Origin of the sequence: Vibrio sp. D54 (assembly GCF_021728075.1) — a bacterium.
Lineage (GTDB): Bacteria > Pseudomonadota > Gammaproteobacteria > Enterobacterales > Vibrionaceae > Vibrio > Vibrio alginolyticus.
This window is the reverse complement of record NZ_JAKKCS010000009.1, coordinates 1-115,343: the sequence shown is the minus strand read 5'-3', so window position 1 is coordinate 115,343 and position 115,343 is coordinate 1. Positions and strand designations below refer to the sequence as shown.

Below are 115,343 nucleotides of genomic sequence, written 5' to 3'. Positions count from 1 at the left end.
AGGGATACCTCGAGATTTCACTGTTTGCATTAAAAATCTATCACGTTCTAAAATCCCTTGCGTCGACACATCAAAATATCCAAGCTCATCGTCTTGATGTATATCGACACCAGCATCGTAGATAACTAAATCAGGGCGATGAAGATTAAGTGCCATATCGACCACTTCTTTAAACGCCATTAAAAAGTCCTCATCACCTGTTCCTCGCACCAAAGGCACATCGAGGTCAGACTGAGGCTTCCTCGCTGGGAAGTTTTTATCACAGTGGAAAGAAAGCGTGATGATATCTGGCTCATCGTCACATAAAGTTGCTGTTCCATCCCCATGGTGAACATCACTATCAATGATCAATACTTTATCGACATGCTCAACTTCGAGTGCTTGCCTAGCCGCGATCACTAAGTCATTAAATAAACAAAAACCACTGCCAAACTCTTTGTGTGCGTGATGATACCCACCACTCAAATGAATGGCCACTCCGTACTCAAGTGCCTTTTTTGCGGTCAGAGCCGTGCCCGCTGCTGAAGTTAGCGTTCTGGTAATGAGAGACTCACTCCAAGGAAAACCTATTCGGCGCATCTTCGCAGCTGGCATGTTTCCACTAACAAGTAACTCGACGTATTCCTCGTCATGAACACGTTTTACTTCCCCAACAGTTAATGCTTCGGGCTGGAAAAACTGCGTGTGCTCTTTCCAGTTATCTTTCTCCATATGCACCAATACCGATTCATAGAGGTACTGGTATTTCATAATTGGGTAACGATGCCCCTCTGGCAACTCAAGTTGAGAATAAATCGGGTGGTAGATAAATGGCAGCATGAGAAATTCTTAATAACAATGGTAACGAAATAATATCAACTTAAAGGGTTGAATAAAAAGCAATTTAATTGATAATGATTTTCAATATCAATTAAATTTAATATACATATGAATTCTACTTTCTTTGCTATTCTCGGCGCACTGTTTGGCTCTCTTTGTGCCCTGTCCCTATTTTCATCTCTTGTTGTTGGTGCGTGGTGGTTGGTTGATTTTATTGTGCTTAACTAACACAATGACTTTCAACTGAAATCAAAAAAGCATAGGTGTTTGTATGAGTCAAACCGTCTTTATTACCGGAGCAAATCGCGGCATTGGCCTTAGCTTAACTGAGCTGTACCTGAAGCAAGGCCACCAAGTACATGCTACTAGCCGTTCCTTAGAGAACAGTTCAGAACTACAAACTCTAGCCTCACAATTCAGTAATCTGGTTTTGCACGAACTGGATGTCACTCACTACGAACAAGTCGCTAAGCTTGCCGATAAACTCCCTGCCATCGACTTACTCATCAATAATGCAGGATATTACGGCCCCAAGGGATATGGCTTTGGAAACACTGACGTAGAAGAATGGCGTAAAGCCTTCGAAGTAAACACCATTGCACCGTTAAAACTGGTTGAGCACTGTTACCCTCGCTTACAACAAGGCAAGATAAAAAAGATTGCTTGTATCTCATCAAAAGTGGGGAGCATGACCGAAAATACGTCCGGTGGCGGTTATATTTATCGCTCATCGAAAGCGGCGCTTAACTCGGTTGTGAAAAGCTTAAGTAATGATTTAACACCTGAAGGATTTACCGTTTTAGCGCTTCACCCTGGTTGGGTAAAAACGGCGATGGGCGGGCCAAATGCTTTGATAGATACGCAAACCTCCGCGCAAGGCCTAGCGAACGTGATAGAGCTGAGCACACCGCAGCTTTCAGGTCGATTTATTAACTACGATGGTACTGAGTTACCTTGGTAGCAGCATTAAGACACAACCGTCACTAAACCAAATACCATCAAAGCCAGGCTTCATAATCGTGACTTGGTTGGCAAACATAATGTTCATCAGTGATCCACCAGCATAATTCGCGCAATCTAACTTGAATTTATCTACATCCAATCCAGACTTAGGAAAAAGTAGAACAAATAAGGAGAAAGCACGATGGCAGCAGATAGGGATTTGGTTAATTTTAGCGAAGAGCACGAACTAAATTACTGCTTGAGAAGTGCTGGTAAACGCCAAACTCAAGCGAATCGAGATACATTAGTTGACTTGGGCAACCAGGTGAAAGAGGTACTGGACAAACGCGTGTTAACTCAAGGTGAAGTAAGAGGCGCGATCCAAAACCACGGTGATCTGTTCGAGTAATCTATTTTCAAGCATGCGCGGAGTTTAATTACGCCGCGCTTGTCCTATGCCTGCTTACCTTTGGTTGCACGAGATTTAGTCGCGCCACCATTCTTTGAATAACTGCGCTTTTTACGTTTAAACGCAGGACGTTCCACCTTGGGTAGATGACGTAATGAATCAGGGATAGGGCCTGCTTTTACTTGTGCCATCAAGCTATCAATGCGTTGTTCCAGTGCTTGCATGAACGGCTGATATGCTTGATTTCTCTCTGCCATACCTTGTAACTGGTGCTCCCAATGAGCCGTCATATCAGGGTATGTTGAATCTTCTGGCAAGGCATGAATGAGACCTCTTCCCGCAGGAGAACTGAGAATTGACTTACCTTGACGCGTAAGCAGTTGGCGTTTGAACAGCGTGTCCAAAATACCAGCGCGAGTCGCTTCCGTGCCTAGCCCATCAGTGTCACGAAGGATTTTTTTCAGTTCTTTATCCGCAACATAACGGGCGATCCCGGTCATCGCTTGCAACAGCGATGCCTCGGTAAAATGCTTTGGTGGCTCGGTTTTTCGGTCTTTTATTTCCCCTTCACGACAAGTTAACACGGTGCCTTCGGGTAGCGGTGGCACGGCATCAATACCTTCATCTTCCTTGTCAGTTTTGCCCATTAGCGCTTTCCAACCCGGCGAAACTAACTGACGACCTTTCGCGACAAACGTACCACCAGCGATATCGAAAACCAATTTCGCTTCTGCGTAAACCGCCGCCGGATAGAACTGCATGAGGTACTGGCGCGCAATCAATTGATACACTTTCATCTCATTGCCGGAAAGCGCATTCACATTAGCTTGCTTCGGTGTAGGGATAATCGCATGGTGCGCATCCACCTTTTTATCGTTCCAGGCTTTGGACTTTAATGTTAAGTCAGCTCCCTGAACGGCAACTTGCAACTCTTTTGCGTTATTCGCAATAGCAGTTGTCACCGTCCCTGCTTGTGAGTAGTGTTCCATCGGCAAATAGCGACAATCTGAACGCGGGTAAGTGATCAACTTGTGCTTTTCATACAATGCCTGACAAGTATCTAGTACTTGTTGCGCACTCATACCATAGCGCTTCGCGGCATCGATCTGTAAAGCAGATAACGAATAAGGTAATAGTGCTGATTGCTTGGTTTGCTTTTGTTCCGACTCTGTCACTTTTGCGGGTTGATTTGCAATACGGTTTGCAACATTTTCTACCAACTTACGGTTTAATACTCGACCTTCTTCGTCCTGCCAAGGCTTGCATGCCTCACTTGGCTTCCAACGAGCACGAATATCAAAAGTACCATTGGCATCTTGATATGGGATCAGAGCATGTAGGGTAAAATAGTCCTTCGGGACAAAGTTTTCGATTTCTTCATCACGACGCACCACTAAGCCAAGAACTGGCGTTTGCACTCGCCCTACCGAGAGAACACCTTGATACCCTGCTTTTTGACCAAGCAAGGTATAAGCACGAGACATGTTCATACCATACAGCCAATCAGCCCGAGAGCGGGCCAATGCAGAAACTGAAAGTGGGATAAACTCGCGATTACTGCGCATAGAACTGAGTGCGCGTTTAACCGCAGGTAAGTTCAAGTCGGAAATCAGCAAACGCTGTGTGGATTCCTTCTTGGTTTTAGATAACTTGCAATAGTCCAGAACTTCATCAACTAACAGCTGACCCTCTCGATCTGGGTCTCCTGCATGAATGACTTCGTTAGCTTCTTTGAGCAATTTACGAATCACTGTTAATTGCTTACTTGCGCTTTTCCTCGGTCTGAGCTGCCATTGCTGCGGAACAATTGGTAAATCTGCCATATTCCACTTTTTATAACGCTCATCGTAAGCGTCAGGTTCGACTTGTTCGAGCAAATGGCCGATACACCAAGTAACGATATCCCCGTTCCCACAGCGGATGAATCCTTGATCTTTCTTTTGAGGGTTTGGCAGTGCAGCGGCAATCGCACGGCCTAAGCTTGGTTTTTCAGCAATAAACAGACGAGACATAACGTTTTGGAAATAAATATAATTAGGGCCACATTAACGAATGTAGCCCTAATAAATCAAGAAAAACTGTATAAATAAACAGTCAGTTTATTTAAGTTTTCAGTTATAGAAATTCAACAAACTGAGAAAGGTCACGCTCAGGAACTTTCATCGGTGTACAACCAGGCGTGCCTAAGTACAAGAAACCAACAATCTCATCGTCACCTTCTAAACCAAATGCTTGATGAACTTCTGGATGGAACATCCACTTACCTGAGCGCCAAAACCCTTGAAAGCCTTGCGCTACGGCTGCCATTTGCATCGCTTGTACAGCGCATCCCGCAGATAAGTGTTGCTCTAGTGCTGGTACTTTCTCATGTTCTGTTACTTTAGCAATCACCGTGATCACCATTGGTGCGCGAAATGGGGCATTCTTTACCTTTTCGACCACCGCTTCATCACTATTTTCAGCTTCTGCCGCTTTTACCAAGATATCTGACAGTTTTTTCAAACCATCGCCCTGTGCGATAACGAAACGCCAAGGGGTTAATCCCGCATGGTCAGGCGCACGAAGGCCAGCACGAATGATGTTCTCAAGAGCTTTACCTTCTGGTGCAGGCGCGGATAACTTCGCGATAGATCGGCGATTGAGCAAAAGATCGAGAGCGTCCATGAAAGAATCCTTATTGAAGATCGTTGTTATTTTGTTTACGCCACTTTAGCACAATCTGCTCCTGCGAATAACAACCGGTTTTCTGTGGGCTTGATAACGTGCTTCACTTAACATCAAACTGGGTTTAATGTTAATTTATTCGCGAAATGAATAAGTTGAACATAGGCAGGTTGATGAACAAGGACAAACAAAACAGCATTTACGAAAAGATCGTTAATGACGAAGATGCCCGTGCCTGTAAGGCGATTCCTGAATCAGCTTGTCATCAAGTTCCCGGCAACTTTCTTAAAATCATTCTCGCTCAGTTTTTAACGAAAGTCGGCGATGCGTTAATCAATCCTAAAGTCACGTTGCCGTGGATACTACAAAGTCTCGGGGCTCCGATTTACCTAATTGGTTGGCTGGTTCCTATTCGTGAGTCAGGATCCCTTATCCCACAACTTAGCATCGCGCACTACATCCGACGCATTCCAGTAAGAAAATGGGTCTGGGTAATTGGCAGCATCTTGCAGGCTCTTTCCATATTTGCAATCGGATTGGTCGCATTAACTCTAACAGGAGCAGCTGCGGGTTATGGTGTGATTGCATGTCTTGTGATCTTCAGCCTCTCACGCGGTTTAAATTCCGTCGCATCAAAAGATGTATTGGGCAAAACCATCCCTAAAAACCAACGAGGTCAAGTCAACGGCTGGTCTTCAAGCGCTGCTGGCCTGGTTACGCTGCTTTTCGCTAGCCTTCTGGCACTAGCCTGGTTATGGGACGTAGAGCCGACAGAGCGCTTTTACGGTCTGAGTTTAGGCTTAGCGGGCGTCATATGGCTCATCGCGGCATTAGTCTATGCGCGAATTAATGAGTATGCCGGTGAGGTAGACGGTGGTCGAAATGGCGTCCTCGAAGCATTTAAACAACTCGCGTTACTTAAGACAGACGTGACCTTTCGTCGATTCGTTATCACGCGGACACTATTTTTATGTTCTGCGCTGAGTGCACCGTACTACGTTGTGCTGGCACAGCAATCTCTGGGTGGACAGCTCTGGGTGCTAGCTCTCTTTATGTTTGCGAGTGGCTTAGCTTCCTTTGTGTCAGGTCCTTTCTGGGGAAGAATGTCCGATCGCTCTAGCCGCAGTGTGATGGTCATAGGCGCAATGATGAGCGCGCTACTTGGTGTTGTGTTATTTGTTTACGATACATGGGTCACCGCTAGCCAAAGCTTCCTATTCGTGATTCCTCTGCTTTACTTTTGTGTTTGTATTGCCCACGACGGAATACGAGTCGGACGAAAAACCTATTTAGTTGATATCGCAGAAGGTGACAAACGGACGAGCTATGTAGCCGTGAGTAACACAGTGGTTGGGATAATGCTGCTTCTAATGAGCTCTCTTGGTGTTATGTCGAACTTCTTGAGCCTTTCAGCTGTGGTGTTAGTGTTCTCTTTTATTACTTTTGCTGGCGTGGTAATGGCCAAACAACTGCCAGATATCAGTGACTAGTTCTATACAAAAAAGCTGCGCTCAAAGCGCAGCTTTTATGGTAAACACATTAAAAGGCTAGAGTTTTACCGCTAATTTAACACCTTGACGAATCGCACGCACAGCATCAAGTTCACCCGCATGGTCAGCTCCGCCAATGATATGAATCTTCTCTCCAAGTTCAGACCATTTATCTTCAAACGGACGTACAGACTCTTGCCCAGCACAAATGATAACTTTGTCTGCATTAAGTACCTGCGCGCTTCCGTCTACATGAATGTGCAAACCTTGATCATCAATTTTATCGTAAGACACGCCACCGACTAAATGTGCGCCCCGTTTTTCAAGGGTACGTTTATGGATCCAACCTGTCGTTTTACCCGGACCTTTACCTACACGACCTTTACGACGCTGAAGTACCCAGACTTCTTTATCGCTGACCGCATCAGGGTAAGGATATAAACCACCCGGCTGAGACATCTCCTTGTCGATTCCCCATTCATGCAACCAGTCATCCAACGTTTGTCCAACTGGCTCTGTGAGCATGGTCGCGACATCTACGCCAATGCCACCAGCACCAACGATAGCCACTTTCTCACCGACTGGCGTTTTGTCTCGAATGAGAGTTTGATAGTCGACGACTTTCTCTGGGTTATCAATTCCATCAATATTGACTTTACGTGGCTCAACACCCGATGCCATCACTATCTCATCGTATTCTGTGAGTAAGTCATAGTTCGCTTCCGTCGATAAGTGCAGATTCACGCCTGTTTCATCAATACGGTTAGCGAAATATCGTATCGTCTCTCGAAACTCTTCCTTACCAGGGATCTGCATCGCAAGACGGAACTGACCACCGATGCGGTCGTTCTTTTCGAACAAATCAACCTTATGGCCACGTTCAGCCAGTGTGGTCGCACAAGCCAAGCCCGCAGGTCCAGCACCAACAACTGCAATGTTTTTCTTTTTAAAGGCTGGTTCAACAACAATTTCGGTTTCATAGCACGCTAGAGGGTTCACTAAGCAACTGGCGCGCTTACCTTTAAACACGTTATCTAGACACGCCTGATTACAACCAATACACGTATTAATAAGCTGCGCTTTTTCCTGTTCGGCTTTAGCAACAAAGTAAGGATCGGCCAAGAATGGGCGCGCCATCGAAACCATGTCGGCATGACCTGAAGATAAAATACGTTCTGCTTCATCTGGCGTATTTATACGGTTGCAAGTGATAATAGGAACCGAAACGTGAGGTTTAACTTTTTCCGTAACCCATGTAAACGCACCACGTGGTACTTGAGTCGCAATGGTCGGAATTCGAGCCTCATGCCAACCGATACCCGTATTAATAATCGTGACGCCAGCCTCTTCAAGTGCTTTCGCCAATTCGATAACGTCTTCAAAAGTGCTGCCCTGCTCGACAAGATCCAGCATAGAAAGACGGAAGATGATGATGAACTTGTCACCCACCGCCTTGCGTACCGCTTTAACAATTTCTAGCGGAAAACGCATACGTTTTTTATAGCTGCCACCCCATTCGTCGTAACGCATATTAGTACGTTTACATAAGAATTGGTTTATCAAGTAACCTTCCGAGCCCATTAACTCGACGCCATCATAACCAGCAAGCTGTGCTAACTCCGCACTATTAGCAAACGCGTCGATGGTTTTCTTTATCTGGCGGTCGCTCATTTCACTCGGAGCAAACTTTGCAATCGGCGCTTTAATGCCAGATGCACTTTGCGAGAATGGATGCATTGCATAACGCCCAGCATGGAGAATTTGCAACGCAATTTTACCACCGTGCTTGTGCACCGCTTCTGTCACAACTTTATGGGCTTTAGCATGTTTTGGCTTGCTGAATTCAGCACTCAACGGGTGTAAACGACCGCGTAAGTTAGGAGAAAAACCTCCGGTTACAATCAGTCCGACACCGCCTTTCGCGCGTTCTTCATAAAAAGCCGCGAGCTTCTGTAATCCTTCTTTGTGCTCTTCTAAGCCCGTGTGCATTGATCCCATCAGAACTCGGTTTCGTAATTGTGTGAAACCGAGATCCAGTGGCTTTAATAGGTTTGGGTACATGGCAGACATCACTTAACATCCATTGTTATTATCATGGTCTGACCAGATTAAGCCTGCTCAACCAAAAAATCAAACAAGCGTTTACATTTTTGTAACACCGATCAATCTCGTGTGAAAATATGCCAATTGTTGAGTGGTCGTGATAAGCTAAAAAAATGTTATCTTTTGAGATCTTAGAGATAAGAACCCATACTTTGTTAGACTCGGCGTAACTATCTCGTTATGGAGACAAGATGAAAAAACTCTTCAAATTTATTGGTTTGATATTTAAAGGGATATGGAAAAGTATCACTTTCATCAGACTCGCACTGGCAAACCTAATTTTCTTGCTGATGATTGCCGTTTTCTACTTTGCCTTTACTTATACCGGAGACGGTCAACCTGTCGTCGAAAAAGAATCGGCATTGGTGATGAACCTTTCAGGCCCAATTGTCGAACAAAGACGTTATGTAAACCCAATGGACTCTTTTGCTGGTTCCCTTTTGGGTAATGAGTTACCGAAAGAAAACGTCCTTTTCGATATCGTTGATACTATTCGCTACGCGAAAGACGATCCTAAAGTGTCTGGATTAGTGCTAGCACTGCGAGACATGCCAGAAACAAATCTCACGAAACTACGTTACATCGCGAAAGCGTTGAACGAATTTAAAGCGTCAGGCAAACCCGTTTACGCCGTAGGTGATTTCTACAACCAAAGCCAATATTACTTGGCAAGTTACGCTGACAAAGTTTATCTGGCACCTGATGGTGGTGTATTGATTAAAGGTTACAGCGCTTACTCAATGTACTACAAAACGTTACTTGAAAAGCTTGACGTTTCCACTCATGTTTTTCGCGTAGGTACTTATAAATCCGCTATCGAACCGTTTATTCGTGATGACATGTCCGATGCGGCGAAAGAGTCAGCAACACGCTGGGTTACTCAATTGTGGAGTGCTTTTGTTGATGACGTAACAACAAACCGAAACATTGATGCGAAAGTGCTTAATCCAACCATGGATGAGCTGATTAACGAGATGAAGTCTGTAAATGGCGATATTGCTCAGCTCGCAGTCAAACTGGGGCTAGTGGATGAACTTGCGACACGCCAAGACATTCGCACTCTATTTGCAAAACAGTTTGGTAGTGACGGCAAAGACAGCTACAACGCGATTGGTTACTACGACTACCTTGCAACGATTCGTCCCGATTACACACTACCTCAGCACGACATCGCCGTTGTTCTAGCCAGTGGCGCGATTATGGACGGTCAACAACCTCGCGGAACTGTTGGTGGTGACACAGTCGCAAGCTTGCTGCGTCAAGCACGCAATGATGAAAAAGTGAAAGCGGTCGTGTTACGAGTAGATAGTCCAGGAGGCAGTGCCTTTGCTTCTGAAGTGATTCGTAACGAAGTAGAAGCTCTGAAGCAAGCAGGTAAGCCGGTTGTTGTATCCATGTCGAGTTTGGCCGCTTCTGGTGGTTATTGGATTTCAATGAGCGCAGACAAAATCGTTGCTCAGCCAACAACCCTGACGGGCTCCATTGGTATATTTAGTGTCATCACCACGTTTGAAAAAGGCTTTAGCAAGTTAGGTATTAACACTGATGGCGTTGGCACATCGCCGTTCTCAGGTGACGGTATTACCACTGGCCTTTCTGAGGGCGCGTCTCAAGTGTTCCAATTAGGTATCGAGCACGGTTACAAGCGCTTTATTTCTCTAGTTGGCGAGAATCGCGATATGTCTCTAGAGGAAGTTGACAAAGTTGCTCAAGGTCGAGTTTGGACTGGCCAAGATGCACTATCCTTTGGTCTTGTCGATCAAATGGGTGACTTTGATGATGCTGTAGAGCTAGCAGCGAAACTAGCGAACGTAACCGATTACGGCATTTACTGGGTAGAAGAGCCTCTTTCACCTACTGAACTATTTCTACAAGAGTTTATGAAACAGGTGAAAGTCTCTCTAGGTATTGATGCAACAAGCTTGCTACCAAAAAGTCTTCAACCCGTAGCTCAACAATTCGAACAAGACGCAAGCTTGCTCCAAAGCTTCAACGATCCTAAAGGTCAATACGCATTTTGTTTGAACTGCCAAGTGCAGTAGTTTTTCCATCAATATTACAAAGGGCACTTCTACTTGAAGTGCCCTTTTTATTAGGCTTTGCATCTCCTCAGATGACTTTCTGATGCTGTGCGTATAGCCTCGCATCTCAAGGTTATTTAGGTATATAATCCCCGCCTCTGTTCCCCTACACGAAAGAAAAAACGATGACTAGAAAACACATCTACATCGCTTACACCGGTGGTACCATCGGAATGCAAAAATCCGACCACGGCTATGTGCCTGTTGCTGGCTTTATGGAAAAGCAATTAGCAAGCATGCCCGAATTCCATCGTCCTGAAATGCCGGATTACACCATCCACGAATACGACCCTCTGATTGACTCATCAGATATGACACCTGCTGACTGGCAGCAGATTGCGAATGATATTCGTGACAACTATGACAAATACGATGGTTTCGTTATCCTACATGGTACTGACACCATGGCGTACACAGCGTCCGCATTGTCTTTCATGCTTGAAAACCTTGGTAAGCCAGTGATTGTAACGGGTTCACAAATCCCTCTCGCAGAGCTGCGTTCTGACGGCCAAGCAAACCTATTAAACGCGCTACATATTGCGGCAAACTACCCGATCAACGAAGTAACTTTGTTCTTCAATAATCAATTGATGCGTGGTAACCGCAGCACAAAATCTCATGCAGACGGTTTTAATGCCTTTACTTCACCAAACCTTCCTCCACTATTGGAAGCTGGGATCAATATTCAAGTTAGCAACAGCATAACCGTTGGTGCACAACCAGAAGGCGAGTTTAAGGTTCACAACATCACGCCACAACCAATCGGTGTGATCACCATGTACCCTGGTATTTCACACGAAGTTATCCGCAACACGCTTCGTCAGCCCGTGAATGCGATGATTCTTCTGACTTTTGGTGTCGGTAATGCTCCTCAGAACCCTGAGCTGCTTGGTCACCTGAAAGAAGCCTCTGAGCGCGGCGTTATTGTCGTAAACCTAACTCAGTGTTTGGCAGGTAAAGTGAATATGGGCGGATATGCCACAGGTTGTGCTCTCGCAGACTCTGGTGTTATCAGTGGCTTTGACATGACGCCCGAAGCGGCGCTGGCAAAACTACACTACCTTCTAAGCCAAAACCTTTCTTACGAAGAAGTAAAAGAGAGAATGCAACAAGTACTGCGTGGTGAAATGAGCCTGTAAGTTCAAGCTTTCTACGATCTAAAAAGCCCAATACAATTTGGGCTTTTTTCTTTCAAAATCAAAATAATAAAATTTTGAGAAATAAGGCGTAAGGATTAATCAATGTTCGGATTGACACGAACAATATCGCTCTCTTCTCCGCTGAATTGTTTTTTAAGCTCTTGTTTTGATTTAAAACTGATTTCACCACCGGCTGCAACCGTCATATGCTGCGCATCAGTATTATGTTTTGATTGATACAACATCACAGCTTGCATACACGAATCTCGCTGCTCTTTAGAAAGTGTTGTACCCTCAGGCCATCTTCCCGTTTCTACTGCATAGACTAAGCGATCATAAACTTCTGGAGTCATCGCTTGTAATAGTTGTTCTGCGTCCATAGTGTACCTTCTTATTACATTCTATTTACAGAACATAACGGGTTAAGAAACTGAGTCAAGAATACAAAAATGAATTGGTGTAACGGATCACAAGCAAAGCCATGAAAAGAACAAACTGGTTACTTCTCAGCCTCGCATGTTTTGCGCTATCGGGCTGTTTTGAAGGTAACGTGACAACCGAAGAGTTGTGCCAAAAAACACCAGAGCTACGTTGCGAGCAGCTCAATATGGATGACGGCCAATGTCGAATTCCAAGAACAAATTTGGTTTGGCATCGGTTTGAGCAATTGAAAAACCCATCAGAGGCCAACCAAATCATCGAATACGGTCTGGTCGCTGAATATAGGAAATGCTTAGAACTCGCCTCCCAGATCACCCCTATTGATCAAAGTGCTCTCAAAAGACAACGCTTTAATGCATTGGTACACAGTATTGATGAGCTAGAGCGCATTGTAAACGAGTTAAAAGGCTCAGAAGACCCGGCTACTTTGTATTTCTTATGGTCTCAAACGGGAGATACTCAAGCTCGGCGCGCATTTTTACAAATGGAAGGGTCTCCCCAATTAAATAATGCTGAGATGCAATATGCATTAGCCACTTTTTATACTAACCGAGATACCAAGAAAACCCTGGAGCTTCTTAATAACGCGTTGTCTTTATCTGATGAAGACAACATCAATCCGGTCATTCTCAAGTCAATGGCAAGTATTCATCAAGGGCTTGGAGACAAAGAGCAAGCGTATCTATGGGCAATGGTCGCGAAGAGATTCGACGTACCGCTTGCTGATGAAAAGCAGCTCCAACGTATGTTCAATTTCAGTCATCCAGAGCGATATAAGCAGTTGGATGAATTAGCCGAATCGGTGGCGAAAGCCATAGAGAAAGGTATCTATTCCCCAGCAATGATACCCAGTGAGATATAAACGAAAAACTCCCGCAATGAGCGGGAGTTTTTATTTAAGTCGAGCGACACTCAGATCACCGTTGAGCATGAATCATCCTGAAAGGATAAAACAATCTCGAGCACAATTTTGTCGTTATTATTCTGATTTGTTGAAAATTAACGACACAGAATTAACACAAAAACGCTCTCCTGTGGTCTGTGGGCCATCTTCAAAAACGTGCCCTAGATGGCTATCACACGTTGCACAACGAATCTCTGTACGTACCATTCCGTGACTTAGATCTTCTAAATAGCGCACCGCTTGATCGTTGATAGGCGCATCAAAACTTGGCCATCCGCAGCCAGAGTCATACTTGTTATCAGAGACAAAGAGAGGGGCATTACAACAAGTACAAGCATAAACACCAGTTTCCTTATTATGCAGTAGCTTACCGCTGAAAGGAGGCTCTGTACCTTGCTCTCGGCAAACACGGAACTCTTCATCAGACAGTTGCTCACGCCACTGTTCATCTGACTTCGTCACTTTTTTCCCGCTTTGTTCCACGACTTTCGGCTCCTTATTTACTGTTCTTGGTATTGACTTTTTTAGCAAAAAACTTGCTTCTCTTAACAGTTGTAGCACATACTTTCTCACCAGGACACCATGCGTAATTAATTTGATAAGAGCACTTATCTCACCAGTTATATTACGCCAACTGGGCTACAGAAGAATCAGTGAAAAGTTTAAAAAACGTACATTTGCAAAGAATTGTTAAAAAAAGCGTCGCTTTTTTTTGACTTTAAACAAGTTAAGTCCGATTATCACTTGCAGATGTTTACTGGATTCTGTAATTTTACTACCAGTTATCTTTAATCAGAAATTAAGTTGTGGAGCAACTATAATGACTATCAAAGTAGGTATTAACGGTTTTGGCCGTATCGGTCGTTTCGTATTCCGTGCAGCGCAAGAGCGCAACGACATCGAAGTAGTAGGTATTAACGACCTTATCGATGTAGATTACATGGCATACATGCTTAAGTATGACTCAACTCACGGCCGTTTCAACGGTACTGTTGAAGTTGAAGGCGGTAACCTAATCGTTAACGGTAAAACTGTACGTGTTACTGCAGAGCGCAACCCTGAAGACCTAAAATGGGACGAAATCGGTGTTGACGTTGTAGCTGAAGCAACTGGTCTTTTCCTAACTGACGAGACTGCACGTAAGCACATCACTGCTGGCGCGAAAAAAGTTGTACTAACTGGTCCTTCTAAAGACGCTACTCCAATGTTCGTTAACGGCGTAAACTTCGACACTTACGCTGGTCAAGACATCGTTTCTAACGCTTCTTGTACTACTAACTGTCTAGCGCCTATCGCTAAAGTTCTTAACGACAAGTTCGGTATCGAATCTGGTCTTATGACTACAGTTCACGCAACTACAGCAACTCAAAAAACTGTAGATGGTCCTTCTGCTAAAGACTGGCGCGGTGGTCGTGGTGCTTCTCAAAACATCATCCCATCTTCAACTGGTGCTGCTAAAGCTGTAGGCGTTGTACTTCCAGAAGTAAACGGCAAACTAACTGGTATGGCTTTCCGCGTACCAACTGCTAACGTTTCTGTAGTTGACCTAACTGTTAACCTAGTTAACGGTGCTTCTTACGAAGACATCTGTAAAGCGATGAAAGAAGCTTCTGAAGGCGAACTAAAAGGCGTTCTAGGCTACACTGAAGATGCAGTTGTATCTCAAGACTTCATCGGCGAAGTTTGCACTTCAGTATTCGATGCTAAAGCTGGTATCGCGCTAACTGACAAATTCGTTAAAGTTGTATCTTGGTACGACAACGAAATCGGTTACTCAAACAAAGTTCTAGACCTAATCGCTCACATCTCTAAGTAATTAGAAAGTTAGCAATTAGCGAATAACTTCGTTAAAGAAAAGGCGGCTCTAGAGTCGCCTTTTTTGTATCTGGAATTTGAGAGAATGCAGGCTCGATGTTGCATTTAATGTGCGAAGCGCGTCTAAAAGCTCTCCCCAGCGATAGGAAACTATACATGGATTTAAAAACTCTCCCAGCCCTAACGGTGCTATCTGATAACGTCACTATCGTTGAAGTTGATCAGATAAAAATCGTCCGCGTGATTCATGACAAAGCAACGGCAGGCATCTCGCTACACGGTGGTCATGTCGTGTCGTTCACGCCTGAAGGTCAAGAAGATCTGATCTGGATGAGCGAAAAAGCTGTCTTCGATGGTAAAGCTGCTCTTCGCGGTGGTATTCCGATTTGTTGGCCTTGGTTTGGGCGTATTGCTGCTCCAGCTCACGGCTTTGCCCGCACCGCAGAATGGGAGTTGGTTGAACATCGTGAGAACCATAACGGTGTGATTGTTGAACTTGCTCTGTTCCCGACAGAAGAAATCCACGATATTTGGCCCCATATGTTTGACGCTCGTTTGGTGATTGAAGTGGGCGATGAGCTAAAAGTGACGCTCAAAGTCATGAACATCGATGACGAGGCTTGGACCTTCTCTGGCGCATTACATACTTACCTAAACGTTGGAGACATTAAGCAAGCACAAACGACAGGCATGGGTGCCGAGTACATTGATAGCTTGAAAGCTGATGCGGTATGCCAAGGTGGTAATGTTCTACAACTAACTGACACCATTGATCGCGTTTACACGCAACCAGAAGCGAAAATTTTGGTAAAAGACCCGGTATTGGATCGTACGCTAAACGTACACAACCAAGGCCACAACTCTGCAGTATTATGGAACCCTTGGGCAGAAGGTGCGCAAAGCATGGGTGACATGGCTGACGATGGTTATCAAACCATGTTGTGTGTGGAGTCTGCTGTTCATGCACCAAGTATTGAGCAAGGTCAAACGCTCCAACCAGGTGAGACACATGAACTTGTCACTGTCATTTCAGCGCAGTAAGAATCACCATATAAAGGCCGGGGATACCCGGCCTTTTTTTTGTAATAAAAGCTCTGCTTAGATGGTTCTATCTTTACTAACTTATTGGTTACTGGTCACTTTTGACGGTTTCATTAATAAATATCAAAAAAATTGATCATATAAACCGATAGCATACCGATACAAAACTCATAAATAATAAAAATATCAGGAATTAGTCTATGTTAGAGAGATACCGAAATCAAAGTGTCGGATTCCAGTTGAAACTGGTGATCACTTTGTGTCTATTCATTGCTTTCAGCAGTATTGCAGCGCTTGTTTACCGCAACGCTTCCGATGTTCTATTGGAAAGCACACTGAAAGAACACCAATCTAAAGTAGAATCAATGGCAAAAACCATTGCTGGCCAATTCGATGCTTACCTGCACACCGCTAAAGTCCTCGAATCTACTTTTCGCAATGGCTACCTTGCCGGTGTCTATGTCGAAAATTACACGGTTGACTTCATGGGACATGAAGTACCAAACATCACTCAATACAGTGAAAGCTTAATTAATGACACCAAGTTGGTCGACAGTTTCACTCGTGATACCGGCGCTATAGCAACGCTATTCGCACCATTGGGTGACGACTTTATTCGGGTGTCCACCTCCCTAAAAGATCCACAAGGTCAACGAGCGGTCGGAACCACGCTAGGCATCAACCATCCTGGTTATCAGCAACTTAAAGCAGGACAACCGTATTACGCTCAAATTAAATTGTATGGCGAGCGCTACATTACCTACTATGCCCCAATCAAAGATGCGACAGGAAAGGTAGCAGGCCTATCGTTTATTGGCTTACCAGTAGACCAAGCGACACAAACCTTGTTCGATGCACTCGAAGAGATAAAATGGGGCGACACTGGTTACACCATTATCGTTGATAACGACGACAACAATCTTGGTAAATACCTACTTCATCCAGCAAAAAGCGGCTCAGATTCGTCAATACTAGAAGTCGCCGACTACAATGGTCACAAGCCTTTTGGTCAGATTTTCGAACAATCTAGTGGATTAATTCGCTACCCTTTCGAGTACCAAGGTAACGTAGGCGAAAAGTATCTTGTCTACACAGAGGTTCCAGGTTGGAATTGGAAACTGCTAGGCGGTACGTTTATCAAAGAAGTTACAAAAGGTAGCGACACGCTTCTCACACTCATTGCCATCATTTCTTCGGTAGCGGCAATCATTACTTTTGTTGTACTGACGCTTTTCTTGAATCGCAGCTTACAACCTCTCACGACTCTAAACTCATACATGACTCGCTTAGCGGGCGGCGAAGTCAGCTTGAGCATCCCAGCGTCTCGTAAAGCATCAAAGAATGAAATTACGAACCTGAGCTCGGGTGTCGCCAGTATGGCAAGTCAGCTCAATGAACTCGTTGGTAAGATCCGTTCAACAAGCGACTTAGTGGAGAGCAACTCCACCAGCGTTGCCAACGATGCCCATAGCAATTTGACCCAAGCCGACCGACAACAACAAGAAGTCGAGCAAGTTGTGACAGCGATTGAAGAAATGGCCTCTTCCGCTCAATCTGTCGCACAACAAGTCGAAAGCATTGCGGAAAACGTACGCTCAGCAAATACTGATAGTCAATCTGGTCTCGCGATTGTTGAAGGCGTATGTATCGACGTTGCTCAACTTAACGATCAATTGGATCAATCAGCAACGGCTATCGAGCAAGTAAATCGCGATAGCGAGAGTATTCAAACCGTCACTAAAATGATTGATGAAATTGCTGAGCAAACCAATTTACTTGCCTTGAATGCCGCCATTGAAGCAGCACGAGCAGGTGAGCAAGGCCGTGGCTTCGCAGTTGTAGCAGATGAAGTGCGCACACTTGCGCACCGAACCCAAAGCTCAGTTCAGGATGTCGTGGAAATTATCGAGAAACTAAAAGGGTCGACTCATAATGCAGTTAATATGATGACAGACAGCCAACGCAGTGCAAACCAGGTCTTGGACAAAGCACAAGACGCGGGCACAGCATTAGAAGCCATCGCAGTACAAGTGCAGTCGATAGCCTCTCAAGCCGACGCCATTGCAGCGACTTCAGAAGAACAAGCTCAAGTTTCACAAGAAATTGCAGCAAATGCCCATTCTATCAGTGAACTTAACCGAGAAAGCCGCAACACGAGCGCAAAAACCTCGCAAAGTGCCATTGAACTTCAACAACAAGCACGAAACTTGAAAGAGCAAGTCGACTTCTTCCACTAATACTTAATAAGAGCCGACCCAGTCGGCTCTTTTTGTTTCACTTGAGACCATGCTTTTTGATAGAATTTGCCGCCCTACTTTCTGTTCGAGATCGTCATGAACTATCAATGCCCTCTATGCCACCAAGCTCTAGCGTTAAATGAAAAAACGTTTAAGTGCGAAAACAATCATCAGTTTGACTTAGCAAAAGAAGGCTATGTTAACTTGATGCCAGCGCACCACAAACGTTCTAAAGATCCTGGTGACAACAAAGAGATGATGCAAGCTCGTCGTCGATTCCTTGAAGGAGATTACTACAACCCAATGCGCCAAGAAGTGGCGCAGCTGTGTGCAACATACACTGAGGGGAGCACCCATCAATTATTAGATATTGGTTGTGGTGAAGGTTACTACACAGATCAAGTACAAAAGACGATAGAAACACAAGCGAACCATGCCACGATTTATGGCTTAGACATTTCCAAAGTTGCCATTCGTTACGCGGCGAAGCGTTACACGCACTGCAACTTTAGTGTGGCTTCTAGTCACCGACTTCCCTTCGCAAATGAATCCTTAGATGCCATTTTGCGCATTTATGCCCCGTGTAAAGCTGAGGAGCTGCAGCGCGTTGTAAAAAACGACGGCGTTGTTGTCACGGTTACTCCTGCTAGCCGCCACTTATACCAACTGCGTGAGCGCATTTATCAAGAAGTTCGTCTTCACAATGAAGAACCAGAACATATTGAAGGGTTTGAATTAGAGCACCAGCAGCATCTTAACTATGTTATGGACTTGAAAAACGGAGCCGCAATCGATTTATTGCAAATGACGCCATTCGCATGGAAAGCAACCGATGCTCTTCGTGAAGAGTTGAAATCCGCTACACTTTTCCAATGTGAGGCTGATTTTATGTTGCGTGTATATCGCAAAAAAACACTCAATTAATACGTCAAAAAAACAACAAACGCAAATAGTTATCATTTATATTGATTCATTGCTCAGCCTCCATTAATATCATCCGGACATTTTTGGAGGCTTTTCAATGCGCTTTTCTACTTTGAGCTTGCTCTTTGCAGGCTTACTTACTGGTTGCTCTTCATATACGCACACCAACTCTCACGCAACCTCAGCGGAAGTCACTAGTTTTTACGACTACCAACTATACACCCCTTCTGGCGAGCACATCGCTCTAAGCAAACTGCCAATTGAGCTGCAACAAGCAGATGTCATTCTTATTGGTGAATGGCACACACACGCCGGCATTCATCGCTTTCAAACCGATATGCTCAAACAACTTACGTCCTACGACCGCTCACTCGCGTTATCTATGGAACAATTTACCCGTGACAAACAACCTGTTGTTGACGCTTACCTACGTGGGGAGATCGGCGAACAGTACTTAATGAAACAAGCCAACGCTTGGCCCAATTATCAAAGCGACTATCGCCCTCTCGTGGAGTTTGCTAAGCAGAAAAATCTCCCGGTCATTGCAGCAAATGCACCAAAGAGCATTGTTCGATGCATTGGTCGACAAGGGCTAGATTACATTAACAAGCTCGATGATGATCAGCGGATGTTCATTGCACAAGCCATCAACACTGGTAGTAGTCCGTACAAAGAAAAGTTCATGGCATCCATGCATCACGGTAAGCCAGAGCAGACGGAAAAACAGTTTGCAGCTCAAGTTACTTGGGATGAAACTATGGCGGAATCTATCGTTAGCTATCTAGACGACAACCCAGGCGCTCAGATTGTCCATGTTGCGGGCAAGTTTCACACCGAGCAAGGGTTGGGTACGGCAGCATCAATCTTAAGCCGCAACCCGAGCTTAAAAGTGGTTGTAATTAGCCCAACAGATAACGTGCTTTCTGATAATACAGACTATCAGTTAGAGGTTCTCGCACCACCAGTACGGTATGTACAAGATGCTCACCGCATGGCGGCATATCAACATCTAACTAAACGCAATAACGATCTTCAATGTAAGTAGCTGGTCTTCAATTTAAGTTACTACCTTGCGTTGCGTTGCATCATCACACCGCTCCGAGTTCATAGAGTGACAACGGTCTGCTTCCTGCTGGTCTATTTTTTGCTAATGATCACCAATAGAAACTAGAAGCGGCAAAAGCAGACCTGTTTTTATCCAAATAGCTTCAGAAATAAACTTTGCCGCCGATAAAAATATAACTGCTTTTTACCCGCACTCAGTGACCGAGTGTCGATGTTCCAAGGAGTATTCGATGAATCCAGTAGGAAGCACTTCTGTTAATAGCTATGCCAAACAATCTGTCGCCTCTAAACAAGCAAGTATTGCACAAGAAGAAACTAGTGCTTCGCCGCTGAAAGTCGAACACAATAAGGTGACGCTTTCGACCGAAGGCAAAGCGCTACTTGCCGCTCTGCAGCAAATCGAGCACGACAGCAAGAAAATAGAAGCAGAAGATAAATCTGTTGGTGAAAAGGTCGAATCTTTCACGCATGGTGCGCTTGGCATGGATCACCCCGATAAAATCGAGAAAGAAGAGGATGGCTCATATTCTGCGGGTCAATACCTTTCTGCGGCACTTACCGTTGGTGGCATCATACTGGCATTAGTCTGATAACCAGTCTGATAATCGTCACGACAACAAATCCTATTTGAACCAAACACTTACTGCAGCCCATAATTTAATAAGCCAAAGAACGATATGATGCAAACGTAAGTGAATTCGACCGCTCTTGTGGCCCGATAATACATGCTCGTTTATTGCTCCCTAAACTAGGTTTCTTGTGAAGGCACTGAATGGATAACTTTAGTCCATGCTTTCAACTCCTAAGCGTAATCCAAGCCCACGTTTGTGGGCTTTCTTCTTTCCAAACTAACGAACGTTAGAGAGCGACTCATTTTTTCTGCAAAACCAAACAAAAACGACAATTTGGTTAAACTTTTATTACCGACACAAAACCTTCATAAATCATTGCTTTAATGCCTGCGCTTTCAATAAACAAGGAAAATATAATGAAGCGCTTAGTATCTCCAATCGTTACGGCAGTGGCAGCATATACCCTCTCTTTCAACGCACTCTCAGCTGAAATCAAAAACGTCATTTTGATGATCGGCGACGGCATGGGTCCTCAACAAGTTGGTTTACTCGAGACCTACGCAAAACACGCACCTAACTCGGTTTACAAAGGCGAAAGCACAGCGTTATACAAACTCGCTCAAGAAGGTGTGATTGGATCATCACTGACCAATCCAGAAGACGCAATTGTCGTCGACTCTGCGTGCTCAGCTACGATGCTAGCGACAGGAATCCCTACCGCTTCTGAAGTCATTGGCATTGATAGCCAAGGCAACCATGTCGAAACTATTTTGGAAAAAGCCAAAAGTAAAGGTAAAGCAACAGGGCTCGTCTCTGATACGCGTATGACCCACGCAACGCCAGCAGCATTTGCCGCTCATCAACCACATCGTTCACTAGAAAACAGTATTGCGGCGGATATGCTCGAAACTGGCGTAGACGTGATGATGTCTGGGGGACTTCGTCATTGGATTCCAAAGTCGACAAACGACAAGGGAGAGACATACGAGCAACTTGAAAAGCTCACTCAAGGTAATGTCTACCTAAAATCGAAACGCAAAGACGAACGCAACTTGCTTGCCGAAGCGCAAGACCAAGGCTATAGCTTAGCTTTCAGCCGCGATATGCTCACACAAGCTAAAGGTGACAAATTACTTGGACTTTTTGCTTACTCGGGCATGAACGATGGTATTGCCTACAGTCAAAGCAAAAACGATCCAAAACGCACGCAGCCATCGCTGAAAGAAATGACCACCAAAGCAATCGACATTCTTTCAAAAGACAAAGACGGTTTTTTCTTGATGGTTGAAGGCGGCCAAATTGACTGGGCTGGCCACAGTAACGATGCAGGTACGATGCTGCATGAAATGCTTAAATTCGATGAAGCGGTAAACTCAGTTTATGAGTGGGCAAAAGGCCGTGATGACACCCTGATCATTGTTACTGCTGACCACGAAACCGGCTCTTTTGGCTTTAGCTACTCATCAGCAAACTTGCCTAAACCACAAAAACGCGACGGCGAAGCATTCAAAAATCAGGATTACGCGCCAAACTTCAACTTTGGTCAGTTCGCGATCCTCGATGGTTTATACAACCAAAAGAAAAGTTACTACGGCATGATCAGTGAATTCCAAGCGCTTGATAAGAAAGAGCAAACTCCAGAGAAGTTTGCGGAAGTCGTGAACGCAAATAGCGATTTTTCGATTACGCCTGAGCAAGCAGAACGCGTATTAGCAAGTAAACCAAATCCATACCGACTCGCTGGACACAAATACTTAAGCGAAGAGAACGTACCGACAATCAATGACTTTGATGCTTTCTTTCCTTACAACGACCGTGGCAACTTGCTAGCGCGTGAGCATGCAACAAAGCAAAACACAGTATGGGGGACGGGTACTCATACGCATACTCCTGTCAACGTATTTGCTTGGGGACCTGCAGAAACTATCCTTCCGGTATCAAAAATCATGCACCACTCGCAACTAGGCGAGTACTTGAAGCAACAAATTAAATAATCAACTTGCACTTACTTCACAACTCGTAATGTTTCAACGCTCTCGCAAGGGAGCGTTTTTTTATGCATGAAAACAGTTGACGTTTTAAATCGTACACCACAATAATTATCGGTCTTTAATTATATGAATAAAGAAAATGTGCGAAATCTTTGTTAAGCAACCCCAAGACAACTATCAGTTCATCACCCGCTCTATCCGTATTGATGGTCACGCGACCAGTGTAAAACTTGAAGCGAGCTTTTGGACAATTCTTGAGGAAATCGCTAGTGCTCAAAACATGACGGTTCCTAAATTCATAAGCACTGTTTATCAAGAAGCACTCGAATACAATGGTGAAGTGAACAACTTTGCCTCCTTACTTCGATGCGCTTGCCTCACTTACGCCCGCCAACCTCAAGAGACCACTCGTCAAGCACTTGCGCAACTTAACAGTTAATAGCAACCAACCGACCAATAACCATCCTAGGCTATGCATCCGTATTATAAACCCTTGAACATCTTCTAATTTGTCGTACTAGAGTACTACCCAGACTCCTTTTGAAATCGCTAACCTATGCGGACTATCAAGGAGTACCCATGACAAAAATGATTCACACCATGATCCGAGTAAGTGATCTGGACCGCTCTCTACAATTTTACTGTGACGTACTTGAACTAGAAGTCGCTGATCAATACATCTTTGATGGCTTTTCTCTAACCTATCTAGCCAACCAAAAAACTGGCTTTGAATTGGAACTGACGCACAATCACGATCAAAGTGAGCCCTACACTCACGGCTCAGGCTACGGCCACCTTGCCGTCAGCGTGGAGGACATTGAACAAGCCCACAAACGCATTAAATCTCTCGGCATTGAAACTGGTGACATCAAAGCCTTTGACCATCAACAAAAGCATTTAGCAACGTTCTTTTTTGTAACCGACCCTGATGGTTACAAAATTGAGTTCCTGCAACGCCAAGGGCGTTACCTATAACAAAAAGAGTAAACATTATGATTCACTTGACGGCTACCTTTCATGCACAACCGGGAAAAGAACAAGAGTTGAAAGAGGTACTTACCCAAGCGCTTGAACCTACTCGCAATGAAGAAGGTTGCGTTCGTTATCAATTGTTCAAAGATAAAGACAATGCATGCCACTTCGTTTTTCAGGAGCAATTTAAAGACCAACAAGCATTTGAGTTTCACGGTAAAACAGAACACTTTGCTCTTTTGATTAGCCAGATCGACAACTTGTTAGAATGCGAGCCGAAACTGGTGTTCTTCGACGAACTGTAACAATAACGCTAACCGAAGATCAAAAAAGGCACTCTACCTAGAGTGCCTTTCACTTGTTAGGACCTGTGATTAAGCGTCTTGCTTCTCCACCATATGCAAATGCACATCTTGTTGTGGGAAAGGAATCGAAATACCTTCTCGGTCGAAGCGTAGTTTCACTTCTTTTGTCACATCCCAGTATACATCCCAGTAATCATCCGTTTTTACCCAAGGACGCACAATAAAATCTACAGAAGACGTATTTAATGTATGAACTTTGATCATTGGCTCTGGAGTGCGAAGTACCGAAGGGTGAGAGGTAATGATATCAGACAATACTGACTCCGCTTTTAAGAGGTCATCCGCATAGCCAATGCCAAACACCATATCCACGCGGCGAATGCGTTCATGCGTGACGTTCTTAATAACATCTCCCCAGATTTTGCTGTTAGGCACAATAATAATTTGGTTATCAAACGTACGGATTGTGGTGTTCACCAAACTCATATGGCTTACCTTGCCATCCACACCGCCAGCATACACAAAATCACCAACATCAAATGGTCGATAAATAAGCAGCATCATACCCGCCGCGAAGTTGGATAACGTGTCTTGCAACGCGAAACCAATAATCACACCAGCAATACCGAAACCGGTTAGGATTGGCGCTAGGTTCAAGCCAAGCTGAGATAAGCCCACCATGATACCGATCACCCACACGAATTTGCCGGACATCGAGATAAAGAAGTCCTGCATCAAGTGGGAAAGTTTTAAGTTTTTCGATGCAACTGCCTTACGGACGACTTTGCGCGTTAACTTAGCCAGTCCGCGAGCGATCAATAAAATCAGCGCAAAAACAAACAACTGGAAGATATGCTGCGGTGCATTCTCGGCAAACCAATCCAGTGCCGAGTTGGACCAGTGACTCAGTATTGACCACACAACTTTGGTATTCAGTAAATCATGGGTGATATTACCCGTCACTTCAAAAATTTGGCGTTTGTATTCAGACGTTTCTAAACCGACTTTATCACCAATTGAAATCAGGTTGCGTAAGCTTTCTGTCGCAATATTTAGCCTTTGTTTAGTAATGAGCTGACTAAGTTGCAACGACGCTTTTTCCGACTCTGGGCTAGACGAAAGTTGGGAGCCAATGATCTCACTTTGCTGACTCAAGTACTCAATTGAAGCAGACAGTAAGCGCATACGTTTATCAATTTTATCTTTTAGTTCCGCTTCTGCGCGCTCGTTTTGGGCCCCTAGCTCCTTCAACCAAGAGAGATTTTGCCAGCTCGAATCGAAGCTAACATCAAGATAACGCTGTAGCTCTCGATAATCATTAACAAGAGCAAGCTTCTCTTCATCCTTAGCCTTATTTAAATCCTCGACGACTTTCTTTATTTTTTCCGATAGATAGTTCGTCGCATCCTCAGAGTATTGTTCTTGTTTTTTAACTAGCAAGATCAGCTTGTCGCGAGAGATAGTTTCACGTTCAATCGCTGACGCTAACTGGCTTCTTAATTCTTCATTCTTTTGGAATAGTTGCAGTTGAAGGGCATCACGCTCGTCGCCACTCGCTTGCGAGAGGCTTTGGGATAAATCCACAATCTCTCGGTTCAAGTTGTCAATCGAGATTTCGGCAGCAGAAGGCTCTTGGATATCGTCAGTAGCAGTCGCATGAACAGCCATTGGGGAGAACATAATGACGGCAAGTGCGAATAATGTCACCCAAGATGTCAGGCGCAGTTTCTGGGGGAAATGAAACGTCATGTTTACCTCATAGGGAACAATCCTGATCAAAACAATCAGGAATAGAAGTGTAAAGCGTTGAAATCATACTCCTAAGTTTACAACACTAAATAATAAACTGAGCAGCATTTCGTTAGCGAGACGTCAAAGTTGGGAGCCCCAATAGCAAACAAGCCTTTCATTTAATCAATGAAAGGCTTGTTTGTATTCGACTAAGGCCGGTTGGGATGATTTAAAATATGGTCTTCCCAATCCACCACATCAATCTCGTAAACAACTTTGTTACGGACACTTTCCCCTGCCGCATGCATTGCGGACTTAGAGCCTGTAATCAACGGATGCCATTCTGGTAAAGGCTGCTTTTCAGCCAACAGACGGTAAGCGCACGTGTGTGGCAGCCAAGTAAAATCGTCGATGTCTTCTCGGGTCAGCTTGGTGCACTCTTCACCCGAAGTGAAACGGTTTGGGTAATCCTTACATGAACACGTTTTACTGTTCAGCCAGCTACAAGCCACATTGGTATAGTAGATTTCATCGGTATCTTCATCCATCAGCTTATGCAAACAACATTTGCCACAACCATCACAGAGAGATTCCCATTCCTCTTCTGTCATCTGCTCTAACGATTTACTTTGCCAAAATGGAGTGCTCATACTTCAGGTCTCACCAAGGGAATTTAGGGGGCGATTTATACTCTTCTCAACGCAAAAGTTCAAGTTTTGAGAAGATCTTGCATCCTTCCCACATAACGGTGGAGATATTCAACTACTTTCGTTTTACTGTTCTATCCTTAAACAAGTTTCCATTACTCAATTGATCAAGAAGGCATTAAGGAGTTTTCATGGGTATTATTTCTTGGATTATTTTGGGCTTAATCGCCGGCGCACTTGCTAAATGGCTCATGCCAGGAAAAGATGGGGGCGGTTGGATTGCAACAATGTTACTTGGTATTGCAGGGGCATTTGTAGGTGGCTTCCTTGGCGGCATTCTCGGTTTCGGCGGAGCAACTGGCGTCAACATTGGTAGTATCATTACCGCAACACTAGGCGCATTTATTCTGTTGTTTGTTTATAACCGTTTCTTAAAATAATCACGATGATTTAAAAGCAAAAAACCAAAAAGGGAGCGTAATGTTAAGCGCGCCCTTTTGTTTTTTTCTTTCTTCACTCTTCCAATCCACGTCAAAATGACCATAATTGCCCCCTTAATTTTTTAAGAGGTTTACATTATGGATTGTCGATTAGGATGTGGAGCGTGCTGTATTGCGCCAAGTATCTCTTCACCAATACCTGGAATGCCTAAGGGCAAACCTGCAGGTGTTCGTTGTGTGCAACTCAACGACGACAATTTGTGCAAGCTATTTGGTAAGCCTGAACGCCCTAAAGTCTGTCACGATTTTAAACCGTGTCCGATTGTATGCGGCAACACCAATCAAGAAGCACTCGACAACATCACTGAATTAGAACAATTGACGTAATGCGACTCTAGACCACACGTTTAAAGTTAGTACCTCGGTTGTTTCTCTCCGAAGCAGTAATCAAAGCAAACTCAAGATTTAGCGCTTCCCCCCCTCTGCTTTTTATCTCACCCTTGAGAACTCTTGCCACATAGCGTTCCATTTGCGGTTTTTGCGCGATCTCCCTCACAATTTATTGACAATTCTCGACTATGTTCAGCGGGTCATTTAATTAAAGATCAGGAAAGAACATGAATAAGTATTTGGCTGAGGCTTTTGGCACGTTCTGGCTAGTGTTAGGCGGCTGTGGTAGCGCGGTGTTGGCTGCGGGTATCCCTGAAGTGGGTATTGGTCTGTTGGGCGTTTCTTTGGCATTCGGTTTAACCGTTCTGACGATGGCATTTGCTATCGGTCATATTTCAGGTTGTCACTTGAACCCTGCAGTGACAGTAGGCCTTTGGGCTGGCGGTCGTTTTGAGACAAAAGACGTTACGCCTTACATCATCTCACAAGTGATCGGCGGGCTTATCGCAGGTGGCGTGCTGTACGTTATTGCATCTGGACAAGCAGGATTCGATGTTGTGGGTTCTGGCTTTGCCGCCAATGGTTATGGTGAACACTCTCCAGGCCAATACTCGATGATCGCTGCACTTGTGACTGAAGTTGTCATGACGATGATGTTCCTGATTGTCATTATGGGTGCAACAGACAAACGTGCGCCACAAGGCTTTGCACCTATCGCAATTGGCCTGTGTTTGACTCTCATTCACCTGATCAGCATTCCTGTCACCAATACGTCAGTAAACCCTGCTCGTAGCACGGCAGTCGCAGTATATGTGGGTGACTGGGCGGTTTCTCAGCTATGGCTGTTCTGGATTGCGCCTATTGTGGGTGGCGTGCTTGGTGCGGTTATCTACAAAAACCTTCTTGGTAAAAAATCGAACGATTAATCGTTCCTAACTCCCAAAATCAAAAAAGCCGCTGAATTCAGCGGCTTTTTATTAAATTCTGTGTCGACCTAATAGCGAATGTGACAACGTCGTGCCATCAACAAGCTCTAGCTCCCCACCGACAGGCACACCATGCGCGATGCGGCTGGCATCAACTTGGTGCTCTTTACATAGCTCTGCGATGTAGTGGGCAGTGGCTTCACCTTCAACTGTTGGGTTTGTCGCCAAAATCACTTCGGTAATATCACCGCGACGTAAGCGGTAATCAAGGATATCCAATCCAATATCACTTGGACCAATACCATCTAATGGCGACAAATGCCCCATAAGAACAAAATACCGACCAGAATATTGGCCTGTTGCTTCAACGGCTGCGATGTCTGCCGGGCTTTCTACCACACAAATTTGACCATTTTCTTGGCGTTTTGGGTTGGTACAAATGTGACAGACTTCTTCTTCGGTGAAGGTTCGACACTCAGTACAATGACCTATTTCTGTCATTGCCTGACTAAGCGCATCTGCAAGCTGCAAACCGCCTTTTCTATCGCGCTGTAACAAATGAAAGGCCATACGCTGCGCTGACTTGGGGCCAACCCCAGGTAGACAACGTAAGGCCTCCATCAATTGCTCCAGCATATGACTGGTACGCATTAAAAGTCCGCTTAATTAAATATCAGCAGATTAGAATGGCATTTTCATACCTGGTGGTAGTTGCATACCGCCAGTTACAGAAGCCATTTTCTCTTTTTGAGTTTCTTCAACACGACGGGCTGCATCGTTGAACGCCGCAGCGATCAGATCTTCAAGCATTTCTTTGTCGTCTTCCATCAAACTTTCATCGATGTCAACACGACGTACGCTGTGACTACCAGTGATAGTAACTTTAACTAGGCCAGCACCAGACTCGCCAGTTACTTCCATATTCGCGATTTCTTCTTGAAGCTTTTGCATGCGATCTTGCATTTGCTGGGCTTGCTTCATTAGGTTGCCCATACCGCCTTTACCAAACATGTTTATCTCTCTGGTTTAATGAGGTGTTGCATCAATTAATGGGGTTATACCTTTGGGTTTTCAACCCCATTCCATTCGATTATTAGATAGGGCGCACACTATCTTTATCAAGCTCTGCAGCAAAACGACGTTCAATAAATTGAACATTTGGATCGTTTTCTAAACTGTTCAGCGCTTGCTGTAATTTCTCTTGGTAGAGCCTATCTCTCAGTTCAAGTGGTGTTTCTCCACTCTCCCCTATTTCGATGCTCATGTGGCACTCTTCACCTAACACGGTATTAAGTGCTTTGAGCAATTCGGCTTGAGCTCTATCAGTATTCAAATGAGCTTGGCTGCTTCTCAATAGTAACGAAACGGTTGCTCCTTCCTTACTATAATGAGAGTTTAGCGCAAGTTGCTCTACCAGCTTAGGGATCTCCATTAAGCTGATGAGCTTCGCCCATTCATTATGTTCTAATGACTCATCGATGAGCTTTTGTGCCATTTCAGGCGTTTTCTCATGCTCAAGTGCCTGCTTGAGCTGCGTAGGTGTCAGTTTTGTATTTACTTTTGTCTCAACAGGCTTGCTTGGACGCCAGCGATACGCTTCCTCAACTTGTGGCTCCGTCGACTTCGGAGCTGAGTTTGGCGACACCTGCGCGGAATTGCCATGCAATTGCGCTACTCGGTCGATAACCGATTCTGGTTGTGCAGATGCCGCTTTAGGCTTTTTTGAGCCACCACTTTGAGGAGTGCTCTGTTGTAGGCCTTGACGCTGAGAACGTAATTGGTGACGCAAACCGCTTAGACCGCCGCGCGCTGGTGTTGAAACGCTCTCTTGCACTTGTTGAGGTGGCGTTTCATGTTGCGGCGCTGGGTTTTCGCTCATCGGCGGCGCCATATCATACTGTGGTGGAACCGTCTCATATCCACTCGCTTGATACTCAGGTTGCGAACTGGATGAAGGTTGAGGCGCCGCTTGTGGTGTGCTTTGTGCTGGACTCGGCTGCTGAGCTCGAGGAGCCGCGGCTGTCTGAGCTGGCGCAGCCTTTGGTTGACTGGTACTTTGAGCCGGAGATGACGCTGGCTCGCAGTTACTAGAAACAACATTTGCCCCACTGTTACTTGATGGGCGGAACGCCAACATACGCAGCACAATCATTTCCAAACCGACTCGCCCATTTGGCGAGAGGGTCAAATCTTCACGACCTTTTAATGCAATTTGATAGTAAAGCTGAACGTCTTGCGGACTTAGTGCTTTACTCAACAACTCGATTTTTTCTGCATCTGGCTGCGCTCGGTCTAGCGACGCTGGCAGCGCTTGATACATCGCAATTCGATGAAGCTGTGTTGCGACTTGCTGCAACAAACCATCCCACTCAACACCATTTGCTGCTAATTGCTGGATTTTATCCATGGCTTGTTGAGGTTGCTTGCTGCTGATTGACTCTAGTAAGTGAATCGCTTGGTCGGTATCAATCGTCCCCAACATGTGGCTGACAATATCGGTTTGCACCGCACCGTTACCTAAAGCAATTGCTTGATCGGTCAAGCTAAGAGCATCACGCATACTGCCATCTGCAGCATGTGAAATCATACCCAGTGCTTTTGGTTCTGCCGATACTTGCTCTTGACCCAAAATGTAGTCAAGTTGCTGATGAATATCATCAACGCTGATTGGTTTCAGATGGAACTGTAGACAACGCGACAATATAGTGACAGGCAGCTTTTGTGGATCAGTTGTTGCGAGTAAGAACTTCACATACTCTGGCGGCTCTTCCAGGGTTTTCAACAACGCATTGAAAGAGTGACGCGATAGCATGTGCACCTCATCGATGAGGTACACTTTAAAACGTCCACGAGCAGGTTTGTATTGAACGTTGTCTAACAGTTCACGAGTGTCTTCAACTTTAGTACGTGATGCTGCGTCGATTTCAAGAAGATCGACAAAGCGACCTTCATCAATTTCACGACAAGTATCACACTTACCACAAGGTGTCGCGGTAATGCCGGTTTCGCAGTTCAAGCCTTTGGCAAACAGCCTACCGATACTCGTTTTACCCACACCACGAGTCCCGCTGAACAGATAAGCATGGTGTAAACGGTTTTGCGCCAGTGCGTTTTCCAACGCCGTCAGGACATGTTTTTGTCCGACAACTTGGTCAAACTGATTAGGACGCCATTTTCGCGCTAAAGCTAAATAACTCATTGAATGTATTAATGTCCTTCAAAATCGCAGATGCTGTACACGTTTAGACCTAGTGCTTCTAAACGTTTATCGCCACCGATTTCTGGTAGGTTGATAACGAACGCAGCGTGCTCAACTTCACCACCCAGTTGGCGAATCAGCTTAGTCGTCGCTTCAATAGTACCGCCCGTTGCCAATAAATCGTCGACAACCAGTACTTTGTCGCCTTCAACGATGGCATCTGTATGGATTTCTAGTGTATCAACGCCGTATTCAAGCTCATAAGATTGAGCAACAGTAGGGCGTGGTAGCTTGCCTGGTTTACGCACTGGTACAAAACCAACACCTAGCTCAAGCGCTAAAGGCGCGCCAAATAGAAAGCCACGAGCTTCCGTACCCACAACCTTGGTAAAGCCCATATCTTTGTAACGTTCAACAAGTAAGTTGATCGTCGCTTGGTATGCTTTCGCGTCTTCAAGAAGGCTCGTCACATCACGAAATAGAATGCCTGGCTTTGGGTAGTCTTGGATGCTTTTGATGCTAGATTTGATCAGTGAAATTGTTTCTGTAGTCATAATACCGATTTACTTAGATTGGCTCATCGCCCTCTCTAATCGCAGTATCACGAGGGCAACGAACAATAGGTTTTCACCGCTATGTGCTTATTTTCTTAAAAGTCACAGGCGCTGAAAATACAAACGCCCACTCGAAGAGCGGGCACACTATTCTCTACAATCTTAGTGATTTTCTTCTCGGTCAGCAACCAACTCAATCACAGGCAGACGCATAAACCAGCTGAGTAAAACGATTAGCATCACTAAAAGACCAATTTTTACCCAAACGAGGGGGACAACAACGATTGAAACCATGAAACTAAGCGCAATAAAAATCGCACCACGCTTTTTTACTTTTGAAGTAACAGCCCGATGCTTATGCCAATTGTCGAGAATGGGTCCAAACGTTTTGTGGTTATGTAACCATTGATGAAATGCGGGGCTACCACGCATAAAACATGCGCTAGCAAGCAAAATAAAAGGTGTGGTGGGTAAAAGTGGAAGGGCTATGCCGGCTATGCCGAGCACAATACAGAGTCCACCAACAGTATTGAAAAAGTAACGCTTAATACGAATGGTGAACTCCGGTACAAAATAGCTAGATTAAAAGCCTGCGTAACCATTCATTACACGAAGCCAGGTTAGCGTTGCAGGAAGTGTTGGGATCAAAAGAACTGCAATAAAACCTAAAAAGTAAAAAATATTATAAGGCTCTTTAAAATCTTTGTCTGCCATGATGTGTCTTCTCACTAGTTGACTTTGCTTCTCCCAAGGCACAGCGTTAAATTATCGTTGCACAAATGGGTCATTATTGTTTTAAGCGCTGACTATACATTAAACAGCCAAATCTAAACACCAGTAAAAAGTAAGGTTATTGAGCTAAACGTATGTTGTTTTGGTGGTTCTAAAAAGATAATAAGCAGCGTCAGGACGCTGCTTATTGGTTTGCAAGTCATAATTATACTAGTCGGGATTTCCGGGTAATACTTAAACTAAAACTTGAAGAACCTAAACACCCGATAGATAACTGTCCTGCAACACTAAGCGGTAAATCGCGGGTGATGAAGTTTTTCATACTTCCTCCCCCTAAACGGTTACCTGCTGCGATGTGTTGATTCGTATTTCCGTCAGACCAATGGCTATCTAAACCCGCAGGCAATATAGAGACCGAGGATGAAGCGAGGTCGGCGACACCAAACACAGCATTGACTGCACCCGCACACTCCGAACACTCAATTCCTTTTTCAATGATCCCTACCATGTCCTTGAGATCAGCACTGAAACTTTTCAAGTTACGGAGATAATCGTCAAACAATGCCCTAACGAGCAATGTCGTCGCAACTCCATCATTAGCTTGGGAAGCAGAATCAACGAGATAAAACGCAAATTGACCATTCATTAACCAACGATAATCGAAAACCAAGGGCATCACATCCGTCGATTGCAATAAACGGTACGAGCAGCGCCAATCTCCCTGAGCAGCATCCTTCTCTGGCAATAGCGCTTGCAGTAAATCTCTTGCCGCACTCGGATTCTGTTGTAAATATTCCAGATGCCAATACAGCTCTTGTTCATCTGGGATTTCACCACCATCATCAACTCTAAACCACTGACTTGAAAAGTCACGTTGTTCTGAGAAGTGACTATCGGTATCTTCTAGCGTATTCTCTATCGCCTGAGATAGGTGCTCATAATTACCTATCGGTTTAGGAAGAAAATCTTTAATACCAAATCGCAACGCTTTCGCGACATCGGACATTTCATCCGTGCCTGATACCACGATAAGCGGCATATATGGGTATTCGAGACTAACTTCTTCGACGAACTCGATACCATCTAAGACCGGCATCGATAAATCACATAAGATAAGATCGGGTTGGCATTCCCTGAGTTGTTGAAGCGCTTCTAGGCCGTTTTCTGCTTCTACTACTTTAAAACCCTGACTTTCTAAATAGGCATTGGTTACTTTACGAAATATTGGATCATCGTCCACCAACATTATTAGTTTTTGATTAATCACTTCCTGTGCCGAGACCATTGCCGTTTGACTGTGAGTCTTAAACATACCTTTATCCCTCACAAAGCTCAGTCAAAAAAACAGATTTATTATTAAGTCATTATTTTTGTTGTGTTTACTTCCAGCAAAACGTGTCACAGCAAGACCTGAGGCCGCTTCGCCTTGTTATAAAACTTAGCTCGGAAACTGCATTAATACAAATATTACGGCGTATAACAGTATTTACTCAAACAGGGTTGCTGTGTTCAAATGATGCAACATGTTGACTTAAAGCAAGCTTTGATCACAAAGTTAATTATAAATTAACCGTAATCGGTAATTTAATGTGTCTGGAAATATGAAATTAGATGACTTAAACCTGTTTCGACTGGTTGTCGAAAATGGGAGCTACACCGCAACTTCGCGAAAAACCATGATCCCGGTTGCGACCATCACCCGACGCATTCAAGCGCTAGAAGACTCTGTCAATCTTCGACTATTGAACCGTCATGCTCGCAAACTCTCGCTCACTGAAGCAGGGGAACGTTTTTACCATGAGTGCTCTCCTTTACTACAAAGGCTAACAACCGCAGCAGAGGAAATCACTGACGACTGCCGAGGAGCATCCGGCAAGATTAAGATATCCGCGCCTTACAACTTAACTAAACGAATGATGATGCCGATGTTCAACAGCTTTATGAAGCAGTACCCGGACATCAACATTGAGCTAACGACAGAGAATAATGCGGACAAGCTTGACCCTACTGAATGGGATGTAATTTTTCGAGTGGGACCTCAACGCGACTCTAGCCTCATCGCGCGTAAGATTGGCGAAGTGAAGGATATTCTCGTTGCAAGCCCTGACTATCTAACCTCGAATCCTGCGCCACATCATGCAGAAGAGCTCTCTAACCATTCATTGCTAAAAGGGTACCCGCTTATTAAGTGGACCTTGATTAATAGCAAAGGCGAGTCTGTGGTGAATGTTGACCGTGGTCGTTTTCAAGCAAACGCGCTCAATGTGGTGCGCAGCGCTTGTTCCGAAGGTTTAGGCATCACACTAATGCCAGATGTCATGATCAAAGAGTACATCGAGAGCGGCGATTTGGTACGCGTACTGCCAGATTGGAGTGCAAACCCGCGCGACATTTATATGCTTTACAACCACAAAGATCACCTGCCAGAGAAAGTTCGCCTCTTTATTGACTTTGTGATCGCTTATAACATTCACTAATTAGATAGCGAAAACAAAAACCAGAGCCGAAGCTCTGGTTTTTTTACGACTTAAGAAAGCGCATCCTATGCGCCTTCGTTATGAAGCTCTAGGTTTGCTAAGTCCTGTTGGATTTCAAGTTGTGTTTTCGCATCATCGTTACGAAGACCATCTAAAAAATCTAGGTATTGTTGGTCGATATCACCCGTTACGTATTCACCGTTAAACACGGAAGTATCGAACTGAGTAATGTCTTGATTTCCAAGACCTACAGCTTCTACCAAATCTTCTAGACGTTGATAAATAAGCGCATCGGCACCAATCTGCTTACAAATTGTATCGTTGTCACGGCCATGGGCAATAAGCTCTGTAGCACTTGGCATATCAATGCCGTATACGTTCGGGAAACGAACTTCAGGAGCCGCTGAGACCATGTACACTTTCTTGGCACCAGAATCACGAGCCATCTCAATAATCTGCTCTGACGTTGTACCTCGAACAATAGAGTCATCCACCAGCAACACATTCTTACCTTTGAATTCCGAACGAATAGCATTCAACTTGCGACGTACTGATTTCTTACGTTGTTGCTGGCCAGGCATGATAAACGTACGTCCAACATAACGGTTTTTCACGAAACCCTGGCGATAAGGGATATCGATCGCTTGAGCGATTTGCAGTGCAATGTCGCAAGACGTTTCAGGGATAGGAATGACAACATCGATATCAAGGTTTGCGTAATCTTCACGAATACGTTCGCCCAGCTTTTTACCCATTTCAACGCGAGCACTGTATACCGAAATTTTATCGATGAACGAATCTGGACGAGCAAAGTACACGAACTCGAAAATACAAGGGCTCAGCTTAGGATTATCTGCACACTGCTTCGTGTAAAGCTCACCGTCAAACGTTGCGTAAATCGCTTCACCAGGTGCAACATCACGGACGAAATCAAAACCGACCGCATCCAATGCCACCGATTCAGACGCAACCATGTACTCTGCTCTGCCGTTAACTTCACGCTTACCTAAACAGAGCGGGCGAATACCGTGTGGGTCACGAAATGCAATCATACCATGACCAATGATCATGGCGGTCACAGCATAAGCACCGCGAATTGTGCGATGAACATTGGTGACTGCGCGGAATACGTCTTCGGTCGTGACATTTCCTTTTACTGAGTCAATTTCGTGCGCCAGTACATTTAGTAATACTTCAGAGTCTGAAGTGGTATTGATATGACGGCGATCTTTTTCAAACAGCTTCTGACGAACTTCGTTGGCGTTAGTCAAGTTACCGTTGTGGGCAAGTGTAATACCGAAAGGAGAGTTTACGTAGAAAGGTTGAGCTTCTGAAGCGCTTGAACTGCCTGCTGTAGGGTAACGAACATGACCAATTCCGACCTCGCCTTGCAGGCGTTGCATGTGTCTTGCTTCAAATACATCCTTGACTAAACCGTTCGCCTTACGCAGACGAAAACGATTGCTTTCTATGGTACAAATACCAGCGGCATCTTGGCCACGATGCTGTAACACCGTTAACGCGTCATAAATAGACTGGTTTACAGGCGTTGTGCCCACGATTCCAACAATACCACACATGTCCTAATCCTCGATTTGCGACAGTAGCTGGCACTACTAGATAGTGCCAGACAGAAAACTTGATGTTGCTTGTAAATGCTCGAAGAATGGGGCGATGATACGGCTGAACTCAGGGATCAACTGTGAATCTTTCCACCAATCCGAGCTTGGGAATGCAGTAAACGCATCCATAAAAAACAGCACCGCAGAAACAATTAAGACTCCGCGTAGACCACCAAATACAATCCCGAGAATTCGGTCCGTACCTGATAGCCCTGTTTTTTGTACCAGTTGACCAATGACGTAATTCACCACTGCACCAACTACCAAGGTTGCGACAAATAACGCCGCGATCGCCGCTCCGTTACGAAACATATCATCTTCGATGTTGGTGAAGTACACCGCCAATTTGGCGTAGTAATTACTGGAGATAAAAAACGCTCCGAACCAAATCACCAAAGACAAAGCTTCTTTAGCAAAACCGCGAACTAAACTGATCAGAGCTGAAAATCCGATCACACCTAAAATGATAAAATCTATCCAATTCATCTTTTCTTCATCTTAAGTTGGCGCGCATTTTAACAGAAAAAATGCTGACGCAAACGTTTTCTTATGGATTTAATGGCTTAAATTTAAGCAATTGACCTTTTGAACCTGTAATTTTTTGTAATTCTTGAACTTGTCGTTCAAGTTTACTTTTTGACACATCAGGGCCAACAATCACTCTCGTAAACTCGTTTTCTTTCTTTGTGTGAGCTTGATAACCACGCTTTTGCAAATCCGCGACAAGCGCGACAGCATTTTCGTGATTCTTAAGTGCCATCAACTGAATGATCCAAGCTGAATCTTCATATTGATTTTTCTCTTGAACCGGACGAGTGACGACCTCAACTTGCTCTGGTTGTTTGATGACCTCAGGTTTAGATGTTGGCACTGGCTCGGGCTCAGAAACGGCTACTTGAGCATCCTCACGTTCTTGCACTACAGCTTCAACCGGAGAATCCGGTAACGTAATGTCGTCTTCCACTGGCTCTAATATTTCGAAGTTTTCCACATCACTATCAAGTTCTGGTTTGATAGGAATACTGGCAAATTCTTCTTTGTAGTGCAGTTTCTTACCATCTAGCACATCGGGAAGAACAATGACTCCGACTGCGACTAGAATGATGGTGCCGACTAAACGACTTTGGAATTTACTTGCCATCAAAATACCTTTACTTATTTATTATTTGATTGCCAATGTTCCAATACCTCTCCGACGGTATGGAATGAGCCAACCACCAGAATAACGTCTCCTGCCTTTGCGTGGCTTCTCGCACTCTCGAAGGCGTCAACAGGGTTTTCAAAATGAACTTGCCCATCAGGTAAGTATTGGCACAATTCATCAGCGGTCGCCGCTCTCGGTCCAGTAAGCGACGCTGGATACCATTGTGTTGCAACTGGAGTTAGCGCTTCAATGGTTGCTTTAATGTCCTTGTCATGCAGCATTGCAACCACAATATGGATATTCTTACCCAGATATTGTTGCTTCACTCTTTCTACCAAATACTCAGCAGAGTGCGGGTTATGAGCGACATCAAGGACTATTTCAGGTTCGTGATGCAGTACTTGCATACGCCCCGCCAAACGCGCATTATTCAAGCCATTGACAATATTTATGTCAGTGATTTGCAATTCCGAAGCCCCTAGTGCCATCAGTGCAGTGGCTGCATTTTGTAATGGTAGCGATGGGATTGGTAAATCCTCTAACTCAAATGCCCCACTGCTCCATTTCCAACCATTATCAGTTAGTTGGTAATCGTACTGAATACCTACTTGGAAGAACTCAGAACCAATATCGTCAGCATGAGCCGCCACGGTCGCTGGTGGCGTTGGTTGACCACAAATTGCTGGCTTCCCTGAACGGTAAATGCCCGCTTTTTCAAAGCCAATAACATTGATGTCATCACCAAGCCAATCCACATGATCGATCGCTAAGCTCGTAATAACAGAAACATCATGGTCAACAACGTTAGTGGCGTCTAGACGACCGCCAAGTCCTACTTCAAGTAAGACAACGTCAACTTTCTCTACTTGGAAAATACGTAGCGCAGCAAGTGTACCGAATTCAAAGAGGCTAAGGCTAATATCACCACGCTGCTTTTCTACATAATCGAATGCTTCACAGTGCTTTGCATCTACAACATCGACGCCATTAATGCGTACACGCTCGTTGTAACGAATCAGGTGCGGAGAACTGTAAACACCGACTGAATAGCCAGCATCAAGTAAAATGGCTTCCATTAACGCACACGTTGAGCCTTTGCCATTGGTTCCGGCAACGGTGATTACGGTTGGAGCTGGTTTGGTAAGATTGGCTTTGTTTGCTACCGCTTGGACACGGTCTAAGCCTAGATCAATTGCTGAGGAATGAATATTTGCTAAATAATCAAGCCACATCTCTAATGAAGATGTGGCTTGAGGAGTTGGGTTTTGGGTCATCTAACTTTAACCATTAAATTCTTTGGTTTTTATGTTAGTTGATACTTTACCCTTTTTCGTCCGCTTCTGGTACAGAATATGGCTCTTCATTTGGAGATTCGTTAACCGAAACCACCAAAGGAGACTTGTGGTTAGTCATCTTAGCGATAAGACCACCCACACGCTGACGCATTTCACGACGGTCAACGATCATATCAATAGCACCGTGATCAAGTAGGAACTCACTACGCTGGAAACCTTCAGGAAGATCTTCACGTACAGTTTGCTCGATTACACGACGACCAGCAAAGCCAATGAGGGCCTTAGGTTCACCGATGTTGATATCACCCAACATAGCCAAACTTGCTGATACACCACCCATTGTAGGGTCAGTTAGAACAGAAATAAACGGCAGACCTTTTTCTGATAAACGCTCAAGCGCAGCACTGGTTTTTGCCATTTGCATAAGAGACATTAAAGCCTCTTGCATACGAGCACCACCACTTGCTGAGAAACAAACAAGCGCACAGTTATTTTCAATGGCTGCATCCACTGCTTTCACAAAGCGAGCACCAACGACTGAACCCATTGAACCACCCATAAAGGAGAATTCAAACGCACACGCCACAAGCGGCAGACCAAGCAATTCACCCTGCATCACAACTAGCGCATCTTTCTCACCGCTATTTTTTTGTGCAGCAGAGATACGCTCTTTGTATCGTTTAGAATCTTTAAATTTCAGTTTATCCTGTGGCTCAAGTTCAGAACCTAATTCAACTCGATTACCTTCATCTAAAAATGTTTCCAAACGACGACGCGCTTTCATACGCATGTGATGGTTACACTTTGGACAAACTTCTAAGTTACGCTCTAGTTCAGCATGGTATAAAACCTGTTCACAAGAGGTACATTTAGTCCACACACCTTCTGGGATAGAAGCTTTGCGTGAACTTACTAGATTGCTTTTCTCTAAAATCTTTTCAAGCCAACTCATGGAAGACCTTTTCTCTCAACTCTTCCGCTTCATTGCGAAAGATATAAATTCGACATAATACCGACGGATTAAACCATATCTTGCAGCTACTGTAGATAAAAAACTGGTTGTACCTATTTTTGATATCGTAAATAGCGTATGTTTTCCGTTCACATTCAATGTAAACACTACCGATATTTTGAAATAAGTTTGTAAAATTAGTTCAAATTATCTGGTAAAAACAGTGGACCGATCGGCACTTCAGGTAACCCAAACTCTTCTGGGTAGTCTACATCTACCAGGTACAGACCTTCCGCTTTCGCTGTCGCACCCGCTAGTTTGCGATCTTTGGCTTCTAATAACCACTTGATCCATTCAGGACTCTCTTCGCCACGTCCAACTTTTATCAAGCTACCCGTGATATTACGAACCATATGATGCACGAACGCATTAGCTTTAATATCAATAACCACATAGTTCCCATGGCGCGTAACGTTCAGATGCATCAAGTTTCGAAATGGGCTGCGAGACTGACAATGCGCCGCGCGAAACGACGTAAAATCATTTTCGCCAAGTAGGAACTGCCCTGCTTCATGCATTTTTTTCTCGTCGAGCTCACCATGATAGTGACTAACCCCCGAGTTTAGGATGCCTGGACGTAAAGCATGATTGAAAATAATGTAACGATAACGGCGCGCTGTCGCTGAGAATCTTGCATGGAAATCATCTGAAACTTCTTGAGCCCAACGAACCGCTATATCGCTCGGCATGTTCGCGTTTGCGCCCATGGTCCAAGCTACCATTTTTCGAGTAACGTTGGTATCAAAGTGCACAACTTGTCCCGTGCCATGCACGCCTGCGTCTGTCCGACCAGCACACTGAACTTCAACTGGGTGATTAGCGACGACGGACAATGCTTTCTCTAGCTCTTCTTGGACACTTTTCACTTCTCTTTGGCGCTGCCAACCAAAGTAGTTTGTACCGTTGTACTCGATACCTAATGCGATTCTCATCTTAACCTTCGAACTCTAAAATGGGGCGGGAAGTATATACTCAAGTCACCTCAAGTTGCCAGTTTCACCAAGGGTGACATAAAGGTAGCATCCTACTAACGGGACACAAAAAGGGTAGCAAACGCTACCCTTTTGTTTCGGTTTATCGGCCATTAATGGCGTCAATCAGGCTTTTTGCTTCGCGGCGAATATCATCCTCACCGTAAACAATCGCCTCTTCTAGTAGTTTAATCGCCCCTTGAGAATCGTTCATCTCGAGATAGATTTTAGCCAAATCCAGTTTCCCAGCTGCTTCAGCATTGTTATCTACGTCAATATCGCCGATCTCACCGATAACATCTGGAAACTCGTTCAATCCGACATCGAGCTTAAGGTCTTCTTCTTCGAACTCACCACCTTCTCTGTCGACCTGAGCCATCAATTCATCAATCGTCATAAATTGATTTTTCTTCGGGTCGAAGTCATCCAAGTCGCTTTGCTCTGCCCAGTTTTCTTGCGCGATCTCTGGCTGACTTAGTGCATCACTCGAATTCCAAACATCACGCTGGTCCTCAGGCACTTCTTCAGTAGAACTTACGTTATCAGCAGCGGGTTTAAAACCATCCCAATCATCTCCAACATCAAGCATGGTTTCAAAATCCATACCTGCACTTGCGATGGTGTCACTGTCTAGTTTGCCTTCAAATACTTCTGAGTTTGCGTCTTCCGCAAGAAGGTTAGCCATTGATGATTCATCATCCAAATTACTGAGCGGCTCACCCTCTGTCGCTGTTGGCTGCACTTCTGGGTCAGTATCAAAGCCGTTTTGCTGCGCAAAGACTTCAAACAAAGCATCATGATCGTTATCGGCTTGAATAGCTGGTCTCGATGTCTCTGCTTCAACCTTAGGACTCTCTGGCGCACCCTCGTTCATTGACGCGAGAACATCTTCCTCATTGAACTCTGGAAGATCTTGGTCGTCAAAACTTAACTCCTCATCCTCACCGGAGATTGGTTCTATATCTGCAGTCTCAGAGCTCGGTAATTCTGGCTCTTCTTCCATCGACGCCAAGGCATCTTCTTCGCTGAACTCTGGCAAATCGAGCTCATCAAAATTGAACTCTTCTTCGGACTCAGCTGGCAAGTCGGCTTCAACCTGTTCTGGCTCAACGGACTCGGACGTTTCTAACGCAGGTTCGCCAGCCATAGACGCCAGTGCATCTTCTTCACTGAACTCAGGAAGATCCAGCTCGTCAAAATTGAACTCTTCTTCGGACTCGGTTGGTAAGTCAGCTTCGACTTGCTCTGGTTTAACGGACTCGGACGTTTCTAACTTCGGCTCATCCGCCATAGACGCCAATGCGTCTTCTTCACTAAACTCAGGAAGATCCAGCTCGTCAAAATTGAACTCTTCTTCGGACTCAGCTGACAAGTCGGCTTCAACTTGTTCTGGTTTAACGGACTCGGACGTTTCTAACTTCGGCTCATCCGCCATAGACGCCAATGCGTCTTCTTCACTAAACTCTGGCAAATCGAGCTCATCAAAATTGAACTCTTCTTCGGACTCAGTTGGTAAGTCAGCTTCGACTTGCTCTGGCTCAACGGACTCGGACGTTTCTAACTCCGGCTCATCCGTCATAGACGCCAATGCGTCTTCTTCACTAAACTCAGGAAGATCCAGCTCATCAAAATTGAACTCTTTTTCGGACTCGGTTGGTAAGTCAGCTTCGACTTGCTCTGGTTTAACGGACTCGGACGTTTCTAACTCCGGCTCATCCGCCATAGACGCCAATGCGTCTTCTTCACTAAACTCAGGAAGATCCAGCTCGTCAAAATTGAATTCTTCTTCTGAATCGTTGGTCGACTCAGTTTCCGGCTCCAATTCAGGCTCATCCAGTAGCCAATCTTCTTCTTGTGGAACACCGAATTCATTTTCTATTGTATTTGGTGTCGGCGTGAAGGCTGGAATGTCTTCCTCTTGCTCAACGTGAGGCTGTACCTCAGCATCGGACTCCACGGATGGTTCTTGTGTTGAATCAGTATCGGTAGCCTCTTGTTGTAGTGATGAAACTTCCTCTATCTCCGCTTGTGTTTTTTCAACTTGCTGCGGTAAATCGTCTTCACTATCAAATAGAGCGTCAAGTTCAGCAGAAAAATCCGCTTTTTCTTGTTCTGTTGGCAGAAGCTCTTCACTGTCTGACTCAAATAGGTCGTCTAGCTCGCTCATTAAAGGATCATTCTCTGGTGAGAGGTCCTCTAAATCACCAAGAAATTCATCGCTGCTAAATGGCTCTGAAGTAGCTTCTGGCTCGGTTAATGGTTGATCTTCTACAGCTTGTTGCGTGTCTGGCTGGCTTTCACTTAATAAAGCGTCGATGTCCAACCCAGACTCAATGTCCTGATCTTCATGAGTTTGTTCTGACTCAACTACGGAAGATGGCTTTTCGTCGGCGTCTGGCTCACCAAAACCAAGTGATTTCAGTAATTCTTCCTCTTCCGATTTATTCTGCTCTGGGCTCTCGTCCTCTCGAATCAGATCATCAAACGGATCTAAATCAGCTTCAGTCTCTTCATCAAGTTCAGCGGTAACATCATCAATGAGTTCATCCAGTAAGTCTGTGCTATCTGCGTCTAACTCTTCGATCGAGTCATCACCTTCAAAACCAGAGATTGCTTCTAGCTCGTTTAGTGGATCAAACTCGTCTGTGTCATCTTCATCAAAATCAATGAGTTCATCGAGTAGCTCTGTACTGTTTTCATCTAGAACAGGACCTTCATTGGCGTCAGCTTCTCGAACTTCCGATTCGCTAGCCGGTTGTTCATACTGGGCCAATAGCTTATCGATATCGTCGTCAGATGCCTCTCCTACACTAAAGTCATCATCCGAAACGGGCTGTTTTAACTCAGGCTCATCAGTATCTAAATCGAAGTCATCGTTGCCAAGTTCAGCAAACAAGTCATCAAGCATATCCTGGTCGACAGTGTCACTTGGTAACTCTTCTGACGGCTCATCGGCTGCAAGTAACTCGGCAAATGCGTCGTCTGAAAGCGAGTCTGATTTCTCATTCGCATCATCCGAAAGATCGAAGCCAGACTCATCGTCATCGAGCACTTCTAGTTCTGGAGCAACCTCATCTAAGGCTCGCTCCATTTCTTCTAAACCAAGCGCTTTTTCTTCGCCGTTGACTTGGATACCATTGTTCGATGATTCAAACTCATCCAGACCAACATCTAGGTCGCCGTCATCGCCAATATCTGCAAATGGGTCATCGTCCCCTTCCAGATTGAAATCAAGTTCTTCATCGTCGAGGTTAGCAAAGACGTCTTCTTCTAAATCTGGCTTCTCTTCTTGTAAAGACTGTGCGTTGATATCTTCATCTGCAAACAATTCATCATCAAGCGTGAGCTCTTCATCCAGCTCATCCGCCGCCGCTAAACCGATTGGCGCCGCAAGAGGATCAACGTTTTGCTGTTCCTGCGCAGCCGCTTCTTCCTCTTTCGCTTTAGAGCGTCGACCAAGCAGCATAACAACTAGCAACGCAATCAAAGCACCAGGAATTAATGCCGCAAGACCAACAAGCCAACCATTAGACAAAATTTTGTCCATGGTGCTTGGTTGCATGCGCTGTTGTTCAGCAAGGCGCTGGCGCTCTTCAGCAAGCAGTTTCTCGACTTCTGAGCGAATGCGTTCTTCGTCATTCAGCTCGCTTTTCAAAGTTTCGACTTCGCTTTGCACTTCTGACAGCATCAATCGAAGACGATGGTTCTTCTCTTCTAATGACTCTAATTCACTTTGTGAGCCTTGAAGTTTGTCCTTTAGCGCACTGACCTGCTTTTCACCCTGCGGAGAGGTGGTTACTGGTGGCGCAGGGATGACGGGTATTGTTTTCGGAGTTGGTTTTGGCTCCGTTGCTGCCACTGTCTCTCGCTTAGCCGCAGGCTTGGGTTCTACTTTAATTTGTGGCTTTGGTTGCTCGGTGACTCGTTGTGCTGGCGTCGCTCTATTTGTCGGCTTCGGCTGTTTTAACTTAGCTTCATGCGCCTTCATAATCGCAACAGCTTGCGCTGTGGTCGCGCTTTGCACTTGCTCTAGAGAAGGTACTCGTAGCCGACTACCTGGGATCAATTCATGAATGTTTTGGTTCTCAAACGCTTGAGGGTTAATTCGGTAAATGGCAAGAAGCGTTTGTTGAACGGTAACACCGCGTGAAGGTCGTAATTCTGAAGCGATCGACCATAGTGTTTGATTTTCACCAGTCGGACCAAAGAAACGTGACGGTTGAGTATTCGCAGGAGGAGCAGGTAATGCTCGCTCAATATCTTCAGCATAGCTCGGAGATGATTGCACTTCACCAGACGGTCCAACAAGACGAATTCCTTCGGCTTGAACCACTGATGATGTCTGAGTCGCGCTCATCAACACAAGGGCTGCTAACAAACGCTTATAATTTTGACGCATAGAAGGCTCAGTTTTGTGCTAAATACAATTTGAAATGGTGATCGGTTAAATATATCGGATATCGCATGCAAAACTATAGCGTTGAGAATAAAAAATGTGTGGCTCTCGCCATATTCGTACTAATCTCACACTATTTTGTTTCGTTCGTACAAAAAAGCCTCGCACTGTGCGAGGCTTTGAAATGAATTGTAAACGACTTAGTAGTAATCGCGGATCAGAACTTCTGCGATTTGCACCGCGTTAGTTGCCGCGCCTTTACGCACGTTATCAGCAACAACCCACAGGTTTACTCCGCTATGATGGCTGATATCGTTACGGATACGGCCAACCATTACATGGTCTTTACCGCCCGCATCGCGAACTTGTGTAGGGAAGTCTTCACCGTGGAACACTTCGATACCGTCAGTTTGTTCAAGCAAGTTAACGACTTCTTGTGCATCGATAGGTGAACGAGTCTCAATGTGAAGTGCTTCTGCGTGACCGTAGAATACAGGAACACGTACACACGTTGGATTGACTGTGATTGATGGATCGTTAAAGATCTTCTGTGTTTCCCACACCATTTTCATTTCTTCTTTGGTGTAGCCGTTTTCCATCATTTGATCGATTTGTGGAATACAGTTAAACGCGATCTGTTGAGAGAATTGCTTCTTGTCTGCAGGCAGACCGTTTAGCAGCTTCGCCGTTTGACCTGCTAGCTCATCGATACCCGCTTTGCCTGCACCAGACACCGATTGGTAAGTTGATACGTTAATACGCTCAATACCCACCGCATCGTGAATTGGTTTTAGTGCCACCAGCATTTGGATGGTTGAACAGTTCGGGTTCGCAATGATGTTACGGTTACGAAACTCTGCAATCGCTTCTGGGTTTACTTCTGGCACAACAAGAGGAATGTCGTACTCGTAACGGAAGTGTGATGTATTGTCGATAACAATCACGCCTTCATCAGCGGCAATTGGAGCCCACTTGGCTGATAGCTCACCACCAGCAGAAAACAGTGCGATATGCGCTTGAGACCAATCAAACTCTTCTACGTTTTGAACGCGTACAGTTTTACCATTGAAGCGGTAAGTCTTGCCTTCGCTGCGCTCACTCGCGAGTAGGAAGATTTCGCCTACTGGGAATTTGCGCTCTTGAAGCACATCCAAAATTGTTTCACCGACCGCACCGGTCGCACCTAAAATGGCAACATTATATTGCTGGCTCATTGACTTACCTCAATCTGAAAACCTAGTTCTGCTAATGGAGCAAGGTTACATGTTTTGTTACCCACTAGCGTGACAGCGCTGTATTCACGGCGATCCCAGTAGTTTTTACGCATCAGGTCAAAAGCGCCTGGCTTACTGATTTCACGGCGGAAAAGAGCGTCATCTCTACGCACATCATAGATTAACTGCGTGATGTTATGCAGTGTTGCTTCGTCCCAAGCTCTGTCCAATACCATAGTAGGAACAGGCGCGGTTGGCAGTAAATCGCTGGCATGCGCACGTAATTCGTTATTTAAGAACTCACAGTAGCTGTTGAAAATCATCGTTGTACCGCGAGCTTTCCCTTCCAAGCCGTAGCCTGCAACGTGAGGGGTTGCGAATGCTAGCAGAGGCAGAAGCTCCATATCAACCTCTGGTTCAAATTCAAATACGTCGAGTGCCGCTGTAAAGCCATCATTTTTCAAAAGACGTTGCTTCAAAGCAGCGTTGTCAACGATGGGACCTCGAGCCGCGTTAATCAAAATTTGATCGCTGCGGAGACCATTTAACACCTTCTCATCAATCAAATGATGCGTTGGGTATGGGCCATCTTTGGTGATTGGCGTATGTAGTGTAATGATGCCTGAGCTTTCAATCAGTTCTGTCAACGGAGTAAAGCTACGAGGATCACCAGCCTCTTGTTTGAATGGGTCATTGATGAGAACTTTAATACCCATGCCTTTCAAACATTTCTCTAGGTAGCTACCTACTTGGCCTGCACCAATAATACCTACCGTCTTGTCAAATACCGAGAAACCTTGTTGCTGAGCGAGCACCATCATCACGCTGAACGCGTATTCCGCCACACCCACTTTGTTACACCCTGGCGCCGCAGTGAAGAAAATGCCTTTCTCTTTTAAGAGTGCTTGGTCAACATGATCCATGCCTGCCGTGGCCGTACCAACAAACTTCAGCTTGTTTGCTTTGCTGATCAGGTCAGCATTCACTTTGGTGACTGAGCGAATCATTAGGGCATCAACATCCACTAAATCATCGGCGGTCAGTGTACGACCTGGTTTTAGAATTACGTTACCGAGTTGGCTGAATAGTTCTTCAGCATACGGCATATTTTCATCAACAATAATTTTCATAGCGCCAGCGTTCTAACATCCATTTGTAAGAGTTCGTTTATTCGCAAGATGCGAAACTAAAGCGATTGTGCCCTTTTCCCGAAAAATCTCAAGATATAACACCAATAAACCTCAAGGAGGTAACTCCTATAGAATCGATTGACGGGAAGCCTAGAGAAAAGCAGAAACAGAGAAAAGAAAAAGCCCGGCTAAATAGCCGGGCAAAGTTCCAGAACAAAAGGATCCTATCCCGCTCTCCATGGGATAGAGTCTGCGTCTGTTCGATCAGTGTGACTGATCAAGCTCTGGAAACTGGATTGTTGGCGTTTACAGTACTCTCGCAAGGCGCCAACAAATTCAGTTAACCTTGGTACTTTTTAATAACCAAAGTTGCGTTTGTGCCGCCAAAGCCAAAGCTGTTTGACATTACGGTCGTTAGCTCTGCATCACGTGCTTCTGTCACGATGTCCAGACCTTGTGCTGCTTCGTCCAAGTTTGAAATATTGATGCTTGGAGCAATGAAGTTTTTGTCTAGCATAAGTGTTGAGTAAATTGCTTCGTGCACGCCCGCTGCGCCGAGTGCGTGGCCAGTCATTGCTTTTGTTGCAGAGATTGCAGGGCTGTTCTCACCAAACAATTGTTGGATAGCACCAAGCTCTTTCACGTCACCAACTGGTGTCGATGTACCGTGCGTGTTGATGTAATCCACACCATCAACGTCTTGCATCGCCATCTTCATACAACGAATTGCGCCTTCACCTGATGGCGCTACCATGTCGTAGCCATCTGATGTCGCACCGTAACCTACGATTTCACCGTAGATTTTCGCGCCACGTGCCAGTGCGTGCTCTAGTTCTTCAATAACCAGCATGCCGCCGCCGCCCGAGATAACAAAACCGTCACGGTCTGCATCGTATGTGCGAGATGCTTTGTCTGGCGTGTCATTGTATTTGGTTGACAGTGCGCCCATCGCATCAAACATCATAGTTTGAGACCAATCTAGCTCTTCGCCGCCACCAGCAAAAACAATATCTTGTTTGCCTAGTTGAATAAGCTCCATAGCATGGCCGATACAGTGTGCAGATGTTGCACATGCAGAGCTCATTGAGTAGTTCACGCCACGAATCTTAAATGGCGTAGCAAGACAAGCAGAAACAGTAGAAGACATAGTACGAGGAACCATGTAAGGACCAACTCGCTTTACGCCTTTTGCACGCATCGTGTCTGTCGCTACCGTTTGATTGTATGCAGAAGCACCGCCAGAACCTGCAACGATACCGGTACGATCGTTTGAAACCTGCTCTTCTGTAAGACCAGCGTCTGCGATTGCCTGCTCCATTGATAGGTATGCATAAGCAGCCGCATCACCCATAAAGCGCATCTGCTTACGGTCGATGTGTTCCGCCGGGTTGATTTTTAGGTCACCCCATACTTGCGAACGAAGACCGTGTTCTTTGAACTGCTCAGATGCAGTGATGCCAGATTTGCCCGCTTTAAGAGACGCTAGAACTTCTTCGACGTTGTTACCGATACTTGAAACAATACCCATACCGGTGATTACGACTCGTTTCATTATGACATTCCTATAATTCAAAAATCCGCTAGATGATAACTAAGATAGTCAACAAAAGTGGTCAGCTTTCCCATAAATTCGTACAATCGCCCCATTCTTACCGCGCCAAATCACAAATTTGCACCATTATGACTTCAATAAAAAACGCAGAACTTGGTTGGAACGAAGCTGGTACTCCGGTTTCAGACCAATTTGATGATGTTTACTTCTCTAACGTAAACGGTCTTGAAGAGACACGCTACGTTTTCTTAAAACAAAATCATCTCCCAGAAAGATGGCAGGAATTTGACCAAAGACGTTTTGTCATTGGTGAAACAGGATTTGGCACGGGATTAAACTTCTTAGCAGTATGCCAGTGGTTTAGTGAGTTTCGTCGTCAGCATCCGGACGCAACATTGAAAGAGCTGCATTTTATTAGCTTTGAAAAATACCCATTAAGCAAAGCCGATTTAAAGAAGGCGCATGAAGCTTGGCCTGAGCTAGCTGAATACGCGGAAAAGTTACAAAAGCACTACCCTGCCGCTGTGCCGGAGTGTCATCGCATTGTTTTAGAAGACGGCGCAATCACACTCGACCTTTGGTTTGGTGACATTAAAGACTGCATGCCGCAAGTCCCATACAACGAACAAGGTTTGATTGATGCTTGGTTCTTAGATGGATTCGCGCCAAGCAAAAACCCAGAGATGTGGAACCAAGGCCTGTTCAACAACATGGCAAAGCTAGCCAAGCAAGATTGTACAGTTGCCACGTTTACCGCAGCAGGCTTTGTACGTCGTGGTTTGAACGAAGCTGGCTTTACAATGAAAAAGGTGAAAGGTTTCGGCACTAAGCGAGAAATGATCGCCGGCTCTATGGAGCAACGTGAAAAGCAGTCGAACCATCTCCCTTGGTTCAATCGCACAGCATCTAGCAATCTTGATTCGATTGCCATCATTGGTGGTGGTATAGCCAGCGCGGCGTTAGCGAAAACGTTAGTTCGTCGTGGCCAAAACGTCACCCTTTACTGTAAAGACAAACAACCAGCCAAAGGAGCTTCAGGCAATCGACAAGGAGCCGTTTATCCGCTGCTTAATGGCCCGCACACGGGTGTTTCACGAGTGTTTGCTCCTGCATTTTTGTTCGCACGTCAGTTTGTTGAACAAGCAGCACAAGAGATCGATTTTGATCATGACTGGTGTGGCGTAACTCAGTTGATGTGGGATGACAAATCCACAGACAAACTGGAGAAAATGCTTGCGGGTAACTTCACTCCAGAGCTCATTCAAAAGCTGTCCGCCGAGGAAACTGCGAACACTATCGGGTTACCTATTGATATGGCGTCTGTGCACTACCCAATGGGAGGGTGGCTGTGCCCTGCCGAGTTAACTCGCGGGTTAATTAAACAATTGGAGCAGACGTCGTTACTCTCAACGAAGTTTGAACACCATGTTGAGGCATTAGATTGGGATGAAAAGCGTCAGCTCTGGCTACTAACGGCGAGTGGTCAAACATTTGAGCACTCAACGGTTGTGATTGCGAACGGCCATGAGTTCCAGGCATTGAGTCAAACCGCTTCCCTCCCAATGGGGCAGGTGAAAGGACAAGTCAGTCATGCGCCAGCAACCGAAACGCTGAGTCAGCTGAAAACGGTGTTGTGTTACGACGGTTACATGACACCTGTTAACCCAAGTAATCAACACTTGTGTATCGGTGCAAGCTACGACCGCAGTCACCTTGACTACGAATTTGATGAAAACGCCCAAAAAGATAATGCAGAAAAGCTAGTGAAATGTGTACCGAATCAAACATGGGCAAAAGAGGTAGATATCACTGGTAATCAATCTCGCCAAGGTATTCGTTGTGTTAGCCGAGATCACTTACCATTTGTCGGAAATGTGGGTGACTTTGAGACGATCAAAACGCAATACGCCAACTTGCAAAATCACAAAGCAGAAGAGGTAGAAACCATTCATCAGTACCCTAACCTATTCTGCTTCTTAGGTTTAGGATCTCGTGGACTGAGCTCTGCACCATTATTAGCTGAAGTGGTGGCCTCCCAGATCTGTGGGGACCCGCTGCCATTACCTGTTGATGTATTGACCGAACTTCACCCAAGTCGAATGTGGATTCGTAAACTAAGAAAAGGCAAAGCCATTACCGAGCTGTAAGAGTATTCTCTCGTTTTAATTCCCGACACAGATACGTGTCGGGAATCGCTAACTCATTAAGTCGCTCGTACTGAGATTACTTCAGCAGTGCAACTGCCTGTTTCACTTGCTCTGCCACTTCTGGGTTTACAACCTTACCCGATTCCACGTCAAAATTTTCGTAGAAGCTCGGCACAGATAACGATGCCTTTACATCCGCGCCAAAAAATTGAGCAGAACCTGTCGCCGCCGCAAGAACACTTTGTGCACCACCGGGACCTGGGGAAGTTGCTAAATAAACGACAGGTTTGTTTTGAAATACATTACGCTCAATGCGCGTCGCCCAATCGAACAAGTTTTTATAGGCCGCTGGGTACGAACCGTTGTGCTCTGCGAAGGAAACAACGAGAGCGTCAGCCTCCGCCAAGTCACGTAAAAACGCGACAGCCCCTTCAGCTTGACCTATTTCTTTCTCTTTGTCCTCGCTAAACATTGGCGCTTGATAATCGTTTAAGTCTAGAACATTCACTTGAGCGCCTTCGACTTGATTTGCTGCGTATGTAGCAAGTAGTTTGTTGATTGAGGTAGAGCTGGTAGATGCACCAAATGCGACAATTTTCATGGTTGTAATCCTTTGTTCACATCTTATGCTGATCAGAATAAAAGTTGAACAGTTTCGCTACAACCACAAAAATTTTATGGAGAGGTTCGAATTTTTCGAAGTAGTAAATTACTAGGATTAAATAAAGGGAGAACGCTGCTTAGGGATTAAGCCTGAGCCTGGAGCTCTTGCCACAAATCACTGACAATTACGCGATCGGCCGGGCTTAACTCGGTACGCGCATCTTCTAAGCTGCTCTCAATGCGTGACTTCAGCTCAGTAATATCGCTAATCCCTTCTTCTTCACAAGACGCCGCAGACAAAGAGATGTGACCACGTAAATAACCACCAGCAAACAATTCATCGTCAGATGCTGTTTCAATTCGAGCATCAATCAGTTCCAGTAGTTTTTCTTCAAATTCAATAATCATGGTGTATCTCTGAGGTTATTAATGGTTATTTAACGCAAAAGTCCGACGCTTCCAGTGGCTTAGTTTGATAAAATGCGCGCAGGGCATCAGAAAGCATTTTCACTCGCAAAGGCAAGCCTACGTCCAAAATACCCAGCACTTCTTTATGTACTTTTTGCATAAAGCCGAGCCTATCTGGTTCAAAATCGCCGTGTAGATTGTCACAACTCACCGTAAAAGGGAAGCCAGCGCTTTGTGCCAGAATCCATTCATAAGCTTGAGGTCGCACTTCAACTTTCTCAAACTCCGCTTGAACTTCTGCTGTTCGCCCATCGGGTTCATACCAATAGCCAAAATCTTCCAGCAAACGACGCTCTGGACCAGCCACACACCAATGCGAAATCTCGTGTAAAGCAGAGGCGTAAAAACCCCGAGCAAAAATAATCCGATGATGGGGGTGTTCATCATCAGCAGGAAGATAAATAGGCTCATCACCACCTAACTCTAATTTCGTATTAAATTGTTCTAAAAAGGTGTCATTAAAAATGGTGATTAAGTCTTGGTATTCGTGGGTCATCGTCGAGTTTGTACTTCAGTTTGACATGCGCTGCATATTGTCGCTGTTTTTAGTTATGAGGTAAAGGCACCCCCACATTTTTGGTTATTAGTTGAATTTATCTGAAGGTCGCTTTCTCCATACAATTTCTCATTCGTCAGCGTACTTATTTACCACTACACTCTCGCCTTATTTTGATGCCGTTCAAACCGCTATTTTTAAGCCGTTTGATTACAAGCATGTTGCTGGTTTTAATCACTTTTTAAGAAAGATAGAACCGTTTGTAAGTGTTGTTACTTCGCCTACGCTGATTCTCGTAGAACGTAGTGACTTTTTACGTTGAGTGTTTCCCTATGTTGCTAAGTGTGTTGTATATCATTGGTATCACGGCTGAAGCCATGACAGGTGCGTTAAGTGCTGGTAGAAGAAAGATGGACTGGTTTGGTGTTATGTTGGTGGCCAGCGCAACGGCCATTGGTGGTGGCACCGTACGTGACATTCTATTAGGCCACTACCCTCTTGGTTGGGTAAAAAACCCAGAGTTCCTTGCAATTACGTGTGTTGCAGGTGTGCTAACAACAGGTTTAGCGAAATGGGTGATTAAGCTGAAAGGTCTGTTCATTCGCCTCGATGCATTAGGTTTAATCGTGTTTAGTATCATCGGAACAAAAATTGCGATGGGCATGGGCTTGCACCCTGGTATTTGTATGGTTTCAGCGTTAGTAACTGGTGTATTCGGTGGGCTACTTCGTGACTTAATCTGTCGCCAAACACCATTGGTACTGCATGAAGAGCTTTACGCTTCTGTCGCTCTTATCGCATCAGGAATGTACTTAGCGCTATTAGAATTCAATGTTCCCGATGTCACTGCCACTATTATTACACTGGTTACTGGTTACATGCTGCGTATGGCCGCGGTACGCTTTAAGTGGCGTCTGCCTTCTTTCCATTTGGAAACCGAAAGCTCACTCCATTAAGCAAAAACTACTTAAACAAAAAAGGTTGCCTGATAAAATTGTGCCACCCGCGATTCAGTGAGTGGCATAATTTTACATTCAGTCATCCTGAACAGCGACGAAGGAGCATGATTCAGGATCTATTATCCGAGCACTCTGTTGTCAGAGATGTTTCTTTCTCTTTTCATCGTGCTGAAATTAGATTCCTAGTCTCGCTATAGCTCGCTGGAATGACACAAAGCTCTTAAATCTTCGGTGTTTCAGTTGTTACGCCATGGTTTTGACCACGGTGGCGTAGTAAATGATCCATCACCACAATAGCCAGCATCGCTTCTGCGATAGGCACAGCACGAATACCCACACATGGGTCATGACGACCTTTGGTGATCAACTGAGTTGGTTCACCTTCTTTTGTGATGGTCTCACCCGGCACAGTGATACTTGATGTTGGCTTAAGCGCAATGTTTGCGACAATGTCTTGACCAGTCGAGATACCACCAAGAATGCCACCCGCATGATTACTACCAAAACCTTCAGGAGCAAGCGTATCACGGTGTTGACTGCCTTTTTGGTTTACCACATCAAAGCCGTCTCCGATTTCCACGCCTTTCACCGCGTTGATGCTCATTAGTGCGTGCGCGATGTCTGCATCCAAACGGTCAAATACGGGTTCCCCAAGACCAACAGGCACGTTAGTTGCCACAACCTGGATTTTTGCGCCAATAGAGTCGCCTTCTTTTTTCAGGTCACGGATAAGTTGGTCAAATGCTTCTACTTTGTCAGCATCAGGGCAGAAGAATGCATTGTTCTCGATTTCGTTCCAATCTACCTTGTCGATAGATACATCACCCATTTGTGACAAGTAAGCACGAATCTCAACACCAAACTCATCTTTTAAGTATTTCTTCGCGATTGCACCAGCAGCCACACGCATTGCGGTTTCACGAGCTGAAGAACGGCCGCCACCGCGATAGTCGCGGATGCCATATTTTTGGTGGTAAGTGTAATCAGCATGACCCGGTCTGAACTTATCTTTGATGTCAGAGTAGTCTTTTGAGCGCTGATCGGTGTTTTCAATTAGCAAACCGATCGATGTGCCCGTGGTTTTGCCTTCAAAAACGCCAGAAAGAATTTTAACTTCATCCGGTTCACGACGTTGTGTGGTGTAACGTGATGTGCCTGGACGACGGCGGTCGAGATCGATTTGTAGATCTGCTTCTGTAATTTCCAACCCCGGAGGACATCCGTCTACGATACATCCCAGTGCGATACCGTGACTTTCCCCGAATGTCGTCACTCGGAAATGTTGTCCGATACTGTTTCCTGCCATTACTTCCTCAAGTTTTTATCGCCACGCTCTCTCAAAACAGAGCATAGCTGCTTTCCAATTCTTCGTGGATTCATAGTGGCTTTATTACGTTTTGATGTAAAGAGTTAATATCGGCGAGGTATGCATAAAAAAACACCGAGCATAAAGCTCGGTGTTTTGATGTTTAGTGCAAGACTCTATTAGTCTTTGTACAGTTTAAACTCTTCTGCACACTCAACCAGCTGGTCACGCGTTAGCATAAACACGCCATGACCGCCGTTCTCGAACTCAATCCAAGTAAATGGAATCTCTGGGTACTGTTCCATCATATGAATCATTGAGTTGCCGACTTCACAAATAAGAATGCCGTTATCTGTTAGATAATCTGGCGCGTTAGCAAGAATACGACGCACTAGTTTTAGACCATCCGTACCCGCAGCTAGCCCAAGCTCAGGCTCATGCGTGAACTCATCTGGCAGGCTGTTCATGTCTTCTTCATCCACATATGGTGGGTTGGACACGATTAGATTGTATTTCTCTTTTGGAAGATCACGGAACAAATCAGAGCGAATTGGGAACACTTGCTGCTCCATGCCATGATCTTGTACGTTTTGCTCAGCCACTTGTAGAGCATCTGTAGAGATGTCGATCGCATCCACTTCTGCTTCAGGGAAAGCGTGCGCACAAGCAATCGCGATACAACCAGAACCCGTACATAGGTCCATGATGCGCGTAGGCTCTTCCACCAACCAAGGTTGGAATTCCGCTTGAATCAATTCGCCGATAGGAGAACGTGGCACAAGTACACGCTCATCAACGAAGAACTCAAGACCGCAGAACCATGCTTTGTTTGTTAGGTATGCTGTTGGCGTACGCTCGTTGATGCGTTTTACTACGCGCTCAACAATACGCAGACGCTCGCTTGTCGTTAGGCGAGAGTTCAATACGTGCGGAGGCACATCAATCGGCAAGTATAAGGTTGGCAGGATAAGCTGAACTGCTTCATCCCACGCATTATCAGTACCATGACCGTAAAACAGGTTCGCTGCATTAAAGCGGCTTACCGTCCAACGAATCATATCTTGAAGGGTATGCAGCTCCGATACCGCTTCTTCTACAAAAATCTTATCCAAAATTGCCTCCGAAAAGCGCTACAATACTGCCAATAAAGTTTATTAATGAAATTGTTTACCTAATGAGCAAAAAAGACACCGAGAACGATGACGATTTCGCCTTGTTTCAGGAAGCAGTACAGGGCGTAAAAAAGTTGCGACAGGATACCATAATCCAGCAACCAAAAAAAAATACTAAGCAAAAAGAAATCAAGCGCTCCAACCGTGAAGCGAGTGACTCTGAATTTTACTTTTCAGACGAGTTTGTCCCTCTATTAAACGATGAAGGTCCAACTCGTTATGCACGTGACGACGTCTCCACTTATGAAGTCAAACGTCTACGTCGTGGCGTGTATGTACCGGACGTGTTCCTCGATATGCACGGCATGACACAGCAAGAAGCAAAACGCGAGCTTGGTGCGATGATAGCCTATTGCATCAAAAACGAGATTCATTGTGCGTGTGTGCAACATGGTATTGGGAAACACATCCTGAAACAGAAAGCCCCACTTTGGTTAGCACAGCATCCTGACGTTATGGCTTTTCACCAAGCGCCACTAGAATTTGGTGGTGATGGTGCGTTGTTAGTGTTGCTTTCTATTCCTGAAAAGTAACAGGCTTGCTGTAGACACGACGAAACGAAAAGGCAGGGATCTCCTGCCTTTCTTATTCTGTCTCTAATTTGCAAACGCTTATTTTGGTTTAGACACTTATGGCGTAATATGCCAAAGCACTTCACCATTTTGTGTTTGTAAATCATATTCAATGCACACTAGCCCTGATGTAGGAAACATCGGTGGTGTCATGTCTTTTACAAACTCTGAAGTCAGATAACCGACCAAAGGCAAATGCGATACGAACAAAAGCGAGTCCAATTGTTCGACTTCGATTAATGCACTTGCGAAATCGAAGACATGCTCGGACTGGCCATAAGGTGTAATATCTTCACAAGTTTCAATGCTTTTTGCAGAGAAATACGCACTGATCTCTTGCCAAGTTTGTTGAGCTCTAATGTACGGACTCACCAACACTTTATCGAATTGCGCAAAACCCTGTTCTTTACAGGCTCTCGCAACCGCTTCTGATTCGACTCTGCCTCTTGGGGTCAATTGTCGTGCTGCGTCTGAATCTGCAAAATGCTCGGCTTCACCGTGACGCATGATGAATATTTTCATGTTATTTCCTAGGGATAGCTAACGCTACCAAAAGGTTGACTGCTATCTTTATTAGATAGACGGGGCTAACTTTAACAATGACGAAACAAAAATACTGATATAATTATCTGTTCATTATACCAATTCGCTTGTTAAAGATAGCGACTTTCTTAACAATCTATTAAAAGAATGTACTCAGTTCATCACACTATTTAACTGTGCAATGAGTTCAGAGCATTCACTCAAACAGTTCTTCCCCATACGCAAACGCGATGGGCCTGTGCAGAAGTCTACGAATAACAAAAATACGGCAAGCAGTATTTGTCGAAACGCAAACTTTGCGCCCCCCGCGAGGGGAGCCTAAATTACTGTAATGCGAAATCTGGAGACGCATCGTGCATCTAAGTCCTAACGATTCAAATCAATACCGCTACATTACCTTAAGCAATGATCTGCGTGTACTGCTGATTCATTCCGATACAGCTCAACAGTCGGCAGCTGCTCTGGCAGTGAACGTTGGACACTTCGACGACCCAAACGATCGCCAAGGTCTGGCACACTATTTAGAACACATGCTTTTTTTGGGTACGGAAAAATACCCTAAAGTGGGCGAGTTTCAAAGCTATATTAGCCAACACGGTGGAACAAACAACGCTTGGACTGGTACAGAGCACACTTGTTTCTTTTTCAATATTGCTCCAAATGCCTTTGAAAGTGCCTTAGATCGATTTAGCCAATTCTTTACCGCACCTTTGTTTAACGAAGAAGCATTAGACAAAGAGCGACAGGCTGTCGACTCCGAATACAAGCTCAAACTCAATGATGATTCTCGTCGCCTGTATCAAGTTAACAAAGAAGTCATCAATCCAGAGCACCCGTTTTCAAAATTCTCTGTCGGAAACTTAGATACTCTTGGCGACCGAGATGGTAAATCCATCCGCGACGAAATTGTGGAGTTTCACCACTCTCAGTATTCCGCCGATTTGATGACACTGACTCTATTTGGGCCACAGTCGCTCGATGAACAGCAAGCTTGGGTAGAAACCATGTTTGCCGACATCCCAAATCACCACCTTCGTGGAAAATCGATTGATGTACCGATAGGCACTGAGGAAAGCACGGGCATTTTGGTTCAAGTCGAGCCGCTCAAAGAGTTCCGTAAACTGATTCTCACATTCCCCATGCCGGGAATGGATGCGCATTATAGCGTGAAGCCACTCTCCTACTTTGCTCACCTGTTGGGTTATGAAGGAGAAGGCAGTTTGATGCTTCAACTCAAAGAAAAAGGCTGGATTACCTCTCTCTCAGCGGGCGGCGGCGCGAGTGGCAGTAACTACCGAGACTTTACCGTAAGCTGCACCCTGACGCCAAACGGCTTAGATCATGTTGATGATATCGTTCAAGCGGTTTTTCAATACCTCTCGATGATCAAACAAGACGGGTTAGATGAATGGCGCTATCTCGAAAAACAAGCGGTATTAGAATCGGCTTTCCGCTTCCAAGAGCCATCGCGCCCAATGGATCTCGTCAGCCATCTGGTGATCAACATGCAGCACTATCAACCGGAAGACACGGTTTATGGTGACTACAAAATGGCGGGCTACGATGAGGAGTTACAGCGTTCATTGCTGCGATACTTAACCATCGATAATGTACGCGTCACTTTGATTGCTAAAGGCCTGGAATACAACCGTACTGCCGAATGGTACTTTACCCCGTACTCCGTCACACCTTTTAGTGAAGACCAACGTCGTTTCTATCAACAAATCGACCCAAGCTGGCAATTCGTCTTACCGAAAAAGAACCCTTATATTTGCTACGACCTCGACCCCATGCCACTCGAAAATGGTGATTCGCTGCCAGAGTTGATTGAGGATCTCGAAGGGTTTCGGCTGTGGCATTTGCAAGATGACGAATTTCGCGTGCCTAAAGGTGTCGTTTATGTCGCTATCGACAGCTCTCATGCCGTTGCATCACCAAAGAACATCGTCAAAACGCGCTTATGTGTAGAGATGTTCCTCGATTCGCTAGCAAAAGAAACCTATCAAGCAGAAATCGCAGGGATGGGTTACAACATGTACGCTCACCAAGGTGGCGTGACCTTAACCCTCTCAGGGTTCAGTCAAAAGCTGCCTCAGTTGCTGGAAATGATTCTGCACCGTTTTGCTTCTCGAGATTTCAGCCCTGCTCGCTTTGAAACCATCAAACAACAACTGTTACGAAACTGGAGAAATGCTTCACAAGATCGCCCTATTTCGCAGCTGTTTAACGCACTTACTGGGTTACTTCAACCCAATAACCCGCCTTTCGCAACCTTAGTCGAAGCGCTAGAAGAAATCGAAGTCGATGAACTCTCGGTATTCGTAGAATCCATTCTTGCAGAACTGCACGTTGAAATGTTTGTTTACGGAGACTGGCAACGCCAGCAAGCCCATGACATGGCAACGACTTTAAAAGATGCTCTAAGAGTTAACGAGCAACGTTATGAAGAGGCACTTCGTCCGCTCATTATGCTAGGTAAAAATGGCAGTTTTCAACGTGAGGTGCATTGTAATCAGCAAGATTCCGCAGTCGTTATTTACCACCAGTGCGAGGATATTGAGTCTCGCAGTATCGCGCTATACTCATTGGCCAATCATCTTATGTCGGCAACGTTTTTCCACGAAATCCGTACCAAGCAGCAATTAGGTTACATGGTAGGCACTGGCAATATGCCGCTAAATCGTCACCCTGGTATTGTACTGTATGTGCAGTCACCTAATGCAGCACCTGCCGAGCTGGTTACCTCAATCGATGAGTTTTTAAATGCCTTTTATATGGTGTTGTTAGAGTTAAACGATTACCAATGGCACAGCAGTAAGCGCGGCTTGTGGAACCAAATAGCAACGCCGGACACCACACTTCGAGGACGGGCTCAACGTCTTTGGGTTGCGATAGGAAACAAAGACACTGAGTTTAACCAACGTGACAAGGTACTTGCGGAGTTGAAGAAGCTGACGCGCGCAGACATGATTCGCTTCGTTGTGAACGAATTGAAACCTCGTACTGCAAATCGTTTGATCATGCACTCTCAAGGTCAAGCGCATTCGGAAGCTCCGCGCATCCATCTAGGACAAGAAATAGGATCGATTGAAGAGTTCCAACTTCGGCCAAAAGATTGCGGCTTGGGGTGATCTAGTTGCGCAGAAATAAAATTGTCGATTACTAGAATGAACCTACAAACCCATGAGGTTGTCGGTCTCATAGATTGAATCGGCACCATAATTGGCAGAAAATTGAAATTACGCCATTGCGGCTTATGCTCTAATTACCGCACTAAAAATAACTTAATGAGGTAATCATGAAAAAAGCACTTTTACTTGTGGCTCTTATACTGCCATTGGCATCTGCTCACGCTGAAATCTCAGTCAAAGGCGATGGTTTCGAACTAAGTGACGACTGTGTGCGCCTTAGCGGAGACAATGTATCCATCAAATCAGATGATTGCTCTTCAAAACAGTGGAACGATAAAGACAAAAAAGGTAATAGCAGCGTTCATGGGGACGACAACCCAGGTAAAGGCCACAATAAAGATAAGAAAGACAAGAAGAAGTAACCATTTCTTATTTATGAAAAAGGCTTGCCACTGGCAAGCCTTTTTCTCTACCGAAGCAACGTTTAATAAAACGTTGTCCCTTCACCAGCTCGAGTAAGCAAACCATCACACGGCGCGTAACGATCGCCATATTTCGATGCAAACTCATTCATTTTCTCTACGAGCTCTTTAATACCAAATTGGTCCATGTAACGGAACGGACCACCCAAGAACGGTGGGAAACCAATACCAAATATCGCGCCAATATCACCGTCACGTGGCGAGCGAATGATGCCATCATCCAAACAACGTACCGCTTCATTCAGCATTGGCAGCACACAGCGCAACGCAATATCGTTATCGCTTAGCTTAGATTCAGGGTCGAGCTTAAGCAGTTTGTAAACCGATTTGTCGACATCTTTCTTCTTGCCCTTGTAAGTGTAAAAGCCCTTACCACTCTTGCGTCCTTTACGTCCATCATTTAACAAGATATCAAACACATCCGGGCCTTTGAATCGGTCACCTAACTCATTAACCAGAATCGGCATAATTTTCGCGCCAATGTCGACACCGACTTCATCCAGTAAGGTAATCGGGCCGACAGGGAAACCAAAGTCAAGCAACGCCGTATCAATCTTTTCGATCGGTTCGTTAGCCAGCAGAATATGCGCCGCTTCGTTCATGTATGGCGCAAGAATGCGGTTCACGTAAAAGCCCGCTTTGTCTTTCACTACGATCGGGGTTTTACCTTGCTTCTTAGCAAGTGCAACAACTGTTGAAACGGTTTCATCTGACGTCGTTTCATGCGGAATCACTTCCACCAAAGGCATTTTTTCTACTGGGCTGAAGTAATGCAAACCAACTACGTTTTCTGGACGCTCTGCTTTTTCTGCAATTTTGTGGATAGGCAACGAAGAAGTATTGGTCGCAAAGATAGTTTCTGTCTTAGCGTTCGCTTCAATGTCCGCCACCATTTTTTGCTTAAGCTCTAAGTCTTCAAAAACGGCTTCAATTACGACATCAATATGATTAAAACTGGTAAAATCGACACCACCAGACAGTTGCAGCATTTTCGCTTGCAGATCGGCCTTAGATAGAATGCGACGTTTGCGCTGTTTCTCAAATAACTTGTAGTTGTAGTTGAGCGCGTTTAAAACGCCATCGTTGCTAACGTCTTTGATGCGAACAGGTACTTTTGCTTTTGCAACAGACACATGGCTGATTCCGGCGCCCATCAGACCACCACCAAGCACACCAACTTTATGAACTGGTGCTGGTTTCGCATCCGTGCCATTTTCTTTCTTCATTTCTGTTGTGGCAAAGAAGATCGAACGGAGCGCTTTTGACTCTGAGCTCATTACAAGCTCACCGAAGCGCTTCGCTTCAAGTTCTTGACCTTTAGCGAAGCCTTTCTCTAAGCCATGTTGAATAACTTCTAGAATTGCAACCGTTGCTGGATAGTTACCGCGAGTTTTTTGATTCGTTTTCTTCGCAGCTTGCTCAAATACAAACTTGCGCCCTAGCCCGCTACCAGACATCACCTTTTCTTTCGTCGATAGCTTTTTCGTGCCCTTGTTTTTACCTTTGTCGATAAACTGTTTTGCTACGTCGAGCAAAATGGTGTCAGGCACACAGGCGTCCACAACGCCCAATTTTTTAGCTTTCTTCGCACGAAGTTGTTTACCCGTCAGGATCAAGTCCAACGACGGTAACAGGCCAATCAAACGTGGCAGACGCTGAGTACCACCAGAACCTGGCAATAAACCAAGTTGTACTTCTGGCAGACCTAAACGCGTTTTGTCAGAATCCGTACAAACACGATAATCACATGCAAGAGCCAGTTCTAAACCACCGCCCAAACATGGGCCATGAATAGCCGCAACGACAGGATAAGGTAAGTCCGATAGCTGCTGGAACAACTCCTGACCTTGCCTTGCTAAGGCTTCCGCTTCACTTGCTGTGGTGCATGCTTCTAGCATTCGAACATCAGCACCCGCAACAAAATTGTCCGGTTTTAGGGAGTGGATGATCATCCCTTTAATACCACTGGAGTCTTTTAGCTGAGCAAAAATTTCTTTCATTTCGTCAGCAAAAGCCGCCTGCAGCGTATTCATTTTTTCATTAGGAACATCGATGGCTAACCAAGCAATATTTTGCTCATCAACCTTTAGACTAAATGCTTTTTGCTCGCTCATTACTCAACCTCCAGAATCATTGCCGCACCAAGACCACCAGCAGCACATGCGGTATTCAATGCAATACCACCGCCACGGCGTTTTAGCTCTCGTAGGGTTTGCGTCATCATACGCGCACCAGTCGCAGCAAATGGGTGACCATAAGCAATTGATCCGCCAAGCACGTTGAACTTATCCATATCAATTTCACCAATCGCTTTTGAGCGACCAAGGTTTTCTTGAGCAAACTTATCGGAAGCAAACATCTTCACATTCGCCAATGCTTGAGCAGCAAAGGCCTCGTGCATGTCGATCAACGTCAGGTCTGACAGTTCCAAGCCTGTATTTTCAAGCACTTTCGCTGTGGCATAAGTCGGCCCCATCAGCATGTCCTTTTCCACGCCGATAGCAGAGAATGCATAACCTCGGATGTAACCAAGGATCTCCATTCCGAGCTCTTTCGCTTTACCTTCTCGCATCAACATCACTGCCGCACCACCATCAGTCAATGGCGTACTGTTCGCTGCCGTAACACTGCCATACTGACGATCAAACGCAGGTCGCAATTTCGCGTATCCCTCAACCGTTGAGTCATGACGGATATTGTTGTCTTCCGAAATCCATTTTTTGTATGGTTCAGGGAAAGCCGTCATCACTTCATCTTGGATTTTTCCTTCTTTCCAAGCTTGAGAAGCCAGCGTATGAGAACGATGTGCAAGCGCATCCTGTTCTGCGCGAGAAATACCATGTGTTTTAGCCATTTGCTCTGCAGTTTGTCCCATGGATAAACCCGTAGAGTACTCTGCTACTGCTGGTGGCACTGGCATCAGGTCTTTAAAGCTCAAGTTTTTGAGGATACTAAGCTTCTGACCCATTGTTTTTGTCTTACTAAGAGCAAGCAGATTAGCGGCCAATTTCTTTGATACGCCAATAGGCAGGACGGAAGAAGAGTCTGCACCGCCAGCAATACCAATATCGATGGTTCCCGCCATGATGCTTTCTGCGACATTAACCGCCGCTTGAAAACTCGTCGCACACGCTCGAGTCACACTGTAAGCATCAGTATGGATGTTCATACCGGTGCCTAACACGATTTCTCGTGCGATGTTTGGCGCTTCAGGCATTTGTACTACTTGTCCAAATACCACTTGTTCGATTAACTTCGGATCAATATCTGTTCGAGCAAGCATTTCGCTTACTACCATTTTCCCTAAATCGACCGCTGGCACTTGGCTAAATTCCGTGCTTTGACGAGCAAAGGGAGTTCGAAGCCCCGCGACAATAGCGACACGCTCACCATTGCGTGTTTTTACTTCCTGCTTGCCCATTGTTTCTCCTTAAATACAAGAGGTCTGACCTGATGCATTGTAATGAATTTGTTAAATTTATCAAACGTGCGTTTAAATAAACGTGAAGCAAGTAGTTCAATTACTCTACTTCTTTGATTCTTATGCGATTACTAATGGTTAACTATAGAGAGTTAAAACGGTAAGAGGTATACGGAAAGTAAAATCGAAGCAAAAAAAAACCACACATAACTGTGTGGTCGGAATATCTATAAAACAATTAACTTACGCCAATTGAAAAGTAATCAGTTTCCTGATTAGGAGAAAGTAAAGTCAGCCTTCAAAAGGAAGTGTCATCTTGCTCAACATGTTAGTCGCAATGACTAACGAGATGACAAGGTGTACTATAACCCCTTCACTGCTTGATATTTTGAAATAGATCAATTTTATAGTGATTTTACGAGTTTTAAGCTCACCTAGAGCGATTATTGATTCAAAACAATTCAAGAATCCACCATCAGAAGTCCCTTTTAATGCTCCATCGAGTGAACTTATCCAAGCCATTGATTACTAATGATGATATTGTTAACAATATATATCAATTCGTGTTCGATGATATCTGACATTTGCGTATACACTTTTAGGTAACCACATGGCTTATTGTGTCAAAGGGGTTGCATGACAAATCCTGCAACCAAAACCGCTAAGCGATGAAGCAAGTAAAGTCATGCTCAGAACAAATAAGAAACTCACAGAGCGAGGATGGAGGCTCCTGTGGCCATATTAAAAATGTTTGGAAAGAAAAATTCCAACAGTCCGGTCAACTCTGATATGGACAAGCAAAGAAAATACGAAGCGCTCGTCCGAGGGTATCATCGTGACTTGTACCGCTACGCATATTGGTTGTGCAAAGATAAAGCGGTCGCGGAAGATCTAGTTCAGGAAACCTGTCTTAGAGCTTGGAAGTCACTCGATAGCCTCCAAGACGAAAAAGCTGCCAAGTCTTGGCTCATCACAATATTGAGACGAGAAAATGCGCGCCGCTTCGAACGTAAACAATTTGATTTAGTTGATATCGATGATTACGGCAATGATGCTAAAGTCAGCGATGACCCACATCATCAGCAAGAATGGCTGCAGGCACAGATCATGAAGCTCGATGTTGAATACCGTGAGCCTTTATTTCTCCAAGTTGTCGGTGGTTTCAGTGGAGAAGAAATTGGTGACATTCTTGATTTAAATAAAAACACAGTGATGACTCGACTATTTCGCGCTCGTAATCAACTTAAAGAGATGTTGGATTCTCAAGATACCAAGAGAGGACAAAAGAATGGATGATTTAGAATTTCGTCGTCGTATTTTGTCGGATCCAAAACAAAAGGATGAAGAGATTCTGCAAGCTTTAGCTGGTAGCGACGCCAACAATAAGTTTGTTGATGACGTTTTGGATCTCGATGTAAAAATTAAACAAGCCATGAATGTGGATGTACCCGAAGATCTCGCAGATAAGATTTTATTTAGCCAGACGTCGAGTGCACTTGATGAAGAGAAGGTCGTAAGACCAAACTTTGTCCGCAAAGCAATGGCACTTGCCGCTTCTATTGCGTTCACCGCAGGATTATTCGTTGGCCAAGTAAACTGGGGAAATGTTTTGGTGTCTCCAGCACAAGCCAGTTTAGCGGATACCGCGATGAAACACGTTATTCATGAAGAACCGTTTGTTCGTCATCTTGATGAGGATGTACCGAGCTCGCAAATTAATGCGAAAATGTCGCCATTTCATTACCAGTTTAGTGAAAACTTTCCATATCACGTTTACTACCTAAACCACTGCGGTTTTGGCGAATCCAATGCGGTGCATATGGTGTTCCAAGGTCCAAAAGGTAAAGTAACGTTATTTATTACTGGTATTCCAAGCGAACAAAGTACCGACTTTAGTAAGGATGGCATGACCGGAATCGTTCAGCCCGTCGGGAGTTCAAGCCTGATTTTAGTCGGGGAAGAAGGTGAAAATATTGATGCGCTCGCTACGACTCTTGCATCAATGATTAAGCCAATGTAACAACTTCGACGATTTCCAGCCTTCAAAAGGTTAAATGCCGCTAAATGATCTTATTTAGCGGCATTTTTGTATAAATAGAACACAAAACATTCACCACTCCTATCGCATTTAGAGCTTAAACTCTAAATTATGCATTTTAAGTGCAATTTCCCGTCTTTTAGACATCATTTCTGCAATTTTTATTCAATTTTATCCAATGGTCGGATTTGTCCAAGCAACTATTGATACTACTATCTGCGCCACTGAGCAAAAGCTCAATTTATCGTCCAAAGAGACGAATCTAATAAGGAAAAACAAATGACTCAGAACACGCGTCTGTTTAAAAAGACTCTCCTAGCAGTAACGGTAGCTTTTGCCTCAGGTCAATCGATGGCAGCGGGTTTCCAAATCAACGCTCAATCAGCAACTGGCATCGGCCGTGCATTTGCTGGTGACGCGGTAATCGCAGATAATGCAGCAGTAATGGCTCGTAACCCAGCAGCAATGGCTCTGTTTGATAAAATGGAACTGTCGCTAGGTTTCGAAAGCATTACTTCAATGATTGAAGTGAAAGATGCGAAATATAACGTTAATACTCCTTTGGGCTCCAGTACTGTAAATGTTGCTGACACTGATGATGTGGGTGATACGTCAATAGCTCCAAACATTCACCTAATCGTTCCAGTAAATGATAAGTTTGCATGGGGCGTAAACGCATACTCTAATTTCGGCACTAAAACTGAATTTTCAGATAACTACACCGCAACCGAGTACGGTGGTCTTACGGATGTAAAAAGCTTCAACTTTGGATTGGCGGGTTCTTACCGTTTAAACGAACAATTGAGCTTTGGTGCTGGTTTAGATTTAATCTACGGCCAAGGCACAATGAAGCGTACAACTAGCTCTTCAGTCCCAGGGGTTGGCGGTCAAAAAATTCTGGACGTAGATAAAGCTGATGGTTGGGCTGTTGGTTTTAACGTTGGTACTGTGTACGAACTAGATGAAAACAACCGTTTTGGTCTAGCGTATCGTTACAGCCCTGAATTTACGGCGAAAGACGACAAAGGTCAGGAAATCACGCTACCTCTACCAGATATGGCCGAGTTTTCCGGTTTCCACAAAATCCAAGACACTAAATTTGCTGTACACTACAGCATCCAATACATCGGCTGGAAAGATTTCGACCAAATTGATTTTGAGAACCTAAATCAGGGTTTACTTAAAGGTGGTTACTCGAAAGACTATCAATGGCAAGATGGCTGGCACTACGCAATTGGTGGTACTTACTACCTAAACAACAACTGGACACTTCGTGCTGGTTACATGTACGACACAAGCGCTCAAGATAAAGTAACGTCTATCTCGGTACCAGACTCAGATCGCCAGTGGTTCTCCACAGGTTTCTCTTACCATATTGATAATAGCTCAAACATCGATTTTGGCTTCACGTACTTGTTAGGTGAAGATGTAAAAGTTAATGAGAATACTCAATTAGCTCCTGGTCTTTCTACCGGTGTAACAGCAACAACTCATGCTGATGCAATTCTATTCGGCTTACAATACAGCCGTAGCTTCTAAACGCTTCGCTGTTAGTTAGTAGAAAAATACTTTATATAAAAGGCTGGATTTCCAGCCTTTTTTCATATCTGCGATTTATTGCTCACTCAATTTGAGTGAACACGTGTATCTAAATCTCACAATTAGGACGCACAGCTGTTCGCTGAATTCCGTTTACAAGCCTTTCACAGTTAGATTATTAAACCGCAAAAATAACATTTGAAAGGATAATATTTCAAATGACCACTTACGCTGGATTTTCATTTCTAAAGTAAAAACTCTACCTTTAAACTTTCGTCCCACGTTATAAACAAATCAGCGAACATTCGAATGAAAACCAACAAGACTCTTCTATCAACAGCAGTGGCATTAAGCCTACTTGGCACAACGGGCATGGCTAACGCAGCAGGTTTCCAACTTGCTGAATATTCTGCAACAGGCCTAGGTCGAGCATATGCTGGTGAAGCTGCAATGGCTGACAACGCAAGTGCACAATGGCGTAACCCAGCAATGCTAACTTATTTGGAAGGCACTCAAGTGTCCGTTGGTGCAATCTATGTGAACCCAAATATTGATATTGAAGGTGATGTAAACTTCCACGGTAGCACTTCTTCTGCATCTTCAGATGACTTCGCACATGATGCAATCATTCCAAACTTCTACCTATCACACCAATATAATGAGAAATTCGCGATTGGTTTGGCATTTGGCACCAACTACGGCATGGAAACCGATTTAGGTAAAGGCTTTGGTGCCTCGCACTTCGGTAACGAAGCAAGCGTAACGACAATGGAAGCGAACTTGAACGCAGCTTACAAAGTCAATGAATCAATCAGCGTTGGTGGTGGTATCCGTTACATCATCGGCGAAGGCAGCTTTGGCGCAGCAGCTCCTAAGAATAACGTTGTAGGGTTAAACCCTGAAACTAATCAACCAATCAGTGTTCCTCAAGGTACCGCTCTAAAATACATGGAAGGTGACGATACCGCTTGGGGCTGGCAAGTTGGTACAGCATGGCAGATCAATGAAAATAACCGTATCGGCTTCGCGTACAAATCTGAAGTTGAACTGAAGCTTGAAGGCCATGCTGAAGGTCTTGGTTTTGGCTTCGGTACTTCTGAACGCGACAACGGCTACATGTATCTAAACCTGCCTGCAACGGCTGAGTTGGCAAGCTTCCACCAAGTAACAGACCAATTTGCGTTACACGCAAGCGTTAACTGGACGGATTGGAGCTCTTTCGAGAAATTGGAAGCACGTCTAAATACTGCTGGCACGCATATGGTTAAAGTAGAAAACTGGGAAGACAACTATCGCTTTGCTGTTGGTGCTACTTACCAGCTTGATCCTAAGCTAGCGCTACGCACTGGTATTGCATACGATACTTCAGCGGTAAGCGACAAAAACCGCACGATTACTATTCCAGAAACTGACCGTACTTGGCTAAGTATTGGCGCAACGTACGATTGGACGAAAGACTTCAGCCTAGATGCTGGCTTCACCTATATTTTTGCGAAAGACGCACCAATCGTTGAGTCTCGTGGTTACAAGTCAGACGACACTGCAGAACAAGTCGGCGGCCAATTTGTAGGCGAAACTACGGGTAATGTTTGGCTAATCGGTGTTCAAGCAAACTACCGTTTCTAACCAAGCTGCAAAATACAAAAAAGGCTTAGTATCAGCTAAGCCTTTTTTCATTTCTCGATTATGAAGAACAACGCTTAAAAGTCTTCTAGGTATTCGTCTAAATACTCTTCTTCTTCGATGTTAACTTCTTCTACCGTTTCAACTTCTGCTTTAAAGTTTTGACGCTGGATATAAACATCGCGAGTTAGAATATATGGATCCGGCGACGAGTCTAGCTGCGCTTCTTGCGGCACTAATAAAGCACGCTTCTCCATGCCTTCAAACGCCCACTTACCCAAACTCGCCCAGAAGTTGAGATAAGAGAGGGGTAAATACGTACTATCTACGGTATCTGTCACTTCACGTAAGGTATAAGGACCATAACCTGGAACCATGAAGTAAGGACCATTTCCAACACCATAGTGGCCTACTGCATCACTGAACGCTTTCTCGTCGTACTTCGTAATACCCGCGGCACTTGCAATATCGAATAAACCGAAAATACCGAACGTCGAGTTAATCCAAAAACGGTTAAAGTGGTCCACGGCTTTCGTACCATTACCCATGATTAAGTTATTAACCATGCTTGCTGGCTCATCTAAGTTCGATAAGAAGTTAGCGATACCAGAACGAATAGGAACTGGCGTGTATTCTACATACGCAAGTGATACAGGACGAACCAAATACGGATCTAAATATTCGTAGTTGAGTTCCCACATGGTTCGGTTAAAGCCTTCCAACGGGTCATACACATCAGAAGTCGTTTGATTTGTTTCTTGTCCTGTTACTGCTTCATCAGGCGCACTTGAACAGCCAACCAGTCCAACGGCTAACAGCAACAAGAAGGTAGATTTACCCTTGTTATACATTTTATTTTCCATAACGACTATTAATGTACCTAAGTCACCCCGATTAACCATTGTACGTATGTTGAGCAGGATACATAGTAAAGATGACTCAGATATGGGAATAAATAAAGGCCAGCAATCGCTGGCCTTCGGTATTCTACTCGATCGTTTAGAGTCATACCACTAAAGGCAACTGACTCTACCTCGTTGTCATGTTTCAGAGACAGATGTTAACAATTAATACTGCTGATCAATGGTCACTTCTACTGGTGCGCCAAATTCAACGACGTCACTTTCTCCGTGCCAATCTTGATCACGCGTTGCTACGTTACCGTCAGAATCTACACGCACACGGACGATTAGCTTATCGAGTGAAGATAACTTTTGCCCTTGCATCATGGCATTGCCATCATCTAATACGACTGTGCGAGGGAAAGTACCTAGCGGATAACGAGCAGCAGCCACAGGCATTGGGGAGCCATCTGAACGATGTACTGACACAATCAGAACTGCGTTTGGATCCAACCGAGCATTTGGTGCCACATTAATTGTCACAGCTACACTCTTATCCGGTGAAACCGCTTCGCCCATTTGCTTACGAGCACTCTCAATACTGCGTGACAACATCTCGTAGCGGCTATCTTCTGGACCAATCATTTGCTGCATGATTCCCCAGTACTTGATGGCTGCCGGGAAGTCTTGACGCTCAAACGCATCGAACGCTAACAAAGAAAACACACGCAGATCGACATAGTCTTGCTGCATCAGCTTGCCGAGTAATGAGCGAGCCGTCGCTTGATCCATTTCCTCTTGAGACAGCATCAGAGCTTGTGCATAACCCAACATCACATCTGGGTCTTTTGGCTCTAGGCGGTACGATTTTTCCATCGCATCGATAGCTGTGGTGACATCACGATTTGCTAACGCAATACGACCTAGCAGTAACCAACCGGTCGAGTCTTCCGGCTGGTAATGTAAGCGAGTTCGAAGGGCAAGGGTCAAATCCGCCATTTCATCGTCACTCAGCGGCTCAGAAGAAGCCGACATCAGCTTTTTCGATAACTCAGGTAGATTTGCAGACACTTCTTGCCATTGAACAATATCGTCTGACGCGCCAAATTTATAATACAAACCATAGCTCAGCACCACCGTCAGAATTACCGATGGAACTAAAACCGCGATTGGAGAAACCTTGGTTTCTTTTTGCGCTTTATCACCAGGGATATCGTCAAGCAGTGATTGCTTTAGATCAGAAATCAGTTCGTCTTCACTTTCAACCAGACCTTCGTCAGTTTCTTCTGCAAGCTCAGATAGTCGGTCTTTATAAAATGCCTTGTTGAGCTCATCGCGTAACACATCATCATTGTTCGCTTTTTGTTTAAGCAGCGGCAAAGCCACCAGCGCACAAGCAATAAGCGTGAGAGCAACGGTGGAAATCCAAAATAGTGTCATTACTTCTTATCTCCGTTGTTCTCTTCTTCAAGCAATGCTTTTAAACGAGCTTCTTTTTGCTCATCCCATTGCTCTTCACTGCTCGCTTTTGCCTTAACTTTAGATTTACGGCTACGCAGTACAATCAAACCAAAACCACCCAGTACTACAGCGAGTGGCCCTAGCCACAAAATCGCAGTCGCGACCGTAAATGGTGGGTTGTAAGTCACGAAGTTACCGTAACGGGCGATCATGTAATCAACAATCTCATCTTTGGACTTACCTTCTTTGGTCATTTCGTACACCTTATGGCGTAAGTCCTGAGCAAGTTCAGCGTTAGAATCCGAGATCGTGTTGTTCTGACATTTAGGGCAACGGAGCGTATGGCTTAACTCTTTGAACTGCTGTTCTTGTTCCAAATTATCAAACTCGTACACTTCAATGGCCGCATGAGCAGCAAGAGATAATGTCATCGCAGCAAAAACGGCAAGAATTAGCTTTCTCATTGCTTCGCCTCCTCAACCAATTTGTTGTAAAGCGGCTCCAGTGTTTCTGACCAATTACGTGGGTTTACATCCCCTACATGGCGATAGCGAATCACACCATTTGCATCAATAATGAATGTTTCTGGAGCACCATAAACACCAAGGTCAAGGCCAAGCATACCACTGCCATCAAATAGGCTGATCAAGTACGGGTTGCCGAGATCATTCAGCCAACCTATTGCTTTATTACGATCATCTTTGTAATTCATACCGATGATCTTAACGCCCTTACCCGCCAATTCGTTTAGGTATTTATGCTCTGCATAACACGTTGGGCACCACGTTGCCCAAACGTTCAAGAGCAACGGTTCACCTTTAAAAATTGATTGGTCGTACTGTTTTCCAGGCTCAGCCAGATCTTCTAAATGAAATTCAGGAACTGGCTTGCCAACCAAAACCGACTCCAATTTAGTTGGATCATCGCCCTCTTGGTTACGCATTAATTGGGTTGCGAAAATGCCCGCTAGAATCATGAAAGCGACAAGCGGAATAAATAAGATTTTCTTATTCATGTTATGCCTCCTGCTCTTTTGACTTCGCGTTTTTCTTCGGCGATTTACGGAAGCGGTAGCGTTTATCAGAAATCGCTAGTGCGCCGCCTAATGCCATAATCAAAGAGCCAGCCCAAATCCAACGAACGAACGGTTTATAGTAAATACGAACAGCCCAAGATCGGTTGTCGTCTAAACGTTCACCCATTGCAATGTATAGGTCGCGGCTAATACCACGGTCAATGGCTGCTTCAGTCATCATAGACTTAGCCGTACGGTAGAAGCGCTTCTCTGCGTGAAGCGTATTCACGTATTTGCCATCATGTGTGATCTCAAAGTCTGCGATGTAGCCATCGTAGTTTGGACCATCTTTATCACGCAAGCCTGAGAAGTAGAAATCATAGCCTTGAATTTGGAAGTGTTCGCCAGGTGCTAAACGTACATCACGCTCGATGCTGTAGTTCTGTACCATCGCAATACCGATAACAGATACCGCCAGACCAACATGACCCAACATCATTGCCCAGTGGCTACGTTGCAGCTTGCGAACACCTTCACTAAAGCTATGACGGTGCGTTGCGCGCTCGTACAGTTCAAAGCCATGCATCGCAATAATCCAAATCGCCATCACCCAACCAATGTAAGCCATGGTTGAGAAGAAATCGGCAAATAGGTACACGCATAGCGCGGCCAAGGCGAAAGCAAGAACACCTGAAACGAGCATTGGTTTCACAAGTTTAGATAAATTGTCTCGCTTCCAACGAATAAGAGGGCCAATACCAAGCAGGAAAGCAAATGGCATCATTAACCACGCAAATAGCATGTCAAAGAATGGCGCACCGATAGAGACCGACCCCAAACCAAGCTGCTTGTGTACGAGCGGCAACAGTGTCCCCACTAACACCACAACAAGAGCGGCGATAAGTAATACGTTGTTGGCTAAGAGCGCATTTTCACGTGAGACTAAGTCGAAGTTACCTCGTACACGCACTGCTGCCCCTTTTACGGCAAACAGCAATAAGGAGCCGCCGATAACGAAAACGAGGAAGCCTAGAATAAACATACCGCGCGATGGGTCAGACGCGAACGCGTGCACCGATACTAAAATACCGGAACGGACTAAGAAGGTGCCCAACAAACTCAACGAAAATGCAGAGATTGCCAATAGTACTGTCCACGCTTTAAATGTGCCGCGTTTTTCTGTCACGGCAAGAGAGTGCATTAATGCGGTACCCGCTAACCAAGGCATGAATGATGCGTTTTCTACTGGGTCCCAGAACCACCAGCCACCCCAGCCAAGTTCGTAGTAAGCCCACCAAGAACCTAGTGCGATACCAAGTGTTAAGAATACCCATGCTGCGGTTGTCCAAGGACGAGACCAACGAGCCCAAGCCGTATCAAGGCGTCCGGTCATTAGGGATGCGATCGCAAAAGAGAATGCAACCGAGAAACCAACATAGCCCATGTAAAGCATTGGCGGGTGAACAATCAAACCAGGGTCTTGAAGCAGAGGGTTCAAGTCACGTCCGTCAACCGGGAAGAACGGTAACGTACGTAGGAATGGGTTCGACGTTAGGATGATAAACAGTAGGAAACCCACTGAGATCATGCCCATAACAGCAAGTACACGTGCAACCGACTCTTGCGGCATACCACGACTAAACGTCGCTACAGCGACAGTCCAAGCAGCTTGGATTAACACCCATAGCAACAGTGAACCTTCGTGTGCACCCCATACTGCGGTTAAACGGTAGTACCAAGGAAGCTGACTATTCGAGTTGCTCGCTACATACTGTAACGTGAAGTCGTTAGTATAAAATCCCCAACATAAAATGGCGAAAGAGAACAACAGCATCAGGAACATAGACCAAGATAGCGGTCGCGCTGTGTTCATGAGCATGGTGTTATTATTCGATGCTCCCCACAATGGCAATACGCTCAACAGCACTGCCATTGCAAGCGAAAGAATGAGAGCAAAGTGACCGATTTCAGCAATCATTGGCCGCTTCCTTGTTTCTGTTCGGTGCTGTATTGAAGCGGTTCATGCGTTTTCTTCATCGCTTCTGCAATTTCTGGTGGCATGTATTCTTCATCGTGCTTCGCTAGGACCTCAAATGCCTCAACTGTCGTGGCATCTTTCAGTACACCTTGAGCAACAATACCCTGCCCTTCACGGAACAAGTCAGGAAGAATACCGTCATAGGTAATCGTCACTTTCGGACCGACATCGTGCAGGTCAAAACTCACTTTCAAAGAATTAGGATCTCGACGAACTGAGCCCACAACCACCATTCCACCGATACGCAGACGCTGGCCGACTTCTGGCTTGGTGCCATCTGGCTTACCATTAACCAATTCCGTTGGAGTATAGAAAAGGTCCATATTTTGGTTAAGCGCATAAAGTATCAAACCAATGGTGGCACTAATACCGATAAAGATCGCTAGTACAATACCTAGCCTCTTTTTACGTCTCGGGTTCATAAGGTGTTCTCCATGTTCTTCGCTGCGTCGATACGAGCTTGACGGTCAATTTTTGCTTTCACTTCTTTCAATAATGCATCACCGCGGCGAAGGCTAGTGATCAGAAGAATCAGCATGGATAAGAAAGTAATACCAAACGCACTCCATACGTATGATGCGTAGCCACCCATGGCAAAAAAGTCGCTCAGAGATTCAAAATGCATAATCAGTTACCTCACTGAGTTTGTTCTGTTGCGAGTTTGCGCACCCAGGGGCGGTGACTTTCTTTACTGATGATTTCGTTACGAAAACGGACCATCGTCACGGCACCAAAGAAGAACGCAAAGCCAAAGATGTTCAGCAATAACGGCCAAAGCATGTCGGATGAAATAGAAGGTTGTTCAAATTTCGTGATCGTCGCACCTTGATGAAGCGTGTTCCACCATTCCACGGAAAAGTGAATGATAGGTAGGTTTACTACGCCTACGATCGCTAAGATACCAGCGGCTTTTGCGGCGGTTTTTTGATCGTCAAACGCATGGTAAAGCGCAATCACACCAAGGTAGAGAAATAGAAGAATCAATTCAGATGTAAGACGGGCATCCCATACCCACCAAGTGCCCCACATAGGCTTGCCCCAAACAGCACCTGTAAGTAGAGCAATAAAAGTAAATACTGCACCAATCGGAGCCATCGCAAGTGCCGCCATATCAGATAGGCGAACTTGCCATACTAGGCCAATAAATGCAGCGATCGCCATCGACATATAAACGCCCATAGACCAAATAGCTGATGGGACATGAATGTAGATGATTCGGAAACTGTCACCTTGTTGGTAATCTGAAGGCGCAAATGCAAGCCCCCAAACCGTACCAACCGATAAGCATACGAGGGCCAATACAGAAAACCAAGGCAGAAACTTACCACTCAAACGATAAGCTGCTTCTGGCTTGGCATAAGGATGTAGCCATTTCCACATGTTTTGTTCTCACTCTTACTTCAGGGACACTGTCTAAAGGGTTGAGACCGTAGCAGTGCTTTAATAATAATTCTTTGATCAAGCGCCGCTTCATTGGCACTTTATTGAGTTAGTTAACACTAACTCGTAATGCGGCACTGATGGCAAAAGGCGTTAATGTCATCGCCCCCATTAGCATCGCACCTAAAATCGCTAGTTGACCGTTATACGCCATACCGAGTGCCGCAGCATCAATTGCCGATGTTGCGAAAATCAAAATTGGGATGTAGAGCGGAAGAATAAGCAAACTCAAAAGAACGCCACCCTTTTGCAACCCAACAGTCAACGCCACACCAATGGCGCCAATAAAACTTAGTGTTGGTGTACCGATCATCAAGGTTAATACAACCGATAGCCAAGTATTGAAGTCGAGCGAAAGTAAAACCGCCAATAATGGGCTAATTAAAATCAGAGGTAACCCTGTTAACAACCAATGTGCTATGACCTTTGAAACCACTACAAGTTGCAATGGAATCGGCATTAGCATCATTTGTTCTAGTGCACCGTCTTGAAAATCATCACGAAATAGACGCTCTAATGATAATAAGGCGGACAGCAATGCGGCAACCCAAACGATGCCCGCTGCAATACGTGCTAACAAATTAGGTTCTGGTCCAATACTCAGAGGAAAGAGAGTAATGACAATAATAAAGAACCACAGCGGGTTCAGAATGTCTGCCTGACGGCGAAATGCGATTAGGAGCTCACGACGAATGATGGTGGTCATCGAGGAAATCATATCAGTCACCCAGCTTTATTTTTCTAAGTTTCGGGCTGTCCGCAAACATATCTTGATGCGTCGTCAAGACAACAATACCGCCATTATCAGCATGACTTGCGAACAAAGATTCAAGCACCTTGACGCCTTGCTTATCAATGGCAGTCAACGGCTCATCTAAAATCCATAAAATTTGCTTACTGAGCCATAACCTTGCCAATGCGACTCGTCGTTGCTGACCTGCGGAAAGTTGTGCTACAGGCACATCTTCTCGACCAGCTAATCCTACTTGAGTCAAAGCGATGAAGATTTCTTCGTCTGAAGAGCGATTATTTTGAATAGATTGATAAAAACGTAAGTTTTCTAATGCGGTAAGCTCTCGTTTCACTCCTGTTTGATGTCCTAAGAAAAGCAGATCTTGATGGAAAACATCACGAGATTTTTCAACCTCTTCGCCTTTCCATTTAATGACACCTTCTTCTCTATCACCTAACCCTGTCACAATCCGTAGCAATGTAGTTTTACCAGTACCATTACGCCCTTCGATCTGGACCAATTCACCAGGCTTAATTTCAAACTGCAGGTTTTCAAACAGAACCCTTTCATCACGGATTGCTGTCAGGTTAGACACTTCTAACATAGAGCTTCAACTAAAAAATGAACGAGCCGCTATATTAGCACAGCTTAGTTATGACAAAACAGGATAAGAGGGCTAGGTTACATGTAAGTTCATGTATTTTTGTTAATTAATCATCACACTTTAATAAAATTAACTATAAGTAGTTATAAGCGCTCATTTTGAATTTGAGAGGCCAGAGCTAAGAGCAAGATCGACTGAAGGTTATCTAGGGTTGTATTTAAGAAGAGCATTAGCGGCTAAAAACAAAAAAAGAGGCGTAATAATGCCTCTTTTTTATCGCTTGATAACCTTTAGCGTCGACGACGTCCACGCGTTGGATATTCTGCGTCATCTGATGGCTGACCACTTAATGGTGGAATCTTCTCTTTCCCCGCCAGTTTCTTCTGCAGTGAAAGCATCAACTCAGCTTCGGCTTTTGGTAGTTCGCACTCTTCAATCAGCTCGTTGATATCAGCGCCAAGCTGTACCATTTTAGAAGCGCGACTGTACAAGCGACCATCAGTATCAGCGTGTTCGAGTTCGCGAATTCTCTCGTTTAAGTGCTGAATAATGTCTTGTTGCTCCGTCACTTTTTGTCCAAGACCAACGACAACCGAGCGCACTTCGAGTAACTGCTTACTCAACTTTTGCACTTCTTTATCTGCGTGTCGAGATTGAGATCGTTGTTGGTCTAACTGCTTTTGTAACCCCGAGCGAATCCGCAGTTGCAAAACAACCAATACTAACACGATAAAAGCGACGCCACCCGCAAGGAATGGAGCAGATAAAAGAGTCTCTTCAGCCATCATCATTCAGCCATTAAAGGTGAGCCATCTCGTCCCACTCGTCATCTGTTAGCAGCTTGTTCAAATCCACAAGGATAAGAAGCTTGCCGTCACGGTTGCTCACACCTTGGATGAACTTCGCACTCTCGTCGGTACCAACTGAAGGCGTCGTATCAATTTCAGAAGAACGCAGATAAACGACTTCTGCCACGCTATCTACTAAGATACCGATCACTTGACGCTCAGACTCGATCACAATAATACGAGTGTTGTCGGTGACTTCACCTTCCATCAGGCCAAAACGTGAACGTGTATCGATAACAGTAACTACATTACCGCGTAGGTTGATGATACCAAGTACATAATCTGGTGCACCTGGGACAGGGGCAATTTCAGTATAACGAAGTACTTCACGAACTTGCATTACGTTGATGCCGTACGTTTCTTCTTCTAGCTGGAACGTCACCCACTGAAGAACTTCGTCATTCGATGCATCTTTCTTCACTTCTACTTCAAAAGCTTGAGACATAGTTAATCCTCGTTAATGTCGTTCCCGACTTAAATCTAATTCAGTGATTTGACATCTAAACCGGCGTTTAGCATGTCAATGAGCGCCTGGACATGAATTAAGGCACACATTTTTTCTTTTACCATGCCCGCTAACCAAGGGCGTTTACCCGCCTGCTCACGCCAGCGAACCTTGTCGATATTAAGCGTTTCAGTCCCCATTAATTGGTTACTGGCCAACCCCCACATGCTCTCACCAAGCATGACGACATATTGGTAGTTATCTTTATAGCTATCATCACGAAGCTTATCTGCCATCACCCATTTCGCGGTATCGACGACATCAAACTGTTGCTCGCGATTTGTTTGTAGCCCCAAATACCATGCGGGTTTTCCTATCAAATGGTTAAGCTCGCTAATGCGATGAATACCACCTAACTCATCAAGAGGTACAGCAAACGTGACACCATTCACATCAAAGTAAAGAACTTGGAAGTCCTCACTTCGCTTCGTACTCTCCCAGGCCGTTGGTATATCGGAATCTGCTTGTGTTTCGAGTTCAGTATCGACGTTCGATTCTATATTGATACTTTGTTCGATCACTGCGTGAGGTTCATCCACCTCTGGTTGAGCTTCCTCAAAAACTGGCTCATCAATCACCCAGTCCTGTATTTCCTCAACACCCTGAAGCTCAGGCACCTCACTAAAGGTTTGTACCTCAGGCTCAGCCGCTTTTATCTCTGCTGCAATATCAATCGTATTTTGTTCAAGAATACTATCAATATCCAACTCAGCCACTGGGTTGCTTGCTTCCAGCTGACTTAATAACCTTTGAACATCTTCCAGGTTTGGAGCTTCCAACTCTGGCGGATATGTTTCTTGAAACTGGTACGTTTCTGGCTCCGAGTATTGTAGTTGTAATTCTGGCTCTGGCTCTGGCTCTGGCTCTGGCTCTGGCTCTGGCTCTGGCTCTGGCTCTGGCTCTGGCTCTGCAGGTGATACCTCTTGAGCCAACAGGTCAAGGTCTTCCTCAAGAGTCGTTATTTCAGTTTCATCATCCAGTAATGCATTAAAGTAGTCATCAAGTGCTTGTTCACTGGACAGCACATCATTACTGCTCATCGAACGCCAACCTCTCCAGGTAAATCAGTAGCTGTTTATAGGCAAACACACCACGGCTACCAGATGCAAAATGCGAAGCTGGCAAGTGCTTTAAACTGGCATCGCGGAACTTGGTATCAATAGGCACCGCTGAGGTCCACACTTGATTTGGGTAATCTTTTTTCAGTTGCATCAATGTCTGCAATGACGCTTTCGTGCGCTTATCGTACATGGTTGGGACGATAGTCACTTTGAAACCGCCCGGGCGAGATTTTTGCATAATGGTTAGCGTACGCATCATGCGCTCTAGACCTTTCATCGCCAAAAACTCTGTTTGAACAGGAATCAAAATTCGGTCACTGGCTGCCAACGCGTTCACCATCATCACGCCAAGGATTGGCGGACAGTCAATCAACACATAGTCATAGTCTTGTGAGACAGTTTGCAGCGCCCGTTTTAAGATTAATCCCATACCACTGCGATTACCCATTACGCGATCAAGCGTGGCAAGGGACATATGCGCGGGAATGATATCCATTCCTTCCAGCTCTGTTTCTAAAATCAACGGCTTAACCGTCTCACGAGAAAACGTCTTCAACTGGAATAAATCAAATAGGCTCGAAGTTACTGCATCAGGATCATAACCGAGATAAGTGGTCAGTGAGGCGTGAGGATCAGTATCAACCATCAATACTCGATGGCCTTTCTGGCTCAATAAGCCCGCCAATGTCACTGTTGAGGTGGTTTTACCCACGCCTCCTTTCTGGTTTGCTACACTCCAAACAATCATGATGAATCCTAAGCTAGGCCAACTTCCACCAACATGCGTTCAGCAATGCGGTCAAGCGGTAAATCTTCTGAAGAGATGCCTGCTTTAGCAACCGCTTGGGGCATGCCATAAACAACACAACTTTCTTCATCTTGTGCCCAAATAGTTGAGCCTGCAGACTTCAACATGCGAGCGCCCTCACGACCGTCTGCACCCATGCCTGTCAACACTAAAGAGAGCACTTTGTCGCTATATACTTTTGCGGCAGAACCAAAAGTCACATCCACACATGGTTTGTAGTTCATGCGGTCGCCGCCATCAATAATGCGAAGACGAGCAGCGCCCGCTCGTCCATCCACCATCATTTGTTTCCCACCTGGTGCAAGGTATGCGACACCGGGCTGTAACACATCGCCATCTTGTGCTTCTTTCACTTGAATCTTGCACAAGGTGTTCAAACGACTGGCAAACGCAGCAGTAAACGTTGCTGGCATGTGTTGAATCAATACAATCGGATGCGGATAGTTCATCGGCAAACGCGTCAGAATTTTTTGTAGAGCAACGGGGCCACCTGTTGATGTGCCAATTGCCGTCAGTTGATACTTCTTACCAGAAGCACGGTACTTTGTCGCAGCAGGTCGAGTTGGTGTTGGAGTCACAGGTGAAGCCGTTCTTGAACCTAATGGTCGAGTAGTCGTGCTGGTACTCGCTGTTGGGCGAGCGATAGGTCGACGCATGAAAGCGCGCTTCGAGGCAATCTGAATCACACGCTGTTGAAGTAATGACACAGCTTCTTCACGGTTACGCGCAATGTCCTCAAACTTTTTCGGTAAGAAGTCCAATGCGCCCGCATCTAGCGCATCAAGCGTAGCTTTCGCCCCGTCGTGGGTCAGGGACGAAAACATTAGAATTGGCGTTGGAGCAGCGGCCATTATTTCACGTACAGCTGTAATGCCATCCATCACTGGCATTTCAATATCCATCGTGATGACGTCAGGTTTGAGAGATTTGGCTTTCTCAACCGCCTCTCTACCATTTACCGCAACGTCAATCACTTCTAGGCGCGATTCTGAGTTGATGATTTCGCTCACGCGACGTCGGAAAAAACTCGAATCATCAACGACTAGTACTTTAATCGCCATCTTATTCCTTTTAATAACGTCAGCTTTGCTTAAAGGCGTGAAGCCGCAGCGTATCGCTTAAGTAAATCAGGCACATCTAGAATTAATGCAATGTGGCCATCGCTAGTAATTGTCGCACCAGCCATACCTGGAGTGCCCTGTAATAGATTATCGAGTGGCTTAATAACCACTTCTTCTTGACCAATAAGCGTATCCACAACAAAACCAACGCGCTGGTTACCAATCTGTACAATCACCACGTGACCGTGACCAGTACGCTCTTGGACGTTTTGCGATTTGGATGCCAACCAGTTTTGTAAGTAAAATAGTGGGATAGATTTCTCACGCACAATAATCGTCAGCTGACCATCTACCACGTTTGTACGACTAAGATCCAAGTGGAAAATTTCACTCACCGAAGCCAGTGGTAGCGCAAAAGGATGACCGCCAACACCAACCATCAGAGTCGGTAAAATCGCTAACGTTAGTGGTACTTTGATCGTAATCTTAGTGCCCTTGCCTAGCTCAGAATCGATATCGATTGAACCGTTTAAGGTATTGATCGCCGTCTTAACCACGTCCATACCCACACCACGACCAGAGATGTCAGAAATTTTATCTTTACTTGAGAAGCCAGGTGCGAAGATAAGGTTGAAGCACTCTTTATCTGTTAAACGTGCCGCCGCATCTTCATCCATCATGCCACGCTTCACCGCGATGCCACGCAGTTTGTTCGGGTCCATACCGCCACCATCATCTACGATGGATAGTTCAATATGGTCCCCTTCTTGCGATGCTGACAAAACCACTTTACCTGTACGTGATTTGCCGGCCTTCGCGCGTGCGTCTGGCATTTCAATACCGTGATCAACCGAGTTACGCACCAAGTGAATCAACGGATCGGCCAATGCTTCTACAAGGTTTTTATCGAGATCGGTTTCTTCACCGCGCATTTCTAGCACGATGTCTTTATTTAGGTTACGAGCCAAGTCACGGACAACGCGTGGGAAACGGCCAAACACTTTCTTAATTGGCTGCATACGCGTTTTCATTACCGCGCCTTGTAGATCCGCAGTTACCACATCAAGGTTAGCGACCGCTTTGGACATCTCTTCGTTGTCGCTATTCAAACCAAGGCTTAATAGGCGGTTTCGAACCAATACGAGCTCACCCACCATGTTCATGATGGTATCAAGCGTCGAGGTGTCAACACGAACGGTTGCTTCAGCCTGAGGTTTTTTAACCGCTGGTGCTTTGGCTTCTTCTTTTACCGCGACTGGTTTAGATTCTGGCTTTGGTGCTGGCGCTGCTTGAACGGGTGCTGGCTTAGCAACAGGCTCAGGTTTCGCAGGGCTTTGCTCTACGTTTGCTGAAGCAGGCTTCGTTGCCATGTCCAATTCTTCTAGCGTTGGGCCTTTACCTGAACCATGTAGCTCATCGAGTAACTTTTCGAACTCTTCGTCCGTCATTAAGTCACTGTCTTGATTTGATGAAGATGCCACTGGAGCGGAAGGCTCTGCCGCTTTAGGTGGCTCTACTGGTACGGATGCAGATGCAGCAGCCTCTGCCGTAGAAGGGCTTTTTCCTACACCGTGCAGTTCATCGAGTAAACGTTCAAACTCATCATCAGTGATATCACCACTTTCAACTGATGGCGCACTCGATTGAGGCGGTTCAGATGGCGTTGTAGATGTCGCAGACATTGAGGCGCCTGGCGCTGAACCTTTACCATGAAGCTCATCAAGTAGCTTTTCGAATTCGTCTTGGGTAATTTCATCAACAGAGCCGACACTTGATGGTGCTGACGGCGCAGCAGGTTCTTCGATGATAGGCTCGGGAATAATAGGCTCTGGAGTAGCCACTGGTTCTTCAACTACGGTTGCAGCGACTTCATCTTCTGACTCAGGTTTGCATAGACGATGAAGTTCTTCAAGAAGCTCAGGGTCCGCAGCTTCTAACGGCTCACGATCTTGAACAGCCTGGAACTGGGTATTAACCGTATCCAAGGCTTTTAGCATCGTATCCATTAAGTTTTGCGTTACCGTGCGTTGACCGTTTCGTAAAACGTCGAACACGTTCTCCGCACCATGACAAGTATCGACTAGCTCTGCCAATGAAAGGAAGCCGGCACCGCCTTTTACGGTATGAAACCCGCGGAAAATAGCATTAAGTAAGTCTTTGTCTTCTGGGTTATTTTCCAATTCAACCAACTGCTCAGAAAGCAGCTCGAGAATTTCCCCAGCCTCAATGAGAAAGTCCTGAAGAATATCTTCGTCTAAATCGTAGCTCATACGTTACCTTTAAAATCCAAGACTGGACAACAAGTCATCGACTTCGTCCTGCGATGAAACCGCATCTTCTCTCAGTTCTGGATGAAGAATCGGGCCTTCGGCTTCGCTTGTTTGTGTATTCTTTTTATCTGCCGGTTCTGACAAAACTTGAATATGTTCTTCAAGTTTATTTCCAGAGAATACGGTTAGGATTTCCACTAAGCGGCCTTCAACTTCATTAACCAACGTAATTACGCGGCGAATGATTTGGCCAGTTAGGTCTTGGAAGTCTTGCGCCATGAGAATTTCGGTCAATTGGCCGCGCAATTCAGTGCTGTCACCTTCGACTTGCACTAATAGCCCGTCGATTCGGTGACACAGTGCTTTAAATTCGCTTAATTCTATGCGCCCGTGCATGAGTTCATTCCATTGAGGACGAACTTTTAGAAGGCAATCATGCAGGTTATCAGCGATAGGAAGGCAGCAGTCGACCGCATCCATTGTTTTGTTGGCTGCAAGCTCTGTCTTCTCGATCACATAATTGAGACGATCCCTAGCGTTAGGGATTTCGTCTTTCGCAATTTCGGTCATGCGCTGATCGAGACTGAACTGCTTGAGTGATTCGTGAAGGTCTCGAGTTAACGCTCCAATTTCTTGCAGCATTGGGTTATCGGCACCTTCGTAGATCGAGGCAACAAGCATATTGGCTTGGTCTTGTTCCCCGTTTTCTAGCATTTGAACGAGTGACTTCGCCTGCTCTAGTGAGATCATTCTGAATAGACCCTTTTACGTTTAGTTCTTCTTATCACTTTGAAAACGCTAAACGAGTCATTTAATAGGTATTTAATAATTGGTATGAATGACTCGAATAACAAAGAGAAAGAGAGAGTTATAAACGCTCGAAAATTTTATCTAATTTTTCTTTTAATGTTGCAGCAGTAAATGGCTTAACAATGTAGCCGTTTACACCTGCTTGAGCAGCTTCAATGATCTGCTCACGCTTCGCTTCAGCCGTGATCATTAGAACTGGCAGATGCTTAAGTTCTGCATCCGCGCGGATGTGTTTAAGCAAATCGATGCCTTGCATACCTGGCATGTTCCAGTCAGTTACAACAAAATCGAAGTCACCTTTTTTCAGCATTGGTAATGCGGTTAAACCATCGTCCGCTTCTTGAGTGTTATTGAAACCCAAGTCACGAAGCAGGTTTTTAACAATACGGCGCATTGTTGAGAAATCATCAACAATAAGGATCTTCATGTTTTTATTCAAAATTGCCTCCACTGAATCGTAAAATCAGTGTTTTTAGTCATTTTGTGTCCACGCACTGAGCTTGGTACGTAAACGTTGCATCGCTTGACTCAGTATTTGACTTACGCGAGATTCGCTTACGCCTAACACATCGCCAATTTCTTTCAAATTGAGTTCTTCATCATAATAAAGCGAAAGAACCAAAGCTTCACGCTCTGGAAGCTGTTTTATTGATTCAACCAGTGCTTTTCGAAATGATTCATCAACTACCCCTTTGAATGGGTTGCTGTCATCGGTTTCATCCGCCGGTGAAATCACATCATCAGAAACGCCTAAATCTTCAATACCGACTAATTTTGAGCAGTTGATATCGGTAAGAGCACTATGATATTGATCCAGTGTCATACCGAGATGCGTGGCTACTTCAGAATCAGTAGGATCTCGATTTAATTCGCCTTCCAGCTCCGCAATCGCTTGGTTAATCTCTCGATTATTTTTATGAACAGAACGCGGTACCCAATCGCCTTTACGCATGTCATCTAACATTGCGCCACGAATACGGATACCTGCATAAGTTTCAAAGCTCGCACCTTTAGAACCATCATAATTCTGCTGAGCTTCGATAAGACCGATCATGCCGGCCTGAATTAAATCCTCTACCTGAACACTCGGCGGTAAACGGCCTAGTAGGTGGTGAGCAATGCGCTTAACCAACACTGAATAACGTTCAATGAACGCCTGCTGGCTATTAAATTTGCCATGTTGGTCATAGGTTATCGCTTTATTCACCAAAAGGGTCCTCTGCGAATTCGGTACGATTTAGCAACCTTTCCACAAAAAATTCCAAGTGTCCACTTGGTGTTTTCGGTAGTGGCCACGTCAACGCTTTGTTTGCTAGTGAGCTGATAGCTAAAGCGGCAGGCGAGCGTGGGAACGCATCAACGACAATTTTTTGTCTTTTTACAGCCTGTCGTACTTTATCATCTAATGGAATACATGCTACGAGTTCAAGGCTAACATTCAAGAATCGCTCTGTGACTAGTGTCAACTTTGCAAACAATTCTCGCCCTTCACGGTAGCTTCTGACCATATTTGCTACAACTTTAAAGCGTTGAACTTGGTGTTCTTTACTCAACAGCTTGATTAATGCATAGGCATCTGTGATTGACGTCGGTTCATCACACACAACTACAACCACATCTTGAGCTGCTCGCGAAAAACTGATTACCATGTCAGAGATACCAGCAGCGGTATCAATCAGCAGGACATCCATTTCGTCTTCAAGACTACCAAATGCTCGGATGAGTCCGGCATGCTGAGCGTGAGAAAGCTCTGTCATGCTCTGTGTGCCAGAAGTTGCAGGAATTATCTTTATACCATAAGGCCCTTCGACAATCGCATCTTTTAGCTCACATTCACCCGCTAAGACATGTCCTAGATTACGTTTTGCACGAATTCCGAGCATCACGTCCACATTGGCCAGACCTAAATCAGCGTCGAGAACCATCACCTTCTTGCCTTGGCGAGCCATACAAATCGCCAGACCCAGTGTTACGTTTGATTTCCCCACACCACCTTTGCCGCCAGTAACAGCAATCACTTTGGTCAACGATGGTTGTGTTAAGCGACGGAGGCCGCTTGCTTGATCGTGTATCATATTCTCAGTCATAGTAGTCCGCCGCCTTAGAGTCCTTCACTGTCACTGTTCCAAAAGTGAGGTTCGTTCTCTGTCGACTTCTCTAACAGTTCATTTGCTTTCGCAAGCATATATTTTGGTTGCGCTATCACAATGTCTTCTGGTACGCGCTGACCATTAGCGATGTAAGCTACTGGCATTGCGTTTTGAATCACTACACTGATGAATTCGCCTAGGCTTAATGACTCATCAAGCTTCGTCATAATACAACCCGAAAGTGGTATACGTCGGAAGTGATCCAGCGTTTCTTGTAGAACACGACGTTGTGCGGTAGCCGGCAAAACAAGGTAGCTGTGAATCACTTCTCCGCTCTCTTGCATTAGAGTGTCGAGCTGCTCGGAAAGCCTCACATCTCGTTGCCCCATCCCTGCCGTATCGACCAAAATCAGTCTTCTGTTTCTTAGCTGATATATAACATCGGCTAACTCGTTAGAATCTTTAGCAACTCTTACGGGACAACCCATGATTCTTCCGTAAATTGAGAGTTGCTCATGTGCACCTATGCGATATGTATCTGTTGTCACAAGGGCCACATTGTCGGCACCGTATTCCATGGCTGCGCGTGCTGCGAGTTTCGCTACGGTCGTTGTTTTCCCAACCCCCGTCGGACCCAACAATGCGACTACGCCACCACGTTTTAAAATGTCCTGTTTAGGAATATTGATTTGATCCGCCACCAGCGACAATAACGCTTTCCACGCTCGCGCTGGCTTTGTATCTTCCGGGATATAACAGGCCATCTGGTCTGCTAACTCCGGAGAAACGCCCATTCGCTCTAAGCGCTTGATCAGCATTGCTCTTAGCGGCTCACGGCGTTCTACTTCTTGCCACATCAGGCCAGAAACTTGGTGCTCCAACAGACGACGAATTGACGTCATCTCTTCGCGCATGCTTTCTAGCTCATCGGCCGATTCGTCACGCTCATCGCTTGGGCGACGTCGGTCATATCGCGTCGGGTCCAGCTTGGGCGTCGGACGTTCAAATCGATTGTCCTGTGCGATTAGCTTCGCCAAAGGTGAATCTGGTTGATATGGCGCTGGCTTTTCTTGGTTGTAGCCGTCGCGATGCTTATTTTGGCGTTGCAGCAAAGCAGAGAGCGAATCTTCATTTTCCGCTACGTGGTCGTCAGCATCTGCTGCACCACCGCTATATTGCTTAAGCATATTAGCGAATCGCTGCGTCATTGAGCCTGTTTTTTCATTGTTACTGTTATTACTGTTCAGGCTAATTTTATCTTCATCTAAGTGACGATCTTGGTAACGATCAGCAGAAGACGATGACATTTGACGATGTTCGTTATAGCGATTCGATTGAGAAGCACCGCGATTTTGCTGTGACGCTGCGCTTGCTTGAAGCGGATTAGATTCACTATCTATCGCCGCAACAATCGCTACTCCACCAGCCACTTTCTTGTTTGACATGATCACCGCTTCCGCGCCTAACTCCTCTTTCACTTGGAGCAGCGCCGTTCTCATGTCTTTGGCAAAAAATCGCTTTATTTTCAAACTATGAATCCATTAATGATGCGTGAGATCAGTTACCCACGGCTTGCACAATTCTGATCTGTTTTTCATCCGGGATTTCTTGGTAAGACAGTACCCGGAGATTAGGTATTGTGTTCTTCACAAATTTCGCCAACGTCGAGCGTAATACACCAGAAGTAAGCAGAACGGCAGGTTCGCCTTTCAGTTCTTGTTCCTGTGTCGCTTGGCTTAGTGAAGACTGCAATCGCTCAGCGAGTCCCGGTTCAATCCCCGCGGATTCGCCTCCTGATGCTTGCATAGTTTGATGCAATATTTGTTCCAGTTCAGGTATCAAAGTAATCACTGGTAACTCAGGCTCTATACCATTGATTTCTTGAACAATTAGACGTTTAAGACTAATTCGAACTGCTGCCGTCAATATGTCAGCTTCTTGACTCTTACTTGAGTACTCAGCCAAAGTTTGAACAATCGTGCGAATATCGCGGATTGGAATGGCCTCGTTTAACAAGTTTTGTAGGACTTTCACCACCACACCTAATGGTAATTGGTCAGGAACAAAGTTCTCGATTAACTTAGGCGCGCTGCGTCCCAACATTTCTAATAAATTCTCTACTTCTTCATGACCAATTAGCTGTGATGCGTTGTTGGTCAATAACTGGCTCAGGTGCGTCGCTAATACCGTTGATGAATCAACAACCGTATAACCTAAGGCTTGCGCGTGCTCACGCTGATCTTCTCGGATCCATACGGCTTCCAGTCCAAAAGCAGGGTCAATGGTTGGCTCGCCATCAATCATGCCATACACCTGACCTGGGTTAATCGCTAGCTCTTGATCCGGACGAATCTCAGCTTCGCCGACCGCAACCCCCATTAATGTGATTCGATAGCTGTTTGGCGTCAGTTCAAGGTTGTCACGTATGTGAACCGCAGGGATTAAGAACCCAAAATCTTGCGATAGCTTTTTACGCACGCCTTTTACGCGCTCTAACAGTTCCCCACCTTGGTCTCTGTCCACCAAAGGGATTAAGCGATAACCGACTTCCAAGCCAATAATATCGACTGGCTGGACGTCATCCCAAGACAGTTCGCGCTGTGAGGAAGGTTCTGCACCTTCGTCTGCTGTTGCTGGTAAAGCGGGCTCTTTCGCTTTCTGCTTCTGCCGTTTGTCGATGAAATATGCCGCTGCACCGGCCGCGACTGCCAGGCTCAAAAACGCAAAGTGTGGCATGCCCGGTACGATGCCCATCACACCAAGAATAGCCGCAGTAATCATCAGCGCTTTTGGGTTGTCGAACATCTGGAAGACCAGTTGTTCACCCATGTCTTCATCGGTGTTTTGGCGTGTCACCATCATTGCCGCTGCAATCGACAGCAATAGCGATGGGATTTGTGCGACCAAACCATCTCCGATTGTCAGTAAGGTATAGATTTCAATCGCTTCACCGAAACCCAATCCATACTGCGCCATACCGATCGACAGACCACCGACGATGTTGATAAACAGAATCAAAATACCGGCAATCGCGTCACCTTTTACGAACTTCGAGGCACCATCCATCGAGCCATAGAAATCCGCTTCTTTGGTCACTTCAAAACGACGAACTCTTGCCTGCTCTTGGTCTATCAATCCGGCATTCAAGTCGGCATCAATCGCCATTTGCTTACCCGGCAACGCATCAAGCGTAAAGCGAGCACTTACCTCAGAGATACGACCCGCACCTTTGGTCACCACCATAAAGTTGATGATCATTAAGATGAGGAAAACCACTAGGCCGACCGCGTAGTTACCACCAATAACGACGTTACCGAACGCCTCAATTACGTTACCTGCCGCATTACCGCCTTCATGACCATGCAGTAAGACGACACGAGTCGAGGCAACGTTCAAAGCCAAGCGGAGCAACGTGGCGATCAGCAATACCGTTGGAAAAGCAGCGAAGTCCAAAGGGCGACGTGTGTAAACGGTCACTAACAACACCACCATCGACAGCGCGATGTTAAAGGTGAAGAACATATCCAGCAAAAATGCTGGAATCGGCAGTACCACCATCGCTAGGGTGGCCAAAACCATCACCGGAGCACCAATAGCTGGCATTTCACGTTGAGGGATTCGTGGCAATTTATCTGCAAACGGCAGGCTTAACTTCATACTGCGAGAGATCTCAATCGATTGAAGCGTCACGTAAGCTCTTACTATTAATACGCGACCGCTTTAGCCTAAAAGTTTAGGTAGGGTTGATAATTAAAGCGTTTTAAGCAATCTATGTACCATAATTAGCGCCAAAATAATGACTAAACACTCAAATAGAGCTTAGCTTTTGATCAAACGAGCTTTTTTAAGGCTTTACCGCTTTTCGTATCAATGACGGTGCTCGGGCGGGATTGGCAAATCATAATCTTGAATTTTCGGGCGCTGTCCACCTCGTTTTCGGTATTGCTTCAATTGGAATACAAATGCCAAAACCTGAGCGACGGCAGTAAACAACCCATCGGGGATCTCTTGCTCGAGCTCTGTCGTGTGGTACAACGCACGAGCCAAAGGTGGTGCAGGCACAATCGTAATGTCATGTTCGCGGGCGACTTCTCGAATCTTCATCGCCATGTGGTCAGTACCTTTAGCGATCACGACTGGCGCACGGTCTGTCTTCTGCTTATAACGAAGCGCTACCGAGAAGTGCTCAGGGTTAGTAACAATAACATCAGCTTGAGGAACATCCGCCATCATTCGACGTTGAGCCGCTTCCCTTTGCAACATACGAATACGGCCTTTCACTTCCGGCTTACCTTCAGTCTCTTTGTATTCGTCTTTGACTTCTTGCTTGGTCATTTTTAACTGATCGGCGTGCTGCCAGATTTGAAATGGAATATCGATGGCAACCACAATCAATAGCGAGCAACTGATCAGCAAAATAAAGTTCAGCAAAATATCTAAAGCATGGAAGATGTTTTGCGGATACACATCCATGCTCAATTGAATCAGATCGGCCTGCGATGCTTGGATCAAATAGATGGCGACACCAGTGACCAGAACCACTTTAAGGATTGATTTGATCAACTCTACCCAGCTTTGCATTCCAACCATTCGCTTTAAGCCGCTAAGCGGATTCATTTTCGACAGCTTGGGCATGGCCGCTTGGGCAGAAAAACTGATTCCTCCCACACCTGCTGCTCCAATCATGGCGGCGGTAAACAATGTCGCTAACACCAAAAATAGTGGGAACAACAAATCACTCATCGCGCCCAAAGCGATATCAAACAGTTTTGCAGTATCGAAAATCTCTTCTCGTTGAAGATCAAATAAACGGCTCATGATGGAAAACAATGAACGTGCTAACGCCTCGCCAAACCACATCAATGAAATGGCGCCAACGATCAGCACAGATGCTGATGCAAGCTCTTTAGATCGAGCGACCTGCCCCTTTTCTCTGGCTTGTTGTAACCGTCGGGGCGTGGCTTCTTCGGTGCGTTCCTGACCGTCTGATTCTGCCAAATCTTAGCACTCCAAGCGAATAAGCCGACAAATCTGCGCCTCACCCACTGTCCAGAACATGTCATAATGACTGTATAGACCAGCCAGTATGTACCAACAAAGTAATAGACCCACCATCAAAGCAAAAGCAAAACCAAGCGAGAAGATATTCAGCTGTGGTGCGGCACGGGTCATTACACCAAACGACAAGTTAATAGTCAGTAGCGCAATAATACCAGATAAAGACATACTCAGTGCCGTTTGGAACATAATACCAAGCCAGCCTGCCATTTCACGGAAATCAACCGCGTTTAGAGAGCCGGAGCCAATCGGCAAAGTTTTAAAACTGAACACCACCAATTGCAGCATTTTTAAGTGTCCATCGGTGGCAAGGAAAAACATTGTCGTTAAGAACATGAATAACTGGCCAAGCAATGGCGTGTTCTGACCATTTGCGGGATCAACCATAGAAGCAAAGCCCAAACTTGATTGCATACCCAATATTTGACCAAGTAGGACAAAGGTTTGAATCATAAATTGAGTAACCATACCCATCGCTATGCCGATGATCATTTGCTCGGCAATGGTCATGAAGCCACGAAACGAGAGTAGCTCAATGTCTTGAGGTACGGCAGGGATGGCTGGCATGACAGCGAAAGTGATGGCTAAACCGAGGTAAAGGCGGATTCTTGGCGAAACAAATCGGGCCCCGGTTACTGTCATCACCATCAACATGGATGAGATACGAACATAGGGCCAGAAGTAGTTTGCGATCCAATCTAAGACAACGCTAGTGGGGTACTCCATAGGCGCCTCTAATAAAGCACCTGAGGTAAGCGTTCAATCAAGCCATAGAAATATTCCATCAACATTTGCGTCATCCAATGCCCAAACAGCATCAGGGCCAAAAGCGTGACAATCAAACGCGGTAAGAAGCTCAATGTTTGTTCGTTGATGGATGTCGCAGCTTGAAAAATCGCGACTACAAGGCCGATAAGCAAACTTGGGATGATAATAGCGCAGACCATGATAAGCACCATCCAAAGTGCTTCACGGAAAAGCTCGACAAACATTTCAGGTGTCATGTCTTATCCTCTATCTGCGCTTATCTAAAGGGCAAAGCTGCCCGCAAGTGTCGAGAGTATCAAGTTCCAACCATCGACCAATACGAACAACATCAACTTGAACGGCAACGAAACAATCATTGGTGACAACATCATCATACCCATTGCCATCAGTACCGAAGCGACTACAAGGTCAATAATCAAAAACGGCAAGAAGAGCATAAAGCCAATTTGGAATGCAGTTTTTAGCTCTGAGGTGATAAAAGCCGGAATCAACACCGCCATCGACACATCTTCTGGATTCTCGACTTGCTCTCCTGACATGGTTACAAACGTCTCCAAATCTTTGATTCGGGTCTGTTTAAGCATAAATGCTTTCATTGGCGCTTGTGCAGCATCAAACGCTTCTCGCGCCGTAACTTGCTCGTTCAAATAAGGCTGAACAGCTTTGTCGTTGATTTCATTCAGGACAGGAGACATAACAAAAAAGGTCAAAAACAGCGCAATACCAATAATGACCTGATTAGAAGGCGTTTGTTGCAAACCCATTGCCTGACGCAATATCGACATCACCACTACAATTCGAGTGAACGAGGTCATCAGAATCACCATGGCAGGCAAGAAGCCAAGCATGGTCATTAACGCTAAAATTTGTAGTGTAACCGAGTAGTCTTCACTGCCATCAGGGTTCGTGGTCATGGTGAATGCTGGAATACCACCGCCACTAGAAACGGACATAGCACGGCTAGCACCAGTATCACTTTGCATAGCCTGAACTGTAACACTACTTCCATCGGCTAAGTTATCTGGCAGCGCTGACTCCTCTGCTTCAGCAAAGGTAAATGAAGAAAACAGCACGCCGACAAAAAGTAACAACGTACTCAGGAGCAAACGAATTGGATTACCCTTTGTCATGTTTTTTGATCAGCTGGCTAAATTGAGTCGCAAAAGCATTGGTCGCCAACTCTTCCTCTTTCAGTGGCTTATCTAACTTGGCTAAAGTTTGGATCGATTGGCTAGTAATCCCAACCAAAAACTGTTCTTCACCCACTTGAACTACTGCGATTCTTTCTTTTGTACCCACTGGCAACTGACTCACTATACGCAAGCCCTTTTGTTGTCCCATCGCTGGCGCTTGCATACGTTTCAGCAACCAAGCCAGCAAAAGAATCACGCCGATTACAAGCACAAGCGAGCCAAGTGTCGTCGCAAGATCCAGATTATTTGGTGCGGCAGCAAATGCATAAGGAGCACTTAGCATTAAGCTCAGTGCTCCAGTGATTTGCTTCAATCGCATTTTGATTGAACGACTCATCTTAACGCAGCTTCTTAATTCGTTCAGTTTGGCTGATCACATCCGTCAAACGGATACCAAACTTATCGTTTACGACCACGACTTCGCCGTGAGCAATCAAAGTACCGTTAACCAATACATCGAGCGACTCACCGGCTAGACGATCCAACTCAACAACCGAACCTTGGTTAAGCTGCAACAGGTTCCGAATGCTAATTTGAGAACGACCGACTTCCATCGAAATCGTCACCGGGATATCCATAATAGTGTCGAGTTTACGACGCTCATCTTCGCTAATTGGGCTTGAAGTGTCTTTTAGCTCTTCCAGTGGCGCAGCCAATACTTCATCTACGTCTACAGAAGGGGCAGACGGGTCTTCGCCAAGAGCGGCTGCCCATTCGTCTGCTAGCTTTTGATCGTCACTTGGTTCCATTTTTCTATCCTGTGTTACGCCTAACTCATGCCATAGCATGTCTGTTTAATAAGGTATCTTAATGGTCTATATCGTCTTCACTCTCAAGCTCAGACATGATGTCTTTACCTAAGAAAGCTAAATCTGTTTTGACGACATGTGGGCGCTCAATTTCCTCAGAAATTTGCACCGCTAATTTGTCTTCCGAACGACCCATTTTTACGCGATAGGTCGGTAGGTCTTCTACAAACATCGTCGCATGTTCTGGCATTTCAATCGGGATGATATCGCCCGGTTGCAGCTCCATGAGATCACGCAAAGAAATGTCTTTTTCGAGCAAGTTCACGCGGAAGTTAACCGGACAATCCATGATCTCTTCACGTAGTGCTGAGCTCCAGCGAACGTCCGTTTCCATCTTGTCGGACTGAACACCTGCATCCAATAGTTCACGAATAGGCTCAACCATGGAGTAAGGCATAACGACATGAAAATCGCCGCCACCGCCGTCAACTTCTATATGGAATGAACTCACGACAATCACTTCTGTCGGGCTGACAATGTTTGCCATGCTTGGGTTTACTTCAGAGTCGAGATATTCGAACTCTACCCCCATCACTGGCGACCACGCTTCTTTATAATCTTCAAATACAATTTTCAGTAACAACTGAATGATGCGGCGTTCCGTTGGGGTAAATTCACGGCCTTCGATTTTGGCGTGGAATCGACCATCACCGCCAAAGAAGTTTTCTACCAGAATAAAGACTAAACGAGCCTCCATGGTGATCAACGCAGTGCCTTTTAACGGACGAAAACGCACCATGTTCAAACTGGTTGGCACGTACAATGTGTTCTGGTATTCACCAAACTTCATCATCTGCACGCCATTGATCGACACCTCTGCCGTTTTACGCAGCATATTAAACAGACTAATACGCATGTGCCGTGCGAAGCGCTCGTTGATAAGTTCGAGCGTCGGCATTCGACCACGTACGATTCTGTCTTGCGACGAGAAATCAAAATTGACGGCACCCTCAGTGTCGTTTTCTATCGGTTCATCGACGTCATCAACATCGTCAACCCCATGCAATAGCGCATCAATTTCGTCTTGGCTTAATAGATCGGTCACGTTTTACCTATTGAATAACAAAATCTGTAAACAGTACTTTTTCAATCACTGGCTTACCGACCGCAGCATTCAGCGCTGCTTTGATATCTTCGGAAGCACGATCGCGCAATTCCACTCGTCCTGTAGGAGAGCGCAATTGATCAACCGTCGCGGAAGCAAACGTTGATAGCATAGAGCTTTCAATCAGTGGCGAATGATACCGCGCCAACTCTTCATTTTCTGCACCGCGAACCATTAACTGCGCTTTAATTTGAACCAGCCTATCGCGGCTATCCCCAGTAACGTTAAATACAAATGCCTGAGGAAGATTCACATACGCAATGGGCGCAGCATCCGATGCCTTCACTTGAGCCTGTTGAGACGATTCAGCCTGAGCAGGTTCATCAGAGCCCATTAGAAAAAATGCCGCTGCCCCGCCACCAAGTAGTAATACTACAACAGCGATGATGATGATAAGTAACTTGCTTTTTCCTTTCGGCGCATCGGCCCCTTGTAACTGTTCTTCTGCCATTCTTGTCTCTTATTGTTCTTTTGAGTTACCAAGACGTTTTAGTGAGTTGCTTGGTAACCATATTCCATTGCCGTTAAACGGCCTTTTATGCGTAAAAACTAATTCCATCACGCTTTGAAGCGACATTCAAATCCAGATTGACATCAGATTCAAAACCCTCTTCGGACTGTCCAGAAAAGCCGCCACTTTGCGCGCTTTGACCATGTTGTTCAGCAGTATACCTACCTTGCTGTTGCCCGCTGTTTTGTTGCTGGACGGAAGAATCAGCCAGCTGCATACCTTGTTGCGCTAGCATTTCTCTCAAACGAGGGAGCGTCTGTTCAATAATGTCACGAGCTTGCGGGTTGTTCACTGTAAAATGTACATTGGCAACGTCATTATTCATGGTCATACGAATTTGCATACGACCTAACTCTGGTGGATCAAGACGAATATCGAGATTTTTCAGATTCTTCGACATCATCATTTGCACTTTTTCCGCGACTTGCTCGTTGGCTAGCTCTTTAGTTAGTTGCAACGGAAGCTGAGCTTGTTGTGCAGCATCAATACGCGCTTGTTGCTGCACATTAATTCCTTGCTGACCTGCCATAGCCTGAAGCTGTCCAGCGAAGCCATGTTGGAGGTCCGACTTATCTTGTTTATCCGCAGTCGCCTTTAGCGCACCAGTCGCCAATGCTGCGTTCATCACTTTCTGGCTAATCTCTCCGTCTTTCACACCTTGAAGCGACGTCGGCACTTGCGCGGCTATCAACATATCGGGCGTTGGAGATAATGCGACTTTTTCTCCACTATGAGCAGTTTGTGGCTGGGGTACTTGAGCCGCTGTATGCTGGATTTGCTGAGACACTGCCATAGCTCCAGCCTGGCGAGTTAAATTATGTTGTACTTGTTGCTCTGCGAGCATCTGTTTAATGTCATTAGGGAGCGCAACAAATTGGGCAAGGTCTTGCTCAGGAATATCCGCCGTGACCGTTCCTTGTTTCAACCCTTCAATGACCTGAGCTTCTTGCTGAGTCAGTGGTTTTCCTTGCGCCAACTTGGTATCTATAACTTCAAGTTCATCCAAGGAGACTCGTGGAAGCGCGTCGATGTTGGAACCATCAACGTCTGTTAACAACGGCGACAGCTCATTAGCTACTTCACCACTGACTGCGCTCTTAGTCGTCGGATGGCTGGCTTGTTTCGCTAGCTCTTGCCAAGCAGCAAACTCAGACGAGAGTTTGTCGACATCGATAGGTTGACCGTTCTTATCTAAAATTGGCTCTAAGTCTTGTCCTGGGATCATCTGTGCTTGTTCAAGCGAATGAACTGATGGCGTTTCATTCAAAGCCAGCTCATCAAGGTTTGTCGAAACGGTTGCTTGCTCGTGGAACGAATGCACTAAATTCGCGCTCTGAGGCAAAACTTTGCCACTATCGATGGATGCATTACTCGCATTCAGGGTTTGATTCGCTTGTTCAATTCGACCAAGAAGCTGTTGTCCTTCACCCATCGTGCTTTTTACGTCCACTGTATTTGATGGGTTGCTCGTATCGATTGATGTTGATTTCACTTTTTCAATAGCTTCAACATCATGCTCCAAAGGTGTGCTGTTACTCGCCTTTTGTAAACTTACTTCTTCACTTAAGGTTGCATTCGGTTTGTTTGCTGATATTTCATCAAAATCATGGGTCCCGTCACTGACGGATTCTTGGCTTTCTTGCGCCAACAATTCGTCCGAGACGTTAGCAGAAGAAGTACTGCCTACATCCGCTCTTTCTTTTTCTTCAACCACTGTCGATTCTGTTGCTACTTTTTCGGGCTTTTGTTTACCAGCAAATGCATCGGTTAACGTTTCTAAAAATCCCTTGCTCTCAGTGCTCTCTGCGGACGCTTTAGCGGACACATCAGAAACTGGCGTCTTGGTAGTCGCAGATACATGGGACAAATTCACACTCATTTAGAAACTCTCGTTCTTGTGGCTCTGAGCGTATCGCTGACAGACAGCAATACTGGCGGCAAACAAAGGTCAAAAAGACCCGACACTGACAGCTAAAATGCAAAAATCACACCACAATATTGAGCCAATTCTCGGTAAGCTAATAGATGGCATGTTTATGGAACAAACATCAACAGTACTATCCGAGAACCTGGTTCCTAACATGATGTACAGCTACTTGATTGACTTTGAAAAACGATAAGCGTAAACAGACACTTGGCTTAACAATTAAGGAATCACTTTGAAGATCACAGAATTACGCCAATATAGAATCAAAGCAGGCAAAACAGAACAGTGGCTAAGTTGGATGAAGGAAGAACTGTTGCCCTATCAGCGCTCACAAGGCATGCGTGTACTGAATACTTACGTCCACACTGGTGATGATGGACATGACTATTTTGTTTGGCTTAGAGAGTTCGACAATGAACAAGCACGCCTGGCTCTCTACGAAAAAACATACGACGAGTGGTGGGTTCGCGAGATTCGACCGAAGGTGTTTGAGTTAATTGAACAAGACTCAATCAAAGTTACCTTACTTGAATCGGTAGAGATGTAGTCAGCTGCAACACCGTAACGCAATATCGAACCGATAACCTTTAGAAACGATGTGGTTTTCGACTGTAAAGTAAGGTGGAAAACTCGTCCATTTGCTTTTGTTCGCGCTTGGCTTCAGCAAGTTGTTTCTCTTTTTCGCGTTTGTCTATCATCCACTCATAGGATTTGCGTTCTTTACGCACGGTTAACCAATATTCTTTACAGTTTTCAACCTGCTCTTTGAAATGACTTTCTGCTTGCTTTTGCTTAGATAAAGTTTCATCTAGCTGGGTAAGGAATCGATTTAAGTGTCCATATTGACTTGCCGTTAGGCCCGCCTGACCACGGTCGACGAGTTGCTGGCAATAATCAAGCCGATACTTTTCAATTTGTTCAACCTGACGGTAATAATCTTCGAGTTCAGAACGCGCTTTGTTCAGTGCAAGCACAGCTTGGTCTTCACGATCCTTAGTTTGCTCAAGTAGAAACTCCATCGCATTATTCATGCGCTATCACCCACCCAAAATGTTTCTAAGCATATTGACGCACATATCGTATGGCACCGATTCTTTCATGCTCTGCTGCAAGTATTCGTCTAACTTCGGTTTCAAAGTAAATGCGCCATCAATAGCAGGATCGGTACCCGGTTTGTACGCTCCAATCGAGACCAAATCTTGATTCTTGCGACAAATAGACAAGACCTGTCGCACCGCTTTTGACATCAGAACGTGCTCTTCGGTCGTGATTTGCGGCATAACACGGCTCACCGACTTCTCGACATCAATCGCCGGATAATGGCCTGCATCCGCCATTTCACGAGAAAGTACAATATGGCCATCAAGAATGGCTCGCGATGCGTCCGCTATCGGATCTTGCAAATCATCCCCTTCGGTCAACACGGTAAAGAACGCCGTAATCGAGCCTTGCTCGGCACTTCCATTACCCGCTCGCTCAACCAGCGCTGGCAGCTTGGCAAATACAGAAGGCGGGTAACCTTTCGTCGCTGGCGGCTCACCAACAGAAAGTGCGATTTCACGCTGTGCTTGTGCAAAACGAGTCAACGAGTCCATCAATAGCAGAACATCTAACCCTTGATCCCGGAAGTATTCAGCAATCGTTAATGCCGTTTGGCACCCCTTTAAGCGCATTAAAGGTGAAGCATCGGCAGGCGCCGCGACCACCACTGAGCGGCGACGACCGTCCTCACCCAAGATCTCTTCGATGAATTCTTTAACTTCACGTCCACGCTCACCTATCAGACCGACGACCACAACCTGTGCGGTGGTACCTCGCGTCATCATGCCAAGCGTGACCGATTTACCCACACCAGAACCTGCAAACAGACCGATACGCTGACCTTTACCGACCGTCAACAAACCATTGATAGCTTTTAGGCCAACATCGAGCGGTTCAGAAATTGGCTTTCGAGCCAATGGGTTGATTGGTTCGGCATTAAAAGAGGCACGGTGATCGGTATACAAAGGGCCAAGTCCATCAAGTGGATTCCCAACCCCGTCTATCACGCGCCCAAGTAGCTCCATGCCGACAGGCAAACCAGCGTCACTGGTTAAAGGGGTGACTCTCGCGCCAGGTAAAATGCCCGTAATTTGTTCGCTTGGCATTAAGAATAGGTTGTCACCTGAAAAGCCGACAACCTCGGCTTCCATCTGACCTGACATGGTTTCCACTAAGCATAAACTGCCAATTGGTGCGCGACAGCCGGTCGCTTCCAACGTTAACCCAACCACACGCACCAGTTTGCCAGAGGCGACAGGGCGCGTCGTAAGGCCTTCAACTTTGTAGCTTTTTAAGCGGTCAGAGAGTGCTTGCATGGATTACTCGCCCTCTTGATGACGGTTTGCGCCACAAAAGCTGTGCAATACGCTTTTGACGCGTTCTTCCATGCGATAATTAATGCTTGATTCACCGGCTTCAATCTGGACGTCACCTCGATTGAGCGATGGCTCAGCAACTAACGTCCAGTTGCGACAATTAAGGTCTTCTTCACCATAAGCTGAACGAATAATCGCGACATCTTCTGGATTCAGGTGCAAGGTAATAGGGTGGCCTGATATTGGTAGCGCTTCGACCGACTGCTTCACCGTATCTAAAATAATTTGAGGGTTGGTTTGTACTTCAACGTGCACCACTTCTTTAACTAAACAGAGCACCATATCCACCAGCTGCTTTTCAACCTGAGCATTCATCAACTCCAAAGGTTGAGCAAACTGATTGGCCAAGTTCATGAAGGTTTCAACTTGCTGCTGAATGTATTCTTGCCCTGCAGTTACCCCTTCAGATTTTCCGAGCTCGAGACCTTCAGCATGGCCGGCTTGCACCCCTTCTTCTTTACCTTTGTCGTAACCTTGCTTAAAGCCAGCTTCCTGACCTTGATGTAAGCCTTCTTGATAAGCACCTTGCTTAATCAGTTCAATTTGCTCTTCGGTTAGCGCAAGTGGCTGCTCTTCTTCAGGCTCATCAAAATTCGGCACCCATCCCGGGTCATAGTTGAACGCGGTTTGTTTTGCTTGTTTGGCTTTAGGCTCGCCATAATCAGGCAGCCCCCAACGTTGAGGTTCGATCATCGAATCATCTTCATCAGGACGGATAAATCCACGTTTTCTATCGCCAGCCATGGGTTACCTATTGTGTGTTCGATTAAGAAGTGAGGGTGCTCCGCAATAGGATAATTGCGAAGCAATAGAAATTATAAGAATTCGTCAGCACCGCCAGATAGCATGAGCTCACCAGCATCCGCCATTCGACGGGCAATTGCTAAGATTTCTTTCTGAGCGGCTTCTACATCTGCCACTCGTACTGGCGGCATCGCTTCTATGTCATCACGCATCATATCAGCAGCACGTTTAGACATGTTCTTGAAGACTTTCTCACGTAACGAGTCATCTGCACCTTTGAGTGCTTTTTGCAACACGTCTTGTGGTACGTCACGCAGCAACTTCTGAATACCTTGGTCGTCCACCTCGACTAAGTTTTCGAAGACAAACATTAGGTCTTGGATTTGCGTCGCCATGTCTTCGTCCTGATCGCGAATTTGCTCCATTAACAAACCTTCGACGTTGTTGTCTAGGTAGTTCATGATCTCCGCTGCTGCTTTCAGGCCGCCAATTTTGGCTGCTTGTGCACCCGCTTGACCCGCGAACTGTTTCTCCATGATTTCGTTCAGCTCTGCCAATGCTGATGGCTGAACTTCTTCAAGGTTGGCAATACGCATCATCAGATCCAAACGCACGCGCTCAGGGAACTGAGACAAAATCTCTGCAGATTGGTCTGCTTCTAAATAAGACAATACGATAGTTTGAATCTGTGGGTGTTCATTGACAATAATGCTCGCCACTTGGCGTGGGTCCATCCATTTCAAAGAATCCAAGCCTTTTGAGCCCGTACCAAGTAGGATCTGGTCAACTAAGTTGTTGGCTTTGTCTTCACCAAGAGCGGCAACCAGTGCATTACGCATAAAGTCTTCGCTGCCCATACCAATGTTGGTGTATTTCTGGATATCCTCCAAAAACGCACGATGAACAGCAGATACCTTGTCTTGGCTGAGATCCTTCGCGCGAGCCATCGCACTACCAACACGCTGAACCTGTTTTGGTTCTAGGTGACGGATAATGCCAGCTGCATCTTGTTCATTAAGGCTCAGTAGCAAAATTGCCGCTTTTTCTTCGCCAGTAATGGTTGAAACATCCAGCTCTACTGGCATTCCCGCGGCGTTGTCATCTTGAGGTACGATATCGTTAGCCATTGTCATTCATCCAGTTTTTCACTACTTGAGCAGCCAGTTCAGGTTCATTCGCAACCAGAGCGCGAACCGCTTTCAATACATCTTCATCTTTATGAAGGTTTGGCAAATCAATACTTGAGCCAAACTCGAACAGTTCGCTGCTTTCGATGTCACTACCAATCAAGCTAGTTTCACCATCCGCACCAATCGGCAAGCCGTCTGGTCCGTACATTTCGTCTTCATCATCGCTGGTAGGGTTAAGCAATTTCTTCATTGCTGGGCGAACCAGAACCAACACAACCACAATAATCACTAATGCACTTGCGAACCAACGAACCCAATCACTGAAGTTAGGGTGCTCCCAAATTGGTGGTTCTTCTAGCTGCTCAGCCTCTGGCTCAGCAAACTTTACACTCAATACATTCAGCAAATCGCCACGGCCTTGATCAAAGCCAACGGTACCAATTAATACTTGGCGAATGGCATTGATTTCAGATTCGGACATTGGGGTATAAGTCACTTCACCCGTATCAGGGTTAACTTGACGACGGTCTTTAATCGCAACAGAAACGGTCTGACGAGCCACCGTCCCGGTCTGCTTTCGCTCGTGGCTGATGGTGGTATCTAGCTCAAAGTTACGCGTGGACTCTTTACGAACTGAACCCTGCCCCATGACAGAACCATCTTTCATTTGAGCCACATCTTGCGGAATTGAGGCATCCGCTGGAGGCTGATTACTCAACGCACCCGGAATACCCGCTACCATGTTACCGTTATTGTAATCTTCGAGTGCGTACTCACTGCGGGTCGCAGGGGTGTTTGGATCAAAGCGTTTGCGGGTTTGTTCAACCGCACTGAAGTCCATTTGGATATCAACCTGCGCCGTATAGTTGCCATAACCTAAAATCGGTAATAGTACGGAATCAATTTTTTCGCGCAGCGCTTGCTCTTGGCTGCGTTCTAATTCTTGTTCTTTGCGTCGCGCCGCAGAAGCAGGATCTTGGGAGCCTGAGCTGAGTAAGCGGCCATGCTGATCTGTGACGGTAATTCGAGAAGTTTTCATTCCCGGCACGGCACTCGCTACCATGTCGACAATAGAATCCACTTCTTGCTGCTTAAGGTTCGTGCCTGTCGACAATGTCAAAAATACCGACGCAGACGCTTCTTGGTTATGACGCACAAACACGCTGTGCTTTGGCAGTGCCAATAACACTCGTGCTTTGCGAACTTGCTTCATTTCTTCAATTGCTTGAGCCAATTGGCGCTCTCGACTGAGTTTGAGACGCTCTTGCTCGAGACGTTGTGAAACCCCAAAACCCATGTCTTGCAGCAAAATATCATCGCCTGCTTCTGTAGCTTGGTTAACCCCGGAACGAACCATGCCAAGTTTGATCGAGTTGTACTCACTCGATTCAACAGAAACAGTATTGCCATCAAGCTTATAATTGATTTTCTGCTGGTCCAGATAATCCAGAACGGGGATCAATTCTTCGGTCTCATACGCACCAAGTGGGCGCATCTCCGGTTCTTTGACCCAAAAGAACAGCATCACGATCAATGCAACACAGATGGAGATCGACAGCACAAGCACAACCTGACGAAGTAAATCGAGGTCGCCCACTGCCATATCGAATTTTGACGCACTGCGCTCCTCTAGATCTGGATTTTGACTCTCCACATCCACATCGGAACTTGCTACCAGTGCACCATCTGAGCCGCCTTCAGTGACGGTTAAATCTGTAGACTTGTCTGCCACACTTATTACCTAAATTACACTGGCATGTTCATGAGATCTTTATATGCCTCAACGAGTTTATTGCGAATTTGAACCGTCGCATCAAAAGCGACACTAGACTTGTTACGAGCGATCATAACGTCAGAAAGGGATACATCGGCATCACCACGATCAAAACGGGTTTGTAAATCACCAGATGCTTTTTGAAGTGTGTTCACGTTATTGATGGCTTTAGTTAGGAGATCGTTAAAATCCGCTCCAACTTTCGCCTCACTTGCAGTAGGAGCCGTATTGGTTGCTTCTACCATCATGGCGCGCATTTCTGCCTGAATACCATCAATTTTCATTAGCACCTCTAAGCCAAAAGATTGACTATTAACAAAACTGATTATTGACACAGCAATTAACGTGCCATAAGACATTAGCAATCAATTTACTTACACTTTTCGTCTTATGGCCGTTGTCTGTGTTAATTCGGGATATCTATACCAGCATCACGCATTTTGGCAAGCTTATAGCGCAAGGTTCGAGGGCTTATACCCAGTTTCTCCGCCATTTCTTTGCGTCGACCATTACACTCAACCAAAGTCTCCAAAATAATGGCGTATTCTTGATCGCGCAGCTCGCTGCCTAAGCCTTCTCCACCAGTTACTGGGCGGCTGACACTCTCAGCTTGAGCAACTGGCTTAACATTGGGCACGACCATATCTGCATTTTGCACCACGTGTTGTAAGCTATTGGCATCTTGCCAATCTACGCCCTCAAGCAAAATGTGCTCAGCATCGATGTCGCCATTTTCACTTAATATCAGCGCTCGTTGAACCACGTTATCCAACTCACGAACATTACCCGGCCAAGGGTATTGCAATAGTTTTTCTAACGCAACGCTCGAGAATTGAGGCACTGGCATGCCCATTTTACTGCAATGACGCTCAGCAAGATGCTTGGCAAGCGGTGCAATATCGCCTTTACGTTCTTTAAGTGCAGGCCACGCAATTGGGAATACATTCAGGCGGTAATATAAGTCCTCTCTGAAGTTTCCTTCTGACACGTATTGCTTAAGATCACGGTTACTCGTCGCTAACACACGAACATCTAACTTGATGCTTTTGCGACTGCCTAGGCGCTCTACTTCTCGCTCTTGCAAAACACGCAACAACTTCGCTTGCAGGTTCAGGTCCATTTCGCTGATTTCATCAAGCAAGATTGTGCCACCTTGTGCTTGTTCAAACTTTCCTGGGCATGCCTGAACAGCACCAGTAAATGCGCCCTTTTCATAGCCAAACAGTGTTGCTTCGAGCATATTGTCAGGAATCGCAGCACAGTTAATTGCGACAAAAGGACCATTTTTACGATTTGACGCGTTGTGAATATAGCGCGACATCACTTCTTTACCTGACCCACTAGGACCTAGCACCATAACATTCGCATCTGTACGTGCCACTTTATCGGCCAACGCAAGTAGACGCAGACTTTTTTCATCTGCCACGACCGCGTCACCATTGTCATCGCTTTTGATCGGTGCATATCGACTGACCATGTTCAGCAATACTTCTGGTGCAAATGGTTTCGCCATGTAGTCAATTGCGCCATCTTTCATTGCAGACACGGCATCTTCAATGTTGGCGTACGCCGTCATTAGCAATACTGGTAAGTTAGGCCAATTCTGCTTGATGCTTTTGAGCAGAGCTAAGCCACCCATACCCGCCATTTGCACATCAGAAACGACGATATCAACTGTATTCGATTTCAGCTTTAACAGTGCATCTTCAGCACAGTCCGCTTCCAACCACTCATACCCTGCCAGAGCCAGAGTATCGACTAGGGCTTCACGAAGACCTTCATCGTCTTCTACGATCAGCACTTTGCTTTGCGCCATTATGATTCTCCAGAAATTGTTATTACCAAAAGCCGCTTATTGCGCTTCTGTTTGCACTCGCTCTAGCGGAATGCACATGGTGAAGCAGGCTCCATCACCCTGCTCTGAAATAAGTTCCAATCGACCGTCATGGGCACGGCAAACCATTTGAACAACTGCCAACCCTAATCCAGTTCCTTGAGAACGTGTGGTAAAAAATGGCTCCATGATTTTGGCTTGCAGTTCTTCGGGCACACCCGGTCCGCTGTCTTGCACAGAAATGCGTAACTCACCATTTACCGGGCGGAAAAAAATATCGACTTGCGATTCTTTACCAGACATTTGAATCGCATTCATGACCAGATTACTCAATGCGGATGCAATGGCGTTCGCATTGCCTAGTAGTTCAGTTTGTTCTTCTTCCACTTCTAGGCAGTAATCAATACTGTTGTTTTTTAGCGCGGTTTCGACCATCGGCTGATATTCCGCTACCAACTGGGCAATCGTAAATGGCTTAATGACTTTATTATCACCACCTTTAGCAAAAAGCAGCATATCATTAACCTGCTTTTCCAAATCGTGCAGTCGATCCATTAATTTGGTTTGGAAGCGATCTTTTGTCGCTGGAGGAAGATTTGGCGCTCCCAAATTGGATGCATATAACATAGCGCTCGACAGCGGCGTTCTTACTTGGTGAGCAAGCGACGCAACCATACGTCCTAACGACGATAAGCGCTGTAAATCACTGACACGAGCTTGAAGTAAACGGGTTTCGGTTAAATCGGTAATCAGGATCAATTGACCTGTTGTGGACGCCGAGATGGCGAGTCGAACTTTACGGCCATTCCGCAGGGAAACTTCATGGCCATCATCTTCACGTGGGTCAAACACCGCCTGGATAACGTTGAACCATTTTTCGTTAACCAGTGGAATCTCAAGAATTCGGTGCGCTTCTGGATTTGCTTCACGCACTACTCCGTACGTATCGAGCAAAATCACTCCAGCAGGCATCACATCGAGCACCTGTTTGTAGCGCTCAACCTGATTCTCTACGGAATCTAAATGGGATTGATTGGTGTTGTTATCCATTACTGCCTGTCGAAATATCGCCGCTAAAACTAAAATAGCTTGGTAAGCAATTAGCGTACCAAGCTATTTTTTTATATTTATCAGGACGTTAAGCCATCGACAATAAGTTGACACTCAGAGATAACGGTTTTGGATGCCAGAAAAGCGATGTTAACCAGCCCAAGTGATTATTCAGATATCGTCTTAAAACTTCACTTTACCTAGCGCTGTAAGTTGTACTTACGCATTTTTTCCACCAGCGTAGTACGTCGCATACCCAGCATGTCGGCCGCTCTTGCTACAACGCCACCCTGCGCTTCTAATGCTTGGCTGATCATATTAACTTCTAAATCAGCCAGCAGCTCTTTCAAATTAACCCCTTCCGGTGGCAGCGCTTGCGGGGCGTTCATGCTGTGATCAAGGTCGTCTTGATCTTCAAAGCTAAAATCTTCAGAGAAGATATCTTGGAATACGTCACGCTCTTGCTCTTCCACCGAAACAAATGGATTGCTCTCTGGTTGGAACTCTGGGATGTCACTGTAGCGATATTTGGTTGGTAGATGGTTTACATCCACCAAGCTATTTGGATACAGAATAATCATTCGCTCAACAAGATTAGCCAACTCGCGTACGTTGCCCGGCCAGTGATGCTCCATAAGTGAGTTGATTGCACGAGGTGTAAAGCAGATAGGTTGTCCGCCTTCCGCCTCTAAACGTGTCATCAGTTCTTGCAGCAGCAATGGTATATCTTGTTTGCGCTCTTTCAGCGCTGGCATCTCAATTGGAAACACGTTCAGGCGATAGAACAAGTCTTCTCGGAACGTGCCTTCTTCAATCATATTTTCTAGATTACGGTGTGTCGCCGCCACAACTCGAACATTGACCTTGATGGTGCTATTGCCACCCACACGTTCGAAACAGCGCTCTTGCAATACGCGAAGTAACTTTACTTGCATCGACATCGGCATATCGCCAATCTCATCAAGAAAGATAGTGCCACCGTCTGCGAGCTCAAATCGACCTTTACGTGCCGTTAACGCACCAGTAAACGCGCCTTTTTCGTGGCCAAACAATTCACTTTCTAGGAGCTCAGGCGGTATTGCACCACAGTTAATAGGTACAAATGCGCCATCGCGGTATGAAGAATGATAGTGGATGTTACGCGCAACAACTTCTTTACCCGTACCGGACTCACCTAAGATCAACACGTTTGCTTCTGTGTTTGATACTTGCTCAATCAGGTGTCGAACTTCTTGAATACCTCTACTTTGACCAACTAAGCTGCGAAAAAGCGTGTTTTTGCGTGCACTAGCAACAACATTCACTCCTTTTCGCCCCAGAAAATCTTTGCAGTGGCGTAACGCTTCACTAAGCTGTGGGTAATTAAGCGGCAGCTCTAGTTCACCAACAAAATTTGGAAGATCATCAACAGGCAAAGGAAAACGGCCCATGACTAGAAGAGGGATGTGGTAAGCGCTGTTTAAATGAGAGATAACCGTACTCGCCGCTTGACCTGCTGGAATATTACCAACAATACAGCACGACCATACGCTAGACCAATCAACATCGCTGAGCTGATCAGAACTGACCGCTTCGCAATTTTCTCCAACAAATTCCAATATATTGCTTAAATTTAAACGACTTGATGCGTCATCATCAATTACAAGCAGCTTTGCCAAACCATGCATAAGTAAGAATGATTGCCTTTATTTTAGGTGCGTTGCGGCCAAACCTTGATTTGCGCAATTGGGTGCTAAAGAAGGCAGAACCACCACACTCAATTTACGATAGACAAAATAGGAAAATCAGCAACAAAAAAGCCATTAGGGCTACTAATGGCTTCTATTTTATTTGAATATAAAAATAAGGCAACCAAGCAATGGAGAGGTGTGAGCTTGATAGAAACTTTGCTACACAACTCGTTGCGCAATTGACAAATATATTCGTCTAGTATCTTAACGCATTGTTTTGACTATTAAATACCAACTTCAGCAGCGGTAAGATTATGAAACTCTGTTGGGATTTGGTCCCAAGCGGACTTGATCTCACGGATAATGTCGATAACGTCGTCGATCAGCTGAGGCTCATTTTGATGGTTAGCAGCAGAAATTTGCGTGATCATAAACTCATACAGTGAATCTAAGTTTGAAGCAATATCACCACCGTCATCCATAGATAGACAGCTGCGTAGCGCGATAATGATGTCTAACGCTTTACCTAAGCGCTCACCTTTTGCTGGAATATTGCCTGCTTGCATGGCTGCTTTACCTTGAATAAGGCGCTCAATCGCACCAGCCATAAGCATTTGAATGACTTTGTGCGGAGAAGCCGCGCTAAGCTGGCTGTCGACTGATACCTTTTTGTATGCTTGCAAAGAACCGCGCATAGTAATCCTCTTTTAAATAAATTTTTTGTACTGCTGAAGTGAACGCTGGCCATAACGAAACTTATGGAGCTCTTTTCCGACCTTTGACGTTTCCGATTGCATCAGCTCGACAATTCTTTTGGTACGAGTTAGCAATGCTTGCCACTCTGCATCCTGCTTAACCAAAGGATTTTGATGAATAATTGGTAACAGGTTTTGCAATAACCGTTCCCTGATATCGACCAAGCGAAGAATTTCTTCAGCATTAAAATCAATTTTTTCTAATTCTTGCGTAATTAGTTGATCTATATCACTAATTTCCATGAGTTCTTTTTGCATTTATTAACCCAACGCACTCATCAAAGCGCCTAACTGGCCTTGCATTTTACCGGTCGCATCTTGCATCGCGGTAAACTTCGCATGAGTACGCTTCTCTAGGCTTTCCATGCGGCGATCTAATGCCGCTTGATCGTCACTCAAACGGTAGTTTTGTTCTGTGAGACTTTTTTCTCGAGTACGAATACTGCCTGTAATACCTGTGATACCGTGAATCGCATCTTCTACTCGTTTAGCAAAACCTGTGTTGCCACCGAAGAACTTTTCTAACTCGTTGAAGTTATTGTTCAACTGGCGATCTAGCATGTCATAGTTGATTTCTAGGGTGCCTTGACGTGTGGTCGTAATGCCAAATTCTGTTAAGGACTTTAGGTTTTCAGGCGCCTTATCGATTGGAGTAGAAAAGACCGATTTTAATCGTGAATCTGCACTGCGTACGGTGCTGTCACCTGACAACGGCCCTTTTTGACCAGTTACCGGATCCACACTCGCCAACGCTTGGGAGGTTTGATAAAACGAGTTATACGCTGCCACAAAGTTTTCGATATCGTTGCGTACACTTTGACGGTCGTACTCGACACCAATTTCAGCAGGCGGTTTATTCGGTTCTGATTTGCCTTTTAGTGTTAAATCAACACCTTCGATCGCATCTTCAATCACATTGTTGTGGCTAGATAGCTTTGCCACGCCATCAAGCAGAACTTCTGAATCTTGCCCTGCTTGTACTTCTGTCATCCCAAGGTATTCTTCAAAAGCAGATTGTGCCTTTGCGATTTTCGCTTCTGCTTCATCAATTTTTTCCAGACGCTCACGTTCTTGAGGATCAAGTTTAGCGCGATGAATTTGCTTAGCTTGCGCTTCGGAAAGTTCACCACGTGCCACTTTTTCGTCTAACGCTTGCTTTTCACTCGCAATTTTTTGCTCGATTTCCGCTTTTTCTTGCTCAAGAAGCTGCTTAGCCTCTTTCGTCGTAACGTAAGAATCGGTTAGGGTGCCCGATGCGGCATTATTCCAGCCTGGTACATCTGGTGCCTTCTCTATTGCCTTTTCGTCGAGTTCAAGCTCTGGTTCTTCATAAGAGTCCAACAAAGTACCTGACGCAGTTTCTGTCCACCCTGGAATTCTGTCTTCAGGGCGTAAGCTCGCGCGTCGGTTGGCTTCATCAATGGCTTCTTGACCAGCTTTGGCTGCTTCTGCACCCGCCGCAGAGATTGGCGCTTGCGATGCATCATCTTGTACATCGTCTGCCGCTTTTTGCTCTTCTGGAGGTAGAGGATTGCCGTTTGCATCCAGCTCTTCTGCTGGTTGTTCCGGAAATTTAAGAGGACCTAAGACATCTTCCGCCGCTGAACGAGCTTCTTCAAGCGCGTTGACGCGGTCTTCAAGTGTTTGGTATTCGAAATATTTAAGAGGGTTGCCTTTTTCGGCCTCCACACTGACTCTGATTTGATGATCCTTACCAGAGAGGTTAGAAGCAAGGATAAGGCGTGGACCTTCGACGTCGTTAATAAGAGATGCGCGAACGCCAGGGTTATCTTTAGCGCCATTGATGCCGCGTACGACATCGATGAGCTTAGATCGGGAACGAACATCGATATTAAAACGCTCATCACCAAGCGAAATCTGCAGCTTACCAGGGCCAAATTTTGCATCTTCTGGCAATACGTCAGAAGCGACTTTATGGCTCTGAGCAAGCTGCAACACATCGATAGCATATTTGCCAGCGATAGCATCTGTGGTTGCCGTGGCAGATACGATATTGTCATCGGTCGTTTCGACAGTGCGAACGGCAAATGCTTTCTCCTGGCGAAAGTTCGCCATGAGATTTTTCATCGTATCCAATGATTCTCTGAGTCGTCCGTAAGCACTGATACTGGCATTAATTGTCGTGCGTTCGTTGTCGATGCGTTGCTGCTTTGGTACGCGTTCGGCATCCACAATTTTGCTGACCATGGAATTAATATCCATGCCGCCAGACATCCCCAAAGGGCCTAAACTCATCAAATCACCTCTAAAAACGACTTACACTTTTTCAGTCAACAACCCGCTGTTGGCTGTGTGCTCAGCTAGGCGACGCAATACCACTAGCATTTCTTCATCAGGAATTTGACGAATCACGTCACCGGTATTGGCTTCATAAATCGTCACCACATCTCGTCCGGATTCTTCATCCACTCGAAATGCGACTCCTTTGTTTATGGACGTTACAAATTCATTCATTTGTGCGACCAATTTTTCACGTTCTTCTTTGTTCAGTTCTTGACGGCTTTCAGCCATCTCGATCGCAGCTTGAACAGAGAAATCGTATTCGGTGTTTTTCGCTTTTTGCGGCGAAATCTCACCATTTGAATTTGCTGGGCTAGACGTGCCTATATCATTGCCATTTTTATTTGCAAACTTTGTGCCATTTGGCGTGCCGTAAGGCTGGATGTTCGATGCGTAGGAGGATATATCCATTACAATCTCCCTTCCACCTTATGGGCTAACGATAGAATCTATCGCTTTGGTGCCCCAGCACTAAGGTGTTGACCTCAGGCTGGGTTTACCACTTAGCCCAACAAGCTTAGCGCTGCAGATGGAGACTGCTTCGCTTGAGCCAGGATTGAAGTACTTGCTTGCTGAAGAATTTGCGACTTAGTCATCGCAGTGGTTTCCTTCGCGTAATCAGTATCTTTAATACGGCTTTTAGACGCGTTAACGTTCTCGTTAATGTTGTCTAGGTTGCTGATTGCGTGGTTGAAGCGGTTTTGGAAAGCACCGAGTGAAGCTCGTTGGCTGTCTACGGACTTAAGAGCACCGTCGATAACCGCTACTGCTTCTTGAGAGCCAGCTACTGTGGTTACGTCGATGTCTTTCACTGTTACGTCTTTCGGGCCACCAAAGCCGATCTCGTCTGCTAGGTTGCCAGAAAACTCAACATCACCTTCAACTTTTTGAGAAGAAGCAAATACTTGTAGTTTGCCATCTTCGCCAACAGAGGCTTTTACATCATCGTTTTGACCGTTGATGTATGTCGCTAGCTGCTCAATATCATCGCCTTGCTTAGCGCTGATTGATAGCTCTTTCTCTTCACCCTGCTTGTTGGTGTAGCTCATTTTGAACTCTGTTTTCTCACCAACAGTCCAAGATGCGTCTTTACCCTCTTCTGCTGCGTAGCTCTTACCACCCATTGCTGAAGTGTCTGAGCGTAGGTTACCCATAGAAAGCATCACTGCTTCACCTGAGTCCGCACCGATTTGGAAAGATTGAGTACCGTAAGTACCGTTTAGAAGCTTGTTACCACCGAAAGAGGTAGTTTCAGCAATACGGTTTAGCTCGTCGTTTAGCGCTGTTACTTCTTCTTGGATCGCTACACGTTCTGCTTTTGAGTTAGAGCCGTTCGCCGATTGAAGCGAAAGATCACGCATACGTTGTAGGATGTTGGTAGATTCATTCATTGCACCTTCAGCAACCTGTGCAATAGAAATACCGTCGTTTGCGTTTTTCACTGCCATATCTAGGCCACGGCTTTGTGCATTCAAACGGTTTGAAATCTGTAGACCTGCAGCATCGTCTTTCGCGCTATTGATTTTGTAACCCGAAGACAAACGCTCCATAGATTTTTGTTGACCGTCAGCTGCCTGGTTTAGGTAACGCTGTGCAGTCATCGCAGAAACGTTAGTATTAACGTTAATCGCCATAATTGATCTCCTTAAGGCTTTAGTGAATGTACCGTCGTGTCTCTCACCTCACTTAGGTACATCTCATTTCTCTCAGTCCCTTTAACGGCGACCAATGAATATCCTTTAGAAGAAATTTTCAATTTTTTGCGATTATTTTCTTTGGTTTACTGAAATGTGATGAAGCTCTAATGCCGTGATTCGCAGAAATCCTGAGTCCCCAAAAGACAGAAAAAAACCCAGCCGAAGCTGGGTTTACTCGCTCATCTCTCACCACGAGCCAATGAGGTTCTCGTCTTAGGTTTGAAATTAACCTAGCAGACTTAGCGCTGAGTTTGGCGCTTGTTTCGCTTGCGCAAGGATTGAGCTTGACGCTTGCGATAGAATTTGTGATTTGGTCATTGCCGTCGTTTCTTTCGCGAAATCTGTATCTTTGATACGGCTCTTCGACGCATTCACGTTCTCGTTAATGTTGTCCAAGTTGCTGATTGCGTGGTTGAAACGGTTCTGGAATGCACCTAGCTCTGCGCGGTGGCTGTCTACGTATTTCAGTGCCGCATCGATGATAGCAACAGATTCTTGTGCGCCACCAACTGAGGTTACGTCGATAGTATCTACCGTTACTTTTTTGCCTTCGCCCAAACCTAATTCACCAGATAGACCGCCTGAAAACTCGACCTCGCCCTCAACTTTGTTGTTGCCAGCGAAGATTTGCAGTTTACCGTCTTGGTCTACAGAGGCTTTCACTAGGTCAGTTTGACCGTTAATGTAAGTCGCAAGCTCTTCGATATCGTCACCCGCTTTTGCGCTGATGTTGATTTCTTGCTCTTGGCCGTAGCTGTCCGTTAGGTTGATTTTTAGGTCATTCTTACCTTCAGCAACATTCCAGTCTTTACCTTTACCACTTTCAGCTTGGTAGCTCACACCGCCCATCATTTTGTTGTCTGAACGCATGTCTTTTAGCTCAAGCATCACTGCTTCGCCGTTATCCGCACCGATTTGGAACGATTTCGCACCGTGTGTGCCGTTTAGTAGCTTGTTACCACCGAAAGAAGTGGTTTCTGCGATACGGTTTAGTTCGTCGTTTAGCGCGGTCACTTCTTCTTGAATCGCAACACGTTCTGCTTTCGAGTTTGAGCCGTTTGCTGATTGTAGAGACAAATCACGCATACGTTGAAGAATGTTAGTGGTCTCGTTCATTGCACCTTCAGCAGTTTGTGCAATCGAGATACCGTCGTTCGCGTTGCGAACC

General features: G+C 45.4%; 110 protein-coding genes (1 of these 110 running past the window's edge). 31 read left to right on the top strand and 79 right to left on the bottom strand.

Translation table 11 applies throughout. The features are described from left to right. On the bottom strand, nt 1-819 hold the 5' portion of the coding sequence (locus tag L3V37_RS13715; protein ID WP_005384909.1) for a histone deacetylase. Its footprint begins 105 nt before the window's first position; only the first 819 of its 924 coding nucleotides appear in the window; its start codon is at nt 817-819; the stop codon falls past the left edge of the window. A gap of 271 nt (nt 820-1,090) precedes the next feature. Between L3V37_RS13715 and L3V37_RS13710 the strand changes: the two genes are divergently transcribed. Further along, nucleotides 1,091-1,780, top strand: coding sequence for an SDR family oxidoreductase (locus L3V37_RS13710; protein WP_017635826.1), 690 nt, complete (start codon nt 1,091-1,093; stop codon nt 1,778-1,780). A 183-nt stretch (nt 1,781-1,963) separates the two neighbouring features. Beyond that, on the top strand, nt 1,964-2,170 hold the full coding sequence (locus L3V37_RS13705) for a hypothetical protein (RefSeq protein WP_005380717.1): 207 nt from the start codon (nt 1,964-1,966) through the stop codon (nt 2,168-2,170). 44 nt (nt 2,171-2,214) lie between these two features. On the opposite strand, the gene L3V37_RS13700 is transcribed toward L3V37_RS13705, so the two are convergent. Then, nucleotides 2,215-4,182 carry a DNA topoisomerase III gene (locus L3V37_RS13700; RefSeq protein ID WP_130545931.1) on the bottom strand — a complete coding sequence of 656 codons (1,968 nt, stop codon included), beginning with the start codon at nt 4,180-4,182 and terminating at the stop codon, nt 2,215-2,217. 103 nt (nt 4,183-4,285) lie between these two features. Then, nucleotides 4,286-4,834: an NAD(P)H nitroreductase gene (locus L3V37_RS13695; RefSeq protein ID WP_005380711.1), complete on the bottom strand. Its 549-nt coding sequence runs from the start codon at nt 4,832-4,834 to the stop codon at nt 4,286-4,288. A 173-nt stretch (nt 4,835-5,007) separates the two neighbouring features. Between L3V37_RS13695 and L3V37_RS13690 the strand changes: the two genes are divergently transcribed. Further along, complete coding sequence (locus L3V37_RS13690) at nt 5,008-6,324, top strand: MFS transporter (protein ID WP_130545932.1); 1,317 nt, start codon at nt 5,008-5,010, stop codon at nt 6,322-6,324. Nucleotides 6,325-6,381: 57 nt separating this feature from the next. On the opposite strand, the gene L3V37_RS13685 is transcribed toward L3V37_RS13690, so the two are convergent. Continuing rightward, the gene (locus tag L3V37_RS13685) at nt 6,382-8,394 is read right to left on the bottom strand and encodes an NADPH-dependent 2,4-dienoyl-CoA reductase (protein ID WP_237306476.1); all 2,013 of its coding nucleotides are present in this window, start codon (nt 8,392-8,394) and stop codon (nt 6,382-6,384) included. A gap of 224 nt (nt 8,395-8,618) precedes the next feature. On the opposite strand from L3V37_RS13685, the gene sppA reads away from it, so the two are divergent. Both sppA and ansA read left to right on the top strand, forming a co-directional pair. Then, nucleotides 8,619-10,469, top strand: a complete 1,851-nt coding sequence (gene sppA, locus L3V37_RS13680; RefSeq protein ID WP_005380705.1) for a signal peptide peptidase SppA — start codon at nt 8,619-8,621, stop codon at nt 10,467-10,469. Nucleotides 10,470-10,633: 164 nt separating this feature from the next. Then, nucleotides 10,634-11,647 carry an asparaginase gene (ansA, locus tag L3V37_RS13675; protein ID WP_005384922.1) on the top strand — a complete coding sequence of 338 codons (1,014 nt, stop codon included), beginning with the start codon at nt 10,634-10,636 and terminating at the stop codon, nt 11,645-11,647. A gap of 95 nt (nt 11,648-11,742) precedes the next feature. On the opposite strand, the gene L3V37_RS13670 is transcribed toward ansA, so the two are convergent. Next, nucleotides 11,743-12,027 carry a YeaC family protein gene (locus L3V37_RS13670; protein ID WP_005380700.1) on the bottom strand — a complete coding sequence of 95 codons (285 nt, stop codon included), beginning with the start codon at nt 12,025-12,027 and terminating at the stop codon, nt 11,743-11,745. 101 nt (nt 12,028-12,128) lie between these two features. On the opposite strand from L3V37_RS13670, the gene L3V37_RS13665 reads away from it, so the two are divergent. Continuing rightward, entirely contained in the window at nt 12,129-12,950 is an 822-nt protein-coding gene (locus L3V37_RS13665; RefSeq protein WP_017821139.1) for a DUF2989 domain-containing protein, read from the top strand. Nucleotides 12,951-13,067: 117 nt separating this feature from the next. Here L3V37_RS13665 and msrB read toward each other — a convergent pair whose 3' ends face one another. Further along, on the bottom strand, nt 13,068-13,475 hold the full coding sequence (msrB, locus tag L3V37_RS13660) for a peptide-methionine (R)-S-oxide reductase MsrB (protein WP_005380698.1): 408 nt from the start codon (nt 13,473-13,475) through the stop codon (nt 13,068-13,070). Nucleotides 13,476-13,812: 337 nt separating this feature from the next. Between msrB and gap the strand changes: the two genes are divergently transcribed. From gap to L3V37_RS13610, 10 genes are all read left to right on the top strand, one after another. Further along, nucleotides 13,813-14,808 (top strand): type I glyceraldehyde-3-phosphate dehydrogenase, encoded by a 996-nt coding sequence (gene gap, locus L3V37_RS13655; RefSeq protein ID WP_005380697.1) that lies wholly within the window; start codon nt 13,813-13,815, stop codon nt 14,806-14,808. A gap of 155 nt (nt 14,809-14,963) precedes the next feature. Beyond that, complete coding sequence (locus L3V37_RS13650; RefSeq protein ID WP_054576261.1) at nt 14,964-15,848, top strand: D-hexose-6-phosphate mutarotase; 885 nt, start codon at nt 14,964-14,966, stop codon at nt 15,846-15,848. Nucleotides 15,849-16,048: 200 nt separating this feature from the next. After that, complete coding sequence (locus tag L3V37_RS13645) at nt 16,049-18,085, top strand: methyl-accepting chemotaxis protein (RefSeq protein WP_154205121.1); 2,037 nt, start codon at nt 16,049-16,051, stop codon at nt 18,083-18,085. A 96-nt stretch (nt 18,086-18,181) separates the two neighbouring features. Further along, a complete protein-coding gene (rlmA, locus tag L3V37_RS13640; protein ID WP_005380691.1) occupies nt 18,182-19,009 on the top strand; it encodes a 23S rRNA (guanine(745)-N(1))-methyltransferase in 828 nt (275 codons plus the stop codon). Between the two features lie 97 nt (nt 19,010-19,106). After that, the gene (locus L3V37_RS13635) at nt 19,107-20,054 is read left to right on the top strand and encodes a ChaN family lipoprotein (protein WP_237306475.1); all 948 of its coding nucleotides are present in this window, start codon (nt 19,107-19,109) and stop codon (nt 20,052-20,054) included. A 250-nt stretch (nt 20,055-20,304) separates the two neighbouring features. After that, entirely contained in the window at nt 20,305-20,664 is a 360-nt protein-coding gene (locus tag L3V37_RS13630; protein ID WP_005380688.1) for a hypothetical protein, read from the top strand. 398 nt (nt 20,665-21,062) lie between these two features. Further along, on the top strand, nt 21,063-22,640 hold the full coding sequence (locus tag L3V37_RS13625) for an alkaline phosphatase (RefSeq protein WP_237306474.1): 1,578 nt from the start codon (nt 21,063-21,065) through the stop codon (nt 22,638-22,640). Nucleotides 22,641-22,776: 136 nt separating this feature from the next. Continuing rightward, on the top strand, nt 22,777-23,076 hold the full coding sequence (locus L3V37_RS13620) for a ribbon-helix-helix domain-containing protein (protein WP_237306473.1): 300 nt from the start codon (nt 22,777-22,779) through the stop codon (nt 23,074-23,076). A 140-nt stretch (nt 23,077-23,216) separates the two neighbouring features. Further along, nucleotides 23,217-23,612, top strand: coding sequence for a glyoxalase superfamily protein (locus L3V37_RS13615; RefSeq protein ID WP_237306472.1), 396 nt, complete (start codon nt 23,217-23,219; stop codon nt 23,610-23,612). 17 nt (nt 23,613-23,629) lie between these two features. After that, nucleotides 23,630-23,914: a putative quinol monooxygenase gene (locus L3V37_RS13610; protein ID WP_237306471.1), complete on the top strand. Its 285-nt coding sequence runs from the start codon at nt 23,630-23,632 to the stop codon at nt 23,912-23,914. A 69-nt stretch (nt 23,915-23,983) separates the two neighbouring features. Here the strand turns inward: L3V37_RS13610 and L3V37_RS13605 are convergent, their stop codons facing one another. After that, nucleotides 23,984-25,663 (bottom strand): mechanosensitive ion channel family protein, encoded by a 1,680-nt coding sequence (locus L3V37_RS13605; RefSeq protein WP_237306470.1) that lies wholly within the window; start codon nt 25,661-25,663, stop codon nt 23,984-23,986. A 191-nt stretch (nt 25,664-25,854) separates the two neighbouring features. Next, the gene (locus tag L3V37_RS13600) at nt 25,855-26,295 is read right to left on the bottom strand and encodes a YcgN family cysteine cluster protein (protein WP_005384948.1); all 441 of its coding nucleotides are present in this window, start codon (nt 26,293-26,295) and stop codon (nt 25,855-25,857) included. 188 nt (nt 26,296-26,483) lie between these two features. On the opposite strand from L3V37_RS13600, the gene L3V37_RS13595 reads away from it, so the two are divergent. From L3V37_RS13595 to aqpZ, 3 genes are all read left to right on the top strand, one after another. Continuing rightward, a complete protein-coding gene (locus tag L3V37_RS13595; RefSeq protein WP_005380625.1) occupies nt 26,484-26,732 on the top strand; it encodes a GlsB/YeaQ/YmgE family stress response membrane protein in 249 nt (82 codons plus the stop codon). 138 nt (nt 26,733-26,870) lie between these two features. Then, nucleotides 26,871-27,119 (top strand): YkgJ family cysteine cluster protein, encoded by a 249-nt coding sequence (locus tag L3V37_RS13590; protein ID WP_017820793.1) that lies wholly within the window; start codon nt 26,871-26,873, stop codon nt 27,117-27,119. A gap of 230 nt (nt 27,120-27,349) precedes the next feature. Next, nucleotides 27,350-28,048, top strand: coding sequence for an aquaporin Z (gene aqpZ, locus L3V37_RS13585; RefSeq protein ID WP_237306469.1), 699 nt, complete (start codon nt 27,350-27,352; stop codon nt 28,046-28,048). 51 nt (nt 28,049-28,099) lie between these two features. Here the strand turns inward: aqpZ and recR are convergent, their stop codons facing one another. The 7 genes from recR to L3V37_RS13555 form a co-directional block, all read right to left on the bottom strand. Continuing rightward, nucleotides 28,100-28,699: a recombination mediator RecR gene (recR, locus tag L3V37_RS13580; protein WP_237306468.1), complete on the bottom strand. Its 600-nt coding sequence runs from the start codon at nt 28,697-28,699 to the stop codon at nt 28,100-28,102. A 30-nt stretch (nt 28,700-28,729) separates the two neighbouring features. Beyond that, nucleotides 28,730-29,059 (bottom strand): YbaB/EbfC family nucleoid-associated protein, encoded by a 330-nt coding sequence (locus L3V37_RS13575; RefSeq protein ID WP_005380618.1) that lies wholly within the window; start codon nt 29,057-29,059, stop codon nt 28,730-28,732. Between the two features lie 82 nt (nt 29,060-29,141). Beyond that, nucleotides 29,142-31,247: a DNA polymerase III subunit gamma/tau gene (dnaX, locus tag L3V37_RS13570; RefSeq protein ID WP_237306467.1), complete on the bottom strand. Its 2,106-nt coding sequence runs from the start codon at nt 31,245-31,247 to the stop codon at nt 29,142-29,144. Nucleotides 31,248-31,255: 8 nt separating this feature from the next. Further along, entirely contained in the window at nt 31,256-31,801 is a 546-nt protein-coding gene (apt, locus tag L3V37_RS13565) for an adenine phosphoribosyltransferase (protein ID WP_005380615.1), read from the bottom strand. A 162-nt stretch (nt 31,802-31,963) separates the two neighbouring features. Next, on the bottom strand, nt 31,964-32,356 hold the full coding sequence (locus L3V37_RS13560) for a YbaN family protein (protein WP_031779047.1): 393 nt from the start codon (nt 32,354-32,356) through the stop codon (nt 31,964-31,966). A 27-nt stretch (nt 32,357-32,383) separates the two neighbouring features. Further along, a complete protein-coding gene (locus L3V37_RS24195) occupies nt 32,384-32,515 on the bottom strand; it encodes a hypothetical protein (protein WP_005380608.1) in 132 nt (43 codons plus the stop codon). A 223-nt stretch (nt 32,516-32,738) separates the two neighbouring features. Beyond that, nucleotides 32,739-33,845 (bottom strand): response regulator, encoded by a 1,107-nt coding sequence (locus tag L3V37_RS13555; protein WP_005380606.1) that lies wholly within the window; start codon nt 33,843-33,845, stop codon nt 32,739-32,741. A gap of 289 nt (nt 33,846-34,134) precedes the next feature. On the opposite strand from L3V37_RS13555, the gene L3V37_RS13550 reads away from it, so the two are divergent. After that, nucleotides 34,135-35,010, top strand: a complete 876-nt coding sequence (locus L3V37_RS13550; protein WP_005384959.1) for a LysR family transcriptional regulator — start codon at nt 34,135-34,137, stop codon at nt 35,008-35,010. A 65-nt stretch (nt 35,011-35,075) separates the two neighbouring features. Here L3V37_RS13550 and purF read toward each other — a convergent pair whose 3' ends face one another. The 10 genes from purF to fabB all read right to left on the bottom strand — a co-directional run bounded on the left by purF (nt 35,076) and on the right by fabB (nt 49,346). After that, nucleotides 35,076-36,590 carry an amidophosphoribosyltransferase gene (gene purF, locus L3V37_RS13545; protein ID WP_237306466.1) on the bottom strand — a complete coding sequence of 505 codons (1,515 nt, stop codon included), beginning with the start codon at nt 36,588-36,590 and terminating at the stop codon, nt 35,076-35,078. Nucleotides 36,591-36,626: 36 nt separating this feature from the next. Further along, entirely contained in the window at nt 36,627-37,118 is a 492-nt protein-coding gene (locus L3V37_RS13540) for a CvpA family protein (RefSeq protein WP_005380590.1), read from the bottom strand. A 61-nt stretch (nt 37,119-37,179) separates the two neighbouring features. Next, complete coding sequence (locus L3V37_RS13535) at nt 37,180-37,773, bottom strand: SPOR domain-containing protein (protein WP_005380588.1); 594 nt, start codon at nt 37,771-37,773, stop codon at nt 37,180-37,182. A gap of 14 nt (nt 37,774-37,787) precedes the next feature. Beyond that, nucleotides 37,788-39,050, bottom strand: a complete 1,263-nt coding sequence (gene folC, locus L3V37_RS13530; protein ID WP_237306465.1) for a bifunctional tetrahydrofolate synthase/dihydrofolate synthase — start codon at nt 39,048-39,050, stop codon at nt 37,788-37,790. 46 nt (nt 39,051-39,096) lie between these two features. After that, nucleotides 39,097-40,023, bottom strand: a complete 927-nt coding sequence (gene accD / locus L3V37_RS13525) for an acetyl-CoA carboxylase, carboxyltransferase subunit beta (RefSeq protein WP_005380583.1) — start codon at nt 40,021-40,023, stop codon at nt 39,097-39,099. A gap of 197 nt (nt 40,024-40,220) precedes the next feature. After that, complete coding sequence (gene truA / locus L3V37_RS13520) at nt 40,221-41,015, bottom strand: tRNA pseudouridine(38-40) synthase TruA (protein ID WP_025767185.1); 795 nt, start codon at nt 41,013-41,015, stop codon at nt 40,221-40,223. A 142-nt stretch (nt 41,016-41,157) separates the two neighbouring features. Then, a complete protein-coding gene (locus tag L3V37_RS13515; RefSeq protein ID WP_237306464.1) occupies nt 41,158-45,453 on the bottom strand; it encodes a FimV/HubP family polar landmark protein in 4,296 nt (1,431 codons plus the stop codon). Nucleotides 45,454-45,650: 197 nt separating this feature from the next. Further along, entirely contained in the window at nt 45,651-46,664 is a 1,014-nt protein-coding gene (locus tag L3V37_RS13510) for an aspartate-semialdehyde dehydrogenase (protein WP_005380562.1), read from the bottom strand. Further along, entirely contained in the window at nt 46,661-47,794 is a 1,134-nt protein-coding gene (locus L3V37_RS13505) for a 4-phosphoerythronate dehydrogenase (RefSeq protein ID WP_237306463.1), read from the bottom strand. Before L3V37_RS13505 ends, L3V37_RS13510 begins: the two co-directional genes overlap by 4 nt. Before the next feature lie 340 nt (nt 47,795-48,134). Next, the gene (fabB, locus tag L3V37_RS13500; protein ID WP_005380557.1) at nt 48,135-49,346 is read right to left on the bottom strand and encodes a beta-ketoacyl-ACP synthase I; all 1,212 of its coding nucleotides are present in this window, start codon (nt 49,344-49,346) and stop codon (nt 48,135-48,137) included. A gap of 128 nt (nt 49,347-49,474) precedes the next feature. On the opposite strand from fabB, the gene mnmC reads away from it, so the two are divergent. Then, complete coding sequence (mnmC, locus tag L3V37_RS13495; RefSeq protein WP_237306462.1) at nt 49,475-51,493, top strand: bifunctional tRNA (5-methylaminomethyl-2-thiouridine)(34)-methyltransferase MnmD/FAD-dependent 5-carboxymethylaminomethyl-2-thiouridine(34) oxidoreductase MnmC; 2,019 nt, start codon at nt 49,475-49,477, stop codon at nt 51,491-51,493. 76 nt (nt 51,494-51,569) lie between these two features. On the opposite strand, the gene L3V37_RS13490 is transcribed toward mnmC, so the two are convergent. The 3 genes from L3V37_RS13490 to L3V37_RS13480 all read right to left on the bottom strand — a co-directional run bounded on the left by L3V37_RS13490 (nt 51,570) and on the right by L3V37_RS13480 (nt 53,060). Then, nucleotides 51,570-52,094 (bottom strand): NADPH-dependent FMN reductase, encoded by a 525-nt coding sequence (locus L3V37_RS13490; RefSeq protein ID WP_005380552.1) that lies wholly within the window; start codon nt 52,092-52,094, stop codon nt 51,570-51,572. Between the two features lie 146 nt (nt 52,095-52,240). Then, nucleotides 52,241-52,504, bottom strand: a complete 264-nt coding sequence (locus L3V37_RS13485) for a YfcL family protein (protein WP_005380548.1) — start codon at nt 52,502-52,504, stop codon at nt 52,241-52,243. 25 nt (nt 52,505-52,529) lie between these two features. Then, the gene (locus L3V37_RS13480) at nt 52,530-53,060 is read right to left on the bottom strand and encodes an elongation factor P hydroxylase (protein WP_053349556.1); all 531 of its coding nucleotides are present in this window, start codon (nt 53,058-53,060) and stop codon (nt 52,530-52,532) included. 332 nt (nt 53,061-53,392) lie between these two features. On the opposite strand from L3V37_RS13480, the gene L3V37_RS13475 reads away from it, so the two are divergent. After that, nucleotides 53,393-54,016, top strand: coding sequence for a trimeric intracellular cation channel family protein (locus tag L3V37_RS13475; protein WP_237306461.1), 624 nt, complete (start codon nt 53,393-53,395; stop codon nt 54,014-54,016). A gap of 223 nt (nt 54,017-54,239) precedes the next feature. On the opposite strand, the gene aroC is transcribed toward L3V37_RS13475, so the two are convergent. Further along, entirely contained in the window at nt 54,240-55,325 is a 1,086-nt protein-coding gene (aroC, locus tag L3V37_RS13470) for a chorismate synthase (protein ID WP_017820803.1), read from the bottom strand. A gap of 179 nt (nt 55,326-55,504) precedes the next feature. Next, nucleotides 55,505-56,437, bottom strand: a complete 933-nt coding sequence (prmB, locus tag L3V37_RS13465; RefSeq protein WP_005380541.1) for a 50S ribosomal protein L3 N(5)-glutamine methyltransferase — start codon at nt 56,435-56,437, stop codon at nt 55,505-55,507. 62 nt (nt 56,438-56,499) lie between these two features. On the opposite strand from prmB, the gene smrB reads away from it, so the two are divergent. Beyond that, nucleotides 56,500-57,030 (top strand): endonuclease SmrB, encoded by a 531-nt coding sequence (gene smrB, locus L3V37_RS13460; protein ID WP_005380539.1) that lies wholly within the window; start codon nt 56,500-56,502, stop codon nt 57,028-57,030. Nucleotides 57,031-57,126: 96 nt separating this feature from the next. Here smrB and sixA read toward each other — a convergent pair whose 3' ends face one another. Further along, complete coding sequence (gene sixA / locus L3V37_RS13455) at nt 57,127-57,591, bottom strand: phosphohistidine phosphatase SixA (protein ID WP_005380537.1); 465 nt, start codon at nt 57,589-57,591, stop codon at nt 57,127-57,129. A 374-nt stretch (nt 57,592-57,965) separates the two neighbouring features. Here sixA and L3V37_RS13450 point away from each other — a divergent pair, with 374 nt between their 5' ends. Together L3V37_RS13450 and L3V37_RS13445 are read left to right on the top strand one after the other, a co-directional pair. Then, nucleotides 57,966-60,743, top strand: a complete 2,778-nt coding sequence (locus tag L3V37_RS13450) for an insulinase family protein (RefSeq protein WP_237306460.1) — start codon at nt 57,966-57,968, stop codon at nt 60,741-60,743. 167 nt (nt 60,744-60,910) lie between these two features. Beyond that, entirely contained in the window at nt 60,911-61,165 is a 255-nt protein-coding gene (locus L3V37_RS13445) for a hypothetical protein (RefSeq protein WP_005384444.1), read from the top strand. A 62-nt stretch (nt 61,166-61,227) separates the two neighbouring features. Here the strand turns inward: L3V37_RS13445 and fadJ are convergent, their stop codons facing one another. Both fadJ and fadI read right to left on the bottom strand, forming a co-directional pair. Next, nucleotides 61,228-63,339 carry a fatty acid oxidation complex subunit alpha FadJ gene (gene fadJ, locus L3V37_RS13440; protein ID WP_237306459.1) on the bottom strand — a complete coding sequence of 704 codons (2,112 nt, stop codon included), beginning with the start codon at nt 63,337-63,339 and terminating at the stop codon, nt 61,228-61,230. Beyond that, a complete protein-coding gene (gene fadI / locus L3V37_RS13435) occupies nt 63,339-64,646 on the bottom strand; it encodes an acetyl-CoA C-acyltransferase FadI (protein ID WP_005384447.1) in 1,308 nt (435 codons plus the stop codon). The genes fadJ and fadI overlap by 1 nt, the downstream gene beginning before the upstream one ends. Before the next feature lie 720 nt (nt 64,647-65,366). On the opposite strand from fadI, the gene L3V37_RS13430 reads away from it, so the two are divergent. The 4 genes from L3V37_RS13430 (at nt 65,367) to L3V37_RS13415 (ending at nt 69,849) form a co-directional block, all read left to right on the top strand. Beyond that, nucleotides 65,367-65,942: a sigma-70 family RNA polymerase sigma factor gene (locus L3V37_RS13430; protein ID WP_042522516.1), complete on the top strand. Its 576-nt coding sequence runs from the start codon at nt 65,367-65,369 to the stop codon at nt 65,940-65,942. Continuing rightward, entirely contained in the window at nt 65,935-66,666 is a 732-nt protein-coding gene (locus tag L3V37_RS13425; RefSeq protein WP_132936867.1) for a DUF3379 domain-containing protein, read from the top strand. The genes L3V37_RS13430 and L3V37_RS13425 overlap by 8 nt, the downstream gene beginning before the upstream one ends. 297 nt (nt 66,667-66,963) lie before the next feature. Continuing rightward, nucleotides 66,964-68,223 carry an outer membrane protein transport protein gene (locus L3V37_RS13420; RefSeq protein ID WP_213972417.1) on the top strand — a complete coding sequence of 420 codons (1,260 nt, stop codon included), beginning with the start codon at nt 66,964-66,966 and terminating at the stop codon, nt 68,221-68,223. 309 nt (nt 68,224-68,532) lie between these two features. Further along, on the top strand, nt 68,533-69,849 hold the full coding sequence (locus L3V37_RS13415) for an outer membrane protein transport protein (protein WP_086046949.1): 1,317 nt from the start codon (nt 68,533-68,535) through the stop codon (nt 69,847-69,849). A 74-nt stretch (nt 69,850-69,923) separates the two neighbouring features. Here L3V37_RS13415 and L3V37_RS13410 read toward each other — a convergent pair whose 3' ends face one another. From L3V37_RS13410 to L3V37_RS13260, 31 genes are all read right to left on the bottom strand, one after another. Then, complete coding sequence (locus L3V37_RS13410; RefSeq protein ID WP_005380523.1) at nt 69,924-70,697, bottom strand: VacJ family lipoprotein; 774 nt, start codon at nt 70,695-70,697, stop codon at nt 69,924-69,926. A 216-nt stretch (nt 70,698-70,913) separates the two neighbouring features. Further along, nucleotides 70,914-72,128, bottom strand: coding sequence for a c-type cytochrome biogenesis protein CcmI (gene ccmI, locus L3V37_RS13405; protein ID WP_042522520.1), 1,215 nt, complete (start codon nt 72,126-72,128; stop codon nt 70,914-70,916). After that, nucleotides 72,128-72,613 (bottom strand): cytochrome c-type biogenesis protein, encoded by a 486-nt coding sequence (locus L3V37_RS13400; protein ID WP_237306458.1) that lies wholly within the window; start codon nt 72,611-72,613, stop codon nt 72,128-72,130. Before L3V37_RS13400 ends, ccmI begins: the two co-directional genes overlap by 1 nt. After that, nucleotides 72,610-73,164 (bottom strand): DsbE family thiol:disulfide interchange protein, encoded by a 555-nt coding sequence (locus tag L3V37_RS13395; RefSeq protein ID WP_005380518.1) that lies wholly within the window; start codon nt 73,162-73,164, stop codon nt 72,610-72,612. The genes L3V37_RS13400 and L3V37_RS13395 overlap by 4 nt, the downstream gene beginning before the upstream one ends. A gap of 1 nt (nt 73,165) precedes the next feature. Further along, nucleotides 73,166-75,142 carry a heme lyase CcmF/NrfE family subunit gene (locus tag L3V37_RS13390; protein WP_017635943.1) on the bottom strand — a complete coding sequence of 659 codons (1,977 nt, stop codon included), beginning with the start codon at nt 75,140-75,142 and terminating at the stop codon, nt 73,166-73,168. After that, nucleotides 75,139-75,624: a cytochrome c maturation protein CcmE gene (gene ccmE / locus L3V37_RS13385; RefSeq protein WP_005380516.1), complete on the bottom strand. Its 486-nt coding sequence runs from the start codon at nt 75,622-75,624 to the stop codon at nt 75,139-75,141. The genes L3V37_RS13390 and ccmE overlap by 4 nt, the downstream gene beginning before the upstream one ends. Continuing rightward, complete coding sequence (gene ccmD / locus L3V37_RS13380) at nt 75,621-75,827, bottom strand: heme exporter protein CcmD (RefSeq protein ID WP_005380515.1); 207 nt, start codon at nt 75,825-75,827, stop codon at nt 75,621-75,623. The genes ccmE and ccmD overlap by 4 nt, the downstream gene beginning before the upstream one ends. Nucleotides 75,828-75,838: 11 nt before the next feature. Next, nucleotides 75,839-76,582, bottom strand: a complete 744-nt coding sequence (locus tag L3V37_RS13375) for a heme ABC transporter permease (protein ID WP_005380513.1) — start codon at nt 76,580-76,582, stop codon at nt 75,839-75,841. 109 nt (nt 76,583-76,691) lie between these two features. Beyond that, on the bottom strand, nt 76,692-77,360 hold the full coding sequence (ccmB, locus tag L3V37_RS13370) for a heme exporter protein CcmB (RefSeq protein ID WP_005380512.1): 669 nt from the start codon (nt 77,358-77,360) through the stop codon (nt 76,692-76,694). 1 nt (nt 77,361) lies between these two features. Next, complete coding sequence (ccmA, locus tag L3V37_RS13365; protein WP_005380511.1) at nt 77,362-77,979, bottom strand: cytochrome c biogenesis heme-transporting ATPase CcmA; 618 nt, start codon at nt 77,977-77,979, stop codon at nt 77,362-77,364. Between the two features lie 290 nt (nt 77,980-78,269). Then, nucleotides 78,270-78,764, bottom strand: a complete 495-nt coding sequence (locus tag L3V37_RS13360; protein WP_213868031.1) for a DUF2802 domain-containing protein — start codon at nt 78,762-78,764, stop codon at nt 78,270-78,272. Nucleotides 78,765-78,777: 13 nt separating this feature from the next. Continuing rightward, nucleotides 78,778-79,272 carry a chemotaxis protein CheW gene (locus tag L3V37_RS13355; RefSeq protein WP_005380507.1) on the bottom strand — a complete coding sequence of 165 codons (495 nt, stop codon included), beginning with the start codon at nt 79,270-79,272 and terminating at the stop codon, nt 78,778-78,780. A gap of 35 nt (nt 79,273-79,307) precedes the next feature. After that, on the bottom strand, nt 79,308-80,372 hold the full coding sequence (locus L3V37_RS13350) for a chemotaxis protein CheW (protein WP_237306457.1): 1,065 nt from the start codon (nt 80,370-80,372) through the stop codon (nt 79,308-79,310). Continuing rightward, nucleotides 80,362-81,141, bottom strand: a complete 780-nt coding sequence (locus L3V37_RS13345; RefSeq protein ID WP_005380505.1) for a ParA family protein — start codon at nt 81,139-81,141, stop codon at nt 80,362-80,364. Before L3V37_RS13345 ends, L3V37_RS13350 begins: the two co-directional genes overlap by 11 nt. Before the next feature lie 8 nt (nt 81,142-81,149). Beyond that, nucleotides 81,150-82,262: a chemotaxis response regulator protein-glutamate methylesterase gene (locus L3V37_RS13340; RefSeq protein WP_237306456.1), complete on the bottom strand. Its 1,113-nt coding sequence runs from the start codon at nt 82,260-82,262 to the stop codon at nt 81,150-81,152. 29 nt (nt 82,263-82,291) lie between these two features. After that, the gene (locus L3V37_RS13335) at nt 82,292-84,532 is read right to left on the bottom strand and encodes a chemotaxis protein CheA (protein ID WP_237306455.1); all 2,241 of its coding nucleotides are present in this window, start codon (nt 84,530-84,532) and stop codon (nt 82,292-82,294) included. 9 nt (nt 84,533-84,541) lie between these two features. Beyond that, a complete protein-coding gene (locus tag L3V37_RS13330) occupies nt 84,542-85,282 on the bottom strand; it encodes a protein phosphatase CheZ (protein ID WP_005380502.1) in 741 nt (246 codons plus the stop codon). Between the two features lie 118 nt (nt 85,283-85,400). Then, a complete protein-coding gene (gene cheY / locus L3V37_RS13325) occupies nt 85,401-85,769 on the bottom strand; it encodes a chemotaxis response regulator CheY (protein WP_017635949.1) in 369 nt (122 codons plus the stop codon). A 45-nt stretch (nt 85,770-85,814) separates the two neighbouring features. Then, a complete protein-coding gene (locus tag L3V37_RS13320) occupies nt 85,815-86,549 on the bottom strand; it encodes an RNA polymerase sigma factor FliA (RefSeq protein WP_005380499.1) in 735 nt (244 codons plus the stop codon). Next, nucleotides 86,542-87,429 carry a MinD/ParA family protein gene (locus L3V37_RS13315; protein WP_005380498.1) on the bottom strand — a complete coding sequence of 296 codons (888 nt, stop codon included), beginning with the start codon at nt 87,427-87,429 and terminating at the stop codon, nt 86,542-86,544. The genes L3V37_RS13320 and L3V37_RS13315 overlap by 8 nt, the downstream gene beginning before the upstream one ends. 14 nt (nt 87,430-87,443) lie before the next feature. After that, entirely contained in the window at nt 87,444-88,961 is a 1,518-nt protein-coding gene (gene flhF / locus L3V37_RS13310) for a flagellar biosynthesis protein FlhF (RefSeq protein WP_237306454.1), read from the bottom strand. A gap of 28 nt (nt 88,962-88,989) precedes the next feature. After that, nucleotides 88,990-91,089: a flagellar biosynthesis protein FlhA gene (gene flhA / locus L3V37_RS13305; protein ID WP_237306496.1), complete on the bottom strand. Its 2,100-nt coding sequence runs from the start codon at nt 91,087-91,089 to the stop codon at nt 88,990-88,992. 210 nt (nt 91,090-91,299) lie between these two features. Further along, on the bottom strand, nt 91,300-92,430 hold the full coding sequence (gene flhB / locus L3V37_RS13300) for a flagellar biosynthesis protein FlhB (protein ID WP_005380490.1): 1,131 nt from the start codon (nt 92,428-92,430) through the stop codon (nt 91,300-91,302). A gap of 3 nt (nt 92,431-92,433) precedes the next feature. After that, nucleotides 92,434-93,216 (bottom strand): flagellar biosynthetic protein FliR, encoded by a 783-nt coding sequence (gene fliR, locus L3V37_RS13295; RefSeq protein ID WP_132936873.1) that lies wholly within the window; start codon nt 93,214-93,216, stop codon nt 92,434-92,436. 8 nt (nt 93,217-93,224) lie between these two features. Beyond that, nucleotides 93,225-93,494 (bottom strand): flagellar biosynthesis protein FliQ, encoded by a 270-nt coding sequence (fliQ, locus tag L3V37_RS13290; RefSeq protein ID WP_005380488.1) that lies wholly within the window; start codon nt 93,492-93,494, stop codon nt 93,225-93,227. Between the two features lie 24 nt (nt 93,495-93,518). Next, nucleotides 93,519-94,388, bottom strand: coding sequence for a flagellar type III secretion system pore protein FliP (gene fliP / locus L3V37_RS13285; protein ID WP_005380487.1), 870 nt, complete (start codon nt 94,386-94,388; stop codon nt 93,519-93,521). After that, nucleotides 94,375-94,788: a flagellar biosynthetic protein FliO gene (gene fliO / locus L3V37_RS13280; protein WP_237306453.1), complete on the bottom strand. Its 414-nt coding sequence runs from the start codon at nt 94,786-94,788 to the stop codon at nt 94,375-94,377. The genes fliP and fliO overlap by 14 nt, the downstream gene beginning before the upstream one ends. A gap of 1 nt (nt 94,789) precedes the next feature. Then, complete coding sequence (gene fliN / locus L3V37_RS13275; RefSeq protein WP_005380479.1) at nt 94,790-95,200, bottom strand: flagellar motor switch protein FliN; 411 nt, start codon at nt 95,198-95,200, stop codon at nt 94,790-94,792. A 58-nt stretch (nt 95,201-95,258) separates the two neighbouring features. Next, nucleotides 95,259-96,305, bottom strand: coding sequence for a flagellar motor switch protein FliM (gene fliM / locus L3V37_RS13270; RefSeq protein WP_005380478.1), 1,047 nt, complete (start codon nt 96,303-96,305; stop codon nt 95,259-95,261). 7 nt (nt 96,306-96,312) lie between these two features. Beyond that, the gene (gene fliL, locus L3V37_RS13265) at nt 96,313-96,816 is read right to left on the bottom strand and encodes a flagellar basal body-associated protein FliL (RefSeq protein ID WP_005380477.1); all 504 of its coding nucleotides are present in this window, start codon (nt 96,814-96,816) and stop codon (nt 96,313-96,315) included. 85 nt (nt 96,817-96,901) lie between these two features. Further along, nucleotides 96,902-98,755 carry a flagellar hook-length control protein FliK gene (locus L3V37_RS13260; protein WP_237306452.1) on the bottom strand — a complete coding sequence of 618 codons (1,854 nt, stop codon included), beginning with the start codon at nt 98,753-98,755 and terminating at the stop codon, nt 96,902-96,904. Between the two features lie 97 nt (nt 98,756-98,852). Between L3V37_RS13260 and L3V37_RS13255 the strand changes: the two genes are divergently transcribed. Both L3V37_RS13255 and L3V37_RS13250 read left to right on the top strand, forming a co-directional pair. Then, nucleotides 98,853-98,996, top strand: coding sequence for a hypothetical protein (locus L3V37_RS13255; protein ID WP_005394314.1), 144 nt, complete (start codon nt 98,853-98,855; stop codon nt 98,994-98,996). A gap of 39 nt (nt 98,997-99,035) precedes the next feature. Further along, a complete protein-coding gene (locus L3V37_RS13250) occupies nt 99,036-99,350 on the top strand; it encodes an NIPSNAP family protein (RefSeq protein WP_237306451.1) in 315 nt (104 codons plus the stop codon). A gap of 40 nt (nt 99,351-99,390) precedes the next feature. Here L3V37_RS13250 and fliJ read toward each other — a convergent pair whose 3' ends face one another. The 15 genes from fliJ to L3V37_RS13175 all read right to left on the bottom strand — a co-directional run. After that, complete coding sequence (gene fliJ, locus L3V37_RS13245) at nt 99,391-99,834, bottom strand: flagellar export protein FliJ (RefSeq protein WP_005380474.1); 444 nt, start codon at nt 99,832-99,834, stop codon at nt 99,391-99,393. 6 nt (nt 99,835-99,840) lie between these two features. Further along, on the bottom strand, nt 99,841-101,160 hold the full coding sequence (gene fliI / locus L3V37_RS13240) for a flagellar protein export ATPase FliI (RefSeq protein WP_213868024.1): 1,320 nt from the start codon (nt 101,158-101,160) through the stop codon (nt 99,841-99,843). Between the two features lie 3 nt (nt 101,161-101,163). Continuing rightward, complete coding sequence (gene fliH / locus L3V37_RS13235) at nt 101,164-101,964, bottom strand: flagellar assembly protein FliH (protein ID WP_054702623.1); 801 nt, start codon at nt 101,962-101,964, stop codon at nt 101,164-101,166. A gap of 71 nt (nt 101,965-102,035) precedes the next feature. Continuing rightward, nucleotides 102,036-103,091: a flagellar motor switch protein FliG gene (gene fliG / locus L3V37_RS13230; RefSeq protein WP_005380470.1), complete on the bottom strand. Its 1,056-nt coding sequence runs from the start codon at nt 103,089-103,091 to the stop codon at nt 102,036-102,038. After that, nucleotides 103,084-104,826, bottom strand: coding sequence for a flagellar basal-body MS-ring/collar protein FliF (gene fliF, locus L3V37_RS13225; protein WP_005380462.1), 1,743 nt, complete (start codon nt 104,824-104,826; stop codon nt 103,084-103,086). The genes fliG and fliF overlap by 8 nt, the downstream gene beginning before the upstream one ends. A 14-nt stretch (nt 104,827-104,840) precedes the next feature. Continuing rightward, nucleotides 104,841-105,152 (bottom strand): flagellar hook-basal body complex protein FliE, encoded by a 312-nt coding sequence (gene fliE / locus L3V37_RS13220; protein ID WP_237306450.1) that lies wholly within the window; start codon nt 105,150-105,152, stop codon nt 104,841-104,843. A gap of 122 nt (nt 105,153-105,274) precedes the next feature. Next, nucleotides 105,275-106,684: a sigma-54 dependent transcriptional regulator gene (locus L3V37_RS13215; RefSeq protein ID WP_237306449.1), complete on the bottom strand. Its 1,410-nt coding sequence runs from the start codon at nt 106,682-106,684 to the stop codon at nt 105,275-105,277. Nucleotides 106,685-106,720: 36 nt separating this feature from the next. Beyond that, nucleotides 106,721-107,752 carry a PAS domain-containing sensor histidine kinase gene (locus L3V37_RS13210; RefSeq protein WP_005380459.1) on the bottom strand — a complete coding sequence of 344 codons (1,032 nt, stop codon included), beginning with the start codon at nt 107,750-107,752 and terminating at the stop codon, nt 106,721-106,723. 200 nt (nt 107,753-107,952) lie between these two features. Next, entirely contained in the window at nt 107,953-109,419 is a 1,467-nt protein-coding gene (locus L3V37_RS13205) for a sigma-54 dependent transcriptional regulator (RefSeq protein ID WP_054575511.1), read from the bottom strand. A 287-nt stretch (nt 109,420-109,706) separates the two neighbouring features. Continuing rightward, nucleotides 109,707-110,117: a flagellar export chaperone FliS gene (fliS, locus tag L3V37_RS13200; protein WP_005380457.1), complete on the bottom strand. Its 411-nt coding sequence runs from the start codon at nt 110,115-110,117 to the stop codon at nt 109,707-109,709. A gap of 12 nt (nt 110,118-110,129) precedes the next feature. Beyond that, nucleotides 110,130-110,435, bottom strand: coding sequence for a flagellar protein FliT (locus L3V37_RS13195; protein WP_005380456.1), 306 nt, complete (start codon nt 110,433-110,435; stop codon nt 110,130-110,132). A gap of 3 nt (nt 110,436-110,438) precedes the next feature. After that, nucleotides 110,439-112,433 carry a flagellar filament capping protein FliD gene (gene fliD / locus L3V37_RS13190; RefSeq protein WP_237306448.1) on the bottom strand — a complete coding sequence of 665 codons (1,995 nt, stop codon included), beginning with the start codon at nt 112,431-112,433 and terminating at the stop codon, nt 110,439-110,441. Between the two features lie 21 nt (nt 112,434-112,454). Then, nucleotides 112,455-112,889: a flagellar protein FlaG gene (gene flaG / locus L3V37_RS13185; protein ID WP_005384493.1), complete on the bottom strand. Its 435-nt coding sequence runs from the start codon at nt 112,887-112,889 to the stop codon at nt 112,455-112,457. 92 nt (nt 112,890-112,981) lie between these two features. Next, nucleotides 112,982-114,112 (bottom strand): flagellin, encoded by a 1,131-nt coding sequence (locus tag L3V37_RS13180; protein ID WP_005380449.1) that lies wholly within the window; start codon nt 114,110-114,112, stop codon nt 112,982-112,984. A gap of 288 nt (nt 114,113-114,400) precedes the next feature. Further along, nucleotides 114,401-115,343 (bottom strand): flagellin (locus L3V37_RS13175; RefSeq protein WP_237306447.1); only part of this gene is annotated, 943 nt, incomplete at its 5' end.

Bases quoted from the DNA above. Each gene is read 5' to 3' on its own strand.
- L3V37_RS13710 (WP_017635826.1), top strand. From the start codon at position 1,091: ATGAGTCAAACCGTCTTTATTACCGGAGCAAATCGCGGCATTGGCCTT.
- L3V37_RS13705 (WP_005380717.1), top strand. From the start codon at position 1,964: ATGGCAGCAGATAGGGATTTGGTTAATTTTAGCGAAGAGCACGAACTA.
- L3V37_RS13700 (WP_130545931.1), bottom strand. From the start codon at position 4,182: ATGTCTCGTCTGTTTATTGCTGAAAAACCAAGCTTAGGCCGTGCGATT.
- L3V37_RS13695 (WP_005380711.1), bottom strand. From the start codon at position 4,834: ATGGACGCTCTCGATCTTTTGCTCAATCGCCGATCTATCGCGAAGTTA.
- L3V37_RS13690 (WP_130545932.1), top strand. From the start codon at position 5,008: ATGAACAAGGACAAACAAAACAGCATTTACGAAAAGATCGTTAATGAC.
- L3V37_RS13685 (WP_237306476.1), bottom strand. From the start codon at position 8,394: ATGTCTGCCATGTACCCAAACCTATTAAAGCCACTGGATCTCGGTTTC.
- sppA (WP_005380705.1), top strand. From the start codon at position 8,619: ATGAAAAAACTCTTCAAATTTATTGGTTTGATATTTAAAGGGATATGG.
- ansA (WP_005384922.1), top strand. From the start codon at position 10,634: ATGACTAGAAAACACATCTACATCGCTTACACCGGTGGTACCATCGGA.
- L3V37_RS13670 (WP_005380700.1), bottom strand. From the start codon at position 12,027: ATGGACGCAGAACAACTATTACAAGCGATGACTCCAGAAGTTTATGAT.
- L3V37_RS13665 (WP_017821139.1), top strand. From the start codon at position 12,129: ATGAAAAGAACAAACTGGTTACTTCTCAGCCTCGCATGTTTTGCGCTA.
- gap (WP_005380697.1), top strand. From the start codon at position 13,813: ATGACTATCAAAGTAGGTATTAACGGTTTTGGCCGTATCGGTCGTTTC.
- L3V37_RS13650 (WP_054576261.1), top strand. From the start codon at position 14,964: ATGGATTTAAAAACTCTCCCAGCCCTAACGGTGCTATCTGATAACGTC.
- L3V37_RS13645 (WP_154205121.1), top strand. From the start codon at position 16,049: ATGTTAGAGAGATACCGAAATCAAAGTGTCGGATTCCAGTTGAAACTG.
- rlmA (WP_005380691.1), top strand. From the start codon at position 18,182: ATGAACTATCAATGCCCTCTATGCCACCAAGCTCTAGCGTTAAATGAA.
- L3V37_RS13635 (WP_237306475.1), top strand. From the start codon at position 19,107: ATGCGCTTTTCTACTTTGAGCTTGCTCTTTGCAGGCTTACTTACTGGT.
- L3V37_RS13630 (WP_005380688.1), top strand. From the start codon at position 20,305: ATGAATCCAGTAGGAAGCACTTCTGTTAATAGCTATGCCAAACAATCT.
- L3V37_RS13625 (WP_237306474.1), top strand. From the start codon at position 21,063: ATGAAGCGCTTAGTATCTCCAATCGTTACGGCAGTGGCAGCATATACC.
- L3V37_RS13620 (WP_237306473.1), top strand. From the start codon at position 22,777: ATGTGCGAAATCTTTGTTAAGCAACCCCAAGACAACTATCAGTTCATC.
- L3V37_RS13615 (WP_237306472.1), top strand. From the start codon at position 23,217: ATGACAAAAATGATTCACACCATGATCCGAGTAAGTGATCTGGACCGC.
- L3V37_RS13610 (WP_237306471.1), top strand. From the start codon at position 23,630: ATGATTCACTTGACGGCTACCTTTCATGCACAACCGGGAAAAGAACAA.
- L3V37_RS13605 (WP_237306470.1), bottom strand. From the start codon at position 25,663: ATGACGTTTCATTTCCCCCAGAAACTGCGCCTGACATCTTGGGTGACA.
- L3V37_RS13600 (WP_005384948.1), bottom strand. From the start codon at position 26,295: ATGAGCACTCCATTTTGGCAAAGTAAATCGTTAGAGCAGATGACAGAA.
- L3V37_RS13595 (WP_005380625.1), top strand. From the start codon at position 26,484: ATGGGTATTATTTCTTGGATTATTTTGGGCTTAATCGCCGGCGCACTT.
- L3V37_RS13590 (WP_017820793.1), top strand. From the start codon at position 26,871: ATGGATTGTCGATTAGGATGTGGAGCGTGCTGTATTGCGCCAAGTATC.
- aqpZ (WP_237306469.1), top strand. From the start codon at position 27,350: ATGAATAAGTATTTGGCTGAGGCTTTTGGCACGTTCTGGCTAGTGTTA.
- recR (WP_237306468.1), bottom strand. From the start codon at position 28,699: ATGCGTACCAGTCATATGCTGGAGCAATTGATGGAGGCCTTACGTTGT.
- L3V37_RS13575 (WP_005380618.1), bottom strand. From the start codon at position 29,059: ATGTTTGGTAAAGGCGGTATGGGCAACCTAATGAAGCAAGCCCAGCAA.
- dnaX (WP_237306467.1), bottom strand. From the start codon at position 31,247: ATGAGTTATTTAGCTTTAGCGCGAAAATGGCGTCCTAATCAGTTTGAC.
- apt (WP_005380615.1), bottom strand. From the start codon at position 31,801: ATGACTACAGAAACAATTTCACTGATCAAATCTAGCATCAAAAGCATC.
- L3V37_RS24195 (WP_005380608.1), bottom strand. From the start codon at position 32,515: ATGGCAGACAAAGATTTTAAAGAGCCTTATAATATTTTTTACTTTTTA.
- L3V37_RS13555 (WP_005380606.1), bottom strand. From the start codon at position 33,845: ATGTTTAAGACTCACAGTCAAACGGCAATGGTCTCGGCACAGGAAGTG.
- L3V37_RS13550 (WP_005384959.1), top strand. From the start codon at position 34,135: ATGAAATTAGATGACTTAAACCTGTTTCGACTGGTTGTCGAAAATGGG.
- purF (WP_237306466.1), bottom strand. From the start codon at position 36,590: ATGTGTGGTATTGTTGGAATCGTGGGCACAACGCCTGTAAACCAGTCT.
- L3V37_RS13540 (WP_005380590.1), bottom strand. From the start codon at position 37,118: ATGAATTGGATAGATTTTATCATTTTAGGTGTGATCGGATTTTCAGCT.
- L3V37_RS13535 (WP_005380588.1), bottom strand. From the start codon at position 37,773: ATGGCAAGTAAATTCCAAAGTCGTTTAGTCGGCACCATCATTCTAGTC.
- folC (WP_237306465.1), bottom strand. From the start codon at position 39,050: ATGACCCAAAACCCAACTCCTCAAGCCACATCTTCATTAGAGATGTGG.
- accD (WP_005380583.1), bottom strand. From the start codon at position 40,023: ATGAGTTGGCTTGAAAAGATTTTAGAGAAAAGCAATCTAGTAAGTTCA.
- truA (WP_025767185.1), bottom strand. From the start codon at position 41,015: ATGAGAATCGCATTAGGTATCGAGTACAACGGTACAAACTACTTTGGT.
- L3V37_RS13515 (WP_237306464.1), bottom strand. From the start codon at position 45,453: ATGCGTCAAAATTATAAGCGTTTGTTAGCAGCCCTTGTGTTGATGAGC.
- L3V37_RS13510 (WP_005380562.1), bottom strand. From the start codon at position 46,664: ATGAGCCAGCAATATAATGTTGCCATTTTAGGTGCGACCGGTGCGGTC.
- L3V37_RS13505 (WP_237306463.1), bottom strand. From the start codon at position 47,794: ATGAAAATTATTGTTGATGAAAATATGCCGTATGCTGAAGAACTATTC.
- fabB (WP_005380557.1), bottom strand. From the start codon at position 49,346: ATGAAACGAGTCGTAATCACCGGTATGGGTATTGTTTCAAGTATCGGT.
- mnmC (WP_237306462.1), top strand. From the start codon at position 49,475: ATGACTTCAATAAAAAACGCAGAACTTGGTTGGAACGAAGCTGGTACT.
- L3V37_RS13490 (WP_005380552.1), bottom strand. From the start codon at position 52,094: ATGAAAATTGTCGCATTTGGTGCATCTACCAGCTCTACCTCAATCAAC.
- L3V37_RS13485 (WP_005380548.1), bottom strand. From the start codon at position 52,504: ATGATTATTGAATTTGAAGAAAAACTACTGGAACTGATTGATGCTCGA.
- L3V37_RS13480 (WP_053349556.1), bottom strand. From the start codon at position 53,060: ATGACCCACGAATACCAAGACTTAATCACCATTTTTAATGACACCTTT.
- L3V37_RS13475 (WP_237306461.1), top strand. From the start codon at position 53,393: ATGTTGCTAAGTGTGTTGTATATCATTGGTATCACGGCTGAAGCCATG.
- aroC (WP_017820803.1), bottom strand. From the start codon at position 55,325: ATGGCAGGAAACAGTATCGGACAACATTTCCGAGTGACGACATTCGGG.
- smrB (WP_005380539.1), top strand. From the start codon at position 56,500: ATGAGCAAAAAAGACACCGAGAACGATGACGATTTCGCCTTGTTTCAG.
- sixA (WP_005380537.1), bottom strand. From the start codon at position 57,591: ATGAAAATATTCATCATGCGTCACGGTGAAGCCGAGCATTTTGCAGAT.
- L3V37_RS13445 (WP_005384444.1), top strand. From the start codon at position 60,911: ATGAAAAAAGCACTTTTACTTGTGGCTCTTATACTGCCATTGGCATCT.
- fadJ (WP_237306459.1), bottom strand. From the start codon at position 63,339: ATGAGCGAGCAAAAAGCATTTAGTCTAAAGGTTGATGAGCAAAATATT.
- fadI (WP_005384447.1), bottom strand. From the start codon at position 64,646: ATGGGCAAGCAGGAAGTAAAAACACGCAATGGTGAGCGTGTCGCTATT.
- L3V37_RS13430 (WP_042522516.1), top strand. From the start codon at position 65,367: ATGGAGGCTCCTGTGGCCATATTAAAAATGTTTGGAAAGAAAAATTCC.
- L3V37_RS13425 (WP_132936867.1), top strand. From the start codon at position 65,935: ATGGATGATTTAGAATTTCGTCGTCGTATTTTGTCGGATCCAAAACAA.
- L3V37_RS13420 (WP_213972417.1), top strand. From the start codon at position 66,964: ATGACTCAGAACACGCGTCTGTTTAAAAAGACTCTCCTAGCAGTAACG.
- L3V37_RS13415 (WP_086046949.1), top strand. From the start codon at position 68,533: ATGAAAACCAACAAGACTCTTCTATCAACAGCAGTGGCATTAAGCCTA.
- L3V37_RS13410 (WP_005380523.1), bottom strand. From the start codon at position 70,697: ATGTATAACAAGGGTAAATCTACCTTCTTGTTGCTGTTAGCCGTTGGA.
- ccmI (WP_042522520.1), bottom strand. From the start codon at position 72,128: ATGACACTATTTTGGATTTCCACCGTTGCTCTCACGCTTATTGCTTGT.
- L3V37_RS13400 (WP_237306458.1), bottom strand. From the start codon at position 72,613: ATGAGAAAGCTAATTCTTGCCGTTTTTGCTGCGATGACATTATCTCTT.
- L3V37_RS13395 (WP_005380518.1), bottom strand. From the start codon at position 73,164: ATGAATAAGAAAATCTTATTTATTCCGCTTGTCGCTTTCATGATTCTA.
- L3V37_RS13390 (WP_017635943.1), bottom strand. From the start codon at position 75,142: ATGATTGCTGAAATCGGTCACTTTGCTCTCATTCTTTCGCTTGCAATG.
- ccmE (WP_005380516.1), bottom strand. From the start codon at position 75,624: ATGAACCCGAGACGTAAAAAGAGGCTAGGTATTGTACTAGCGATCTTT.
- ccmD (WP_005380515.1), bottom strand. From the start codon at position 75,827: ATGCATTTTGAATCTCTGAGCGACTTTTTTGCCATGGGTGGCTACGCA.
- L3V37_RS13375 (WP_005380513.1), bottom strand. From the start codon at position 76,582: ATGTGGAAATGGCTACATCCTTATGCCAAGCCAGAAGCAGCTTATCGT.
- ccmB (WP_005380512.1), bottom strand. From the start codon at position 77,360: ATGATTTCCTCGATGACCACCATCATTCGTCGTGAGCTCCTAATCGCA.
- ccmA (WP_005380511.1), bottom strand. From the start codon at position 77,979: ATGTTAGAAGTGTCTAACCTGACAGCAATCCGTGATGAAAGGGTTCTG.
- L3V37_RS13360 (WP_213868031.1), bottom strand. From the start codon at position 78,764: ATGGCTGAAGAGACTCTTTTATCTGCTCCATTCCTTGCGGGTGGCGTC.
- L3V37_RS13355 (WP_005380507.1), bottom strand. From the start codon at position 79,272: ATGTCTCAAGCTTTTGAAGTAGAAGTGAAGAAAGATGCATCGAATGAC.
- L3V37_RS13350 (WP_237306457.1), bottom strand. From the start codon at position 80,372: ATGAGCAGTAATGATGTGCTGTCCAGTGAACAAGCACTTGATGACTAC.
- L3V37_RS13345 (WP_005380505.1), bottom strand. From the start codon at position 81,141: ATGATTGTTTGGAGTGTAGCAAACCAGAAAGGAGGCGTGGGTAAAACC.
- L3V37_RS13340 (WP_237306456.1), bottom strand. From the start codon at position 82,262: ATGGCGATTAAAGTACTAGTCGTTGATGATTCGAGTTTTTTCCGACGT.
- L3V37_RS13335 (WP_237306455.1), bottom strand. From the start codon at position 84,532: ATGAGCTACGATTTAGACGAAGATATTCTTCAGGACTTTCTCATTGAG.
- L3V37_RS13330 (WP_005380502.1), bottom strand. From the start codon at position 85,282: ATGATCTCACTAGAGCAGGCGAAGTCACTCGTTCAAATGCTAGAAAAC.
- cheY (WP_017635949.1), bottom strand. From the start codon at position 85,769: ATGAAGATCCTTATTGTTGATGATTTCTCAACAATGCGCCGTATTGTT.
- L3V37_RS13315 (WP_005380498.1), bottom strand. From the start codon at position 87,429: ATGACTGAGAATATGATACACGATCAAGCAAGCGGCCTCCGTCGCTTA.
- flhA (WP_237306496.1), bottom strand. From the start codon at position 91,089: ATGAAGTTAAGCCTGCCGTTTGCAGATAAATTGCCACGAATCCCTCAA.
- fliR (WP_132936873.1), bottom strand. From the start codon at position 93,216: ATGGAGTACCCCACTAGCGTTGTCTTAGATTGGATCGCAAACTACTTC.
- fliQ (WP_005380488.1), bottom strand. From the start codon at position 93,494: ATGACACCTGAAATGTTTGTCGAGCTTTTCCGTGAAGCACTTTGGATG.
- fliP (WP_005380487.1), bottom strand. From the start codon at position 94,388: ATGACAAAGGGTAATCCAATTCGTTTGCTCCTGAGTACGTTGTTACTT.
- fliO (WP_237306453.1), bottom strand. From the start codon at position 94,788: ATGAGTCGTTCAATCAAAATGCGATTGAAGCAAATCACTGGAGCACTG.
- fliN (WP_005380479.1), bottom strand. From the start codon at position 95,200: ATGGAACCAAGTGACGATCAAAAGCTAGCAGACGAATGGGCAGCCGCT.
- fliL (WP_005380477.1), bottom strand. From the start codon at position 96,816: ATGGCAGAAGAACAGTTACAAGGGGCCGATGCGCCGAAAGGAAAAAGC.
- L3V37_RS13260 (WP_237306452.1), bottom strand. From the start codon at position 98,755: ATGAGTGTGAATTTGTCCCATGTATCTGCGACTACCAAGACGCCAGTT.
- L3V37_RS13255 (WP_005394314.1), top strand. From the start codon at position 98,853: ATGCAAAAATCACACCACAATATTGAGCCAATTCTCGGTAAGCTAATA.
- fliJ (WP_005380474.1), bottom strand. From the start codon at position 99,834: ATGAATAATGCGATGGAGTTTCTACTTGAGCAAACTAAGGATCGTGAA.
- fliI (WP_213868024.1), bottom strand. From the start codon at position 101,160: ATGCAAGCACTCTCTGACCGCTTAAAAAGCTACAAAGTTGAAGGCCTT.
- fliH (WP_054702623.1), bottom strand. From the start codon at position 101,964: ATGGCTGGCGATAGAAAACGTGGATTTATCCGTCCTGATGAAGATGAT.
- fliG (WP_005380470.1), bottom strand. From the start codon at position 103,091: ATGGCTAACGATATCGTACCTCAAGATGACAACGCCGCGGGAATGCCA.
- fliE (WP_237306450.1), bottom strand. From the start codon at position 105,152: ATGAAAATTGATGGTATTCAGGCAGAAATGCGCGCCATGATGGTAGAA.
- L3V37_RS13215 (WP_237306449.1), bottom strand. From the start codon at position 106,684: ATGGCGCAAAGCAAAGTGCTGATCGTAGAAGACGATGAAGGTCTTCGT.
- L3V37_RS13210 (WP_005380459.1), bottom strand. From the start codon at position 107,752: ATGGATAACAACACCAATCAATCCCATTTAGATTCCGTAGAGAATCAG.
- L3V37_RS13205 (WP_054575511.1), bottom strand. From the start codon at position 109,419: ATGCATGGTTTGGCAAAGCTGCTTGTAATTGATGATGACGCATCAAGT.
- fliS (WP_005380457.1), bottom strand. From the start codon at position 110,117: ATGCGCGGTTCTTTGCAAGCATACAAAAAGGTATCAGTCGACAGCCAG.
- L3V37_RS13195 (WP_005380456.1), bottom strand. From the start codon at position 110,435: ATGCAAAAAGAACTCATGGAAATTAGTGATATAGATCAACTAATTACG.
- fliD (WP_237306448.1), bottom strand. From the start codon at position 112,433: ATGAGTTTAGGCCCTTTGGGGATGTCTGGCGGCATGGATATTAATTCC.
- flaG (WP_005384493.1), bottom strand. From the start codon at position 112,889: ATGGATATATCCTCCTACGCATCGAACATCCAGCCTTACGGCACGCCA.
- L3V37_RS13180 (WP_005380449.1), bottom strand. From the start codon at position 114,112: ATGGCGATTAACGTTAATACTAACGTTTCTGCGATGACTGCACAGCGT.